The organism is Pseudomonas sp. P1_F1_2 (genome assembly GCF_056405815.1).
Genome location: NZ_JBFUBK010000009.1, coordinates 1 through 91,209 on the forward strand (window position 1 = coordinate 1; position 91,209 = coordinate 91,209).

Genomic DNA, 91,209 nt, shown 5'->3' on the forward strand with positions numbered 1-91,209 from the left:
GCCATCGTCGGAATGCCACCCGGAGCAAGCTGGCTCCGGGTGGCATTCGGACGATGAGGTCCGACCTGCCACTGAAGATTAGGGGACAAGTTTTTATGAATCGTCCTACATGATCTACAGCCCCCATGAACTGTGCCCTGAATAGCCACGATGCTAGTTTGCCTGACGTTCACGGAGGGCAAGCTTTGACGATAAAAATGGCTGTTATGTTCGGTGCTGTTTCACTTGCGCTAACCGGCTGCGGGACCGCTATGACGGTATTCCAGGACGATGAAGACGCGGCTCGCGGTCTCAGAAAACAAAAAACCTACTGTCAGTCCATTCCCCGGGTTTACAGCGGCCTCGCCTACGATTTTTGCGTATTGAATGCTCCGCCTGACCCCACTGGCTTCCTGGTACCGTTCGTGCTCCTGGATTTAACCTTGTCAGGTGTCCTGGACACGGTTTGCTTGCCTTATACGGTATATCGTCAGACGGTCGATGGCAATCTCAGCATTTACTGGCGCGCAGGCCGCGGGTAGTTCTTTTTGTAATCCGGTGTATAGCTTCATGTCGACCCCTGACTTGCCCTCTCAGCAGTTTTTTCTTTTTGAAAGCGAAACTGAAGCCGACGCAAATGTAGAGGCGAAAAAGCGCTTGCCGCCTGTTGGGAAATACAGCGATTTCATAATTTATGTCGATGAGAGCGGCGATCATGGGATGCAGAAGCTAGATGCAAACTATCCAATGTTTGTGCTCGCTTTTTGTGTTTTCCATAAAAGACACTATTGCGAGAAAGTTATACCTGCCCTTCAGAAGTTTAAATTTAATCATATGGGGCACGACCTGATTGGTCTGCATGAGCTGGAAATTAGAAAAGAGAAGGGCGCATTCTCTAGCCTGTTCATGTCCAGGCAACACAAACATGCCTTTCTTGATGAGCTGACGGGCATTATCGAAGCAAGCAATTTCGTTTTGATCAGTTGTGTGATCGACAAGGCCGCTCTTCGCGAAAAGCAGGGGGCTGTGCACAATCCCTATCACGTCGCCCTCGGTTTTTGCCTGGAAACGCTTTATGAGTTTTTACAGGAAAAGAATCATCACAATGCGTTGACTCATGTGATTTTCGAACGAAGAGGGAAAAAGGAGGATAACGAGCTTGAGTTGGAGTTTCGTCGCATGTGTGATCGCGCAAATCGACTGGGAATTCAGCTTCCGTTCGACATCGTCTTTGCAACTAAACAAGTGAATTCCACGGGGCTGCAGCTGGCGGATCTTGTTGCAAGACCCATCGGTATGAGCGTTTTGCGGTCAGGGCAAGAAAATCGTGCCTTTGATGTGCTAAAGCGTAAGTTCTACTGCAGTGGTGGTCGTAATAATGTGGGAGAAGGTTTCGAAAATTGGGGTTTGAAAATTTTTCCGTCATCAGAAAGCGAAAAGCCCCGGTGAAACTCACCGAGGCCGCAACGCCGACCGGGATCCCCCAGTCCATTTGCACAGGAGTCTATGGCGACGACTTTCGGCTGTCAACGCGCGAGCCTGCCGTTTCGCGCTAGAGGTTTGCAGTCGCTTTTAAGCTATAATCCCGCCCTTTAGCTGTCTCTCGCCGCTTGCGAGGGCACATTAATTTTTGAGGCGCTTGTCGCCTGCATGCAGACTAAAGAGGCTAGACCCCTGTGGCATTGACGATTCTTGGCCTGTCCGGCGCCCTTAGCCATGATCCTTCCGCAGCCTTGTACATCGACGGCAAGCTGGTCGCGGCGGCTGAAGAAGAGCGCTTTGTGCGCGATAAACATGCAAAGAACCGCATGCCCTACGAATCGGCAAAGTTCTGCCTGGAGCAGGCGGGCATCAAGCCGTCCGACGTTGACGTGGTTGCGATTCCATTCGCCCCGATCAGCCTGTTCGGCAAGGCTCGCTGGCAGTACGCCAAGCGTTACTGGTACGCCCCGGACCGCGCACTTGACGCGATCCTGATGGGCAACCGCCGCTACAAGCGCTATCGCAACAAGATCGTCTGGTGCCTTGAGCAACTGGGCTTCGATCCGAAGAAAATCAAGATCGAACCCGTCGAACACCACTTGGCTCACGCCTCCAGTGCCTACCACTGCTCCGGTTTCAAAGAGAAAACCGCGATCCTTGGGATCGACGGCAAGGGCGAGTACGCCACGACCTTCTTCGGTTACGGCGAAAACGGCAAGATCCACAAGATCAAGGAATTCTTCGATCCAGACTCCCTCGGCGGCCTGTACGGCGCGATCACCGAGTTCCTTGGTTTCGATATGCTCGATGGCGAGTTCAAAGTCATGGGCATGGCGCCGTACGGCGACGCCAGCAAATATGATTTCTCGCGCCTGGCCTCGTTCGAAAACGGCGAGTTGGTGATCAACACCGACTACGCCAACGTGATCGGCCTGCGTCGTTACAAAGAGAAGGGCAAGGGTTACTACTTCTCGCCGAAGCTGATCGAGTGGCTGGGTCCCAAGCGCGAAGGTGACATCGCCGACGAGCCGTACATTCACTACGCGGCGAGCATTCAAGCGCTGTTCGAAAAAATCTCGCTGCAGATGATCGACTACTACCTGGGCGACGTGCTCAAGGAAACCGGCAAACTGGCCTATGCCGGTGGCTGTGCGTTGAACGTCAAGCTCAACCAGAAAATCATCGCTCGCGATGACGTCAAAGAACTGTTTGTACAGCCTGCATCCGGCGACGCCGGCACGGCAGTCGGCGCGGCGGCGTATGTGTCCCACGCCCGTGGCGTTCCGGTCGAGAAGATGGAACACGTCTACCTCGGTCCGTCGTATACCAACGAAGACGTGCTGGCTGCCTGCGCTCGTCACCCGAGCAAACCGGTCTGGCGCAAGCTGAACAACATGCCGGAAAACATCGCCAAAATCATGGTCGACGGCAACCCGGTGGCCTGGTTCCAGGGGCGCATGGAGTTCGGTCCGCGTGCCTTGGGCGGTCGTTCGATCATCGGTTGCCCGAGCGCCGTCGGCGTGGCAGACCGTATCAACCACCAGATCAAGTTCCGCGAGCGCTGGAGGCCTTTCTGCCCGTCGATGCTCGACACCGTTGCCCCGCAAATGATCAAGATCGATCACCCGGCGCCGTTCATGACCTTCACCTTCGAAGTGGCTGAAGAGTGGAAGACCCGCGTGCCGGAAGTCGTCCACGAAGACGGTACGTCCCGCGCCCAGGTGCTCAAGCGCGAATACAATCCGCGCTACTACGACATGATGAAGGCGCTGGAAGTGCTGACCGGCAACGGCGTGTCGCTGAACACCTCGCTCAACCGTCGTGGCGAACCGATGATCTGTTCGCCGACCGATGCCCTGAACATGTTCTTCGGCTCTGACCTGCAATACCTGATCATGGAAGACATCCTGGTGGTCAAAGAAGGCGCGGACGCTTATGACTCGCTCGGCTGAACGCCATGTGCTGCAGTTCTGTCACGGCTATGACGGCCCGTTTCTGGACTGCGCCCGGCAGTACGCCAGCCTGTTCGCGGGGACTGGTTATCGAGTGACCACGGTCTTTCTGACCGGTGCCGCCGATAGCGAAGTTGCCGCGGGCTGTGCTTCCGATGAAGTGCTGTTCATGGAATACAGCTCCAAGGCCATTCGTGGCCTGAAGCTGGGCGCCATCGGCGATCTGCGCAAGATCGCCGCTTCGCGCAATTTCAGCTTCTGCATTGCCCACCGTTTCAAACCGATCTACATCGCCTTGCTCGGCACTTCGTTGCCGGTCATCGGTGTGCATCACGGGTTTGACGATTACAAACGCGGCTCTCGCAAACTCTTCGCCCATCTCTTCCGCAAGCGCCTCAGCCTGCTCGGTGTTTCCGATGCGGTGCGTGACGACATGCGCCGTTGCCTGCCGAAATGGCCGGCCGGGCGGATTCAAACACTCTATAACCGCATCGATGTGCCGGCCTTGCAGACCAGCCAGGTGTCGGTTCGCGAGGCTCGGGAAACCTTGGGCCTGTCGGCGGATGCCTGGATTGTCGGCAACGTCGGACGGCTTCACCCGGATAAGGACCAGACCACGCTGCTGCACGGGTTTGCCTTGGCATTGCCGCAGTTGCCGGCCAACAGCCAACTGGTGATTCTCGGTAGCGGTCGACTGGAACAGGACCTCAAGGAACTGGCCCGTGAACTGGGCATTGGCGATCGGGTGCTGTTCCTCGGCCAAGTGCCGGATGCCCGTCGCTACTTCCGGGCCTTCGATGTGTTTGCCTTGAGCTCCGATCACGAACCGTTCGGCATGGTGCTGCTCGAGGCCATGGCCGCCGGCGTACCGTTGCTCGCGACCGCTTGCGGTGGCGCGAAGGAAGTCGTTGAAGGTGTCGGGATCCTGTTCCCGTTGGGGGATGCCGAGCGTCTGGCTCAAGGGCTGCAGCATCTGGCCGCGATGGACGATCAGCAACGTCACCAGTGTGCCGAGTTGATGCTTGATCGCTTGCGTGAGCGTTTCTCCGACCGCGCAGTGCGCGATGCTTTCTGGCATTTGCCACACGTCACAGAACTGGCGCCGAGGGGCTGATGCTCAACCGATTTCAAGGCTGGCGCGAACGTGGCTGGACGGTAGTCGACGCCTCGACTTATGCACAGGCCTGGCAGCGATTTGGCGGTAGCGTCGCGACGCACCCCATGGTGGTTGAGCGCCTGGCGCAACTGGCCGACATTCCGGTGCGCTATCTGGCCTGGGAACAGAACGGTGACGTGAAAGCCGCCATTCCGACCTGGGGGCGCGACCTCGCGCTGTCCAAGGACGTACTCAAGCGCCGTGGCAAAAAAGGCTTGTTCGACCTCGGCAATGCCGAGGTGATCCTGCCGGCCGCCGCCGATGCTCAAGCACCGCTGCGCCATCGCGGGCGTTATTTGTCGGCGCTGAGCGAGGGCCGTTTCAGCGCTATCAAGTTGCAAGCCGAACAACTGGCCATGGCGCGCACGCCGGAAGAACTGTCGAAGAAATTCCGCTACAACCAGCGCCGTGAATTGCGCCTGCTGGAAGAAGCCGGTGGCGTTGTGCGACCGGTCGCCGAATTTTCCAGCTCGGAGTTGGCCGCGATTTATTGCGACCTGTTCCAGCGCCGCTGGGGGTTCCCGGCCACGGGTGCCGAGCGTATGGGCGAGGTGATCGAACTGTTGCGGGACTTGCTGATCGGTTCGGTGATTTTCCTCAACGATGCACCGATTGCCATTCAATTGGTGTATCGCGTCGAGTCGCCCGAGTGGATCAGCGTCGAATACATCAACGGTGGCGTCGATCCCGAGACCCGCGAGTTCAGCCCCGGCAGCGTGCTGAGTTTTATCAACACGCAAAGCGCTTGGGAACACGCGCGGGCCCTGGATAAGCCATTGCGGTTTTCCTTCGGCCGCGCTGACCGCGAGTACAAGGACCGCTGGTGCAACCCTGTACCGGTTTTTACCGTGTGAGTGAACCCATGAGCCGCAAACAGCAACTGCTCAAGCGCCATCGGCGCAACAAACGCATTAGCCTGCTGATCGCGCTGATGCTGTTGATAGCCATCGGCGTGCTGGTGGCCTGGTGGTTGCCGCTGGTGCTCGCCGTCCTGGGCTGGATTGCCCACGAAGCATGGTTTGCCGATCACTTGTTTTACTCCCCCAAGGACGATTACCAATACAGCTTCCCGGCGTATACCCCGCAACCCAAGGTTCACTTGGAGGGGGAACGTTTGCGCCTGGATGAAGGCGTCATGCTGGTCGACGATGCCACGCTGGTGTTGGCGCTGCGGATTAAAAGCAGCTGGTTGGGGCGCTTTTTTGACCCGGTGGTGGAACTGTCKGGCGGTGACAACCCGGATCGCCAAACCTTTGAACGCGGCGTAAACGGCCTGCGTTACCTGAACCTCAGCGGTCAGGCGCAAGCGCTGTCGCGCGGTGAATTGCGCCTGCGTGGGCGCCACTGCCGCTTGCTCGGCGAGCCGGTGTTGTGGGCGCTGGAGCAGCCCGACTTCCGCCGTCAACGGGTGATGGTGATTGCGCCTCACGCCGACGACGCCGAACTGGCTGCCTATGGTTTGTACAGTCAAGCCGATGAAGCCTGGATCGTCACCCTGACGGCCGGTGAAATCGAAGCCGGGCACTATCAACAACTGGGCCTGGACAAGGTCGAGGCCGCACGCCTCAAGGGGCGTTTGCGTGCGTGGGACAGTATCGCCGTCCCGCGTTGGGCAGGCGTCCCTGAAGCACATTGCGTGCAGTTGGGTTATTTCTGTCTGCAACTGGCCGCGATGCAGGCTACCCCGGCGCAACCGGTGGCTTCGCGGGAAGCGGATTTGAGCGATACGCGTCTGTTTCGCCAGTTGAACCCGTTTGCCCTGCCGGGCGATGCAGACGGAGCGCCGACCTGGAACAACTTGTTGGCCGATTTACGCGAACTGCTGCTGCGCGCGCGTCCTGAAGTGATTGTGCTGCCGCATCCGACGCTCGATCCGCACCCTGATCATATCTGCGCCCAGCAGGCCGTCCTCGAGGCGTTGCAAGGGCTCGAATGGCAGCCGACGACACTGCTCGGCTACGCTAATCACCTGCACGACAACGACCGTTGGCCAATGGGCGATGCCGGTCAGGGCGTCACGTTGCCGCCAGCCTTCGAACCGGCCACGCCGATGCAGCCTTGCTGCCTGCCGTTGTCGCAGGAACTTCAGCGCGATAAAGCCATGGCATTGGGCATGATGCATGACCTGCAACCGCCAATGCCGGCCAAGCGCCGACTGCGCCGGTTGATCCAGCGGCTGCTGGCCGGGCGCAAGCCACCGGTCTACGGCGAAAACGAATTCTTTCGCAAGGCTGTTCGGCGTCACGAGCTGTTGTGGATACTCAAGCACACACCAATAAACGTTTCGCAGCGGGGAGAGTTATGAGCCAGCGGTCAAAGGTTCTGCAGTTGCAGCCTGACTACAACGTCAAAGCCCATGATTTTGCCGACCTCGCGGAGCAGATCGTCAAGGCGCTGCCCAGTGATCGCTATGAAGTGACGGCGGCGTTCCTGCGGGGCAAGCCCGGGCCGGGCGAGGCCGTCAGCCGAGCCGACCGTTCGGTGTATTTCGAGTTTTCCGACAAGTCGCTCAAAGGCATGCGTTTGCGGGCGATGTGGACGCTGTACAAGTTTTGCCGCGCGGAAAAATTCGACGTGGTGATCTGCAACCGCTTCAAGCCTGTGAACATGATGCTGGCGCTTAACCGCTGGTTGAAAGTGCCGCTGTGCATCGGCATTTCCCATGGCTTTGGCGAGTACGACCGGTTTTACCGACGCCGCCAGACCCAGCGCCTGATCGATCGTCACTGGCGTTTTGTCGGTGTCTCCCCGGCGGTCAAACAGTACCTGCTGGATTGCGATTGCGGTTTCACCGACCAGAACACGTACGCCATCACCAACGCCATCGACATCGAGCAGGCTGAAGGTTTGCAGCACAGTCGTGAGCGTGCCCGCGAGTTGTTGGGCATCGACCCGTCGGTTCGCCTGATTGGCGCGCTGGGGCGCCTGGTGCCGGTCAAGGGCCACATTTATCTGTTGCAGGCGTTTGCCGCGCTTAAGGACAAGTACCCGAACACTCAGTTGGCGATCATTGGTGCCGGCCGCGAAGAGTCTCGCCTGAGTGCCGAAATCGAGCGCCTGGGCCTGAACGGGCGTGCGCACTTGCTGGGCTTCAAGGAGATTGCCTTGCAGTACATTCGCGCATTCGACGTCTGGACCATGYCGTCCCTGGCTGAAGGCCTCGGGCTGGCGCTGCTCGAAGGCATGAGCGGGCATCTTCCGGTGATCGCCTCCAACGTGCCCGCCATGCTGCCGCTGATCGAAGGCGCTGGCGGGTTGGCGATTACCCCCAAGGACGTGCCAAGCCTGGTCGCGGCGCTGGACAATTACCTCGGGCTGGCGGATGACGAGCTCAAGGCCAAGGGCGAGCAGGCCTACCGTTATCTCCAGGAACAACATGACATCGAGGTGTTCCGTCAGGAATACCTGAACCTGATCGAATCCGGCCTGGAACAGGCCCGCAAGGAACAACCATGAGCGCCGCGCAACCTCTCGTCACGGTCATCATCGCGTCGTACAACCACGCTCGCTACATCGAGGAAAGCATTCTCAGCGTCCTCAACCAGACCTATAAGAACATCGAATTGCTGGTGGTCGACGACGGTTCCAAAGACGACAGCGTCGAACGCATCAAGGTGTTGCAGGCGCAATATGGATTCGATTTTCGGGTTCAGGAGAATCAGGGGCTGACCAACACGCTCAACGGCGCCATTGCTCGCTCCGGCGGCAGTCTGATCGTGCCGTTTGGTTCCGACGACATCATGCTGCCGGAACGCATCGCCACCCAGGTCGCGCACATGGAGGGCAAGCCCGAGGTCGGCATCTGCGCCGGCAATATCGAGCTGATCGACGCCGACGGCAATCTGTACCCGGAGAAGCGTCAGCGCCGTGACGTGCCGTTCCGTCGCCTGGACTTCGATGACATGTTTCTGGAGCGCAAACCTTATCCACCTGCCCCGACCCTGATGATCCGCCGGGAAGCGCTGGACAAGGTGGGCGGGTTCGATCCGACCATTCGCCTGGAAGACCTGCTGATCGAACTGAAGGTGACCCACGCCGGTTACTTTATCGATGGTCTGAATGTGCTGATGGCGCGCTATCGCAAGCACGCCACCAATTCCTACAAGAACCATCGCTTCATGATCGACAGCATCTTGCGTACCTACGCGCTGTTCAGCGATCACCCGCTGTATGACGAGGTTCGCTACAGGTTTCTCAGCTCGATGTTCCTCAAGACCGCCAACCGTGATCGCAAACTGGCCCGCGAACTGCTGGCGCAGATCCCGTTAAAGGCCTGGAACAAGAAGACCTGGCGTGGTCTGGGGCGACTGTATTTCTCGCCACTGGAAAAAGACTGATCCAGCGCGCCCTACGTAGCAGCTGGCGATCTTCTCTGTCAGGCTCTTCTTGGCCTCTTTGCCTTGGCGCAGCCACTGCAATACTTTCCTGCCGGCCGTTATGCCCGGTTTCTCGATATACAGGAACGTCAGGCTGCTGATGATGATCAGCAGGCAACTGCACAGGGCCAGCAGTGGGAGAAAGGTCCAGAGGTCGCCGGCGTTTAGCCCAAGCATTGGCGGCAGGCGCTGGATCAACACCCACAGCACATAGCCGTGCAGCAAATAGGTGCTGTAGCTGATTTCGCCGAGCCAGCGGATGCTGCGCGGTTTCAACGCACCGAACAGGGTGTTCCCAGACGCCACAATCACAAAGAACAACGACATGAGCAGCAGTGGCCTCAGGCTGAAAGCACGGTTGAATGCCGTGAAGGCAATCACCAATGCCAGCAGTGCGATAATCCCCGCCATTCGCGATTGAGCCCAAGCCACCAGTTGCGGCCGACGAATCCAGTACGCAGCGCCGATGCCGCCGAGAAAACTCGCCAGAAAGTGTTTTTTCAGCGAGTGCTCCAGGCCGACCACTTCATACAGGGCGTAAATGCCGATCAGGCACAACACCACTTGCAGCCTGCTGCCCCGGTAGATGAACACCATGGCGGCAAGGGGCAGTGCCAGATAGAAAAACACCTCATAGCCCAAGGTCCAGGTGACGTTGGAGATCATCATGCCGGTTTGGTAGTACTGGTTGACGTCCGGCCGGTCGAAGGTCAGCCAGGCCAGGACCTGGCCGGCGAAACGGAGGCCAGAGTCCTTGAGTTCCCAGTTTTGCAGGTAGAACACCGAGACAAACACGATCAGCATCAGCGGCAAGTACAACGGGTAAAGGCGAAACAGCCTCGATACCGCGAAGGCCAGCCAGTCGTGTTGACGCTCCTGGGTGAGCAATCGGTTCCAGAACAGGAAGCCGGTGATCATGAAAAACAGCGCGACACTGCCCTGGCCCAGCTGCGAGTACAAATTGCTCGGCGGAAAATCAATCACGCCCGTGCGCAGGAAGATCAAGGTAATGATCGCGTGGTGCACGAACACGCCGAACGCCAGGTAACCGCGTAACCCATCAATGCTGGCATAGCGGCTTTCACCGGAATGTTCGATGTGCCGGGCGATTTTCGGAACGGCGCGCAACAACAGGGCGGCGGTCACGATGGCCAGCAGATAAGCTGCCAGCGCAATGAGTGGGTTGGTTTCAGTCATCAAAGAGCTCGAGCCGGGGCATTCCCGGCCAGCACTTGCCTGTGCAGGTTATCAACAGCGGACTTCGAGGCCGTCATGGCGTAGCCCTGAAGCAGGGCTTCGAAGTGTTCTTCGAACAGCCAGCGCTTGTCCACCGTGTAGCGCTGCATATGGCGCAGGTTTCGCTGACGCAGGGGAAGGCTCAATGAAGAAGGGTAAATGCGCAGGTCGGCCACATCGATCAAGCCGAACTCGCCATCTTCAAGCACCAGCACATTACCCAGATGCAACGAGCGGAAATAGACGCCTTGCTCGTGCAATTGAGCCATGAACTTGCCAAAACGCTGCACCAGCGCCTGGCGCACCGCCGGAGCGGTTATGCCTTGCAAGACCTGACGCAGTGTATTGCCCGGTAGTGGCGAATAATGCACAGCACTGCTGCCGTCTGGGAGGCGATAAAGGTGAAGAATTGGCGGCGTCGGGATCCCCATGCTGCGCAGTTGCTGGCTGTTGACGGCAAAACGTTCGGAGTAGGGGTTGAAACTGCCGGAGGTGTACCAGCGACGGCCGCGAAACAGCTTGAGGAAGCTGCCATCGAGCAGGCGCAAGACTTTGGGGCCCAGGCCATCTTCTTCGATGACCTGCGCATTGGCGGTCAACTGTTGCCGGGCCGCCGGCGTCAGCGTCTTGATAGGCATCGTCAGCAAGCGTCTGGCGCGTTGATTGACACTCAGCGCGACGATTAGCGCCAGCGGAATCCACAGCAGGAACCAGTGCTCCTTGGGCCGCGAAATAATGCCGCCGCCCTCGGTCAGGCCAGCACCAATACCAAATATCAACCAGGTCGAAGCGATGATAAACAGGGGCTGCAGGCGATTGCGCCAACTGCTTAACAGGCTCCAGGCATGGAAAAACAACCACGGCAGCAGGCCAACAACACCCACGTAATAGAGCACGCCCAGGACAAAGCTGTGGGGTTCCTGAAAGTTGTAGCCGACGCCGGGGTCGATCGACAGTTGGGCGTTATAGCCATGACCGATCCAGGGGTGATCAGCAATTTTCTGTACGGCCAACTGCCAGATTTCGAAGCGGTAAGAGTCGCCCCTTTCGATGATCATTCGCGAAAACAGCACGTAAACCGTGACTCCGCTGGCAGCCAACACCCCCAACAATGCGACCGAGCGGCGGTTCCAGCAAATGAAGCTAAGCCAGAGTGCCGCCATCGTCAGCGCAACCAGAGGCGTCCTGGAGCCGGTGGCAATCACCGCGGCAAACATGATTGCCAGCGCCGGGAGGCTCAGCCAGAGCATTTGGCGACGCTTGCAGAGCATGCTGATGCTGAGCCAGTAGGCGGCGTAAAAGCCATACATGTGAGAGCTGAGCAGCGGGTTATCGAACGCGCCGCCACCGATCAAACGCAGGCCAGGCTGGTATACGCGAGCGAACATGAACAGATCGTGGGCGGTGCCGATCAGTCCGACCAATGCAGCGGCAAACAGCAAGGGTTGAATGATTTCGCTGCGATAGCGCACCAGCAAGTAGCAACCCGTGAACAGCAGCAGGGTATGCAGCGGTGGTTTGAATTGTCCGGCGATGTCTTCCTTATCCGGCCCCCAGCACAAACTCAGCAATGCCCAGGCTGCGAACGTCAGCACGGCGATGAAAATCGGGTCGCGGACCAATTCGTTGAGTTCGCGGGGGCGCAGGCACAGGGCGATCAGCGCTGGAATGCTGAAAAGGCCATAAAAAAGTTTGTGGTGCACACTTCGACCTGGCAGGAAGAAGAGTGCGCACAGCAGCAAGAGATAGCCGAGTGGAAGAATCCAGAGGCAAATGAAATCGAAGACTCGATTTGACACACTATTGAAACCGCTTAGTTGCATGCTGGGAGATTCAATCCTGAAGTTGATCGGCCATTTCGGGGTGATGGCTATTTGATGCTTAATCCGACGCCTAACAATAACAGCCTTTATGCGATTGCCAGAACCCTGAAGAAGCTGTGCTAAAGTCTGCGTCCTTTTTATCGACAAACGCGTGATATGACCGACTCCAGTCTCTCCGCAAGCCCATCGAGCTTGAAAATCTACTTCCGTTTGCTCGGCTATGTCCGGCCGTACATCAGTTTGTTTCTGATCAGCATCGTCGGCTTTTTGATTTTCGCTTCGACCCAGCCAATGCTCGGCTACATCCTCAAGTACTTTGTCGATGGCCTGTCCAATCCCGAGGCGGCGCTGTTTCCAACCGTGCCTTACCTGCGCGACCTGCAATTGTTGCAGGCTGTGCCGCTGCTGATCATTCTGATCGCCGCGTGGCAGGGGTTGGGATCTTATCTGGGCAATTACTTTCTGGCCAAGGTTTCCCTCGGCCTGGTCCATGACTTGCGGGTGCAACTGTTCAACAACCTGCTGGTTTTGCCCAACCGGTACTTCGACAAGCATAACTCGGGGCATCTGATTTCGCGTATCACCTTCAACGTGACGATGGTCACCGGGGCGGCCACAGATGCGATCAAGGTCGTAATCCGTGAAGGCATGACCGTGATCTTCCTGTTTGCCTCGCTGCTGTTCATGAACTGGCGCCTGACGCTGGTGATGATTGCCATCCTGCCGCTGATCGCCATCATGGTGCGTACGGCGAGCAAGAAATTCCGCAAGCAGAGCAAGAAGATTCAGGTGGCCATGGGTGACGTGACCCACGTGGCGTCCGAAACCATCCAGGGTTATCGCGTGGTGCGCAGCTTTGGTGGTGAAGTCTACGAAGAGAAGCGCTTCTTTGCCGCCAGTCAGGGCAACACCGACAAGCAACTGCGCATGACACGTACAGGCGCCATTTACACGCCGTTGCTGCAATTGGTGATTTACAGCGCCATGGCGGTGTTGATGTTCCTGGTGCTGTTCCTGCGCGGCGATGCATCGGCCGGTGACATGGTTGCCTACATCACCCTGGCCGGCCTGTTGCCTAAACCGATCCGCCAGTTGTCCGAAGTCAGCTCGACCATCCAGAAAGGTGTGGCGGGTGCCGAGAGTATTTTCGAACAGCTGGATGTCGAGCCTGAAGTTGATACCGGTACCGTCGAGCGCGACGCCGTCAGCGGTCGTCTGGACGTGCGTAATCTGAGCTTCACCTACCCGGACACCGATCGCCAGGTGCTCGATGACATCAGTTTCTCGGTCGAGCCTGGGCAAATGGTGGCACTGGTCGGGCGCTCGGGCAGCGGCAAATCGACCCTGGCCAACCTGATTCCGCGCTTCTACCACCACGATAAGGGCGAGATCCTGATCGATGGTGTTGAGGTGGAACAGTACAAACTGCTGAACCTGCGCAAACACATCGCCCAGGTGACTCAGCATGTGACGTTGTTCAGTGACACCGTGGCCAACAACATTGCTTACGGCGATCTGGCTGGAGCGCCTCGTGAGGCGATCGAGAAAGCCGCGAGGGATGCGTACGCAATGGACTTCATCGCGCAGTTGCCCCAAGGCCTGGACACTCAGGTTGGTGAGAACGGCGTGCTGCTCTCCGGCGGCCAGCGTCAACGCCTGGCCATTGCACGGGCCCTGCTGAAGAACGCCCCGTTGTTGATTCTCGACGAAGCCACCTCGGCGCTCGACACCGAATCCGAGCGCCATATTCAGGCCGCGCTGGATCAAGTGATGAAGGGCCGGACCACGCTGGTGATTGCTCACCGCCTGTCAACTATCGAAAAGGCCGACCTGATTCTCGTTATGGATCAGGGCCGGATCGTCGAGCGCGGCACCCATACCGAGCTTCTGGCGCACAACGGTTACTACGCCCGCCTGAATGCCATGGGCCTTGACGCCCCGGCTGAAGACATCGCCTGACGTTTGCTCACCGGGCGCGCAACGCGCCCGATGATTTGTATCCAGACTTTTCCCTCTCGATCAATCCCCGGCGAGTGCGCTGCCTTTGTTTGATCCGGGCGTGAAACCCTCCCGTAATTCGCAAGATCGACCGCAGAAACAGAATTTGCGGGCGCCTGCTTGGCAGTTCTTGGTATTTTCTGCTCAATAAATGAACAAATCCTCCCGTCAAATCATCCCGTTGCAGCCGTCGCGCAAGCCAATGCCAACCCTGTGGTAATATCGCGCCCCTGTTCATTTTGTATGTGGGTTGCTCCATGAAGTTGTCCATGCCGCGATTCGATCAAGCCCCTGTCTTGGTGGTCGGCGATGTCATGCTCGACCGTTACTGGCATGGTGGTACCTCACGGATTTCCCCTGAGGCACCCGTACCGGTGGTCAAGGTCGAGCAAATCGAGGACCGCCCGGGCGGTGCCGCCAACGTTGCGTTGAACATTGCCGCGCTCGGTGCTCCGGCCTCGCTGGTCGGCGTGACCGGCGACGACGAAGCGGCCGACAGCCTGGCCAATAGCCTCAAGGGTGCGGGCGTTCGGGCGATGTTCCAGCGTATTGCGCACCAGCCGACCATCGTCAAGCTGCGGGTCATGAGCCGTCACCAGCAACTGCTGCGTATCGACTTTGAAGAACCCTTCGCCACCGACGCGTTGGCACTGGGCGAGCAGGTCGATGATTTGCTCGAAGGCATCAAGGTGCTGGTGCTGTCCGACTATGGCAAAGGCGCGCTGAAAAACCATCAGGTGCTGATCCAGGCTGCCCGTGCCCGTGGCATTCCGGTGCTGGCGGATCCCAAGGGCAAGGATTTCTCGATCTACCGTGGCGCAAGCCTGATCACTCCGAACCTCAGCGAGTTCGAAACCATTGTGGGCGGTTGCGCCGATGAGCACGAACTGGTGAGCAAGGGCGCGCAGCTGATGCACGACCTGGACCTCGGCGCCTTGCTGGTAACCCGTGGCGAACACGGCATGACCTTGCTGCGCCCCGATCATCCGGCGTTGCACTTGCCGGCCCGTGCCCGTGAAGTGTTCGACGTGACCGGTGCCGGCGATACCGTGATTTCTACCCTGGCGGCCGCCATTGCCGCGGGTGAAGAACTGCCTCACGCGGTAGCCCTGGCCAACCTGGCGGCGGGCATCGTGGTCGGCAAGCTCGGTACGGCGGCGATCAGCGCCCCGGAGCTGCGTCGCGCCATCCAGCGTGAAGAAGGTTCGGAGCGCGGTGTACTGGGCCTTGAGCAGCTTTTGCTGGCGGTCGATGATGCGCGTGCGCACAAAGAGAAGATCGTCTTCACCAATGGCTGCTTCGACATTCTGCATGCTGGCCACGTGACCTACCTCGAACAGGCGCGGGCCCAGGGCGATCGCCTGATCGTTGCCGTCAACGACGATGCCTCGGTCAGCCGTCTCAAAGGGCCGGGCCGTCCGATCAACAGCGTCGACCGTCGCATGGCGGTATTGGCCGGTTTGGGCGCGGTGGATTGGGTAATCAGCTTCGCGGAAGGCACCCCGGAAAACCTGCTGCGCGAGGTCAAGCCGGACGTGCTGGTCAAGGGCGGTGATTATGGGATCGACCAGGTGGTCGGCGCGGACATCGTGACCGCTTACGGCGGGACCGTGAAAGTGCTGGGGCTGGTGGAAAACAGCTCGACCACGGCGATTGTCGAGAAGATCCGCAATAACTGACCCGGCTTGATCGTTCCCACGCAGAGCGTGGGAACGATCAAGGGCTGACTTTTTTACGCGGCACGATTTTCCTCAGTAATTGCTTTGCCTTCCCACGCAACCGCGCCAAACCTGAATCTTTCCCCGGCGGGCTCAAGCCCTGTTGCCGCACCCAATCCTTCCAGCGAATTCGCTCATCGCGCACCAGCCAGCCTTCCTGCCGGGCAAAACTCTCTGCCAGGTATAACCCGCGAGTGCTCGCCGGGTACAACTGATCTTTTTTCAAGGTATACAACTCGGCCATCGGCTGACCGTCCTGCAAAGGCATCAGGTACAAGTCGGGGCGCTTGCGATCGAGGCGGGCCACCAGTTGATCGCCTTCCAGCCGCTCATCGACATGAAACAGGCTCAAGGACTTGGCTTCTTTCGGCACGTCCAGGCGCAAGTCATAGATCAATTGCAGCGACGCTGTAGGCAGATGCACGTAAGCCCGCGGCCGTTCAATCAATTGAAGATTGGCGCAGCGCACGGGCCGCGCCGAGCCGGACAACGGCGTCAGGCTGAACGGCAGGGCCTCGCGGTAATGCAGGGCCGTGGCGTAGGGTGCCGGCAGCCAGGTGTTGTTGAAGCGTCCGCCGAGCCAGCCTTCGGGCGTTTCCAGCAGGCACTCTTCGGCAATTTCCTGGATCGCCGTGTGCAGCGGCAAGTTCAGCTCATGGGCCGGAACGTACCCGGAGATCAGCTTGAGCACCACGTCGCCACGGTCTTGCCGACGCTGACGCACCAACACCCAATAATCGCGATTCTGCCAATGCAGGGTCAGGCGCACCGAGACACCGAGATTGGCCAGTTCCAGGGCAAATCGCTCGGTGCTGGCCACCGTCACGGGGCGGCGACGTTGCAGGGTCTGGGAGAAATTGAGCGGCATTCCGACGCTCTGATAGCTCAAGCCTTCGGGAGTCGCTTCGACGTACAACGGCAGGGTCTTGAAGTTGCTCGGGTTCTTTCTTATGAGCGTACGCGGCATGTCGGCTCCTGCTTAAGGCCGCGTGGGGCGGCATCAGTTTCTACGTAGGACCTGGGCAACAGTCGCAACGTTGTGGGCGAGGTGCAGCGGATTGATGGTCCCGACGATAGCACTGGCAACACCCGGATGTTCAAACAACAACTCGAAGCTGGCGCGCACTGGGTCCACACCTGGACTCAGGCACACATGACCGCTGGCGAGGGCTTTTTTGACCAGAATGGCTTTGCCGTGTGCAGCAGCATAGTCAATGACGGGCTTCTCGTACTGGTCGTTCAGATTGTAGGTGACCATGGCGCAATCACCTTGCTCCAGAGCCTTCAAACCACCGGCGACGGTTTTACCGGAAAAACCGAAACCGCGAATTTTACCTTCGGCCTTCAGCACGGCGAGGGTCGCATAAACCTCACTGTCATTGAGGATCGACAGATCGTTACCGTCTGAGTGCACCAGCACCAGGTCGATAAAGTCCGTTTCCAGGCGTTGCAGGCTGCGCTCTACGGACAGCCGAGTGTGGGCAGCGCTGAAATCATGGCTCGACTGGCCATCACAAAACTCTTCGCCGACCTTGCTGACAATCACCCAGTCTTGACGCTGGCCGCGCAACAGCGGGCCAAGGCGTTCTTCGCTGCGGCCATAGGCCGGGGCGGTGTCGATCAGGTTGATGCCCATGTCACGGGCGAGCTTGAGCAGGCTGCGTGCATCGTCATCGTCGGGGATCTGGAAGCCGTTGGGGTACTTCACGCCTTGGTCGCGGCCGAGTTTGACGGTGCCCAGGCCCAGTGGCGAAACCAGCAGGCCGGTGCTGCCCAGTGGGCGATGCAGGTCGTGCAGGGTCGGTTGGCTCATGGCAGCAGTTGCTCCCAGGCCGGCACGCCCATCGGCGGCTTTGGCAGTGGCGGCAGCGGGGCGGTCTGGCTTGGCTGGATGCCGTCACGCGTCAGGCTGGCGATGACCCGGTCGGCGAAGTCTGGCGCCAACGCCAGTTTGGTTGGCCAGCCCACCAGCAGCCGACCTTGTTCGGCGACAAACGCATTGTCGGGACGAATGAGCCCCGATTGCAGCGGCTCGGCGCGGTCCACGCGCAAGGTGGCCCATTGCGCTGTGCTCAGGTCGATCCATGGCAGCAACTGACCGAGCTCATGCTGGGCCGTGGCGATTTGCTCGGCGGGTTCGCGGGCAACGCCTTCGGCTTCGGCGATATCGCCACCCATGTACCAGACCCATTGACCATCGGCCGCCGGGTGAGTGGTCACGGTCAGGCGTGGTTTGGTGCCGCCGCCCAGGCAATGGGCGTACAGCGGTTTGAGACCCGGGCCTTTGGCGATGATCATGTGCAGCGGCCGTCGCTGCATGGCGGGTTGGCTCAGTCCCAGTGCTTCCAGCAACGCCGCGGTGCCGCCACCGGCGCTGAGGACGATGCGTTGTGCACGAATCTCGCGGCCGTCCACCTTCAAGCCGACCAGCACGCCACTTTCAAGCAGCGGTTCGATGGTCTGCCCGGCGAGCAGGCCATCACCGGCCAGATCGGCCAGGCGCTGGATCAGGCTGGGCACATCGACCACCAATTCGGCCAGGCGATAGACCTTGCCCTTGAAGCGTTTGTCTTGCAGGGCCGGTGGCAATTGATCGCCCTTGACCTGATCGACACGCCCGCGCACGGCCTTGCTGGCGAAGAAGCTGGTGAGGTTGCCGGCGAGCGTGCCGGGGGACCAGAGATAGTGAGCTTCGGACAACAGGCGCACGCCGGACAGGTCCAGTTCGCCATCGCCCGCCAGCGCTTCACGCCAGCGACGCGGCATGTCGGCAATCGCCTCCGACGCCCCGGTCAGGGCGCCATGCAACGCGTACTTGGCGCCGCCGTGGATGATGCCCTGGGACTTCACACTCTGCCCGCCGCCGAGGCTGGCGCTTTCCACCAGCACGGTCGAAAAACCCTGGCGGCGCAGGCGCGCATTCAGCCAGAGGCCGGCGACACCAGCGCCGACAATCAGAACGTCGGTGGAAATAACGGATGGCATGCGGCGACCTCAGTGTTCAAGACGAGGTCGCAGTATACAGATTCATGCCAAGCGCTATGTAGCAGCTGCCGAAGTCCTCGCCTTCGATCTGTCTGAATTGTCTATGGTCAGTTTTTACGACTGCTTCGCAGTCGGACGCAGCCTTCGGCAGCTGCTACACAAAGTGGTGTATCAGTGGCCGGCGGTCTTGGAGAAGAGCTGGATCACCACAACGCCCAATACAATCAGCGCCATCCCCAGCATCGCCGGCACATCCAGCTTCTGTCCGTAGATAAACAGTGCCGCGACGCTGACCATCACGATGCCCATGCCGGCCCATACCGCGTAAGCGACGCCCACCGGCACGCTGCGCACCACCAGGGTCAGCATCCAGAAGGCGATGCCGTAGCCGACGATTACCAGTATCAGTGGCAGTGGGGTGCTGAAGCCTTTGACGGCTTTCATCGAAACGGTCGCGATCACTTCGGCGCAGATGGCGATGGCCAGGTAGTAGTAAGCGGTCATGGGTGCATCCTCGTGTGAAGTGTTGCTTTCTATGGTCGGCATTTTAGAGGCTGTTGAGATGCGGTAAAGTCATTACCTATCTGCCACGAAGATGGGTTGGCCTATGCAATGGAATCTTGAGCAACTGCAACTGTTTGTCAGCGTAGCGGAGCAGCGTTCGTTTTCTGCCGTGGCGCGTCTTCAGCGCAGGGCGCAGTCGGCGGTCAGCAGTTCTATTGCGTTGCTGGAAGAAGACCTGGGTGTCAGCCTGTTCGACCGCAGCAGTGGCCGTCAGCCGAAACTCACCGAGGCCGGCAATGCCCTGTTGGAAGAGGCGCGGGAAGTGTTGCGTCAGTGTGAGCGCCTCAATGGCCGTGCGCTGGCCATGATGCGCGGCCAGGAGGCGCGTCTGCGGGTGGCCCAGGATGAGGCCATGCCCTATCAGCCGATCATCGAAAGCTTTGAAGCCCTGGCCGAAAAATTTCCCAGCCTTGAAGTGCAACTGACCAGCGCTGCCCAAGGCGATGTGGCGCGCAAACTGGTGGAGCGTCGGGCCGATCTGGGTTTGCTGTTTTATCACGACCAGATCCCCGAAGCCCTTGAGCGGCGGGTGTTGGGCAGCGTTGAGATGGTCACGGTGTGCGGCGTCGGACACCCACTCGCCAAACAGGCTCAAGCTGATTGCCAGGCGCTGGCGCAGCATCGACAGTTGTTGATGTCCACACAGTCCAGCGTCTATCCCGGCAGTGAACCGGCCAGTCCGCAAGTCTGGCGCGCCGACAGCTTCTACGTGATGGCCGAATGGCTGGTGCGCGGTCTCGGTTGGGCGTGGTTGCCACGGCATGTGGTGCAGTACCCGGCGTATCAGGGCCTGATGGTTGAACTGGTCAGCGAATGGACACCGCCGGCGCTGGTGGTGGAACTGGTTTGGCGTCGCGATGAGCCGCTCGGCCCGGCGGCGCGTTGGCTAGCGGAACGTTTTGCCGTGCACTTGCAGACGATCGGCGAGAAAAGCCGATAAACTCCGCCGCCATGAATAGAACTCTCTACACCGCGCTGTTTTATCTGGGGCTGCCACTGGTAGCAATTCGGCTGTGGCTGCGAGCGCGTAAGGCGCCAGCGTACGCCAAGCGCATTGGCGAGCGCTTTTCCATCGGACTGCCAGCGATGAAGCCGGGTGGTATCTGGGTGCACGCGGTGTCGGTGGGCGAAAGCATCGCCGCGGCGCCGATGATTCGCGCCCTGTTGCAACGTTATCCACAGTTGCCCATTACCGTGACTTGCATGACCCCGACCGGGTCCGAGCGCATCCAGGCGTTGTTCGCCAATGAGCCGCGCATCCAGCACTGCTATTTGCCTTACGATTTGCCCTGTGCGGCGGCGCGTTTTCTTGATCGGGTCCGGCCTACGCTGGCAGTGATCATGGAGACCGAACTCTGGCCCAACCACATTCACCAATGTGCCAAACGTAATATTCCCGTGGCATTGGCCAATGCGCGACTGTCTGAACGCTCAGCCAAGGGCTATGGCCGTTTCAGCAAACTGACCCAACCGATGCTCGCCGAGATGAGCCTGTTCGCGGTACAGACCGAGGCCGAAGCCCAGCGCTTTCGCGAGTTGGGCGCCCGCCCGGACACCGTGGAAGTTACTGGCTCGATCAAGTTCGACCTGACCATCGACCCGCAATTGCTGCAACGTGCCGTCGAGCTACGCACGCAATGGCAGGCCCAGGAACGACCGGTATGGATTGCCGCCAGTACCCATGAAGGCGAAGACGAGGTGGTCCTTGCGGCTCATCGTCAGCTGTTGACCAATCATCCCGATGCCTTGCTGATATTGGTACCGCGCCACCCGGAGCGTTTCAACGCGGTGTTCGACCTGTGTCAGCAACAGGGCTTTACAGCGCTGCGTCGCTCCAGCGGCGAGCCGGTGACCTCGGCGACATCGGTGCTGGTGGGCGACACCATGGGCGAGTTGCTGTTTCTCTACGCCTTGGCCGACAGTGCTTTTGTGGGCGGCAGTCTCGTGCCGAATGGCGGGCATAATCTGCTGGAGCCGGCAGCACTGGCCAAACCTGTCCTGAGTGGCCCGCACCTGTTCAACTTCCTCGAAATCGCCGCGCAATTGCGCAATGCCGGGGCGTTGCAGGAGGTGGAGGATGCTGAAGGTCTGGCGCTGGCGGTGCAGCGGCTGTTCGAGTTGCCGCGCGATGCGCAGCGGATGGCAGAGGCGGGGTTGAAAGTGATGCGCACCAATCAAGGCGCGTTGCAGCGTTTGCTGGATGGGTTGGGGCGTTTGATCGGCCGCTAATGTGTCGCGAGGGGGCATGCCCCCTCGCCGCAAGTATTACTGGGTGGGCGGTCGTGACTTGAGTTGCTCTTCCGCGGCCTTGGCCAGGTCGGGCGGCAAGAAATCCTTGTCGGGGTTGTAGTCAGCCTTGAGGAAGCGTTTCAAGTCTTCCAGATCCCCCGGGTTCAGCGTGCCGGCCTGCTGCTTCAAGCGCAGGTTGTCGAGGATGTAGTCGTAGCGGGTGTTGTTGTAGTCGCGCACCGAGGTGTACAGCGAGCGCTGCGCATCCAGTACGTCGACGATGTTGCGTGTCCCCACCTGATAACCGATCTCGGTCGCTTCCACCGCACTCTGGTTGGAGATGATCGACTGCTTGCGCGCCTGTACCTGCTCAACGTCAGTATTCACCGCGCGATGCAGGTCGCGGGTGCTTTCGACGATTTGCCGACGCAAGGATTCGCGTTGCTGCTCGGTCTGGTCCAGCTGTGAGTACGATTGACGCACTTGCGAGGTGATCAGGCCGCCRCTGTAGATAGGGATGCTCAGTTGCAGTCCCACTGTCGTTTGCTCGACGTCGCCACCGTAGGCCTGGGGAAGGTTGTTCGGGTTGCTGAACCCCAGCGCGTCGTTGTCGCCTTTTTCATATTTCGCCACGGCGTCGAGGGTCGGTAAGTGACCGGACTTGCGCTGCTTGAGGGTTTCTTCGGCGGCACTGACGGCGTAGTTGCTGGCCAGCAAATTCAGGTTCTGCCGAGCCGCCGTTTCGACCCAGGCTTTGGCGTCGTTCGGTACCGGCGGCAGGATCGGCAGTTTATGGCTGATGCCCCAGATCGAGTTGTACTGACGGTTGGTCAGGGTGACCAGCGCTTCAAACGCGTCATCCACCTGACGCTGTGCAACGATTCGGTTGGCGCGTGCAGTGTCGTAGCTGGCTTGTGAGTTCAGCACGTCGGTTTTGTCCGACAGGCCAACGTCAAAACGCTCGTTGGACTGGTCGAGTTGGCGTTTGAACGCCGCTTCTTCTGCCTTGGTCGACGCCAGGTTGTCCTGTGTGCGCAACACATTGAAGTAGTTTTCAGCAGTTTGCAGGATCAGGTTTTGCTCGGTGGCCGAGAGTTGCAGGGCGGCCTGTTCATTGACTTCCTTGGCTGCCTGGAACTGGAACCAGCGATCGGCACGAAACAGCGGCTGTGCCAGGGTAGCCTGATACGAGCGTGCATTGCGGTTGGCCGTCGACGAAGGCTGATCGATTGCCGTGCGCACATTGGCAACGTCGGCGCCGCCCGAGAGGTTGGGCAGCAAGCCGGCACGCGCCTGGGGCACGACTTCTTTCTGGGCGCCGTATTGAGCGATGGCCGCCGCAAGGTCGGCGTTGTTGTTCTTCGCTTCCTGGTAGACGCTGACCAGGTCGTTCCTGGTCGATAAGGGCGCTTCTGCTGCCCAGGCCATTCCATAAGACGCACAAGACACGGCAAGGGCCAGTGAAAGTTTGCGCAGCATAGGCGTTCCCTAGAATTAATATTACATAAGTAATTTGAGCGCCAAGTCTGAGGCGCGGCTCGTACCACGTCAATGCATGGCTCGGCGTAGCGAGTGTAGTTGTGCACGAGGGCGGCAACAATCCTGTATGCGCCATTCATCATGGTGTTTGCAGCGGTGTTGGCGTTCTTTGCCGGTTGTGTCTAGACTGGCCGGGTTCTTGTCGGGGTGCCTTGCTATGAGGCTGAGATCGAATAATTTCGGATCCCGTTGAACCTGATCAGGTTAGCGCCTGCGTAGGGAACAAGATTTCTCGTCACCCGGCGAGTCCTCTTGTGCTTCGTCCGGGATGTTGTTCGACAATCGAACACCCCTCGAGCACTGAGCACAGCACAGCTGGTTTTCCCAGCGCACGTGCGTCCATTCGTTTACAGGTTCGCTCCGACAAAAATCCACTGCCTGGATGTGTTCGGAGAGCCCGTGATGACGATAAAACCAAAAAACATAACGAACCTGAGTGATTCGGCCCAAGTCGATCAACAATCGGTTCAGCCGTTTACCCGCTCGCAAAAAATCTATGTCCAGGGCTCTCGTCCGGACATCCTCGTACCGATGCGCGAAATCAGCCTTGATGTGACCCCGACGGACTTCGGCGGCGAGATCAACGCGCCGGTGGTTGTGTACGACACCTCGGGCCCGTACACCGACCCCAACGTCATCATCGACGTGCGCAAAGGCCTGGCCGATGTGCGCTCGCCATGGATCGAGTCCCGTGGCGACACCGAGCGCCTGGCGGGCCTGAGCTCCAACTTCGGTCAGGAACGCCTCGCCGATGCCGAGCTGACCAAGCTGCGTTTTGCTCACGTCAACAACCCGCGCCGCGCCAAGGCTGGCGCCAACGTCAGCCAGATGCACTACGCCCGCAAAGGCATCATCACCGCCGAGATGGAATACGTCGCCATCCGCGAAAACATGAAGCTGGAAGTGGCTCGCGCTGCCGGCCTGCTGGACCAGCAACACGCCGGCCACAGCTTCGGTGCCAGCGTGCCAAAAATCATCACTCCCGAATTCGTGCGTGACGAAATCGCCCGTGGTCGCGCGATCATTCCGGCCAACATCAACCACACCGAACTGGAACCGATGATCATCGGCCGTAACTTCCTGGTGAAGATCAACGGCAACATCGGCAACAGCGCTTTGGGTTCGTCCATCGAAGAAGAAGTGGCGAAACTGACCTGGGGCATTCGCTGGGGTTCGGACACGGTCATGGACCTGTCCACCGGCAAACACATTCACGAAACCCGCGAGTGGATCATCCGCAACTCGCCGGTGCCGATCGGTACAGTGCCGATTTACCAGGCCCTGGAAAAAGTCGGCGGCGCTGCCGAAGACCTGACCTGGGAGCTGTTCCGCGACACCTTGATCGAACAGGCCGAGCAGGGCGTTGACTACTTCACCATCCACGCCGGCGTCCTGTTGCGTTACGTGCCGCTGACCGCCAAGCGTGTGACCGGCATCGTTTCCCGTGGCGGTTCGATCATGGCCAAGTGGTGCCTGGCGCACCACAAGGAAAACTTCCTCTACACCCATTTCGAAGACATCTGCGAAATCATGAAGGCTTACGACGTCAGCTTCTCGCTGGGTGATGGCCTGCGTCCGGGCTCGATTGCCGACGCCAACGACGCCGCGCAATTCGGAGAGCTGGAAACCCTCGGTGAGCTGACCAAAATCGCCTGGAAGCACGACGTGCAGTGCATGATCGAAGGCCCGGGCCACGTGCCGATGCAGTTGATCAAAGAGAACATGGACAAGCAGCTGGAATGCTGCGACGAGGCGCCGTTCTACACCCTCGGCCCGCTGACCACCGACATTGCACCAGGCTATGACCACATCACTTCGGGTATCGGTGCGGCGATGATCGGCTGGTTCGGTTGCGCGATGCTGTGCTACGTCACGCCGAAGGAACACCTGGGCCTGCCGAACAAGGATGACGTGAAGACCGGGATCATCACCTACAAGATCGCCGCGCATGCCGCCGATCTGGCGAAGGGGCATCCGGGCGCACAGATCCGCGACAATGCCTTGAGCAAGGCGCGTTTCGAATTCCGCTGGGAAGACCAGTTCAACCTGGGCCTTGATCCAGACACTGCCCGTTCGTATCACGATGAAACCCTGCCGAAGGATTCGGCCAAGGTCGCGCACTTCTGCTCCATGTGCGGGCCGAAATTCTGCTCGATGAAGATCACTCAGGAAGTCCGCGAATACGCGGCCAACCAGCGGATCGACACCGTTGATGCCGACGTCGCCCAAGGGTTGGCGGATCAGGCTGAGCGGTTCAAGCAGGAAGGCAGTCAGCTGTACAAGAAGGTTTGATCTGACCGGCAGTGCCGGTCTCTCAAGGCTGGCGCTGTTTTTTTGTAGGAGCAAGGCTTGCCCGCGATGGCGTCCTCGAGATCGCCATCGCGGGCAAGCCTTGCTCCTATAGGTTCGATGATCAACACAACAACAAATGTCCCTCTGAGATAACACCCTTGAGCATTCAACCCAGTACCTATTCTCCCGATATCGCCGTGCCGACCGACAAGCGTGTCTTCGGCGGGCGCGATCTGTTTTCCCTGTGGTTCTCCCTCGGCATTGGCCTGATGGTGCTCCAGACCGGTGCGCTGCTGGCGCCAGGCCTGGGTCTGTCCGGTTCGTTACTGGCCATCTTCCTCGGCACGCTGGTCGGCGTTCTGCTGCTGGCTGCGGTCGGCGTGATCGGCAGCGACACGGGCCTGTCGTCCATGGCCGCGCTCAAGCTCAGCCTCGGCAAGCGTGGCGCGAGCCTGCCGGCCGTGCTGAACCTGCTGCAACTGATCGGTTGGGGCTCGTTCGAAATCATCGTCATGCGCGACGCCGCCAGCCTGTTGGGTGCGCGGGCGTTCAGCGAAGGCAGCCTGCTGTCGAATCCACTGCTCTGGACTTTGTTCTTCGGCGCCTTGGCGACCTTGCTGGCGGTCAGCGGGCCACTCACATTCGTACGGCAAATCCTGCGCAAGTGGGGCATCTGGCTGTTGCTGGCGGCGTGCATCTGGCTGACCTGGAACCTGTTTGCCAAAGCCGATCTGGCCGCTTTGTGGGCGCAGGCCGGCGATGGTTCGATGCCGTTCGCCGTGGGCTTCGACATCGCTATCGCGATGCCGCTGTCGTGGCTACCGCTGATTGCCGACTACTCGCGTTTCGGCAAGCGTGCGAAAAACGTGTTCGGTGGCACGGCCATTGGCTTCTTTATTGGTAATTTCTGGCTGATGAGCCTGGGCGTGGCTTACACCCTGGCGTTCGCGCCGAGTGGTGAAGTGAATGCCTTGCTGTTGGCGTTGGCCGGTGCCGGCCTGGGTATTCCGCTGCTGCTTATCCTGTTGGACGAGTCGGAAAACGCCTTCGCCGATATTCACTCGGCGGCCGTTTCCAGCGGGATTCTGTTGCGCTTGAAAGTCGAGCATCTGGCGCTGGCCATCGGCGTGATCTGCACGCTGATCGCCTGCCTGGCGCCGCTGGCCCAGTACCAGAATTTCCTGCTGTTGATCGGTTCGGTGTTTGCGCCGCTGTTCGGCGTGGTGTTGGTGGATCACTTCATCCTGCGCAAACGCAGTGCCCAAGTCGCGTCAGCCGCATTGCGCTGGCCGGCGTTGCTCGCCTGGCTGGGCGGGGTGAGCACCTATCATTTGCTGGCCAATCTGTATCCGGACATCGGTGCAACCCTGCCGTCATTGATTCTGGCAGGGCTACTGCAACTGGTATTGGGCCGAGCCTTCAGTTACGGCCGGGAAACAGCTCGGGCTTGATGATGCCGTTCAGGCGTGGGTAAGGGATCTTCAGTTCGATATGGCCCAGCGCGTAAGGCGCAATGGTGCTGGTTTCGTACTTGAGGATCACCCCGCCGTAGGTCAGCGCCACGTTCTGGGTTTTCTGGAACGGCCAGCTCTTCACGAACTCCGGTTCCTGATCGAGCTTGGTGCTGATCAACCAGCTGTTATGCGCGACTTGTGCCGCCTTCCAGAACGCCTCTTCCTGACCCGGAACCAGCATGTCCGACAGCGTCAGCACTTTGTGCTGCTGGCGTGAATAGTTGATAAAGCTGCGGCCCGGCGTGCCATGCGCGCCGCCGGTATCCAGGTAGCTGGAAAACTCGACGATCACCAAGCCGTCATGCTGCTCACGTACCTTGGCTTGCAAATAGCTGCTGGTGCGCGGGCTGGCCGTGCGCAAAAACTCATCGCGATAGGCTGCCAGCGTCAGTGCCACCGGGGCGTCCGGTGAGGTGCGCGTCAATAGCAGCAAGCGTTTTTCGACGATGCCGTCCAATTGCGGTTCGGCGGGAAAGTGCACGGTATCGATGTTCACCAGCGGGCAATCGGGGGTGGTGCAACCCGGTTTCAGGGTTTCGGCGGCATCGCGGGTCGTTTCCAGCGGCGCCCGGTAGTTGGGCTGAAACAGACTCTGGCAGGCGCCCAGCGTCAGGGCGATTGCGGCCACGGAGGCGATTTTAAAAAGCGACATGGGCGTCCTTTGTAAAACAGGGGAAGGCAAAAAGTTATCCGCTTCGACTATCAACGAAGCAGTCAGTTCGCCACTAAGCTAATTAGAGTTGGTTTCGCCCTCACCGTCTATCCCGCTGACGGGAAAGGGGCTGCATCAAATGTCGCGGGCGCGTTAGGATGGCGCGAAGTCGAGGTTGCAAGTCACAAAAAGGAACCTCGTAACGGATTTGCAGTAAAGAGGATTGTCATGACTGATTTTGCCAACGCCATTCCGACCGCCGTGGATATCGTGCGGCGCGAAAAATGCTACGAAGGCTTTTATAAGCTCGACCGTGTGCATTTGCGCCACGAACTGTTCGCCGGTGGCATGAGTCGCGAAATCGATCGTGAAGTGTTTGTTCGCCACGATGCGGTATGCGTACTGCCGTACGATCCGCAGCGCGACGAAGTGGTGCTGATCGAGCAGTTTCGCGTCGGCGCCATGGGCAAGACCGACAACCCGTGGCTGATCGAACTGGTCGCTGGTCTGATCGATAAGGAAGAAGTGCCGGAAGAAGTTGCTCACCGTGAGGGGCAGGAGGAAGCTGGGCTTGTGTTCGGGGCGCTCTGGCCGATGCTCAACTATTTCCCGTCGCCGGGCGGCAGTAACGAGTTTGTGCACCTGTTCCTGGGGCGCTGCGAAACCACCGGGGTCGGCGGCCTGCATGGGCTGGAGGAAGAAGCTGAAGATATCCGCGTCACGGTCTGGGCGTTCGAAGATGCCCTGCAAGCCGTGCGTGACGGACGAATTGCCAACGCGGCCAGCATCATTGCCTTGCAATGGTTAGCTTTAAACCGCGCTGAAGTGAGGGGGTTATGGTCGTAAACAAGCTGCGCGATCGTTATCGGGTGGACCTTGCGGGGCTGCAAGCTTCCTGCGAGGCCAACTACGCACGCTTGATGCGACTGTTGCCAGACATGCGCGACGAGCCGGCGGCGCGGCGCATTGCCGTGACTCACGGTGAACAGATGCTCGGCGTGCTGGCGCTGGAAGTGGTGCAGGTCTGTCCGTACACCACGACCCTGCAAGTGCGCCAGGAACACAGCCTGCCCTGGCTGCCGGTACCGCAACTGGAAGTGCAGGTCTATCACGACGCCTGCATGGCCGAAGTGGTCAGCGCCGAACATGCCCGGCGATTTCGTGGTGTCTATCCTTACCCGAACGCCTCGATGCATCAGCCGGACGAAAAAGCCCAGTTGAATATGTTTCTGGGCGAATGGCTGAGCCATTGCCTGGCCTGTGGGCACGAGTACGCTGTTGTGCGGTAGTTGTGAACTGCGTCAGGTTCACAAGTTTCCCCTTTTGAGCGTCCCCCAGCATAATTGCGGCACCTATCCACCCCCGTGATTCAGCCCTGGGAGAACGCCTTGCCGAGCGTATCCACATTGACCACCGCCGATCCGGCGTTGCTGGTGCAACTCTCCGACAGCCATTTGTTCGCCGAAGCGGACGGGACATTGCTGGGCATGAACACCCGGGACAGCCTGCAAAAAGTGATCGAATTGGTGCAGCTTCAGCAGTCGCATATCGACTTGATCATTGCCAGTGGCGATCTCTCCCAGGACGGAACGCTGGAGTCTTATCAGCTATTTCGCGACCTGACACGGCAACTCGACGCCCCGGCGCGCTGGATTCCCGGCAATCACGATGAACCGATGATCATGGCCGAGGCCGCAGTGCAGAGCGCATTGCTGGAGCCGGTGGTGGACGTCGCCAATTGGCGGGTCACGCTGCTGGATTCCGCCGTGCCGGGTTCAGTGCCGGGCTATTTGCAGGATGAGCAGTTGCAGTTGCTGGTTCGATCACTGAGTGAGGCGCCGGATCGGCATCATCTGGTCTGCTTCCACCATCATCCGGTGTCGATCGGATGTGCCTGGATGGAGCCGATCGGGCTGCGCAACCCTGAGGCATTGTTTGCGGTGCTCGATCGTTTTCCGCAGGTGCGGGCGGTTTTGTGGGGGCATGTGCATCAAGAGATCGATCAACTGCGTAACGGTGTTCGGCTGATCGCCTCGCCTTCGACCTGCATTCAGTTCGAGCCGGGGAGCGATGATTTCAAGGTCGGGGAACAGGCGCCGGGGTATCGCTGGTTGCGGCTGTTGCCGGATGGGCGGATCGAAACCGGTGTCGAACGGGTCACCGGGTTTGATTTTCAGGTTGATTACGGTTCCAGCGGCTACTGAGTTTTTGAGGGCATATCCGTTTCTGCGGTAACGGCGGCTGGCGGTTTCGCCCTTACGGCGACTCACTTTTTTTTCAAACGCCAAAAAAAAGTAAGCAAAAAAAGGCTCGCCCCGAGCGTCCGGCCCCTCGCTAGGGCTCGGCGTTCCTTCGCTCCGGTATCCATCCGGGGACACTGCCCTCCGGTCGGCTTCGCTTCGACCTACATGCAGCGTGTTCGACTGCGTCGAACGGCGCTGCGCGCCACTCCCCGGATGAACACCTCCACTCAGCCTCCCGAAGGGGCGGGTGGATCAAGATCAAGAGCTGTAGGCGAGCTAACGCTCGGCCTGATGAGTGGTGAGAAGCGGCCGGTGTACTCATTCCTGTAGGAGCATGGCTTGCCAGCGATGGCGGCTTGACAGCCGACCAGTCATTTGCAGATGTACCCATTCTCTGTAGGAGCCGGGCTTGCCAGCGATGGCGGCCTGACAGCCGACCGATATCTTGCTGATGTACACCAATCCCCTGTGGGAGCTTGGCTTGCCAGCGATGGCGGCCTGACAGCCGACCAATTTCTAGCCGATGTACATCATTCCCTGTAGGAGCGAGCCTGTTCGCGAAGGCGGGCTCACTGGCGGCGCTGTTTAATGGTCAGCAAAAATTTCAGAACCTTCCCACGAAGTTTTCAGGTGCCCGTCGGACGTGGCATCTCTAGCCTTTTGCCTGTCGCTGGCATATTCAGCGATCGGGCTTCGCGGCCCGTTTCTCAGGCATATTCGCCCCCGCCTAACGACAGCGCTTTTGGCTGTCTGTCGTTTCGTGTCATGGCGGCTGTGCGCGGGATACCTTCGGGTATGCCGAGTTGCCAGAGGATCGGTCCGCGAACCTGCGTACAGCTGCCACCCAAATGGCTTCGCGGTAATTTGTAAGTGGCTCCACTCTTCCTCTGGAGTACTGCTATGTTCAAACCAACTCCCAATCCCCCCACCCGCAAACCCAGCACGATGTACATGATCGTCCCCGACATGGACACAGAAAGTCTTTTGGCCCATTCCTGTGAATCACTGGCTTCGGCGAGTGTGATGGCCGGYGATTTTGCGGCGCGTCTGCTTGGGCCTGACCGGCATACGGCGATGGCAATTCAGCAGCTGGTCATGCTGGCCGAACTGGCGGTGAATCGGGCGCTGGATAACGTCGACCCGACGTAACTGTTGGACCGAGTCATCGTTCTTCGCGAGCAGGATCCCGCAGGGGATTTGTCTACGACACCAATCCAATGTGGAAGTGGGCTTGCTCGCGAAGGCGTCAGTACAAACACCTCGAATCCCGAGGATATCCCCGATCCCCCCATCTCCCTGTAAACTGCGCCTCTTTACCCGACGCACAGGGAGCTCAAATGTCCGGTTCGATCCTTTATATCCACGGTTTCAACAGCGCGCCGGCCTCAAAAAAGGCTACGCAGTTGATGCAAGTGATGGACCGGCTGGGCTTGAGCGATCAACTGCGTGTCCCGGCCTTGCACCACCACCCACGCGAAGCCATCGGTCAGCTGGAGCAGGCGATTGAAGAGCTGGGGCGGCCACTGCTGGTCGGCAGCTCACTCGGCGGCTACTATGCCACTCACTTGGCCGAGCGCCATGGCCTCAAGGCTTTGCTGATCAACCCTGCCGTCAGTCCGCACCGGATGTTCGACGGGTTCCTGGGAACGCAGAAAAACCTGTATACCGATGAGACTTGGGAAATGACCCACGACCACGTGACGGCCCTGGCCGAGCTGGAAGTGCCGGCGCCCCAAGACCCGCAGCGGTATCAGGTGTGGTTGCAGACCGGCGACGAAACGCTGGACTATCGCCTGGCCCAGCAGTATTACCGAGCCTGTGCCTTGCGCATTCAGGCCGGCGGCGACCATAGTTTCCAGGGCTTTGCCGCACAACTGCCGGCAATGTTGAGTTTTGCCGGTATCGGCGCAGATTTGTATCAGGCGATCGATTTCACAGCACTGTGAACTGTCGCCTCTATTTCACGAACATTTGACGACGAGACCCCATGGCCACTCCCAGCGCTAGCTCTTATAACGCAGACGCCATCGAAGTCCTCTCGGGCCTCGACCCGGTGCGCAAACGCCCCGGCATGTACACCGACACCAGTCGGCCGAACCACCTCGCCCAGGAAGTCATCGACAACAGCGTCGACGAAGCCTTGGCCGGGCATGCGAGCTCGGTGCAAGTCATCCTGCACGCCGATCATTCCCTGGAAGTCAGTGACGACGGCCGTGGCATGCCGGTGGACATTCACCCTGAAGAGGGTGTTTCCGGGGTCGAGCTGATCCTCACCAAGCTGCACGCGGGCGGCAAGTTTTCCAACAAGAACTACCAGTTCTCCGGCGGTCTGCACGGGGTGGGTATTTCGGTGGTCAACGCCTTGTCGACCGAAGTCCGGGTACGCGTGAAGCGTGACGGCAACGAATACCAGATGACGTTCGCCGATGGTTACAAGAAAACCGAGCTGGAAGTGATCGGCACGGTCGGTAAACGCAACACCGGGACCAGCGTGTTCTTCGCACCGGACCCGAAATACTTCGATTCGCCGAAATTCTCCATCAGCCGCCTCAAGCACGTGCTCAAGGCCAAGGCTGTTCTGTGCCCGGGGTTGCTGGTCAGTTTTGAAGACAAAGCCACCGGTGAAAAAGTCGAATGGCATTACGAAGATGGCCTGCGCTCCTACCTGGTAGACGCCGTCAGCGAATTCGAACGCCTGCCGGACGAACCGTTCTGCGGCAGCCTGGCCGGTAATAAAGAAGCGGTCGACTGGGCGCTGTTGTGGCTGCCGGAAGGTGGCGACGCGGTTCAGGAAAGCTACGTCAACCTGATTCCGACGGCCCAGGGCGGCACCCACGTCAACGGTTTGCGTCAGGGCTTGCTCGATGCGATGCGTGAGTTCTGCGAATTCCGCAGCCTGCTGCCGCGCGGCGTGAAGCTGGCGCCGGAAGACGTGTGGGAGCGCATCGCCTTCGTTCTGTCGATGAAAATGCAGGAACCGCAATTTTCCGGCCAGACCAAAGAACGCCTGTCGTCCCGTGAAGCGGCGGCGTTCGTTTCCGGTGTGGTCAAGGACGCCTTCAGCCTGTGGCTCAACGCCAACCCGGAAACCGGCATGCTGCTGGCCGAACTGGCGATCAACAACGCCGGCCGTCGTCTCAAGGCGAGCAAGAAGGTCGAACGCAAGCGCATCACCGCAGGGCCGGCGCTGCCGGGAAAACTGGCCGATTGCGCTGGGCAGGACCCGATGCGTTCCGAGCTGTTCCTGGTGGAAGGTGACTCCGCCGGCGGTTCCGCCAAGCAAGCACGGGACAAAGAGTTTCAGGCGATCCTGCCGTTGCGCGGCAAGATTCTGAACACCTGGGAAGTCGACGGCAGCGAAGTGCTGGCCAGCCAGGAAGTGCACAACATCGCCGTGGCCATTGGCGTCGATCCGGGCGCCGCAGACATTAGCCAGCTGCGTTACGGCAAAATCTGCATTCTCGCCGACGCCGACTCCGACGGTCTGCACATCGCCACGTTGCTGTGTGCCTTGTTCGTCCAGCATTTCCGCCCGCTGGTCGATGCCGGCCATGTCTACGTCGCGATGCCGCCGCTGTACCGTATCGACTTGGGCAAAGAGATTTACTACGCCCTGGACGAAGCCGAGCGCGATGGCATTCTCGATCGTCTGGTCGCCGAGAAGAAACGCGGCAAGCCGCAGGTCACCCGATTCAAAGGCCTGGGTGAAATGAACCCGCCGCAGTTGCGCGAAACCACCATGGACCCGAACACTCGGCGCCTGGTGCAACTGACGCTGGAAGACTTCGAGGCGACCTCGGAAATGATGGACATGCTGCTGGCGAAGAAACGCGCCGGTGACCGCAAGTCCTGGCTCGAATCCAAGGGCAACCTGGCCGAGGTTCTTGGTTGATGCGGCTTGGCTTTGCCCTGGCGTGTGCGTTACTGCTGACCCCGGTTTTGGCTTCTGCCGAACCGGCACCAGAGTTGCGCGTGGTCGCCGAGCATCCGATTGACGGCATGCCCGGCGGCAACCTGTCGGGGCTGGCTCAGTGCGGCAAAGACCTGTGGACAGTTTCCGATCGCGACGACGATCAAATCTACCGTCTCGATACCCGCGACACGGTCTGGCAGGCTGAAACCGTGCGCATCGGTGTGCCGCCGGTGCCGGACAGCGGTTTGCCCTGGGGCTTGCGTTCGCGGGCCTGGGCGGCGTCTTTCGTACGTGGCGGCGACCTGGATTTCGAAGCCATTACCTGTGACGGCGCCGGCAATCGCTACATTGTCAGCGAAAGCCATGCGGCCGTCCTGCAAGTGCCGCTCACGGGGCCGGCGACCTGGCTGAACATTTCGCCGATGCTGGTTCGCGAAGCGCGGGCCAGTGGCATGCTGTTGCAATTCAATGCACTGTTCGAGGGTTTGGCGATCAATCCGGCGGGTGATCAGATGTGGTTCGCTGCCGAGCGCCAAAGCCGCGGATTGTTGACGATCAAGCGCAAACAAACGGTATGGGACTGCGACGGTGGCTGTGTGCTGCTGAGCGAGGCGGGCATGGAAATGCAGCCGCCGCAATTTCCCAATGCCAAACCGGTATCTCGGGATTTTTCCGATATATCGTTGTTCAACGGCAAACTGTTCACCCTTGAGCGCAACGCGTACCAGATTTGCCGCCGCGATCTGCAAACGGTGAAAGTCGAGCGTTGCTGGTCGTATGCGGCAGAACTGCTGCAGGCCAACCGTCGTTATCCACAGAACTATGGGCTGGAAGAAGCGTTGGTCGTGGACGCTGACGGTGTCTGGATCGGTGTCGACAACAACAACGGTGCTCGCGCCGATGGCGAAAGTCGCCCGGTGGTCTGGCGCTTCGCCGCGCCTGAAGGTGGTTGGAGCGCCAAGCCGTGAGCCAGCAAACACCGGGCAAACGCGCCGGCCGGGTCATGTTGGTGCTGGCCTGGTGTGCCGCGCTGTTTCTGGCGACACGGTTTTTCGGGCAATGGGAGGAGCGCCAGCAAAACCCCAATGTGGTGGTCAGCTCGGAACAGGGTGAAGGTTTTATCGAAGTAAAGCTGGTCAGCAATAGCCAAGGGCATTTTGTGGCCAGCGGCGCAATCAACGGCCACCCGGTGGATTTCATGCTCGATACCGGGGCGACGGATGTGTCGATTCCGGCCAGCGTGGCCGAAGGGCTGAAACTGGAACAAGGCTTCGGGGTGACCCTGAGCACGGCCAATGGTCTGAGCGAGGGCTACCGCACCCGCATCGACCGGCTGCAACTGGGCGATATTGTGCTGCGTGATGTTCGCGCGCTGGTCGCGCCAGGACTGGAAGGCAAACAGGTGCTGCTCGGCATGAGTGCACTGAACAAACTTGAATTTACCCAGCGCGGTGGCACCATGTTGCTGCGCCAGACAACGAACCGATGAGGCCCGCATGAGCGACTCCCTTGATCTCAGCCTGGACGGTGTAGAACGCCGGTCACTGGCTGACTTCACCGAAAATGCCTACCTCAATTATTCCATGTACGTGATCATGGACCGTGCCTTGCCGCATATCGGCGACGGCCTGAAACCGGTACAGCGGCGCATCATCTACGCGATGAGCGAGTTGGGGCTGGACGCCGATTCCAAGCACAAGAAATCGGCGCGTACCGTCGGTGACGTGCTCGGCAAGTTTCACCCGCACGGCGACTCGGCCTGCTACGAAGCCATGGTCCTGATGGCCCAGCCGTTCAGCTACCGCTACACGCTGGTCGACGGTCAGGGTAACTGGGGTGCGCCGGATGATCCCAAGTCGTTCGCGGCCATGCGTTACACCGAGGCGCGCCTGTCCCGTTACTCCGAAGTGCTGCTCAGCGAACTGGGCCAGGGCACTGCGGACTGGGGCCCGAACTTCGACGGCACCCTCGACGAGCCGCTGGTGTTGCCAGCACGTTTGCCGAACATCCTGCTCAATGGCACCACCGGCATCGCCGTGGGCATGGCCACTGACGTGCCGCCGCATAATCTGCGCGAAGTCGCGACAGCCTGCGTGCGTTTGCTCGATGAGCCCAAAGCCACGGTCGAACAGCTCTGTGAACACATCCAGGGCCCGGATTATCCGACCGAAGCGGAAATCATCACCCCGCGCGCCGACCTGCTGAAAATGTACGAAACCGGCAAGGGCTCGGTGCGTATGCGCGCCGTGTACCACATCGAAGATGGCGACATCATCGTGACCGCGCTGCCGCATCAGGTCTCCGGTGCCAAGGTGCTGGAACAGATCGCCGCGATGATGCAGGCCAAGCCGTCCAAGGCGCCGCAGATCGCTGACCTGCGCGACGAATCCGACCACGAAAACCCGTGCCGGATCGTGATCATTCCGGGCGCACGCAAAAACTTTGACCACGACGCACTGATGCAGCACCTGTTCGCCAGCACCGAGCTGGAGTCGAGCTACCGGGTCAACATCAACATCATCGGCCTGGACGGCAAGCCGCAGCTGAAAAACCTGCGCGCGCTGCTGGTCGAGTGGCTGGAGTTCCGGGTTCAGACCGTGCGTCGTCGCCTGCAATTCCGCCTCGACAAGGTCGAACGTCGCCTGCACCTGTTGGACGGTTTGTTGATTGCCTACCTCAACCTGGATGAAGTGATTCACATTATCCGGACCGAGGAGCATCCAAAAGCCGCCCTGATCGCGCGTTTCGCCCTGAGCGAAATCCAGGCCGACTACATCCTCGACACCCGTTTGCGTCAGTTGGCACGACTGGAAGAGATGAAGCTGCGTGACGAGCAGGATGAGTTGCTCAAGGAGCAAGCCAAGCTGCAAGCCCTGCTGGGCAGCGAAACCAAGCTGAAAAAGCTGGTGCGCACCGAGCTGATCAAGGACGCCGAAACCTATGGCGACGACCGTCGTTCACCGATCGTCGAGCGGACCGAGGCCAAGGCCCTGACCGAGCACGATCTGCTGCCGAACGAGAAAGTGACCGTCGTGCTGTCGGAAAAAGGCTGGGTTCGCTCGGCCAAGGGGCACGAAATCGACGCCACGGGGCTTTCCTACAAGGCCGGGGACGGGTTCAAGGCGCTGGCGGCCGGTCGCTCCAACCAGTTTGCGGTGTTTATCGACTCCACCGGGCGCAGTTATTCAGTGGCGGCGCACACCCTGCCGTCGGCTCGCGGCCAGGGCGAACCGCTGACCGGTCGTCTGACGCCACCGCCAGGCGCAAGCTTCGAATGCGTGCTGATGCCGGAAGATGATTCGCTGTACGTGATTGCCTCCGACGCCGGTTATGGCTTCGTGGTCAAAGGTGAAGACTTCCAGGCCAAGAACAAGGCCGGCAAGGCACTCTTGAGCCTGCCGAGCAACTCGAAGGTCATTCTTCCGCGCCCGGTGGCCGATCGCGAGAACAACTGGCTGGCTTCGGTGACGACCGAAGGTCGCCTGCTGATCTTCAAGATCAGCGACCTGCCACAATTAGGGAAGGGCAAAGGCAACAAGATCATCGGGATCACCGGTGAGCGTGTGGCCAATCGCGAAGAATATGTGACGGACATCGCCGTTCTGCCGGAGGGTGCCACTTTGGTGCTGCAGGCTGGAAAACGTACCTTGTCACTGAAAGTGGACGACCTCGAACACTACAAAGGTGAGCGTGGGCGTCGTGGTAACAAGTTGCCACGGGGCTTTCAGAGGGTAGATGCGCTGCTCGTCGAAAACCTCAATTAAGCGTCCTAGAGGCCTCGATCTACGATTTAACGCGTAGATCGACGCTTTGGCGCTGGAGTCGGAACGCATATTCACGGATGATATGGCCTTTCAAGCGCCGGCGTGGTCGAGCGTTCTTCATATTTATTGAGTATTTTCACTGTGGTTAGCCTTGTGGCAATCACCTGGATGGGACGATGACTGCTCTGCGCCTTCCTTTTATTTTGATGCTCGCCGGCGTTCTTGGCCTGGCGGGTTGCAGCGTTCACCAGCCGGTGTCGCTGTATCAACTGGACAGCGGAAGCCCGGTTGCACCTGCGCAAAGCGCGGGTATGGCGGTATTGTTGGGCCCGGTAACGGTCGCCGATTACCTGCAACGTGAAACCTTGTTGCAGCGTCAGCCCGATGGCAGTCTGCAAGCGTCGACGGATGGTCGTTGGGCGGGTAGCTTGTCCTCTGACATTGATCAGCTGTTGCTGCGTCAGGTCGCCGGTCATCTGGACAGTCAGCGTGTTGTGCTGGCGCCCGCCACAACCGGTTTCACGCCAGATGTCCAGGTACTGCTGACGATTACTCGCCTGGATTCGGGCGCGTCGCAACCGGCCATCCTGGATGCGCAATGGCGTTTGATCGACCGTCGTGGTCAGGTTCGCGATAACCGCATCATTCACCTGCAAGAGCAGCACGCGGGTGGTACGGCAGCGCAGGTACAGGCCCAAGGCGTGTTGTTGCAGCGCCTGGCCGAGCAATTGTCGGTGGCGCTCAAACCATTGGCCAATCAGCCGCCAATCGCTGAAGCACCAAAAAAACCGGCTGCCAAGCCTGTGGCTCCAGCGGCCGAGCAAGAGAAACAGCCGAAAATCCCGATGGCATCGCCAATCCGGACCGATATGGAAGTGTTCAGGTTCTAAGCCTGGATTGATCCAAAGCAAAGCCCGCCCTGTGCGGGCTTTGTTGTTTCTGAATGAGCGTGTAGCAGCTGTCGAGCCTGCGAGGCTGCGTTCGAGGACGAAGTCCTCGCAAATCCTGTGAGTACAGTCTGACTGAATAAGCCCATTGCCCTTACGCCTGTTGGGCCCAAGCCCAAGCCCAAGCCCAAGCCCAAGCCCAAGCCCGAGCGCGGGTCGAGGCGAACGCAACCTCGCAGGCTCGGCAGCTGCTACATGGCACCCACAAAAAACCCGCAGATGATCACTCATCTGCGGGCTTCATTGTTACAGGCTAAGGCTTACGCCCGGCGCTCATGCATCCGCGCCAGTTGTCGCTCCAGCATCGATGGATAAGGTTCCATCAGTCGCTCCACGCAGCAAGCACCCTCGGGGCTGGCAATCGGACGAATCCGCGCGCGTTGACGAATCAGCACGTCGTCACTGATCTTGCGCTCCACCAGCAGCAGGTTGCGGCTGTGTTGCGACAGGGCCAGGGCATCCTGGGCGGATTCGGTCAGCAGCAGGTCGATCTGACTCATTCCGAACAATTCCTCGCCCAGCGTCAGCCCGAGCTGCAATTGCAGGGTAATGCCGCTGTCCGCGACCTCGATTTGCAACTGATGGCCCAGCGCCCGCAGCAGCTCGCCGCAGCAGATCGCGTTGGTCAGGTAGTCATCGCCGCTGTCTTYGGTGTGGAACAGCATCAGCGTGCTGCCATCGTTCAGGGTGTGCAGTTCGCTCTGATAGAGCGAAGCGGCCTGGTCGAGACAGTCGCGATAGCGTTTGAGCAGCTCTTCCAGACGAGTGCGTGGCAGGCGACGCAGTTGATCCTGAGCGCCCAGTTGCACGGCCAGGACGGCGCTGTGTTGCGGCACATTGGAAATTACCGGTTTTGCTGCCGGCTTCGGCGCGCTGGCGACCGACTCATCACGCAGGTCTGCGAACGCGTCATCGTCATCGTCATCGTCGTCTTCAACGGTGCTGACAATGTGTCGTGGCGCCGGTTTGAGGCTGGCTACCGGTTTGGTTTCATCGAAACTCGGATCACGCAGGTTGCGTACTTCGAAGGTCGGCTCGTTGTCGTCCGCGTCTTCGTAATCGCTGTCGTCTTCAGGCTCGGGCTGCGGTTCCGGCTCGGCGGGCTCCGGAGCGAAATTGGCGTGCAGCTGACGGGCCAGATCGCCGATCTCATCCTGACGCTCGGTGGCCGGGGTGTATTCGTCGATGTTGCGCAGCCACACGCGCAATTGCAGCAGTGGTGTGGAAATGTGCCGACCCAAACGCAGGCTAAGGGCCAGGGACAATGCCAGCAGGATCGCACTCAAAATGCCCATGCTTTGCAGGCTGATGGTCATCGGCTGCTGGAACTGATCCATGTCCAGGCTGATGCGCAGTTGCCCGGCGGTCACGTCCTGGAAGGTGATCTTGCTCTGGTACATGCCCTCGGCTTCGCCCAGCAGGCTGTGCTTGGGACGCTGACCGGCTTCGGCGAGGATGCGGTTATCCACGCTATAAATGGCCGCGTGGGCCACCAGCTTGTTTTTGGTCAGGTTGTTGAGCAGCACGTTGAGGCTGAGGATGTCGTTGGACACCAACAGCTCCGTGGCGGACGTGGCCGTCTGCGTGGTCAGGCTTTCGCCCAGCGCATCGGCCTGCTCATGCATGGCCTGCTTGAACTGCAAACCCATCACACAGGCGTAGATCACCAGGGCCAAGGCGACCAGGATCACGTTATGGCTGGCGATGCGCAATGCAATCGGTACACGGCGGTGGCGCAGTGCACGGAAGATCAGCAGAAAGAAGTTATCGGTTTTTACTGGCGTGGGCCGGTTCACTTGCGCTCGGCTCTTTTGTCCGTGAAGTTGACGCGCAGTATAGCGACAGGCCCTAGGCCGTCAAAGCGCTCACGGTGCCCGATGGTCACTGAAAGTGGGTAGAATGCGGTTTTTTTCCACTTGCGGGGGTGCGCCTTGCGCGAAATCGTCCTGATAAACATCACGGGAGTCGACCGTCCGGGTCTGACTGCGGCCATTACCGGCGTTCTGGCCCAGGGTGGTGTGAACATTCTCGACATCGGTCAGGCGGTGATCCACGACACTCTGTCGTTCGGCATCCTGGTTGAAATTCCCGGTACCGAGCAAGGCAAGTCGGTGCTCAAGGACATCCTGTTCAAGGGGTACGAGCTCGATCAACAGGTTCGTTTCACGCCGGTGTCCGAAGAGGATTACCAGCAGTGGGTCGGCAATCAGGGCAAGAAACGCCACATCGTGACGCTATTGACCCGCAAAGTGACCGCCGAACAGTTGCAGGCCGTGAGTTCGATCACGGCCAAATATGGCCTGAACATCGATCACATTGATCGCCTGTCCGGGCGCATGCCGCTGGACACTCCGGCCGACAAGGGCAAGGGCTGCATCGAGTTTTCGGTGCGCGGCGAAGCGGCTGATCCACAGGCACTGCGTGCCGAGTTCCTGAGCGTTGCTCAGGAGCTGAACGTCGATATCGCCTTCCAGGAGGATTCGCTGTTCCGGCGCAACCGTCGCTTGGCGGTGTTCGACATGGACTCGACCCTGATCGAAGCCGAAGTGATCGACGAGCTGGCCAAGGCCGCTGGCGTGGGTGAACAGGTTTCAGCCATCACTGAGCGGGCCATGGCCGGCGAACTGGATTTTCGCGCCAGCTTCAAGGAGCGTCTGGCATTGCTGCAAGGCCTGGACGTCAGCGTGCTGGATTCGATCGGCGCCTCGCTGCGTCTGACCGAAGGCGCCGAAACCCTGTTTGCCGAACTCAAGCGCCTGGGCTACAAAACGGCAATCCTGTCGGGCGGCTTCACCTACTTCGCCAAGCAATTGCAGGCCAAGCTGGGGATCGATTACGTGTTTGCCAACGAACTGGAAGTGGTTGACGGCAAGGTCACCGGTGTCGCGGTCGAGCCGATTGTCGATGCACAGCGCAAGGCCGACTTGCTGCGTGAGCTGGCGCACAAGGAAGGTTTGCGTCTGGAGCAGACCATTGCGGTCGGCGATGGCGCCAACGATCTGCCGATGCTGGCGATTGCCGGGTTGGGCGTAGCGTTCCGTGCCAAGCCACTGGTGAAACAGTCGGCGAAGCAGGCGATTTCCACCCTGGGGCTGGATGGCGTGCTGTACCTGTTGGGTTTTCGCGATCGCGACGGTCAGCTCTAGGCAGCGCAAATAAATGTGGGAGCGGCGGTGCGGCGATCCGACTTGCCCGCGAAGAGGCCGGAACATCCAACATCTATGTTGTCTGTGCCGACGCTTTCGCGGGCAAGTCGGATCGCCGCACCGCCGCTCCCACAGGGATGCAGTTTGGCCTTTAGGCCTTTGGCTGGCCCATGCCCTGGCCCATCTGCACCGAGACGCCAGCGGTCATTTCTTCCGACCATTGCACTTGATCCGGCCCGAACAGCACAACAGCGGTCGAACCCAGTTTGAAGCGACCCAGCTCCGCACCTTTTTCCAGGTGGATCGGTGCGCGGGCGGCTTCGTCGTAGCGGAAGGTTTTCAGCTCGCGTTTCGGCGGCGTGACCAATCCTGCCCAGACGGTTTCAATCGACGCGACAATCATCGCGCCCACCAGTACCACGGCCATCGGCCCGCGCTCGGTGTCGAAAATGCACGCGACGCGCTCGTTGCGGGCGAACAGTTCCGGGACGTTTTCAGCAGTGGTCTGATTCACTGAGAACAGGCGGCCCGGGATGTAGACCATCTCGCGCAAGGTGCCGGCCAGCGGCATGTGCACGCGGTGGTAGTCCTTCGGCGACAGGTAAATGGTCGCGAAATCACCGCCCATGAACGGCGCGGCATTCGCCGCATCGCCACCCAGCAGTTCCAGCACGCTGAAGCTGTGACCCTTGGCCTGGAACACGCGGCCGTGTTCGATCGGGCCAAGTTGGCTGACCGCACCGTCGGCCGGGCTGAGGATCGCGCCCGGTGTTTCGTCCAGTGGACGCGCCCCGTCTTTCAAGGCACGGGTGAAGAACGCATTGAAGTGTTCGTAGGCGGTCAGGTCTTCGACCAGCGCCTGGGACATGTCCACCTGGTAACGCTTGGCGAACCAGGCGGTAAAGGCGTTTTTGAACCAGCGCACGCGGCATTCGGCAATGCAGCCGGCCAGTCGCGAGAGCAAGTGATGGGGCAGCAGGTATTGGCTGAGGATAAACAGACGCTTATTCATTAACTGTCCTTAAAACCTTAAATCTCTACGGGGGTGTCGGGATGGTTGCCCCATTCGCCCCAGGAACCGGCGTAGCCTTTGACCCGCGGATAACCGAGGGATTTGGCCACCAGATAGGTGAAGCCAGAACGGTGGTGAGTCTGGCAGTGGGTAATCACTTCTTTGTCTTTGGTGATGCCGAGCTGTTCGAGGATCTGCGGCATGTCCGTGCGAATGCGCAAGTTGCGCGACTTATCCATGCCCGCAGTCCATTCGAAATTGACCGCGCCGGGAATATGCCCGCCCTTGGCCGCCAGCACTTTCTCGCCGGAGTACTCCAGCGGTCCGCGCGCATCCCAGATCGCCAGGTCGGCGGCGCCGAGACGGCTTTGCAGGTATTCGCGGGTGGCCGTAGGTTCGTCGTGCAGGGTCAATGCCACCGGGCCGCCAACCGAAGGCGGGATTTGGATCGACATCGGCAAACCTTCAGCCAGCCAGGCCGGCAGTCCGCCGTCCAGATAGTGGTAGTTGCGGTGGCCAATGACATCCAGCAGCCAGATAAAACGCCCGGCCCAGCCGCCGCCTTCGTCGTCATAAACGACGTAGACCGCATTGGGGTTGTGTCCCAACTCACCAAACAACGCTTCGAGTGCCGCTTGCGCAGGCATCAGCCCCGGCGCAGGCGCCTGGCCGAGTTGCGTGCGCTTGGGGTCGACAAAGCGCGCGCCGGGAAGGTGCCCTTCGCCATAGCGAGCGCTGCTGGTCAGGTCCACCAGAATCAGGTCGCGGGCCTCGAGGCGAGGGAGCAAGTCGCTCGGCTCGATCACCAGCGGCAAGCCAGAGAAGTCAGACATGTGAGGTCTCCAGAGCACAAAAGTGTGGATTGTAGCGCAGCGTCATTGGCCGCGGTGGCTAAAGGTGTTCAAGGCTTTCTCGATGCATTGCGCGGTTTTGCCGAAGGCTTGCACGGTGATTTCCGAGAACGGCCCGCCGCCCTGATCCGCCACCACCACCATGATCACCCGCCCATTGTTGACCAGCGAGCGCAGCAACAGGTGTTCGCCACGGAATTGCGCACGCAGGCTGGCCGGCAACAAGGCCGAAAACTGGGCGTTATTGGCGGGTGTCAGGCGCACCTGAGCCTGTTGCGAGAGCAGCCGTTGCAGCACCGAGCTTTGGCTGACCATCAGGTTCAGGCCGGCCGTTTCTGTTGGCAACCCGGCGATCTGATGCGCCCGCAGATTGGCGTGCGTGCGGTCGGCCATCAAAATCATCACTCGGCGCATCCCGCACGCGACGAGGGCGTCCCGAGCAGAGGTGGTCAAGTGCATGGCGTTGGTGAAGGGGCTGGGTTCTACCAGCAACTCGGCACATTGGCTGCGCCACTTCGCCAGGTCTTCGGTGGTCGGTGCCGCTGCCGGAAGCAACCTGGCGTGGACACGATTCGTGCCTGTTGGCCAGAGCAGCGAGGCGGCGGGGTGCCACAGGTCCGGCATGGCATGCAGTCGGGCGCTGTTGGCGGCTTGTTGGTGCAATTGCTGCTGCACCTCGGCCATCGGCATTTGCAGATAAAGGCTGGTCAGGTACTGCCAGCGCTCGCTGTGAGGGCTGTCCCACGCCTGTTGCGCCGACAGTGCCAGGCCGTTGGCCAGCAGCACGGTATTGGCCGGCTGATTGAGCCAGCGGCGCAGCGTCGGATCGTCATCCAGGCGGTTTTGCTGGCGCAACGGATGATCGCTGTCGCGGGCAATGCGCAAGACCTGGACCAGTTCGCGCTGCTCGGTCAGCAGCAGGCGATAACCTTGTTCCACCCAGATCGGCAGGCGCCAGATGCTCACCAGTGCCTGGCAAATCTCCAGCAAACGCACGCCGAACAACTGCTTCTCGACTTTTCGCGCCGATTCACCTTGATGGATGACCCGCAGTTCCCACTCTTCAAGCAACTGCGGATGGGTCAGTGCCATCGGCCACAGCGGCGAGAGAAACAGCAGACTGCCCCAGTGAATGTCCTGCCACAGCCGCGCCAGTCGACCGGCAAAAAAACCATTGGCCTGCTGCGTCGCGTGCTGGCTGATCAATTGCAGTTGGCGCAAGGCAACCGGAATCTGCGATTGCGGCTCCGCGGGCAGGCGGGCGAGCAGTTCTTCGGTGCGTTTCAAGCCGAGGCGATTGATCGCCACTTCAAGGTTTTCCGCAGGCTCGGTCATGCTGCCGTGGGTGTGCCGATTGGCTTCACGAATGATGCTCAAGGCCAGGGCCGGGCTGTCTTGCATCAATTCCGCAATGTCGCGAAGCGAGCTGCGGCTGTCAGTTATGGCCCTGCACACACGGTCGTGACTGTCCTGCGGAACCGGCAGTCGCACGCCATCGAGCAGCTTGACCCAGCCTTCAAGCGTGGTCGGTTTTTGCGTTGGAATGTTCGTTTGGTTAGCCATGGTTGGACGCAATCTTCGTCTGCATTACCTATGCCCGGAGTAGGCTAAATTAGCTTTTCGCTTGAACGGGCTATAGTCTGGCGCAGTTTTGCCGATAAGGAGAAGAAGAGATTTTTCGACCTCCGAATATGACCTTGAACCCGACTCAGTAAGTGCTCTCCTACCTATGGCTAAAATTCTCGGCATCATTGTCGTATTCGCGAGCGTGCTCGGCGGATACGTGCTCTCCCACGGCAAGATTGCCGCCCTTATTCAGCCTTTCGAGGTAATGATTATCGGTGGTGCGGCACTTGGCGCATTCCTGCAGGCCAACCCGGGCCATATGGTCAAGCACGTCCTCAAGAAAGCTTTCGGGATGTTCAGCTCGCGTTTCAACCACACCTTCTACCTTGAAGTGCTGGGGCTGATTTACGAGATCCTCAACAAAAGCCGCCGCGAAGGCATGATGGCCATCGAAGGCGACATCGAAGATGCCGCGGCGAGCCCGATCTTYGCCAAGTACCCGGCGGTGCTCAAAGATGACCGCATGACGGCGTACATCTGCGACTACCTGCGCATCATGTCGTCCGGCAACATGGCGCCCCATGAGCTGGAAGGCCTGTTCGACATGGAACTGACCAGCCTCAAGGAAGACCTGGATCACCCTTCCCACGCGGTAAACGGCATTGCCGACGCCATGCCGGGTTTCGGTATCGTGGCGGCGGTACTGGGTATCGTGGTGACAATGGCCTCCCTGGGCGAAAGCGATCAGAAAATGATCGGTGTGCACGTCGGTGCGGCACTCGTCGGTACCTTCTTCGGTATTCTCGCCGCGTACGGTTTCTTTGGCCCGTTGGCCCACGCCCTGGCCCACGATGCCAAGGAAGAGCTGAACGTCTACGAGGCCATCAAGGCGTCGCTGGTGGCTTCGGCATCCGGCATGCCGCCATCGCTGGCCGTGGAATTCGGTCGCAAGGTTCTGTATCCGGCGCACCGTCCTAGCTTCGCTGAGCTGGAACAAGCGGTTCGCGGTCGCTAAGTCATGGAAAATAACCAGCCGATCATCATCAAGCGCGTCAAGAAATACGCGAGCGGGCATCACGGGGGCTCCTGGAAAATCGCTTTCGCGGACTTCGCGACGGCGATGATGGCGTTCTTCCTGGTGCTGTGGCTGCTCTCCACCGCAACACCAGAACAGAAGATTGCCATCGCCGGTTACTTCAAGGACCCGGTCGGCTTCACCGAAAGTGGCACCCCGTTCATCATTGATCTGGGTGGTTCGCCCACCCTGGCGCCGGAGAAGACCCTCAACCCTGAGGTGAAGTCCCAGCCTCAGCCAGACAGAGTCACCGTCGACACCGAGCAGATCGAAGGGATGGCCGAGCTGGTTGAAAAGGAGCGCCTGGAACTGTTGCTGCAAGAATTGCAGAACAAGGTCGATGAAAATCCGCAGCTGCAGAAATTCAAGGACCAGATCCTGTTCGAGATCACACCGGACGGTTTGCGCATCCAGATCATGGACGCCGAAAACCGGCCGATGTTTGATTCCGGCAGTGCGCGCCTGAAGCCGTATTTCGAAGACATCCTGCTGGCCATGGCCGACACCATCAAAGCGGTGCCGAACAAGATCAGCATCAGCGGCCACACCGATGCCAAACCGTACTCGGGCACCGGTGATTTCGGTAACTGGGAACTCTCGGCCAACCGTGCCAACGCCGCTCGCCGTGCGCTGGTGGCCGGCAGCTATCCCGATCAGCAAGTGGCGCGGGTAGTCGGTTATGCCTCGTCGGCGCTGTTCGATCGCGAAAACCCGTTCAATCCGGTCAACCGCCGGATCGACATCGTGGTGCTGACCAAGAAAGCCCAAAAGGCCATTGAAGGTTCGCAAGGTGTAGAACCTGCGCCAGAGCAGGCGCCAGCCCAAGGGCAGGGCGGCCCGGGCGAAGTGCCGGCCAAACCGGTCGATCCAATCGCATTGCCGGCGGATAAAGAACCGCTGCCGGCCCATGAGCTTCGCGAACGTTTGAATCTCTTCGAAAACCCGCCACCGAAACCGGCGGAACCGCCGAAGCAGTGACCCACAAAAAAGCCGACAGCGATGTCGGCTTTTTTGTGCCAGTCAGAAACCCCGTCGAATGCGGTTCTTGAGCTGGTCATGGAACAGTTCGGCATCACGCCGGTGAGTGCCGCGAACGGATTCGCTGAACGACTCCAGCCCCATCGAGCGCTTGGAGAGCAACTCCTCGCGATAGGCATCGATAAAGAAGTTGATGTCGTTCTCGCCGCTCAATTTCGGCCATTTATCGAGGTACTGCGGCAGTGCGCTGGGGCCGATCTTGTACGAGCAGATTCTTCGATTGCTGATGGTGGCCTCGCCGATTTCGAACGGCACCCACCACGACTGTGCAGTCTGCTCCGAGACCACGGCCATCAGGTGCGTACATTCGGTGATATTGCGTGTGATCACAGTGGTGATGTCTTCAGTGGTCTGCGACTCCGGGTCCAGCACGTCGAGGTAGGTCTTGATGTTCGCTTGCGTCAGGCGCGTGTTAATGGCCATCGCATAGGCGCGGTCGGTGTGGCGGTAGCTGATAAACACGGGCATCAGAAATGTCCTTTGAGCGCGAGTTCGCGGTAATAGGCACCGAGCGCGGTGAGGCGGCATCCGGTGGCGTTGATGGCCGCGTAGTACATGTGTTCGGCATCCACCGGTTCGATCAGGCTATGGCGATTGCACTTTTGCAGCTGCTTGAAGATGTGACCGTGGTCCGGGTCATACGTGGCTTCGGTGGGCTCGTAGCTGGGGTCGAGGGCGTACACAGACTGGGCCTCGGGAAACCATTCGGGTAACTGGCTCAGTATTTCTTCCAGGATCAGCGGCGGGACGTCGCGCAGGGCGATGAATTGCGACACGTTGGTTTTAAACACCGGACGTTGATCCCAGGCGCCCAGCGCGTTGTCTACGAACGAATACAGGCTGCCGGGCGTAATCTGGCCCAATACGTTGGCGGCACCGCCGTGAAGCGCTTGCAGCAGCAGCCCGGTGAACACGCCGTGGCCGGATTCTTCCAGGGCTGATTGGGCTTTCTTGCAGGCGGTCAATATCGTCATGCCTTCGCCGATCATGCTGGCGCCCCCGCGCAGACTGCGCATTTCGCCCGCGGCACCCGCTTCACAGCAATCGAGAATGATGACTTTGTTTTTGATCTTGTCGGCGGCGTTCGCCCACTGAAGGATGTCGCTGATGCGAATCCCATCGTTGCTGCAGCGATAATCCTGGGGAATCAGCATGCCTTCATCGATACCGCTTTCGAAGTGGCCATGTCCGGCGAAGTACAGCAGTGCCACATTGCAGTCGCCGGAAAACAATTGCTTGATGTTCTCTTCCAGCATCTGGCGACTCAGGTACTCCTCGGCAGATGTCAGCACCAGGTTTTTGAAGTTGGGTTTGCCCGTCGCATGCCGCTCCAATATCGAGGCCATGGCGATGGCGTCATTGTTACAGCCGGTGAGCGGCGCGACATGCGTGTAATGATTGATGCCGATAAACAGTCCCTTGCGCATGATCACCCCGCCGTATGCAGGCGAATCGCACTGACGATGCTGTTGGTGTTCCACGCACATTCGGCATGTGCCGCGTCCCGCACCACCGTGGAGATCCGCTCGGCGCCAAATGGTTTGATCGCGATAATCACCTTGCCCATGCGCTTGGCGATCTCGATTTCCTTGTTGATCCACTTGCTATAGGTGGAGTACATGCCGGCCATGATCAGCACCGCCGAGCAGGGGCGGATCTTGTTCTCGATGGCTTCTTCAAGTTGTTTGTCGGTTTGTGCGCCGACAATCGGGTTGTGCGGAGGAACTGAGAAATTTTTGAATTGGAACGATGGTTGCGCAGTGAGCAGTCGCACCAGATTGTCGTGCGCGTCAGAGTAGTTCCACGAATGGCTGATGAACAAATGGTAGGTTTGCATGGTTGTCCCTCGGTATCGCGACAGTGCGAAGAGGAACCGAATTTAGGCGTCTGAATTGCCCCCGCAAGACCTGCGCGGATAAAGAGAAACATCCTGCAAGCAGGTAGGCGCCAGGCTGACCGAAAGGTCTGACGTTTAAAACGCGGGGAGTTTTGCAGGGCGGGGATTTGTAATCGGCAGCCTCTCAGGCGTGAGGCTGCCGATACGTCTGTTTAGTAACTGGTTTCAGGCAAACTGGCGATGATCGAGCGGTAGCTGTTCATCCGTTGCTGCTGCACGCGGCCTTCTTCGAGGGCCTTGAGCAGCGCGCAACCCGGTTCGCGGTCGTGCTTGCAGTCGCGGAAGCGGCAGGTGCCGATCAGGTCGTTGAACTCGATGAAACCGGCTTCGACATCGGCACGGCTGACGTGGCCCAGGCCGAATTCACGAATACCCGGGGAGTCGATCAACTCACCGCCACCGGGGAAGTGGAACAACCGCGCGGTGGTCGTGGTGTGGGTGCCTTGGCCGGACAACTCGGACAGCGGGCCGACACGGGCTTCGACTTCCGGCAGCAGGCTGTTGACCAGCGACGACTTGCCGACACCGGACTGGCCGACGAACACGCTGATGCGTCCGTCCAGTTGTTCCTGCAGTTGCTCCATGCCATTGCCGTGGTGCGCCGATACTTCCAGCACCGGGTAACCGAGCGTGCGGTAGACCGCCAGCAAGGCATTCAGCGCCGGGGCGTTCTGCTCGTCGATCAGGTCGAATTTGTTCAGCAGCAGCAACGGCCGGATACCGGCGTGCTCGGCGGCGACCAGGTACCGGTCGATCAGGTTGGCGTGAGGCTCGGGCAGCGGGGCGAAGACGATGACGATCATGTCGACGTTGGCGGCCACAGGCTTGAGCTGACCACGGCTGTCCGGGCGGCAGAGTTCGGTTTTACGCGGCAGTTGCGCCACGATCACGCCGATCCCTTGGTTGCCGGCGCGCCAGACCACTTGATCGCCGGTTACCAGTGCCGGGAGGTTGGCACGCAAGTGACAGCGGAACACCTGGCCAGCCAGTTCGCCATCCAGCGCCTCGACTTCGACCTGCACACCGAAGTGCGCGATCACAAGGCCGGTCTGTTCCGGACCCAGGTCGCCACCCTCAAGTGCCTCGACAGCCGAGGACTCGCGTTTGGCGGCGCGGGCAGCGCGTTCGCCCTGAATCTTTTCGATGCGCCAGTTTTGACGACGATTGAGTTGGCGTTTGGCCATGGGTGTTCCGTATCAAAGAATGCAGCGATTAGGTAAAACGGCCGCGAGTTTAGCACGCCCCGCCGGTTGCCTAGGCTAAACTGCGCAGCATTGCCTAGGAGCCGACACATGCAAAACTCGCAAAATCTGATCTGGATCGACCTGGAAATGACCGGTCTGAACCCTGATACCGACGTCATCATCGAAATGGCCACCATCGTCACCGACAGTGACCTGAACACCTTGGCCGAAGGTCCGGTGATCGCCATTCACCACAGCGACGAAATCCTCGCCGGCATGGACGAGTGGAACACCCGCCAACACGGCGGCTCGGGCTTGACCCAGCGCGTTCGTGACAGCCGGATCAGCATGGCTGAAGCCGAAGCCCAGACCATCGCCTTCCTGGAACAGTGGGTGCCGAAAGGCAAGTCGCCGATTTGCGGCAACAGCATCTGCCAGGACCGCCGCTTCCTTTATACGCACATGAAATCCCTGGAAAGCTACTTCCACTACCGCAACCTCGACGTATCGACCCTCAAAGAGCTGGCCGCACGCTGGGCGCCGGACGTGCGCGACAGCTTCAAAAAAGGTAGCACTCATTTGGCGCTGGACGACATCCGCGAATCGATTGCCGAGTTGCAGCACTACCGCAAGAACTTCATCAAGTTCTGATTGAGTCTCGGGTGACGCCATCGCGGGCAAGCCTTGCTCCTACAAGTGCGTTGTCCGCGCTGATTTTGTAGGAGCAAGGCTTGCCCGCGATGCAGGCGACGCGGTCCTGCGCGATGATCGCCCTCTTTTGGTGCCTCGGTGAAGTGAGTAGACTGCGCGCCTTTCTGCAAGGACCGCCGCCATGTTGCTGATGCTTTACCTGATCGCCATCACCGCCGAAGCCATGACGGGCGCGCTGTCTGCCGGCCGTCGCGGTATGGACTGGTTTGGTGTGGTGTTGATCGCTTGCATCACGGCGCTGGGCGGTGGTTCGGTGCGTGACGTATTGCTCGGGCACTACCCGCTGACTTGGGTCAAGCACCCGGAATACTTGGTGCTGACCTCGGTCGCGGCCATGGTCACGGTGTTCACCGCGCGCTGGATGCGCCACCTGCGTTCCCTGTTCCTGGTGCTCGACGCCGTGGGCCTGGTGGCGTTCACCCTGATCGGCTGCATGACCGCGCTGGAAATGGGCCACGGCATGCTGGTGGCTTCGGTCAGCGGCGTGATTACCGGGGTGTTCGGCGGCATCCTGCGCGACATCTTCTGCAACGACATCCCGCTGATCTTTCGCCGCGAGCTCTACGCCAGCGTCTCGTTCGCGGCAGCGTGGTGCTACATGCTCTGCATCTACCTGCAATTACCCGGTGAGCAGGCGATTTTGATCACGCTGTTTGGTGGCTTCCTGCTGCGATTGCTGGCGATTCGTTTTCATTGGGAAATGCCGAAGTTCGTCTACAACGACGAGGCTTAAGGCCTACACGGTCCCTGTAGCCGCTGCCGAAGGCTGCGTCCGAGGCCGCAGGACTCGCTTTCCGGGAAGGCGACTGCTACGCAGCCGGACGCAGCCTTCGGCAGCTGCTACAGGAGTCCGTGTTGCTTGAGCGCCCACTCGACATGTTCGCGCACTAACTCCGATGGGTAATCCCTGCGCGCCTTCAGTGCCTCCAGCACCGGAATGCTCGACGGCGCATTGCCCAACCCCACCGCCAGGTTACGCAGCCAGCGCTCGTAACCGGCCCGGCGTAAAGGCGAGCCTTCGGTGCTGCTGAGGAATTTGTCTTCGTCCCACATGAACAGTTCGGCCAGTTCGGCGTTGTCCAGGTTGTGCCGTGGCTTGAAGTCGCTTTCGCCGGAGGGGCGGGCGAAGCGGTTCCACGGGCAGACGATCTGGCAGTCATCGCAACCGAACACGCGGTTGCCGATCAAGGGGCGTAAATCTTCCGGGATCGCGCTTTTCAGTTCGATGGTCAGGTAGGAAATGCAGCGCCGGGCGTCCAGCACGTAGGGGCCGACGAACGCATTGGTCGGACAGATGTCGAGACACGCAGTGCAGCGGCCGCAATGTTCGGTGGCATGGGGCGGATCGACCGGCAGTGGCAGATCGACAAAGAGTTCGCTGAGGAAGAAGTAACTGCCGGCCTTTCGATTCAAGACCAGGGTGTTTTTGCCGATCCAGCCAAGACCGGCCTGTTCGGCGATGGCTTTTTCCAGCACCGGGGCGCTGTCGACGAAGGCGCGGAAACCAAACGGGCCGATCTGGGCCTGAATTTTATCGGCCAGTTGTTGCACGCGTTTACGGATCAACTTGTGGTAATCGCGGCCCAAGGCATAACGCGACACATAGGCTTTTTCCGGTTTTCCCAGCAATTGCGCCATCTGGGTGTCACCCGGCAGGTAGTCCATGCGCAGGGAAACCACGCGCAAGGTGCCAGGGACGAGCTCTTCCGGGTGCGAGCGTTTGCTGCCATGGGCGCCCATGTAGTCCATTTCGCCGTGGTAGCCGGCGGCGAGCCAGCGCTCCAGGTGCTGCTCATGCTCGGCCAGGTCGAGGCCGCTGATGCCGACTTGCTGGAAGCCCAGCTCGCGGCCCCAGTCCTTGATGGATTGGGCGAGGGCGGGCAGGTCTGTAGTAATTGCGGGCATGAGGCGAGAGAAACCGGAGCTGAGGTGCGTATAATTCTGCCAGACATCGGAGCCTGAAGACGCATGCCGCACACTAAAGATGATTTACCCGACGCGCTGTACAGCGCCGCGCAGGTCCGAGGGCTCGATGCGAGCCTGATCGCGGCCGGCACACCGGGCTTCGAATTGATGCAGCGCGCCGCACGGGCGACCTGGCGTGCGCTGGTCCGTCAATGGCCGTCGGCCAATGAACTCACTGTGCTGGCCGGTCACGGCAATAACGCTGGCGATGGTTATCTGGTTGCGGTGCTGGCCAAGCGTGCGGGTTGGTTGGTTCGCATCCTGGCGGTGGGTGATCCCCAGCGATTGCAGGGTGATGCGGCGTTGGCGCATGCCGAGGCAGTGTCCGAGAGCGTCTCTATCGACGCCTGGAAAGCACAAGCCCAACTAAGCGGTATCGTGCTGGACGCATTGCTGGGCACAGGTCTGACGGGTGAGGTGCGAGCGCCTTACGCCGACGCCATCGCGGCGATCAATGMCTGTGGGTTGCCGGTGGCAGCGGTGGATATCCCTTCCGGTCTGTGCGCCGATACCGGTCGCGTCCTCGGTATTGCAGTACAAGCCGAGCTCACCGTCACCTTCATTGGATTAAAGCTGGGGCTGTTCACCGGCGATGCCGCGGATGTGGTCGGCGACCTGGTTTTCAATGATTTGCACGCCGATCCACAGCTCATTGAAGTTGCGGCGATCAGCGCTCGTCGTCTGACGGCCGGTAACCTGCCGCGTCCTGCGCCCCGATCCCCGACTTCTCATAAAGGTAAATTCGGCCATGTGTTGCTGATCGGTGGTGATCGCGGTTTGGGTGGCGCGATCCTGCTGAGCGCGCAGTCCGCGCTGCGCAGCGGTGCCGGCATGGTCTCGGTGGCAACCCGCAGTGAACATGTGCCAGCCGCGCTGGCGAGAATTCCGGAAGCCATGGTGTTGGGCACTTCGTCGGCCAATCAGTTGATGGAACTGCTGCAAAAAGTGTCCGTGCTGGTGGTCGGTCCGGGCTTGGGGCAGGTTGCCTGGGGGCGCAGTTTGCTGTCGGCGGCCGCCAATGCGCCGTTGCCGCAAGTCTGGGACGCCGATGCGTTGAACCTTCTGGCCGAAGAGCACGTGAGACTGCCCAAGGATTGCGTGATCACCCCGCATCCGGGCGAAGCGGCGCGATTGCTGGGGATCAGCACCGCCCAGGTGCAGGCTGATCGCCCGGCGGCGGCGCATGCGTTGAGCAAAAAATATACAGCTGCCGTGGTGCTCAAGGGCGCCGGCAGTCTGATCGCCAGCCCCGATGGGCGTTTGGCGTTGTGTCATCAGGGGCATCCGGCGATGGCCGCCGCCGGGTTGGGCGATGTGCTGGCCGGTCTGGTGGGCGCGTTGCTGGCCCAAGGCATGCAGGCGTTCGACGCCGCCTGTCTGGCGGTTTGGTTGCATGCCAATGCGGGTGAGCAACAAGGTAAATTCGGCCGTGGGCTGGCGGCCAGTGATCTGATCCCGGCCATTCGTCAGTTGTTGGAGGAGCAAGCACCGTGTCTGAAGTAACCCTGTACCTGGCTGATGAAGAGGCGATGACTGCATTTGGCGCACGTATCGCAAAAACCACCGAAGGGCACGGTCTGATTTTTCTGGAAGGGGACCTGGGGGCGGGGAAAACCACGCTGTCACGGGGCATCATTCGCGGTTTGGGGCATGAAGGCGCCGTGAAAAGTCCGACCTTTACCCTGGTTGAACCCTATGAGATCGGCGACATTCGTGCCTTCCATTTCGACTTGTACCGTTTGGTCGATCCGGAAGAGCTGGAGTACCTCGGTATTCGCGACTATTTCGACGACGACGCCCTGTGCCTGATCGAATGGCCCGATAAAGGTGCAGGCTTTTTGCCAAAGCCCGACCTGACCATTACCATTAGCCCGCAAGACAGCGGGCGTTCGCTGAAAATTTTATCCCAAGGCTCGCGTGGCGAGATTTGGTGTGCCGCTTTGGCATTGGAATCCAATTAAATGATGGGGTCAGGTATGCGCTTTCGCGCGATGGTAGCTGCCGTAGGATTGTTGTTTTTGGCGGTGACCGTCGACGCTTTGGCCGATGCGAAGGTCAACAGTGTTCGCCTGTGGCGGGCGCCAGACAACACACGGCTGGTGTTCGACCTGACAGGGCCCGTGCAACACAGCGTGTTCACGCTGACTGCCCCGGATCGACTGGTAATCGACATCAATGGTGCGACACTCGGCGCGCCGCTGAACGTCAACACCTCCAATACTCCGATCACTGCCATGCGCTCGGCTCAACGCACGCCGACCGACTTGCGGGTGGTCATCGACCTGAAAAAGGCCGTGACCCCGAAAAGCTTCTCCCTGGCACCGAACGCTCAGTACGGCAACCGACTGGTGGTGGATCTGTTTGATAGCGCCGGCGATGCCGCGCCGTCTCCCACGCCGACACCGACTCCAACCCCTTCGGTCGCCACGATGCCGGCAGTGCCAGTCACGCCGGTTGAGCCTGCGATCAAGCTTCCACCGGCACCGGCTGGCAAGCGCGACATCCTTGTGGTGATTGACGCCGGCCACGGTGGTGAAGACCCGGGCGCTTCAGGCTCTCGCGGCCAGAAGGAAAAAGACGTGGTATTGGCCATCGCCCGTGAATTGCAGCGTCAGGTCAATGGCATGAAAGGCTTCCGTGCCGAACTGACCCGTACCGGCGACTACTTCATCCCGTTGCGCGGACGTACTGAAATTGCCCGCAAGAAAGGCGCCGACCTGTTCGTTTCGATCCACGCCGACGCCGCGCCGTCGGCCGCCGCCTTCGGTGCGTCGGTGTTTGCCCTGTCTGATCGTGGCGCTACTTCGGAAACGGCCCGCTGGCTGGCGGACAGTGAAAACCGCTCCGACTTGATCGGCGGTGCCGGCAACGTCAGCCTCGATGACAAGGACCGCATGCTCGCAGGCGTTCTGCTTGACCTGTCGATGACCGCGTCCCTGACGTCCAGCCTGAACGTCGGCCAGAAAGTCCTGAGCAACATCGGGCGGGTCACGCCACTGCACAAGCAGCGTGTGGAACAAGCCGGGTTTATGGTGCTGAAGTCGCCAGACATCCCGTCGATCCTGGTGGAAACCGGGTTCATCTCCAACTCCAACGAAGCTTCCAAACTGGCCTCCTCGAATCATCAGCAGGCGCTGGCGCGTTCGATCAGCAGCGGCGTGCGCCAGTTCTTCCAGCAGAATCCGCCACCGGGCACCTACATTGCCTGGCTGCGTGACTCCGGCAAAATCGCCCAGGGCCCCCGTGATCACCGGGTGAGTCCGGGTGAGACCCTGGCGATGATCGCCGTACGCTATCAGGTCTCGCCGGCCACGCTGCGCAGCGCCAACAACCTGTCCAGTGATGAGCTCAAGATCGGTCAGCACCTGACCATTCCTGGCACTGAGTTGGCGGCCAAAGAATGAATCAGGTCGTGATCAACAGCGCTCGCATCGAACTGCTCAGCCCGCGACTGGCGAACCAGATTGCCGCCGGTGAAGTGGTTGAGCGCCCGGCTTCGGTGATCAAGGAATTGCTGGAAAACAGCCTCGACTCCGGCGCCAAGCGCATCGATGTCGATGTCGAGCAGGGCGGCGTCAAGCTGCTGCGGGTGCGCGATGACGGTAGCGGCATTTCTGCCGATGACCTGCCGCTGGCACTGGCCCGACACGCCACCAGCAAGATCCGTAACCTGGAAGACCTTGAACAGGTCATGAGCCTGGGCTTTCGCGGTGAAGCACTGGCCTCGATCAGCTCCGTGGCGCGCCTGACACTGACGTCCCGCACCCGCGACGCCGATCAGGCCTGGCAGGTCGAAACCGAAGGCCGGGACATGGCGCCTCGCGTGCAGCCGGCAGCCCATCCGGTGGGCACGTCCGTGGAAGTGCGCGATCTGTTCTTCAACACCCCGGCGCGGCGCAAATTCCTCAAGACCGAAAAAACCGAATTCGATCATCTGCAAGAAGTGATCAAGCGTCTGGCGTTGGCGCGTTTCGATGTTGCCTTTCATCTGCGCCATAACGGCAAGACCATTCTCAGTCTGCACGAAGCCCACGACGATGCGGCCCGTGCCCGGCGTGTGGCAGCCATTTGTGGCTCGGGTTTCCTGGAGCAGGCATTACCGATCGAAATCGAGCGCAACGGCCTGCATTTGTGGGGCTGGGTCGGTCTGCCGACGTTCAACCGCAGCCAGGCCGACTTGCAGTACTTCTTTGTGAATGGCCGCGCAGTGCGCGATAAACTGGTGGCTCACGCAGTGCGCCAGGCCTATCGCGACGTGCTGTTCAATGGCCGGCATCCGACATTTGTGCTGTTTTTTGAAGTGGATCCGGCGGGCGTCGACGTCAACGTGCACCCGACCAAACACGAAGTTCGCTTTCGTGACGGGCGCATGGTTCACGACTTCCTCTATGGCACTTTGCACCGCGCCTTGGGCGATGTGCGGCCGGAAGACCATCTGGCCGCACCGGTTGAAACGGCCATCGTTCGACCTACCGGCCTCGACGCCGGCGAGTTCGGCCCGCAGGGTGAAATGCGTCTGGCCGCCAATGCGCTGCTGGAGCAGCCGCAGGCGCAGCCATCGTTCAATCCCCCAGCGGGCTCGGGCGCCGGCGCCGGTTATCAGTACCAATACACGCCACGGCCTCAGTCCGGCGTGCCGGTCGCGGAAGCCCAGGCTGCCTATCGTGAATTTTTCGCGCCATTGCCCGAGGCCAATGCGGTCGCCCTGCCGGCCGGGCAAGACGATATTCCGCCGCTGGGTTATGCACTGGCGCAGCTCAAAGGGATCTACATTCTTTCGGAAAACGCTCAAGGGCTGGTGCTGGTGGACATGCACGCGGCCCATGAGCGGATCATGTACGAGCGCTTGAAAATAGCCATGGCCAGCGAAGGCCTGAGCGGCCAGCCGCTGCTGGTGCCGGAATCGCTGGCCGTCAGCCAGCGTGAGGCCGATTGTGCCGAAGAGCACATCGCGTGGTTCCAGCGCCTTGGCTTCGAATTGCAGCGTCTGGGGCCGGAATCCCTGGCCATCCGGCAGATTCCTGCTTTGCTCAAGCAAGCGCAAGCCAATCGCTTGGTCAGTGATGTCTTGGCTGATCTGATGGAATACGGCACCAGCGACCGGATTCAGGCGCATCTGAACGAGCTGCTCGGGACGATGGCCTGTCACGGCGCGGTTCGGGCGAATCGACGCCTGGCGATCCCGGAAATGAACGGCCTGCTGCGCGACATGGAAAACACCGAGCGCAGCGGTCAATGCAACCATGGCCGACCGACCTGGACCCAATTGGGCCTGGACGATCTGGACAAACTGTTCTTGCGCGGTCGTTGATGAGCCAGCTCCCTCCTGCGATTTTCCTGATGGGCCCGACCGCAGCGGGCAAGACCGACCTGGCCATCGAACTGACCAAAGTCCTGCCTTGCGAGTTGATCAGTGTCGATTCGGCGCTGGTTTACCGTGGCATGGACATTGGCACGGCTAAACCGTCGAAAGAAATCCTGAGCGAATTCCCACACCGCCTGATCGACATTCTCGACCCGGCTGAGAGCTATTCGGCGGCTGATTTCCGCCGGGATGCCCTGCAAGCCATGGCCGAGATCACCGCGCGCGGAAAAATTCCGCTGCTGGTGGGCGGCACCATGCTCTATTACAAGGCGTTGGTGGAAGGTCTTGCGGACATGCCCGCTGCCGATCCGGACGTCCGTGCGCAAATCGAAGAAGAGGCTGCACGCCTTGGCTGGCAAGCGCTGCATGAGCAATTGGCAGTCATCGACCCCGAGTCCGCTGCGCGTATTCATCCAAACGATCCGCAGCGACTCAGTCGCGCACTGGAAGTTTATCGCGTCAGTGGTCAGAGCATGACTGAGCTCAGGTTGCGACAATCTGTGCAAAGTACTGAAGCAGCCGCCTCGGGACTGCAACAATTGCCCTATACTGTCGCGAACTTGGCCATTGCACCGGCAAATCGTCAGGTATTGCACGAGCGAATTAAACAAAGATTCACTTTAATGTTGGAACAGGGATTCATTGACGAGGTCGTAGCCCTGCGTAAGAGAAGTGACCTGCATTCAGGGTTGCCGTCTATACGTGCGGTAGGCTACCGACAAGTCTGGGATTACCTGGATGGCAAGCTGACACAAGCCGAGATGCAGGAGCGTGGAATCATTGCCACGCGCCAATTGGCAAAGCGTCAGTTCACCTGGCTGCGCAGTTGGGCTGATTTACACTGGTTGGACAGCCTCGATTGCGACAATCTGCCGCGCGCCTTGAAATACTTGGGGACCATCTCCATATTGAGCTGAGTCCTTGCAATTGCCGTCTATCCTTGGGGGTGTGACGGCTAAAGCCATCTGTTTACCTATTTTTTATATTGAATCCTTAAAGGAGTGCGGCACATGTCAAAAGGGCATTCGCTACAAGACCCTTACTTGAATACTTTACGTAAAGAGAAAGTTGGGGTGTCCATCTACCTGGTCAACGGGATCAAACTGCAAGGCACGATCGAGTCTTTCGACCAGTTCGTTATCCTGCTGAAAAACACCGTTAGCCAAATGGTTTACAAACACGCTATCTCGACAGTGGTACCGGTTCGTCCAATTCGTCTGCCAAGCGCAACCGAATCCGAAGCGGGTGACGCTGAGCCAGGTAACGCCTGATAGGAGTCTCCTTTGTTCTTTGAGCGCCACGGTGGTGGTGAGCGAGTAATCCTCGTTCACTTGGATGGACAGGACCCTGAGGCGCGCGAAGATCCGCAGGAGTTTCAGGAATTGGCTAATTCGGCGGGCGCCGAGACCGTTGCGTTTTTTAACGTGCCGCGTCATCGGCCAACCGCCAAATTCCTGATTGGCAGCGGCAAGGTCGAGGAGCTACGCGACCTGGTCAAGGCCGAAGAGGCCGATCTGGTGATTTTCAATCACGTCCTCACGCCCAGTCAGGAACGTAACCTCGAACGTGTTTTCGAGTGTCGCGTGATCGACCGTACCGGTCTGATTCTCGATATTTTCGCCCAACGCGCCCGTACCCATGAAGGCAAGCTCCAGGTAGAACTGGCCCAGCTTGACCACATGAGTACCCGGCTGGTTCGTGGCTGGACCCACCTTGAACGCCAAGGTGGCGGTATCGGCATGCGTGGCCCGGGTGAAACGCAACTGGAAACCGACCGCCGTTTGCTGCGGGTTCGCCTGCGACAGATCAAGGGCCGGCTGGAGAAAGTGCGCAGCCAGCGTGAACAGTCTCGACGTGGCCGCATGCGTGCGGATATCCCTACCGTGTCACTGGTGGGGTATACCAACGCCGGTAAATCCACGCTCTTCAATAACGTGACGAAATCCGACGTCTACGCGGCTGACCAATTGTTTGCCACGCTGGACCCGACCCTGCGCCGTCTGGATTTAGACGATCTGGGGCCGATTGTCCTGGCGGACACTGTAGGTTTCATTCGCCACTTGCCCCACAAGCTGGTCGAGGCATTTCGGTCTACCCTCGAAGAGTCGAGCAACTCCGACCTGTTGTTGCACGTGATCGATGCGGCCGAACCAGATCGCATGTTGCAGATCGAGCAGGTGATGGTGGTGCTGGGTGAGATTGGTGCCCAGGACTTGCCGATACTCGAGGTCTATAACAAACTCGATTTGCTTGAAGGCGTTGAGCCACAAATCCAGCGCGACGAAAACGGCAAACCCCAGCGGGTCTGGCTGTCGGCGCGTGATGGCACTGGTCTGGAATTGCTTGAACAAGCCATTGCCGAGTTACTCGGCAGTGAATTGTTTATCGGTACCTTGCGCTTGCCGAGCCGCTTTGCTCGACTGCGGGCACAGTTTTTCGAACTCGGTGCGGTACAGAAAGAAGAACACGATGACGAAGGCATCAGTTTGCTGGCCGTTCGTTTGCCACGAGCCGAGTTGAATCGACTGGTGAGCCGCGAAGGTTTGCAGCCCAATGACTTCATCGAGCAACACACTTTGCAATAAAAGCCTGAGAAAGCGGTTGTGTCGTGGTGACAGGCATTCTGTAGCATTGGTCGGCGCGCCGTGGGTGCGTCTTTGCTTTATCAGATGGAGAGCGCTATGGCTTGGAATGAGCCGGGTGGCAACTCGAATAATCAGGATCCTTGGGGTGGCAAGCGTCGTAATAACGGCGACCGCAAGGGACCACCGGATCTCGACGAGGCCTTCCGAAAGCTGCAGGAAAGCCTGAACGGGTTGTTCGGTGGTGGTAAAAAACGTGGTGATGGCGGCGGTGGTCCGGGCAAGAGTGGCGGCTTTGGCGGCCTGCTCGGCATCGGCCTTGTCGTGCTGGCGGCCGTGTGGCTGTACAGCGCTGTTTACGTCGTCGACGAGCAGGAGCAAGCCGTGGTGCTGCGCTTCGGCAAGTACTACGAAACCGTCGGCCCGGGCCTGAATATCTATTTCCCGCCGATCGACAAGAAGTACCTGGAAAACGTTACGCGAGAGCGTTCGTACACCAAGCAGGGGCAGATGCTGACCGAAGACGAGAACATCGTCGAAGTGCCGCTGACCGTGCAATACAAGATCAGCAACCTGCAGGATTTCGTGCTGGATGTGGATCAACCGGAAGTCAGCCTGCAGCAAGCGACAGATAGTGCCTTGCGCCACGTGGTGGGTTCTACCGCCATGGACCAGGTACTGACTGAAGGTCGTGAGTTGATGGCCAGCGAGATCAAGGAGCGTCTGCAACGCTTCATGGATACCTATCGCACCGGTATCACCGTAACGCAGGTCAACGTTCAGAACGCAGCGGCACCGCGTGAAGTCCAGGAAGCCTTCGATGACGTGATCCGTGCCCGTGAAGACGAGCAGCGTTCGCGTAACCAGGCTGAAACCTATGCCAACGGCGTCGTGCCGGAAGCCCGTGGCCAGGCCCAGCGTATCCTCGAGGATGCCAATGGTTACCGTGACGAAACCGTCTCGCGTGCCAAGGGTGAGGCTGATCGCTTTACCAAACTGGTTGCCGAGTATCGCAAGGCCCCTGAAGTCACCCGCGAGCGTCTGTACCTGGACACCATGCAGGAAGTCTTCAGCAACACCAGCAAGGTTCTCGTGACCGGCAACAAGAATGGCCAAAGCAATCTGCTGTACTTGCCGCTGGACAAGATGATTCAAAACAGTTCGGGCGGTAATGCGCCGGTAACCGGTTCGGCCGCAGCCTCCAGCAACACGGATGTCACGCCGCATGTCACTGACCTGCCGCAAACGCGCACAAGGGAGACCCGCTGATGAGCAATAAATCGCTGATCGCCCTTATTGTTGGCGTCGTCGTGGCAATCGCTGCCTGGAACTGCTTCTACATCGTGGCTCAGACCGAGCGTGCGGTGTTGCTGCAGTTCGGTCGCGTGGTCCAGGCTGATGTTCAGCCGGGCCTGCATGTGAAAGTGCCTTACGTTAACCAGGTGCGCAAATTCGACGCACGCCTGATGACGCTGGATGCACCGACGCAACGCTTCCTGACGCTGGAAAAGAAAGCCGTCATGGTGGATGCCTTCGCCAAGTGGCGCGTGAAAGATGCCGAGCGCTTCTACACTGCAACATCCGGCCTCAAGCAGATCGCCGACGAGCGTCTGTCCCGTCGTCTGGAATCGGGCCTGCGTGACCAGTTCGGTAAGCGCACGCTGCATGAAGTGGTTTCTGGTGAGCGTGACGCGCTGATGGCTGACATCACTGCTTCGCTGAACAAGATGGCGGAAAAAGAACTGGGTATCGAAGTCGTCGATGTTCGGGTCAAGGCCATCGATCTGCCGAAAGAAGTGAACCGCAGCGTGTTCGAGCGTATGAGCACCGAGCGTGAGCGTGAAGCTCGCGAGCATCGCGCCAAGGGTAACGAGCTGGCAGAAGGCATTCGTGCCGACGCCGATCGTCAGCGCCGCGTGCTGCTGGCTGAAGCCTATCGTGAATCTGAAGAGGTTCGCGGTGACGGTGATGCCCAGGCCGCTGCGATCTACTCCAAGGCCTACGGCCAGGATCAGGAGTTCTACGGTTTCTATCGTAGCCTGCGTGCCTACCGTGAAAGTTTCGCGAACAAATCCGACGTCATGGTCCTGGACCCAAGCAGCGACTTCTTCCGTTACCTGGAAAAAGCCAAGCCTTGATACCGCGTTGACCTGAATCGTCCCCCGCCTGGCGGCTAAAGCCTCTGGCGGGGTGATCCTTTGGGAAAACGTGTGTATGATGCGGCAGCCGGGAAATTCCCGGCTTTTTTGCGTCTGCACGTTTGATTGCTGTTTTTAGGCAGGCGCCGAGTCGAATGGCTCGACAGTTTTTCGAGGAAAGTGGTTAGCGAAGCCGGTAAAAGGCTTTTCGCTTCGTTGTTCATGCGCGTGGTTTGTGCAACGAGCCAATCATTTTCTGCTTCACTCAAGGCTCGGCCGAGGGCTGGCCGCCCGGATCATAGGGGAATGGCGTAATGGCGACGGTAGACCGCTGGCTGCTGCCAGATGGCATCGAAGAAGTACTGCCACCAGAAGCGGCGCGCATTGAAGTAGCGCGTCGTCAGGTGTTGGATCTGTTCCAGAGCTGGGGTTACGAGTTTGTCGTGACTCCCCATATCGAGTACCTGGAATCCCTGCTGACCGGCGCGGGCTCGGACCTCGATCTGCGTACCTTCAAGGTCATCGACCCGCAATCGGGCCGGCAGATGGGTTTCCGTGCCGACATCACGCCGCAAGTGGCACGCATTGATGCGCATACCTTGCGTCGTGAAGGCCCGAGCCGTCTGTGCTACGCCGGTAGCGTGCTGCATGCTCAGCCTCGCGCCTTGTCGTCCTCTCGCAGCCCGATTCAGTTGGGTGCCGAGTTGTATGGTGATGGCAGCCCGAGCAGCGATGTGGAAGTCATCAGTCTGATGCTGGCTATGCTGCAACTGGCCGACGTGCCGGATGTGCACATGGACCTCGGTCATGTCGGTATCTACCGTGGCCTGGCCCGCGCCGCCGGTTTGTCCGGTGAAGTCGAGCAGCAGTTGTTCGATGCGTTGCAACGCAAGGCCATCGATGAGGTCATTACCTTGACCGAAGGCCTGCCTGCCGATTTGTCGGGCATGCTGCGTGCACTGGTTGATTTGTGTGGCGGCCGTGAAGTGTTGAGCGCTGCCCGCGAGCGTCTGGGGCATGCGCCGGCTCCAGTTCTGGCTGCTCTGGACGACCTGCTGGCGATTGCCGAGCGTCTGTCCGTGCGTTTCCCGGAACTGCCGCTGTACTTCGACCTGGGCGAGTTGCGCGGTTACCACTACCACACCGGTGTGGTGTTCGCGGTATTTGTACCGGGTGTTGGCCAGTCCATTGCCCAGGGCGGTCGTTACGACGACATCGGCGCCGACTTCGGTCGCGCTCGTCCGGCAACTGGCTTCTCTACTGATTTGAAAACCCTGGTGACCCTGGGGCGTGCTGAAATCGAGCTACCGTCTGGCGGTATCTGGATGCCTGACAGTACGGATACGGCACTCTGGCAGCAGGTTTGTCAGTTGCGCAGTGAGGGTCAGCGTGTCGTTCAGGCATTGCCTGGACAACCTTTGGCCGCCGCCCGTGAAGCGGACTGCGACCGGCAATTGATTCTGCAGAACGGGCTTTGGCAAGTATCGCCACTGGCCTCTTGAGTTTTCCCGCCGGCGCTGCCGGCACCAAGTTTGCGCGAATGAGGACAAGTGTTATGGGTAAGAATGTCGTAGTCCTGGGCACCCAATGGGGTGATGAGGGCAAAGGCAAGATCGTTGATCTGCTGACCGAACATGCTGCCGCCGTAGTGCGCTACCAAGGTGGCCACAACGCTGGTCACACCTTGGTGATCGACGGCGAGAAAACCGTCTTGCACCTGATCCCCTCGGGCGTGCTGCGCGAAGGCGTGCAGTGCCTGATCGGTAACGGCGTGGTGGTTGCACCCGACGCTCTGCTGCGGGAAATCATCAAGCTGGAAGAGAAAGGCGTGCCGGTGCGTGAGCGCCTGCGTATCAGCCCTTCCTGCCCGCTGATCCTGTCCTACCACGTAGCGCTGGACCAGGCCCGTGAAAAGGCCCGTGGCGAGCTGAAGATCGGCACCACCGGTCGCGGCATCGGCCCGGCATACGAAGACAAGGTGGCACGTCGCGGTCTGCGCATCGGTGACTTGTTCCACCGTGAGCGTTTCGCCGCCAAGCTGGGCGAGTTGCTGGATTACCACAACTTCGTACTGGTCAATTACTACAAAGAGCCGGCCATCGACTTCCAGAAGACGCTGGACGAGTGCATGGAATACGCCGAGCTGCTCAAGCCGATGATGCTCGACGTCACCGCTGAGCTGCACGAACTGCGTCGTGCTGGCAAAGACATCATGTTCGAAGGCGCCCAAGGCTCCCTGCTGGACATCGACCACGGTACCTACCCGTACGTCACCAGCTCCAACACCACCGCAGGTGGCATCGCCACCGGTTCGGGTTTTGGTCCGATGTACCTGGATTACATCCTGGGCATCACCAAGGCCTACACCACTCGCGTGGGTTCGGGTCCGTTCCCGACTGAGCTGTTCGACGACGTGGGTGCTTTCCTGGCCAAGCGTGGTCACGAGTTCGGCGCGACTACCGGCCGTGCCCGTCGTTGCGGCTGGTTCGACGCCGTCATCCTGCGTCGCGCTATCGACGTCAACAGCATCTCGGGCCTGTGCCTGACCAAGCTGGACGTGCTGGACGGTCTGGAAACCATCAACATCTGCGTTGGCTACAAGAACCAGGATGGTGCAGTGATCGACGCACCGACTGACGCCGACAGCTACATCGGCCTGGAGCCGGTGTACGAAGAGATGCCGGGCTGGACCGAATCCACCGTCGGTGCCAAGACGCTGGAAGAGCTGCCGCAAGCCGCTCGTAACTACATCAAGCGCGTTGAAGAGTTGGTCGGTGCGCCGATTGACATTATTTCGACGGGCCCGGACCGCAACGAAACCATCGTTCTGCGTCATCCGTTTGCTTGATAAGTCATTGAAGTGAAACACAAAGGGTCCTTAATAGGACCCTTTGTCGTTTCTGCCTGTGGGACGGCATGACCTTTGCTGTGATGTTGATTAAAAGCATCGCTTCCAGCGCGCCATCAATTTAATGGCGCCAAAGCAGAGGGATTATAAGTGTCAGCCGTTCTCTCACTGTTACAAAGCCGTTTGTTGCGGCCCGTGTTCGTTACCCYTGGTATCGCCCTTTTGGTGCAGGTGCTGGTGGCTGTTGCCCTGACCCGGAGCACAGTGACCGCGCTGGAAGCCGATTTGGGTGTGCGTCTGGGGGCCGACAGTCAAAAACTTTCTGGCGAGCTCGAGCAGGCGGGGCGTGAAGTCACGTCGAGCCTCGACAGCCTCTCGACCAGCACACGTCAGCGTCTCACGGCCGGTTTGTCCTCGCGTTTGGAGGAGGAGCAGGCGCAGTTGCGCGCGACGCTGGAAAAGGATCTGAAGGACTCCGCCAATGACATGGCGCAGCTTCTGGCCTCGGTCGCTCCCCGCGCAATGTGGGACAGCGACGTTCCAACCCTGTCTGAATTCGCCCGCCGGGCCCAGCGTAATCCCAATGTGTTGTTCGTGGTTTATGACGATGCAACGGGGCAGCACCTGACGCGCTACCTCAACCGTGAAAACCCGATCAACAAGGCCTTGCTGGAAAAGGGGCAGGGCGAGCGGGCGCTGGACAAGGTGCTGGATGCGGCGAAGAACGATCCTTCGGTTTACTACCTCGAAGCCTCGATCAATCCCAACGGCGTGGAAATCGGCAAGGTTGTGATGGGGGTTTCGACTGCCTCGGTGGAAACCGACCTGGCAGCCCTGGACAAGCGCTTCTCGGCGTTGATTGCCAGCAGTGATCAACTGGTCGGCGACAGCCTCAAGGGCGCGGCCGCAGACAGTGCGGCGGCCATGCGTGCGCGATTGCAGTCGGCTCAGTCCACCGCCTCCGAAATGAAAGCCAATACCACCAATACGGTGCAGGAAGCGGCAGCGACCTTGCGCTGGCGCATCGGCATGTTCCTGGCGCTGGTCGGTTGCGGTGTGCTGCTGTTACTGGCCGTGGTGCTCGGGCGTCGGGTGGTCAACCGCTTGAAGATGCTGATCAGTGCCATGGATGACCTGGCGGCGGGCGAGGRTGACCTGACCAAGCGTGTGCAGATCAACAGCAAAGATGAAATCGGTGACATGGCTTCGGCGGTCAATCGCTTTGTGGATAAGTTGCAGCCGATTGTGCGCGAGGCGGGTGATGTCGCTCAGCGTACCGGTGTGGAAATCGGCGCCATGACCCTGCGTAACGCCGGGGCGGACAAGGCCGCAGGCATGCAGCGCGATGAAGTGGCCGAGAGCCTGCGGGCGCTGTCGCAAATGGCCGATGAAGCCCAGTCTGAAAGTCACGCCATGCAGGCCGCTTTGCAGCAGGTGGTGGACATCCGTTCGGCCACTGATGAAAACACCCGGACCTCGGCGAAAGTCGGCAGTCTGATCGAGGCGCTGGCCGGGCAGGTCGACACCGGTGCGAAAGTCATCGAGCGGCTGGCGCAGCAGAGTGAGCAGATTGAAGTGGTGTTGACGGTAATCCACGGGATCGCCGAGCAAACCAATTTGCTGGCACTGAACGCCGCCATCGAAGCGGCGCGTGCGGGCGAGACCGGTCGCGGGTTTGCTGTGGTGGCAGACGAAGTACGGGCGCTGGCAAGCAAAACGCAGAGCTCGACTGGCGACATTCAGGCGCACATCGTTGCCTTGCAGCAGGGGGCGCGTGAGGCGGTGGCTGCGATTGGCCAGGCGGGGCGTCAGGCCAGCGAAGGGTTGCTGGTGTTGCGCGACAGTGCGCGGTTGCAGCAGTCGGTGCAGGCGTCAGTCGAACAGGTGCATGCCGCGATTGGCCTGGCCACTCAGGCCGCGGCCCATCAAGCGCAAGGGGCGCAGGCCGTGCGTGGTCGAGTTGAAACCATCCATGCGCAGGCTGAGAAAGCGGCTCAAGCGGTGGTTGAAACCACGGCCAGTGGCAAAGTGCTGGATGGGCTGGCGGCACAGTTGAAGGCGAGCCTGGGGCAGTTCAGGGCGTGATGGGTTGTCTGGGCTGACCCCGTCGCGGGCAAGCCCGCTCCCGCGGTGTCATCTGTTGTGCACAACATGTGTGTTCTCAGAAGTACCTGTGGGAGTGGGCTTGCCCGCGATAACGATTTCAGCGGCTCAGATACATCCGGGTTGTTAATAGATAAACCGGCAATCCCGACACAACAATCAACAGCACCGCATAAGGCGCCGCTGCCGCAAACTCCACGTTCGCGGTATGCGCCCAAACCTCTGTCGCCAGCGTATTAAGCCCGGTCGGGCTGAGCAGCAGCGTCGCCGTCAGTTCCTTCATGGCGTCCAGAAACACCAGCGCAAATGCCGCGCCCAGCGCCGGGAAGATAATCGGCAAGGTCACCCGACAAAACGCACTGAAGGACGACGCCCCCAAGGTGCGTGCCGCTTCTTCCAGTTGTGGTGCGGCCTTGTTTAGTGCCGTGCGGATCGGCGCTTGAGCCAGTGGTAGAAACAGCAGCGCATAAGCGATCAGCAACAATGCCGATGTCTGGTACAGCGCCGGCACATAGTGCAGGGCGAAATACACCAGCGTCAGCGCAATCACCAGCCCTGGCAGCGCATGCAGCAAGTACGGCAAGCGCTCGGCCCAGATTGCCAATTGCCCTTTATGGCGCACCACCAGCAGTCCGACCGGTACTGCCAGCATCAGGCACAGTGCGGCGCCACCGAGAGAGAGTGCCAGGGATGAGAGCAGGGCTTCGCCGATCGCCGCCACCGGGAATGCGGCCGATGAGCCGACCGCCAGCCAATACGCAAGCATTCCCAGCGGAATGCCACTGCCGATGATCGCCAGCGTCAAGCAATAAAGCTGTCCAGCACCTGCCCAGCGCCCCAGTCGGACCTGTTCCGCATGCCGCGCCGCGCCTTGACCGGTGCGCACGTGACGACCTTTGCCGCGCACTCGCAGTTCGAGCCACAGCAAGACCAGGCACAGCGCCAGCAATACGGCGGAGAGCATGGCGGCATTGGCATTGCTGAACTCCAGCTCGAATTGCTGATAAATCGCCGTGGTAAAGGTTTGCAGGCCAATGATTGAAAGGGCGCCGAACTCCACCAGCATGTGCAGCGCAATCAACAAGGCCCCCGCCAGTAGCGAGGGCCAGAGCAGTGGCAGGGTGATTCTGAAAAACACCCCCCAGCGATTCTGTCCCAGGGTTCGTGCGGACTCCTCCAGAGCGGGGTCGAGATTGCGCAAGGTTGCCGCCACCGGCAAAAATACCAGTGGATACTTGGACAGGGTCATCACCAGGATTGCCCCGCCCAGCCCTTCGAAGTGAGCGCTCAGCGAGACCCAGGTAAAGCTGCTGACAAACGCCGGCACGGCGAACGGCAAGCAGAGAATCACGCCCCACACTCGCCGCCCGCGCAGATTGCTGCGTTCCAGCAACCAGGCCAGTGACAAACCGATCACGCCACATGACAGCGTCACGCCAGCCATCAGTGCCAGCGTATTGCGTAACAGTCCGAACACATAGGGCCGCCACAGCAAATGTAACGCCTCGGCCCAACCGGCTTGCCAGGCCTTGAGTCCCACGTACATCAGCGGCAGCAGGCTCAGCGCTACCAGCAGCAGAACCGGTAGCAGCAGCCAGATTGAYGGCCGTTTGCGTCGTGGCACGTAGCCCTCGGAGTTGGGGCTGGATAACGATGCGCTCATCAGTTCAGGCCGACATCGCGTTCCAGGTCCAGCGCCTGTTCGGCGTTGCCGAGATCGGCTGGCGTGACGTCGGGCGCTTGCAGTTCGCTGAAGGGCTTGAGGCCGCGATCCGATTCCATGCCTTTGTGCAGCGGGTATTCGGCGGTGGTCTGGGTGATCACGCGCTGACCTTCTTCGCTGGCCATATAAGCAAGGAGTTGCTGGGCTTCTTTGGGGTGTTTACTGGATTTCAATACGGCAGCGCTGGAAACAGTGATCAGCCCGCCGACGTCGCCGCCGGTGAAGTAATACAGTTTCGAATCGAGCTGACCCTTCTCGCGTTGCAGCGCGAACCAGTAATAGTTATTCACTAGTACGGTGGCGACTTCGCCATTCTCCACGGCCTTCAGGGCGACCATGTTGTTGCTGTAGGTCTTGCCAAATGCGCGCAGGCCGGTCAGCCATTCTTCGGCTGCATCCATGCCGTGCACTTTGATGATCGCGACGGCCTGTTCCTGAAAGGCGCCGCTGGTAGGCACGAAGCCGACTTTGCCTTGCCATTTCGGGTTGGAGAATTCCATTACCGACTTTGGCAGGTCCTTCTCTTCAATCAGCTTGGGGTTGTAGGCAACGACCCGGACTCTGGCCGTAATGCCAATCCAGGTGCCATTGCCGGCGACGTAGTCTTTGGGTAAAACCGCCAGCGTGGCGTCGTCGGCCTTGGCGAGCACGCCTTGTTCGCCCAGTTTGTTCAGCGGCGGCGATTCTTCGGTATAGATCACATCGGCGGGGGAGCGATCGCCTTCTTCCATGATCTGGCTGGCGAGCTGGTTGCTGCTGCCTTTGCGCACATTGACGTGGATGCCGGTCTTGGCTTCGAACGCTTTGGCTATGGCGTCACCGACTTCCTTGTGTTGGCCGTTATAGAGTGTCAGGGAAACCGGGTCGGCAGCCTGGGTGAGAGGAGAGGCGAGTACCAGGCCGAGGAGCGTGAAGGTCAGGCCGCGGCGCAGGGTATTTTGAAACATCATTCGCAGGGTTCCTCACTGTCGCATTGCAAAATCTTGCAACAATGATAAACGATATTGTTTCTCAAGTGCGCCTTGCGGTGCTGGGAAGTGGCTGCTAGAGCGGCTGTCTCAGCACTTGTAGCAGCTGGCGAAGCCTGCGTTCGGCTGCGAAGCAGTCGTGAGATCAGGCGATGCGGTGTGCCAGGAAGTCCGCGCGTTCAGGATTTACGCCTGCTTCGCAGCCGAACGCAGGCTTCGCCAGCTGCTACAGGTCGTGTATTTCTTGAGGGGGGGGGAGGTTTTCGGATGCCAGAAACGCAAAAACCCGCTTTCGCGGGTTTTTGTGAAATCCAAGGTCGTAACCTTGAATTTGAATTGGTGCCCAGAAGAAGACTCGAACTTCCACGACCTTGCGGTCACCAGCACCTGAAGCTGGCGTGTCTACCAATTTCACCATCTGGGCATTTATCGCAAGCGTTGCCGCTGTTGATGTGGCGCACTATACGGAGAGCGTTTTGATCTGTAAACCCCTGATTTAGATTTAATAAATCAAACGCTTAGAATGCAAAAACCCGCTTTCGCGGGTTTTTGTGTGAGCCTTGAAATTGAACTAATCTCAAGCTCGAAATTGGTGCCCAGAAGAAGACTCGAACTTCCACGACCTTGCGGTCACCAGCACCTGAAGCTGGCGTGTCTACCAATTTCACCATCTGGGCAGTATCGGCAGCGCGTCTGCGTCGTCGATGGCGCGCACTATACGGAGCGTCTTTTTAACTGTAAACCCCCGGAATCAAAAAAACCTGGAAAATTTCGCCAGTGGTCTTCAAATCAGCTTTGCAGTGTCGATAAAGGGCTTTAGATGGGCTGTCATAGCCTGAAATTTCCCGTTTCATTACGCCTATGCCAAACTAACCCGCATATAGACAAGGTGAAAACTCTCTAATGGCCGATTGGCAGTCCCTCGATCCCGAGGCCGCTCGTGAAGCGGAAAAATATGAAAACCCTATTCCTAGCCGTGAACTGATCCTTCAGCACCTCGCTGATCGAGGTTCGCCTGCTAACCGCGAGCAACTGGTCGAAGAGTTTGGTCTGACCACGGAAGACCAGATCGAAGCCCTGCGCCGCCGCCTGCGCGCCATGGAGCGCGACGCACAACTCATCTATACCCGTCGTGGCACGTATGCGCCGGTGGACAAGCTCGACCTGATCCTGGGCCGCATCAGCGGTCACCGTGACGGCTTCGGCTTCCTGGTCCCGGACGACGGCAGTGACGACCTGTTCATGAGCCCGGCGCAAATGCGCCTGGTGTTCGATGGTGACCGTGCCCTGGCCCGTGTTTCCGGCCTCGACCGTCGCGGTCGCCGTGAAGGCATGATCGTCGAAGTGGTCTCCCGTGCTCACGAGAGCATCGTGGGTCGCTACTTCGAAGAAGGCGGTATCGGCTTCGTGGTTGCGGATAACCCGAAGATCCAGCAGGAAGTGCTGGTCACGCCGGGCCGCAATGCCAACGCCCAGATTGGTCAGTTCGTTGAAGTGAAGATCACTCACTGGCCGACCCCACGCTTCCAGCCGCAAGGCGACGTGGTCGAAGTCGTGGGCAATTACATGGCGCCGGGCATGGAGATCGATGTTGCCTTGCGCACCTACGATATTCCTCACGTCTGGCCCGAAGCGGTCTTGAAAGAAGCGGCCAAGCTCAAGCCGGAAGTCGAAGAAAAAGACAAAGAGAAGCGCATCGATCTGCGCCATCTGCCGTTTGTGACCATCGACGGTGAAGATGCGCGCGACTTCGATGACGCGGTTTACTGCGAATCCAAGCCGGGCAAGCTGCGCCTGTTCTCCGGCGGTTGGAAGTTGTACGTGGCGATTGCCGACGTTTCCAGCTATGTGAAACTCGGTTCGGCACTGGATGCAGAGGCTCAGGTTCGCGGTAACTCGGTGTATTTCCCCGAGCGCGTGATCCCGATGCTGCCAGAGCAACTGTCCAACGGCCTGTGCTCGCTGAACCCTCAAGTCGATCGTTTGGCCATGGTTTGCGAGATGACCATCTCCAAGTCCGGCGAAATGACCGACTACTGCTTCTACGAAGCGGTTATTCACTCCCATGCCCGTCTGACCTACAACAAGGTCAGCGCCATGCTCGAAACGCCGAAAGCCACCGAGGGGCGCAAGCTGCGCGGTGAGTACACCGACGTTGTGCCGCACCTCAAGCAGCTGTACTCGCTGTACAAGGTGTTGTTGGCGGCCCGTCATGTGCGTGGCGCGATCGATTTCGAAACGCAGGAAACCCGGATCATCTTCGGGACCGAGCGCAAGATTGCCGAAATCCGTCCAACCGTTCGCAACGATGCACACAAGCTGATTGAGGAATGCATGCTGGCGGCCAACGTGGCCACCGCCGAATTCCTGAAAAAGCACGAAATCCCGGCGCTGTACCGCGTCCACGATGGTCCGCCGCCGGAGCGTCTGGAAAAACTGCGGGCCTTCCTTGGCGAACTCGGCCTGTCCCTGCACAAAGGCAAGGACGGCCCGTCGCCTAAGGATTACCAGGCATTGCTGGCAGGTATCAAGGATCGTCCGGATTTCCACCTGATCCAGACCGTCATGCTGCGTTCGTTGAGTCAGGCAGTGTATAGCGCGGATAACCAGGGCCACTTCGGCCTGAATTACGAAGCCTATACCCACTTCACCTCGCCGATCCGCCGCTACCCGGACTTGCTCACGCACCGGGCGATTCGCAGCGTTATCCATTCCAAGCAGGATACCCCGCACGTTCGCCGTGCTGGTGCGATGAGCATTCCGAAGGCGCGTATCTATCCGTACGACGAGGCGGCCCTCGAGCAACTCGGCGAGCAGTGCTCGATGAGCGAGCGCCGTGCGGACGAAGCCACTCGCGACGTGGTGAACTGGCTCAAGTGCGAGTTCATGAAGGACCGCGTTGGCGAGTCGTTCCCGGGTGTGATTACCGCCGTGACCGGTTTTGGCTTGTTCGTCGAGCTGACAGACATTTATGTCGAAGGCCTGGTGCACGTCACCGCGCTGCCGGGCGATTACTACCACTTCGATCCTGTGCATCACCGCCTGGCCGGTGAGCGTACCGGCCGCAGCTTCCGCCTCGGCGATACCGTTGAAGTGCGCGTGATGCGCGTTGACCTCGACGAGCGCAAGATCGACTTTGAGATGGCTGAAAAAACCATCAGCGCGCCGATTGGCCGCAAGAAGCGCGGTACTGAAGCTACAGCGCCAGCCGCCTCTGCAAAATCAGCGGCAGAGCCGGCCCCGGCGAAAACCGGTCGTCGTCCTGCCAAGGAAAAGGCTCCAGAAGCCTATCGCCCAAGCGATGCGGCGGCGAAAAACGCCGAGCTGCGCAAAAGTCGTGAAATGAAACAGGCGTTGCTGTCTGAAGCGAAAAGCGGCGGTAAAGCGGCGTCTGGGGGAAAGACCGGACGGTCGGCGCCTGACAAGGCCCCCGGCGGCAAGCCAGCAAAACCAAGCAAACACCGTAAAGGCCCGCCAAAAGCGGGTTCGGCCCCGGCTGCCAAAAGTGGCGGGGCGCGTAAACCGAAGGCGAAGTCATGAGTCAGTTGGAAAAGATCTACGGCGTGCATGCGGTAGAAGCGTTGCTGCGTCACCACCCGAAACGCGTCAAGCAAATCTGGCTGGCTGAAGGTCGCAGTGATCCGCGTGTGCAAACGCTGATCGCGCTCGCTGCCGAAAACCGCGTGGCCGTCGGCAATGCCGAGCGCCGTGAGCTGGATGCCTGGGTTGAAGGCGTGCACCAAGGCGTGGTGGCGGACGTGAGTCCGAGCCAGGTCTGGGGTGAGGCGATGCTCGACGAGCTGCTGGATCGCACCGACGGAGCACCGCTGTTGCTGGTGCTCGATGGTGTGACCGACCCGCACAACCTGGGTGCTTGCCTGCGGTCGGCCGATGCGGCCGGTGCGCTGGCGGTGATCGTGCCGAAGGACAAATCAGCGACGCTGACGCCGACGGTGCGAAAAGTGGCGTGTGGCGCGGCGGAAGTGATTCCGTTGGTCGCCGTGACCAACCTGGCGCGCACCCTGGAAAAACTCAAGCAGCGTGGCTTGTGGGTCGTCGGTACGGCGGGTGAAGCCGAGCAGAGTCTGTATCAGCAAGACATGACCGGCCCGACCATCCTGATCATGGGGGCTGAGGGCAGCGGCATGCGTCGCCTGACTCGCGATCTTTGCGATTATCTGGTGCACCTGCCGATGGCCGGCAGCGTCAGCAGCCTCAACGTTTCCGTGGCGACTGGCGTGTGTCTGTTCGAGGCTCAGCGTCAGCGTAGCGTCAAAGCTGCCGGGGCTTCCAAGAAGTCCTGATCCTGTTGTAGTCCCTGTGGGAGCGAACCTGCTCGCGAAAGCGGCGTAACATTCAGCATCAATGTTGAAAGTTATGCCCCCTTCGCGAGCAGTCTCGCTCCCACAGTGTTTTGTGTCTGGGCAAAGATCGATGGTTGTTCAAATAATCACCAATTGCCTTGCGCCTCTTCTGTCCCTTCTCTACAATTGCGCCCCTTGCTGTGACGGCAGGCACGCATGTGTCTATCGCAGGCAAGTCCATAAGTGTCATTCACTCCTTGTCTGACCGCTTTTGAGCGGCAGGCTACAACCCGTAAGGAGCATTCATGCGTCATTACGAAATCATCTTTTTGGTCCACCCGGATCAAAGCGAGCAAGTCGGCGGCATGGTTGAGCGTTACACCAAGCTGATCGAAGAAGACGGCGGCAAAATCCACCGTCTGGAAGATTGGGGCCGTCGTCAACTGGCCTACGCAATCAACAATGTTCACAAGGCTCACTACGTGATGCTGAACGTTGAGTGCACTGGCAAGGCCCTGGCCGAGCTGGAAGACAACTTCCGCTACAACGATGCAGTGATCCGTAACCTGGTCATCCGTCGCGAAGAAGCCGTTACCGGCCAATCCGAGATGCTCAAGGCTGAAGAAAACCGCAGTGAGCGCCGTGAGCGTCGCGACCGTCCTGAGCACTCCGACGCCGAAGGCGTTGATGGTGATGACAGCGACAACAGCGATAACGCTGACGAGTAATCCACGGACCTTTTAAGGAGCCTATCAAATGGCACGTTTCTTCCGTCGTCGTAAATTCTGCCGCTTCACCGCTGAAGACGTGAAAGAGATCGATTACAAAGATCTCAACACTCTGAAAGCTTATGTATCCGAGACCGGCAAAATCGTTCCAAGCCGCATCACCGGTACCAAAGCACGTTATCAGCGTCAGCTGGCCACCGCTATCAAGCGCGCCCGCTTCCTGGCCCTGCTGGCCTACACCGACAGCCACGGCCGCTGAGACCGGGCAGTCGACTCGTAGCAAAGGATTGAATGCATGCGCGCCATAGCTGAGTTCATCATGCGCGGCCGCATGCAGGCMACTCTCGTAGTGGCTGGATGCGTAACATTGCCGTTGTTGTATTGGTTGGGTGCTGCCGCAGGATGCCTTGTGCTTCTGCGGCGCGGATTGAAGGACGCCGTTGGCGTCCTTGCCCTGGGAATGCTGCCGGCGTTGATCTGGTGGCTTTACTCGGATGACCCTCGGGCACTTCTGGTGCTGTTGGGTTCTTCGAGCCTTGCGTTGGTTTTGCGCGCAAGCGAATCCTGGGACCGCGTGCTGCTGGTCAGCATAGCGATGGGAGTGGTGTTTTCGGTGGTGCTGGGGGCGACTTTTGGTCCCCAAATCGAGATGCTGGCGCAGGCGTTGATAAAAGTCATGCCGTCGCTACTCGGTGATGTCTACGAGAAGTTATCGGTAGACGAGCAAGCGCATTTTGCGTCCCTGATTGCACCGGTCCTGACCGGCCTGATTGCGGCATTGTTGCAAATCGTCAGTGTGCTGAGCCTGATTGTCGGGCGCTACTGGCAGGCGTTGTTGTACAACCCGGGTGGTTTTGGTCGCGAGTTTCGCGCCATCCGTTTCCCGTTTTTGCCGGCGATGTTGCTGCTGGCGTGCATGCTTCTGGGGCCGAACATCGGTCCACAGATGGCCATGTTAACGCCGTTGTGCAGCGTACCGCTGGTGTTCGCCGGGCTGGCCCTGATTCACGGGCTGGTGGCGCAAAAGCGACTGGCCAGGTTCTGGCTGGTGGGGTTGTACGTCACGCTGTTGCTGTTCATGCAGCTGATCTATCCGTTGCTGGTGGTCTTGGCCATCGTCGACAGCCTGATTGATTTTCGCGGTCGTTCGGCACCGAAAGATGCCGATAACGCGAACGGTGAAGGTTAAAAGTTAAGAGGATTTTCACATGCAACTGATCCTTCTGGAAAAAGTCACCAACCTGGGCAACCTGGGTGACAAAGTGAACGTTAAGGCTGGTTACGGTCGTAACTACCTGCTGCCTTACGGCAAAGCTACCGCTGCGACCCCAGCCAACCTGGCTGCGTTCGAAGAGCGTCGCGCTGAGCTGGAAAAAGCCGCAGCAGACCGTAAGACTTCGGCTGAAAACCGCGCCGCCCAACTGGCTGAGCTGGAAGTGACTATCACTGCCACCGCTGGTGACGAAGGCAAGCTGTTCGGTTCGATCGGCACCCACGACATCGCTGATGCACTGACCGCCTCTGGCGTTGAAGTTGCAAAAAGCGAAGTTCGTCTGCCGAACGGCACCATCCGCAACGTAGGCGAATTCGACGTAGCCGTGCACCTGCACGCCGAAGTTGAAGCCACCGTACGCGTTGTCGTGGTAGCAGCTTAAGCAACACCAGATCGGCTGGCGGCTTGCCCGTCAGACGGTTAACATCGGGCACGATCCTGTTTACAGGTCGTGCCCTTTGTCTTTCTGAAACCTCCAATTTCAAGTGGCCATGAACGATATCTCCGCTCCCGAGCAATATGATCTGCAAACCGCTTCCCTGAAGGTGCCTCCGCACTCCATCGAGGCCGAACAGGCTGTGCTCGGTGGCTTGATGCTGGACAACAACGCCTGGGAACGCGTGCTCGATCAAGTGTCGGACGGCGATTTCTATCGACATGACCACCGCCTGATCTTCCGCGCGATTGCCAAGCTGGCAGACCAGAACTCGCCGATCGACGTCGTGACCCTTGCCGAGCAATTGGACAAGGAAGGTCAGACATCGCAAGTCGGTGGCCTCGGCTACCTGGGTGAGCTGGCAAAAAACACGCCGTCCGTCGCCAACATCAAGGCTTACGCACAGATCGTTCGCGCTCGGGCAACCTTGCGCCAGCTAATCGGTATCGCTACCGAAATTGCCGACAGCGCGTTCAACCCGGAAGGCCGTACGGCTGAAGAGATTCTCGACGAAGCCGAACGGCAGATCTTCCAGATCGCCGAGGCCCGGCCAAAAACCGGCGGCCCGGTGAGCGTGAATGACCTGCTGACCAAGGCCATCGACCGCATCGATACGCTGTTCAACACCGACAACGCCATCACCGGCCTATCCACTGGCTACACCGACCTCGACGAGAAAACCAGCGGCCTGCAGCCGTCCGACCTGATCATCGTCGCCGGCCGTCCGTCCATGGGTAAAACCACCTTTGCGATGAACCTGGTGGAAAACGCCGTGTTGCGCAGCGACAAGTGCGTACTGGTTTACTCGCTGGAAATGCCAGGTGAATCGCTGATCATGCGTATGTTGTCGTCCCTGGGTCGTATCGACCAGACCAAGGTCCGCGCCGGTCGCCTGGATGACGACGATTGGCCGCGCCTGACCTCGGCGGTCAACCTGCTCAACGATCGCAAGCTGTTCATCGACGATACGGCCGGTATCAGCCCATCGGAGATGCGTGCGCGGACTCGCCGATTGGTGCGAGAGCACGGCGACGTCGCCCTGATCATGATCGACTACCTGCAATTGATGCAGATCCCAGGTTCCGGCGGTGACAACCGGACCAACGAGATTTCCGAGATCTCCCGTTCCTTGAAAGCCCTGGCCAAGGAATTCAACTGCCCGGTAGTGGCGCTGTCGCAGCTCAACCGTTCCCTGGAACAACGACCGAACAAACGCCCGATCAACTCCGACCTCCGGGAATCCGGAGCGATCGAGCAGGATGCTGACGTGATCATGTTCGTGTACCGGGATGAGGTGTATCACCCGGAAACCGAGCACAAAGGCATCGCCGAGATCATCATCGGCAAGCAGCGGAACGGTCCGATCGGCACGTCACGCCTGGCGTTCATCGGCAAATACACCCGCTTCGAAAACCTGGCGCCGGGTAGCTACAACTTCGACGACGAGTAAGTTACTCCGCGTCTGATGTGGCCTCATCGCGAGCAAGCTTTGCTCCTACAGGTGTTCGCAAACCGCCTGTAGGAGCAAAGCTTGCTCGCGATGAACGATAACGCAGTCCTCGTTCATGCGCCGCGTTTGAGCCAACACCAATTTCCGACCATAGCCGTCGGAATTGGTTATTTTTTGTGCTATATTCCGCGCCCGCGATTTTTCATCTCAACACCGGTCATCGTCATGCAAACAGCCAAGCCGTTATTTGACTATCCCAAGTACTGGGCCGAATGCTTCGGTCCAGCGCCATTCCTGCCGATGAGCAGGGAGGAGATGGATCAGCTTGGCTGGGATTCCTGCGACATCATCATCGTCACCGGTGATGCGTACGTTGACCATCCGTCGTTCGGCATGGCGATTATCGGCCGGCTGCTGGAGTCGCAAGGCTTCCGCGTCGGGATCATTGCCCAGCCGGACTGGCAGTCCAAAGACGACTTCATGAAACTCGGCGAGCCGAACCTGTTCTTCGGTGTCGCGGCCGGCAACATGGACTCGATGATCAACCGCTACACCGCCGACAAGAAAATCCGTTCCGATGACGCCTACACCCCTGGCGGCATGGCGGGCAAACGTCCGGACCGCGCCAGCCTGGTTTACAGCCAGCGCTGCAAGGAAGCCTACAAAAACGTGCCGATCGTGCTCGGTGGCATCGAAGCTTCCCTGCGCCGCATCGCCCACTACGATTACTGGCAGGACCGGGTTCGCAACTCGATCCTGATCGACGCCTGCGCCGATATCCTGCTTTACGGTAACGCCGAACGTGCCATCGTCGAAGTCGCCCAGCGTCTGTCCTACGGTCACAAAATCGAAGACATCACCGATGTGCGCGGTACCGCGTTCATCCGTCGCGATACGCCGAAAGACTGGTACGAAGTCGACTCCACGCGTATCGACCGTCCGGGCAAGATCGACAAGATCATCAACCCGTACGTGAACACCCAGGACACCCAGGCCTGCGCCATCGAGCAGGAAAAAGGTCCGGTTGAAGATCCGACTGAAGCCAAGGTCGTGCAGATCCTGGCCAGCCCGAAAATGACCCGCGACAAGACTGTGATTCGTCTGCCGTCGGTTGAGAAAGTCCGTGGCGACGCGGTTCTTTATGCTCACGCCAACCGTGTGCTTCACCTGGAAACCAACCCGGGCAACGCCCGTGCGCTGGTGCAGAAGCACGGCGAAGTCGATGTCTGGTTCAATCCGCCGCCGATTCCGATGACCACCGAAGAAATGGACTACGTGTTCGGCATGCCTTATGCGCGCATACCGCACCCGGCGTACGGCAAGGAAAAGATCCCGGCCTACGACATGATCCGTTTCTCGGTGAATATCATGCGTGGCTGCTTCGGCGGCTGCACCTTCTGTTCGATCACCGAGCACGAAGGCCGGATCATCCAGAACCGCTCCGAAGAGTCGATCATTCGCGAAATCGAAGAGATCCGCGACAAGGTGCCGGGTTTCACCGGCGTCATTTCCGACCTCGGCGGCCCGACCGCGAACATGTACCGCATCGCCTGCAAGAGCCCGGAAATCGAATCCGCGTGCCGCAAGCCATCGTGCGTGTTCCCTGGCATCTGCCCGAACCTGAACACCGACCACTCGTCGCTGATTCAGCTGTATCGCAGCGCCCGTGCCTTGCCGGGTGTGAAGAAGATTTTGATCGCTTCCGGCCTGCGTTACGACCTCGCGGTCGAGTCGCCGGAATATGTCAAAGAGCTGGTGACCCACCACGTCGGTGGTTACTTGAAGATCGCCCCGGAACACACCGAGGAAGGTCCGCTCAACCAGATGATGAAACCGGGCATCGGCAGCTATGACAAGTTCAAGCGCATGTTCGAGAAGTACTCCAAGGAAGCCGGGAAAGAGCAGTACCTGATTCCGTACTTCATCGCCGCCCACCCGGGCACCACCGATGAAGACATGATGAACCTGGCGCTGTGGCTCAAGGGCAACGGCTTCCGTGCCGACCAGGTGCAGGCGTTCTACCCGTCGCCGATGGCTACTGCCACCGCGATGTACCACTCGGGCAAGAACCCGCTGCGCAAGGTCACCTACAAGTCTGACGCGGTTACCATCGTCAAGAGCGAAGAGCAGCGTCGTCTGCACAAGGCGTTCTTGCGTTATCACGACCCGAAAGGCTGGCCGATGCTGCGTGAAGCGCTGACCCGTATGGGCCGCGCCGATCTGATTGGACCGGGCAAGAACCAGTTGATCCCGCTGCACCAGCCGTCGACCGACAGCTACCAGAGCGCCCGTCGCAAAAACTCGACACCGGCCGGTAGCCACAAGGTTGCAGGTGAAAAGACCACCAAGATCCTCACCCAGCACACCGGTCTGCCACCACGTGCCAGCGATGGTGCTAACCCGTGGGACAAGCGTGAACAGGCCAAGGCTGCGGCGTTCGCCCGCAACCAGCAGGCGGCCAAGGAGCGCAAGGACGCAGCCAAAGGCAAAGGTCCTAAACCCGCCCGCAAGCCAGTCGTACCGCGCTAAGTCGCGCTTGAACTGAACAGAACGCCAACCTGATCGTTCCCATGCTCCGCGTGGGAATGCCTCTAGGGACGCTCCGCGTCCAGTGACGCGGAGCGCCACGGGCTACATTCCCACGCGGGAGCGTGGGAACGATCACGCCCACCCCCCTTCCTCGCAACATTTGCGTGCAACTGCGCCCAACCTATTTCCCGCATCGCCCGATTTTGGTGCTGTACTGCCTCAAGCAAATGGAGAAAGCGCCAGCGTTGCCGCGATGGCATAAGTCTTGCGCGCTTTCAAATACGCTTAGGGCTCGCAGGAGGCACGCCGTGTCGATTCATGYCGCATTGCACCACGTCACTCATTACCGCTATGACCGCGCTGTCGAGTTGGGGCCGCAGATCGTTCGCCTGCGCCCGGCCGCCCACAGTCGCACGCGGATACTGTCCTACGCGCTGAAAGTCTCGCCCGAGCAGCACTTCATCAACTGGCAACAAGACCCCCAGGGTAATTACCTGGCGCGGTTGGTGTTCCCGGAGAAAACCGATGAACTGCGGATCGAAGTCGATCTGCTCGCGGAAATGGCGGTCTTCAATCCGTTCGACTTCTTCCTTGAGCCCTACGCGGAGAAAATCCCTTTCGCCTACGCCGCCGACGAGCGCAAAGAACTGGCGCCGTACCTGGAAACCTTGCCCCTGACGCCGACGTTCAAAACCTACCTGGACGGCATTGACCGCACGCCGCTGCCCAGCGTGGATTTTCTGGTTGCGCTGAACCAGCGCCTGAGCGAAGACATTGGCTATCTGATTCGCATGGAGCCGGGCGTACAAACGCCCGAGCACACCCTCGAGCAGGCCTCCGGCTCCTGCCGCGACTCGGCATGGCTGCTGGTGCAACTGCTGCGTAACCTCGGCCTGGCGGCGCGTTTCGTCTCGGGCTATCTGATTCAACTCACCGCCGACGTCAAAAGCCTCGACGGTCCGTCAGGCACTGAAGTGGACTTCACCGACCTGCACGCGTGGTGTGAGGTGTACTTGCCCGGTGCCGGCTGGATCGGCCTGGATGCGACGTCAGGGCTGTTTGCCGGTGAAGGGCACATTCCGTTGGCGTGCAGTCCTGATCCTGGCTCTGCAGCGCCGATCAGTGGCTTGGTCGAACCGTGCGAATGCGAGTTCACCCACGAAATGTCCGTTGAACGGATCTGGGAAGCGCCACGGGTCACAAAACCCTACACCGACGATCAATGGCAGGCGATCCAGGCATTGGGTCGGCAAATCGATGCCGACTTGTTGGAGGGTGACGTGCGCCTGACCATGGGCGGCGAGCCGACGTTTGTGTCCATCGATGACCCGGACGGCGCCGAATGGAACACCGCTGCGCTGGGGCCGGACAAGCGTCGCCTGTCCGCCGAGCTGTTCCAGCGCATGCGCAAACATTACGCCCCCAAAGGCCTGGTGCATTTCGGTCAGGGTAAGTGGTACCCCGGCGAGCAACTGCCGCGCTGGTCACTGAACTGCTATTGGCGCCGTGATGGCGTGCCGATCTGGCACAACGGTGCGTTGATTGCCGATGAGCAGGAAGACTACGGCGCCGATGGCGCACTGGCCGGACGGTTTCTGGCGAGTGTGGCCGAGCGCTTGAAGATTCCCACACGCTATGTATTCGCGGCCTACGAAGACAATTTCTATTACCTCTGGCGTGAGGGCACATTGCCGCAAAACGTCAGCGCCGAAGACTCACGACTGGAAGAACCGTTGGAGCGTGCGCGACTGCGCAAGGTCTTCAGCCAAGGCCTGGATAAAGTCATCGGCCATGTGCTGCCATTGGCGCGCACTGCCAAGGGCGATCAATGGCAAAGCGGCCGCTGGTATTTGCGTGAGGAACATTGCCGATTGGTGCCAGGGGATTCGCCGCTGGGCTACCGCTTGCCACTCGGCTCGCAACCCTGGGTCAAAGCGGCGGAGTACCCGTTCATTCATCCCGCGGATCCGAATCAGGATTTCCCGGCGCTGCCCGACACCGCACAACTGCAAAGCCAGGGCACTGGCGCGGTCACCGAAGAGCGAGAGCCAAAGATTGACGAGTCCGCCGACTGGCTGACCCGCACGGCCTTCTGCGCTGAGGCCCGGGAAGGGCGGTTGTACTTGTTCATGCCACCGCTGGAACGGGTCGAGGATTACCTGGAGCTGGTCAGCGCCATCGAAGCTACCGCTGAAGAATTACATTGCCCGGTGTTGCTGGAAGGCTATGAGCCGCCGAGCGATCCGCGCCTGAGCAATTTCCGGATCACCCCGGATCCCGGCGTGATCGAGGTCAACGTGCAACCGTCCGCGAACTGGGATGAATTGGTCGAGCGCACCGAATTTTTGTACGAAGAAGCGCGCCAGACCCGATTGACCACCGAAAAATTCATGATCGATGGCCGGCACACGGGAACCGGTGGCGGTAACCATTTCGTGTTGGGCGGCGCGACCCCGGCGGACTCACCGTTCCTGCGTCGCCCCGATCTGCTGCGTAGCCTGATCAGCTACTGGCATAACCATCCGTCCCTGTCCTACCTGTTTTCCGGGTTGTTCATCGGCCCGACGTCTCAGGCGCCGCGCGTCGATGAGGCGCGCAACGATGCCTTGTATGAGCTGGAAATCGCATTCGCCCAGATGCCCGACCCCGGCGAGGAGTGCGCGCCGTGGTTGGTGGATCGGCTGCTGCGTAACCTGCTGATCGACGTGACCGGCAACACTCACCGGGCCGAATTCTGCATCGACAAACTCTATTCGCCGGACGGTGCTACCGGACGCCTCGGATTGCTGGAGTTGCGTGCCTTTGAAATGCCGCCGCATGCACGCATGAGCCTGGCGCAGCAGTTGTTATTGCGGGCACTGGTGGCGCGGTTCTGGCGCGAGCCCTATGCGCCGCCGAAACTGGCGCGTTGGGGCACGGAGTTGCACGACCGTTTCCTGTTGCCGCACTTCATCGAACAGGATTTCGCCGATGTGATCGTTGATCTCAATGCGGCCGGTTACCCGGTGCGGGCCGAGTGGTTCGCCGCGCATCTGGAGTTCCGTTTTCCCAAGGTCGGCGATTACGCGGTCAGTGGCATTGAGCTGCAATTGCGTCAGGCGCTGGAGCCCTGGCATGTGCTGGGCGAGGAGGGGGCGGTCGGCGGCACGGTGCGCTATGTGGATTCGTCGCTGGAGCGCTTGCAAGTCAAGCTCACAGGGCTGGCGCCGCAACGTTATCTGCTGACCTGCAACGGCGTTGCGGTGCCGTTGCAACCCACGGGGCGGGTCGGCGAGTTTGTCGCCGGCGTGCGTTTTCGCGCCTGGCAACCGGCCAACTGCCTGCACCCGACCATCCCGGTCCATGCGCCGTTGGTGTTCGACCTGCTCGACACCTGGATGCAACGTTCACTGGGCGGCTGCCAGTACCACGTGGCCCATCCGGGTGGGCGCAACTACGACAGCCTGCCGGTGAACGCCAACGAGGCCGAGAGCCGGCGAATGGCGCGGTTTTTCCGCATCGGACACACGCCAGGGAAACTTCCTGTACCGAATGTGGAGATGAGCGACGAGCTGCCGATGACACTCGATTTGCGACGTTTCTAAACCGTACACGACGCTCGGACTTTTCGTATATCCGGGCGTCATGTGCCTGCGCTAGTCTGACCGTTCCTTGCTGTCTGCCGAGCTTTCCATGCCTGACCTGCTTGATCGCTACCCGCTGACAACGGGCACTTACCACGAACTGCTCGACGACAGCGGCGCCGTGCGCCCGCACTGGCGTCGGCTGCTCGACCAATTGCAACGCAGCACGCCTTCGCAATTGGTGCAGCGTCAGGCCTTGTTGACCCGCCAGATCCAGGAAAACGGCGTGACCTACAACGTCTACGCCGACCCCAAAGGCGCAGACCGGCCGTGGGAACTGGATCTGCTGCCACATGTGATCGCAGCGGATGAGTGGCGGCAGTTATCGGCGGGTATCGCCCAGCGGGCGCGTTTGCTCAATGCGGTGCTGGCGGACCTCTATGGCCCGCAGCGATTGATTGCCGAAGGACTGCTGCCAGCGGAACTGGTGTTCGGACATAACAATTTCCTCTGGCCCTGTCAGGGCATTACGCCCCCGGATGGGGCGTTTTTGCATCTTTACGCAGTGGATCTGGCGCGCACACCCGATGGTCGCTGGTGGGTCACGGCGGACCGCACTCAAGCCCCGTCCGGCGCCGGTTATGCCCTGGAAAACCGCACCATCGTGTCCCGGGCCTTTCCCGAGTTGTACCGCGATTTGAAAGTGCAGCATCTGGCCGGGTTCTTCCGCACGCTTCAGGAAACGCTCGCCAGGCAGGCACCGAGTGATGACGACGCGCCGCTGATCGTGTTGCTCACACCGGGGCGGTTCAACGAAAGCTATTTCGAACACCTTTATCTGGCGCGTCAGCTCGGTTATCCGTTGGTGGAGGGCGGCGACCTGACGGTGCGTGATGCCACGGTTTATCTGAAAACCCTGAGCGGCTTGCGCCGGGTTCACGCGATCATGCGCCGGCTTGACGATGACTTCTGCGACCCGCTGGAATTGCGCACTGATTCCGCACTGGGTGTACCGGGATTGCTCGAAGCCGTGCGGCAGGGACGGGTTTTGGTGGCCAACGCACTCGGCAGCGGTGTGCTGGAGTCGCCGGGACTGTTGGGCTTTCTACCGAAGATCAATCAATTCCTGTTCGGCGAAGAACTGATCCTGCCGTCCATCGCCACCTGGTGGTGCGGCGAGGCGCCGGTACTGGCCCAGGCGCTGGAAAAACTGTCGGAGTTGATGATCAAACCGGCCTTCCCGTCGCAAAGCTTCGCACCTGTATTTGGCGGCGATTTGAGTGAAAAACAGCGCGAAGCCCTGGCCGAACGCATGCAGGCACGTCCTTATGCCTATGTCGCGCAAGAAATGGCGCAGTTGTCCCAGGCGCCTGTCTGGCAAGCGGAGGACGGTCAATTGCAACCGCGAGCCATCGGCATGCGTGTTTACGCAGTGGCCAGCCGTGACGGCTACCGGGTTTTACCCGGCGGTCTGACCCGGGTTGCTGCCGAAGCGGATGCTGAAGTGGTGTCAATGCAGCGCGGTGGTGCGAGCAAGGACACGTGGGTATTGGGTGATCGTCCTCCCAGCGGCGAGCAATGGAAAACCCAACGCACCATTGGCGTCCATGATCTGGTGCGGCGAGACCCGTATCTGCCGTCGCGCGTGGTGGAAAACCTGTTCTGGTTTGGCCGCTATTGCGAACGTTGCGATGACAGTGCGCGACTGCTGCGGATCATGCTCGCACGCTACGTGGACGGCGATGATCCGCAAGCCTTGCAGGCGGCCGTTGACCTCGGTGAGCGGCTGAACCTGTTGCCCGATGAGGGCGAACTGCCGGAACGCCTGTTGGCGGCGTTGCTCGGTGAAGACTGGCCCTTCAGCCTGCGCTCCAATCTGCAACGCTTGCAGTGGGCCGCCTCGCAAGTGCGCGGCAAACTCTCGCGGGAAAACTGGCAGGCGCTGGTGGAGTTGCAGCGTGAGGCCATGGAGCTGGAAACCCGTGAGCCCGATTTCGGTGAGCTGCTGGATTTCCTCAATCGCCTGGTGATGTCGCTGGCAGCGCTTTCAGGTTTCGCGCTGGACGACATGACCCGGGACGAAGGCTGGCGTTTCCTGATGATCGGTCGGCGGATCGAGCGGTTGCAGTTTCTCAGTGGCAGCCTGGCGGCGTTTCTGCGCGGTGCCGGGGCTTTCGATCAGGCGGGCCTGGAATGGTTGTTGGAGTTGGGCAACAGCAGCATCACCTACCGTTCGCGGTACCTGGCGGTGGCGCAACTGCTGCCGGTGCTCGATCTGTTGCTGCTCGATGAGCAAAACCCTCACGCCGTGCTGTTCCAGTTGAAGCTGGTGACTCGAACCTTGAAACGTTTGAATGACGACTTTGGTGCCCCTCGTGAAGAAGGGTTGCCGCTGTTGGTGGAGCGACTGGCGCGGTTTGATCTGGGGTGTCTGGAGAATTCGTTGTTTGGCGAAACCAGTGTTCGTGCCGCGCTCGATGGTCTGGCCGATTTGCTGCAAGAAATCGCCGATGCCAGTGGGCAAGTGTCGGATCGCCTGGCGTTGCGCCATTTCGCCCATGTAGATGATGTCAGCCAGCGCACGGTGTCCGTCTGATGAGTGCCCATTACCAGATTTTCCACGACACCCATTATCACTACGACAGCCCGGTGTCGCTGGCCCAGCAGCTCGCGCATCTATGGCCGAGACCCTGTGCCTGGCAGCGCTGCACCGCCCAACAATTGCAGATCAGTCCTGACCCGACCGCGCGCCGGGATGAGCTGGATGTGTTTGGCAATCCGCTGACCCGGTTGGCGTTTGAGCGCCCGCATGATGAGTTGCTGGTCAATGCCAGTCTCACGGTCGAAGTCCTGGCCCGGCCAACGCTGGATTTCACTCAGTCACCCGCCTGGGAAGTTACCCGCGACGCGCTGACTTACAGCAGTCAGCCAATGTCGTCTGACCTGCTTGAAGCGTGCCGTTATCGATTCGAATCACCCTACGTGCATTTGAAGCGCAATTTCGTCGAGTTTTCCGAGAGCTGCTTTCCGGTTGGCCGACCACTGTTGCTGGGTGTACAGGCGCTGATGGAGAAAATATTCAGCGAATTCACTTTCGACGCCGAAGCGACCCAAGTGGCGACGCCGTTGGTGGAAGTGCTGGAGCGCCGGCGTGGCGTCTGTCAGGATTTCGCCCACCTGATGCTGGCGTGCGTGCGCTCCCGTGGGTTGGCCGCTCGCTACATCAGCGGTTATCTGCTGACACAACCGCCACCGGGCCAGCCTCGGCTGATCGGCGCCGATGCGTCGCATGCCTGGATCTCGGTGTTTTGCCCGGTACTGGGTTGGGTCGATTTTGACCCGACCAACAACATACAACCGGCGCTCGAACACATCACCTTGGCATGGGGCCGGGATTTCTCTGATGTTTCGCCGTTGCGTGGGGTGATTCTGGGCGGCGGCAATCATGACCCGGAAGTCCGCGTCACCGTGATGCCATTGGAGTAACAAAGATCCATAGATGTAGGAGCGGGCTTGCTCGCGAAGACGGAGTGTCAGTCGTTACTTATGTAGCTGATACACCGCCTTCGCGAGCAAGTCGGATCGCCGCATCGCCGCTCCCACAGGGAATATGCAGTGTTTTTTGGAGGGCATTTCAGAGGGGGACTGTGAGGGTCAGCAAAGTAACTGCTGACCCTGGACACAGATCCGGTGGGCCCGATCAGATCATCCGGCCCTGAGGGTCTCAGGCGTCGGGCGCCTGATCTTTCGGTGCTTCAGTTTCGTCTGTAGCCACGTCGCCTTCGGCATCGGGGTTCAGTGCTGCGGCGTCTTCTTCAGCTGTAGCTTTCTTGCGCTGAAGCTTTTCCTCTTTCTTCTGCTCCTTGGCCAAGTCTCTCTGACGTTTGGCGAAGGAATAATTAGGTTTAGCCATGGGCGATCCTCTGGGGTCGAAGGTGAGGTTGAGCGGCGCATATTCTGCCCTGTATCGGTGCCAAGCCGTTAGCTGGGTTTTTGATCGGTCCATTTTGGCGGGACCGACGGTTGCCAGGCGTCCAGTGCGTCGAGCAGGGTTTGCGGCGATTCGCTCGTTTGCAGCATGTCACGGTGTGGTGCGCGAACGAAGCCTTCGCCGACGATATGATCAAGAAAACCGGTCAATTTGCTGTAGAAACCGTTCACTTCGAGCAACCCCAACGGCTTGCCGTGGTAGCCGAGCTGGCCCCAGGTCCAGACTTCGAACAGTTCCTCCAGCGTGCCGAGACCGCCGGGCAGGGCGATAAACGCGTCGCTGAGTTCGGCCATCCGCGCCTTTCGCGCGTGCATGCCGTCGACCACTTCCAGGCGCGTCAGGCCGCTGTGGCCGATTTCCTTGTCCTTGAGGCTTTGCGGGATGATCCCGATCACTTCGCCGCCGGCCGCCAATGCCGCATCGGCGACAATCCCCATCAAGCCGACGGCACCGCCGCCATACACCAGGGTCAGCTTGCGCTCAGCCAATGCTCGCCCCAGGGCGGCAGCCGCTTCACGATAAGCCGGGTTGGTGCCGGTGCTGGCGCCGCAAAATACACAAACAGACTTCAAAGACATGTTTTTCTCCATGGTCAGGATGGCCACAGAGTAAAGGCAGGCACGCAGCGTTCCAAGGTCTAAACTTCGCGTTTGGGAGTTTCGTAGGTACCGCTGGCGCCACAGGCATATGCGGCGAGCAAACTGCACAACAGGCTATTGAAGGACATGACCGGCGCTCCAGATGAGTGATGACGGCCTGATGATAGGGCCGTACCAGACACTTGGCTGGTAGATTGTGTCGATAGGTGTCATAGCCTGAAAGTTGTATACAATTTATGATTCAGGTCATAGGAACTTGCGAAGATTTCAGGCAGTCTTCTGTCCATTCGCACTTTTGTTAACCCTGCCTTGGAGATTCACCATGTTTGCCAAACTTGTTGCGGTATCCCTGCTGACACTGGCCAGTAGTCAATTGATGGCTGCAGAATGCAAAGTCACCGTTGACTCCACTGATCAGATGTCCTTCGACAAGAAGGCCATTGAGATCGACAAGAGCTGCAAAACGTTCACTGTCGAACTGACTCACTCCGGCAGCCTGCCGAAGAACGTCATGGGCCATAACTGGGTGCTGAGCAAAGAAGCAGATATGCAGACGATTGCCAGCGCTGGCCTGGCCGCTGGTATCGACAAGAACTATCTGCCGGAAGGTGATGCACGCATCATCGCCCACACCAAAATCATCGGTGCCGGCGAAACGGACTCGGTGACCTTCGACGTGTCGAAGCTGGCCGCTGGCGAAGCCTATGGCTTCTTCTGCTCGTTCCCGGGCCATATCGCGATGATGAAAGGCACTGTGACGCTGAAGTAATCCGGCGCTCTGGAACCTTGGATTTTAAAACTAAGGTTCCAGAGATCTGAACGTACCGAGGTCGAGTTCGAATCCGATCGAAGRTATGCGGGCTCTTTCCTCGTTCCTGTCTAAAAAATGTTTTTGATTCGCATGCTCGAGTGGATGGCCGACAGCATTTTCTCCGGGTGGCAGGCAATCGCTCATCTGGCTGGCTTCCGGGGTCGGCATCGTTTGCCATGAGCAACGTATCGTCTCGCTCCTCAACGAAAAGAAATCGGGAAGTAGAGTATTGCCTGAGGCTGGCGTCTGCGTCTGCGCGAGGGTTGCTACAGGGCAGCAAGCGAGGGTCAGCGCGGCAGCAATGTGTCGGATGACGTTCGGTAGGAGGGCCATTCTGGAGTCCGGAGAGTAGGCGGAAATGGACTCTGTGCTGGTGCCTTCTTTTGATCAATGGGCATCCATTGATTTGGGAAAAGCCCTACGTCGTTTTAAGGTCTTTCGTTCTATTCGTCTTGTTACTTTGAAAAACGTTGAGATCATTCAGCGCAGAGAGCGAGCGATCCAAAGAAAAGCGTCCACTTGGGACGCTTTTTTTGTGTCCTGCATTTGGCCGTGTCATCGGCCATCGCGGGCAAACCCGCGATGGCGTCTCCTGCCCCCCAAATATCAAGGTGCAAACGGCATCACGCGCTTGTGGTGAGTCTTTTTGTACGTGTCGCAGATGATCTTGAACGCTTCCTCACGCACCGGCTCGCCGTGCAGGAATGCGTCGATTTCGGCGTAGGTCACGCCGTGCGACGCTTCGTCCGGTTTGCCCGGCGAGAGGTCTTCCAGATCGGCTGTCGGGATTTTTTCCACCAGCGATTCCGGTGCGCCGAAACTGCGGGCGATATTGCGGACCTGATTTTTAACCAGGCCGCTGAGTGGCGCCAGGTCGCAGGCGCCATCGCCGAACTTGGTGAAAAAACCCATCACGGCTTCTGCTGCGTGGTCGGTGCCGATCACCAGGCCGTGGGCTGCGCCCGCGATGGTGTACTGAGCGACCATGCGC

The 91,209-nt window shown here is 59.7% G+C and carries 74 protein-coding genes, 2 tRNA genes, 1 pseudogene and 1 riboswitch; of the genes and pseudogenes, 53 read left to right on the forward strand and 24 right to left on the reverse strand.

Annotated elements, in window-relative coordinates:
• Nucleotides 1-185: 185 nt before the first annotated feature.
• The 8 genes from AC1D2P_RS04335 (at nucleotide 186) to AC1D2P_RS04370 (ending at nucleotide 8,906) form a co-directional block, all read left to right on the forward strand.
• Complete coding sequence (locus tag AC1D2P_RS04335; RefSeq protein ID WP_177412224.1) at nucleotides 186-521, forward strand: YceK/YidQ family lipoprotein; 336 nt, start codon at nucleotides 186-188, stop codon at nucleotides 519-521.
• A 28-nt stretch (nucleotides 522-549) separates the two neighbouring features.
• Complete coding sequence (locus tag AC1D2P_RS04340; protein WP_109785415.1) at nucleotides 550-1,428, forward strand: DUF3800 domain-containing protein; 879 nt, start codon at nucleotides 550-552, stop codon at nucleotides 1,426-1,428.
• A 227-nt stretch (nucleotides 1,429-1,655) separates the two neighbouring features.
• Entirely contained in the window at nucleotides 1,656-3,413 is a 1,758-nt protein-coding gene (locus tag AC1D2P_RS04345) for a carbamoyltransferase family protein (protein ID WP_046028335.1), read from the forward strand.
• Nucleotides 3,397-4,527, forward strand: a complete 1,131-nt coding sequence (locus AC1D2P_RS04350; RefSeq protein WP_223525423.1) for a glycosyltransferase — start codon at nucleotides 3,397-3,399, stop codon at nucleotides 4,525-4,527. Before AC1D2P_RS04345 ends, AC1D2P_RS04350 begins: the two co-directional genes overlap by 17 nt.
• Entirely contained in the window at nucleotides 4,527-5,423 is an 897-nt protein-coding gene (locus tag AC1D2P_RS04355; RefSeq protein WP_046028338.1) for an antimicrobial resistance protein Mig-14, read from the forward strand. Before AC1D2P_RS04350 ends, AC1D2P_RS04355 begins: the two co-directional genes overlap by 1 nt.
• Before the next feature lie 8 nt (nucleotides 5,424-5,431).
• Nucleotides 5,432-6,874, forward strand: coding sequence for a PIG-L deacetylase family protein (locus AC1D2P_RS04360; RefSeq protein WP_477758524.1), 1,443 nt, complete (start codon nucleotides 5,432-5,434; stop codon nucleotides 6,872-6,874).
• The gene (locus AC1D2P_RS04365; protein ID WP_477811318.1) at nucleotides 6,871-8,025 is read left to right on the forward strand and encodes a glycosyltransferase family 4 protein; all 1,155 of its coding nucleotides are present in this window, start codon (nucleotides 6,871-6,873) and stop codon (nucleotides 8,023-8,025) included. Before AC1D2P_RS04360 ends, AC1D2P_RS04365 begins: the two co-directional genes overlap by 4 nt.
• A complete protein-coding gene (locus tag AC1D2P_RS04370) occupies nucleotides 8,022-8,906 on the forward strand; it encodes a glycosyltransferase (protein ID WP_109785419.1) in 885 nt (294 codons plus the stop codon). Before AC1D2P_RS04365 ends, AC1D2P_RS04370 begins: the two co-directional genes overlap by 4 nt.
• Here the strand turns inward: AC1D2P_RS04370 and AC1D2P_RS04375 are convergent.
• Entirely contained in the window at nucleotides 8,835-10,142 is a 1,308-nt protein-coding gene (locus AC1D2P_RS04375; RefSeq protein ID WP_477811319.1) for an acyltransferase family protein, read from the reverse strand. The genes AC1D2P_RS04370 and AC1D2P_RS04375 overlap by 72 nt on opposite strands.
• Nucleotides 10,142-12,004, reverse strand: coding sequence for a bifunctional O-antigen ligase/aminoglycoside phosphotransferase family protein (locus AC1D2P_RS04380; RefSeq protein ID WP_109785421.1), 1,863 nt, complete (start codon nucleotides 12,002-12,004; stop codon nucleotides 10,142-10,144). The genes AC1D2P_RS04375 and AC1D2P_RS04380 overlap by 1 nt, the downstream gene beginning before the upstream one ends.
• Before the next feature lie 156 nt (nucleotides 12,005-12,160).
• Here AC1D2P_RS04380 and msbA point away from each other — a divergent pair, with 156 nt between their 5' ends.
• Both msbA and hldE read left to right on the forward strand, forming a co-directional pair.
• The gene (msbA, locus tag AC1D2P_RS04385) at nucleotides 12,161-13,963 is read left to right on the forward strand and encodes a lipid A export permease/ATP-binding protein MsbA (RefSeq protein WP_109785422.1); all 1,803 of its coding nucleotides are present in this window, start codon (nucleotides 12,161-12,163) and stop codon (nucleotides 13,961-13,963) included.
• Nucleotides 13,964-14,259: 296 nt separating this feature from the next.
• Nucleotides 14,260-15,681 (forward strand): bifunctional D-glycero-beta-D-manno-heptose-7-phosphate kinase/D-glycero-beta-D-manno-heptose 1-phosphate adenylyltransferase HldE, encoded by a 1,422-nt coding sequence (gene hldE, locus AC1D2P_RS04390; RefSeq protein ID WP_046028345.1) that lies wholly within the window; start codon nucleotides 14,260-14,262, stop codon nucleotides 15,679-15,681.
• Between the two features lie 37 nt (nucleotides 15,682-15,718).
• Here the strand turns inward: hldE and AC1D2P_RS04395 are convergent, their stop codons facing one another.
• The 4 genes from AC1D2P_RS04395 to AC1D2P_RS04410 form a co-directional block, all read right to left on the reverse strand.
• Complete coding sequence (locus AC1D2P_RS04395) at nucleotides 15,719-16,687, reverse strand: metal ABC transporter ATPase (protein ID WP_077432358.1); 969 nt, start codon at nucleotides 16,685-16,687, stop codon at nucleotides 15,719-15,721.
• Between the two features lie 33 nt (nucleotides 16,688-16,720).
• The gene (locus AC1D2P_RS04400) at nucleotides 16,721-17,533 is read right to left on the reverse strand and encodes an aldo/keto reductase (RefSeq protein WP_109785423.1); all 813 of its coding nucleotides are present in this window, start codon (nucleotides 17,531-17,533) and stop codon (nucleotides 16,721-16,723) included.
• On the reverse strand, nucleotides 17,530-18,705 hold the full coding sequence (locus AC1D2P_RS04405) for an NAD(P)/FAD-dependent oxidoreductase (protein ID WP_477758525.1): 1,176 nt from the start codon (nucleotides 18,703-18,705) through the stop codon (nucleotides 17,530-17,532). The genes AC1D2P_RS04400 and AC1D2P_RS04405 overlap by 4 nt, the downstream gene beginning before the upstream one ends.
• Nucleotides 18,706-18,876: 171 nt before the next feature.
• Nucleotides 18,877-19,209: a DMT family transporter gene (locus AC1D2P_RS04410; RefSeq protein WP_008027887.1), complete on the reverse strand. Its 333-nt coding sequence runs from the start codon at nucleotides 19,207-19,209 to the stop codon at nucleotides 18,877-18,879.
• 103 nt (nucleotides 19,210-19,312) lie between these two features.
• Between AC1D2P_RS04410 and AC1D2P_RS04415 the strand changes: the two genes are divergently transcribed.
• Both AC1D2P_RS04415 and waaA read left to right on the forward strand, forming a co-directional pair.
• Nucleotides 19,313-20,209 (forward strand): LysR family transcriptional regulator, encoded by an 897-nt coding sequence (locus AC1D2P_RS04415; RefSeq protein ID WP_046028353.1) that lies wholly within the window; start codon nucleotides 19,313-19,315, stop codon nucleotides 20,207-20,209.
• A gap of 11 nt (nucleotides 20,210-20,220) precedes the next feature.
• Nucleotides 20,221-21,498 (forward strand): lipid IV(A) 3-deoxy-D-manno-octulosonic acid transferase, encoded by a 1,278-nt coding sequence (gene waaA / locus AC1D2P_RS04420; RefSeq protein WP_109785425.1) that lies wholly within the window; start codon nucleotides 20,221-20,223, stop codon nucleotides 21,496-21,498.
• A 36-nt stretch (nucleotides 21,499-21,534) separates the two neighbouring features.
• Here the strand turns inward: waaA and AC1D2P_RS04425 are convergent, their stop codons facing one another.
• Nucleotides 21,535-22,977 carry a TolC family outer membrane protein gene (locus AC1D2P_RS04425; protein ID WP_046028358.1) on the reverse strand — a complete coding sequence of 481 codons (1,443 nt, stop codon included), beginning with the start codon at nucleotides 22,975-22,977 and terminating at the stop codon, nucleotides 21,535-21,537.
• Between the two features lie 193 nt (nucleotides 22,978-23,170).
• A riboswitch (TPP riboswitch) is annotated at nucleotides 23,171-23,276 on the forward strand.
• A 163-nt stretch (nucleotides 23,277-23,439) separates the two neighbouring features.
• On the opposite strand from AC1D2P_RS04425, the gene thiC reads away from it, so the two are divergent.
• Nucleotides 23,440-25,329, forward strand: a complete 1,890-nt coding sequence (gene thiC, locus AC1D2P_RS04430; RefSeq protein ID WP_046028360.1) for a phosphomethylpyrimidine synthase ThiC — start codon at nucleotides 23,440-23,442, stop codon at nucleotides 25,327-25,329.
• 158 nt (nucleotides 25,330-25,487) lie between these two features.
• Entirely contained in the window at nucleotides 25,488-26,780 is a 1,293-nt protein-coding gene (gene cytX, locus AC1D2P_RS04435) for a putative hydroxymethylpyrimidine transporter CytX (protein WP_046028362.1), read from the forward strand.
• On the opposite strand, the gene AC1D2P_RS04440 is transcribed toward cytX, so the two are convergent.
• A complete protein-coding gene (locus tag AC1D2P_RS04440; protein ID WP_109785426.1) occupies nucleotides 26,749-27,495 on the reverse strand; it encodes an RsiV family protein in 747 nt (248 codons plus the stop codon). The two genes, cytX and AC1D2P_RS04440, sit on opposite strands and share 32 nt — an antisense overlap.
• A gap of 228 nt (nucleotides 27,496-27,723) precedes the next feature.
• Between AC1D2P_RS04440 and AC1D2P_RS04445 the strand changes: the two genes are divergently transcribed.
• The 10 genes and pseudogenes from AC1D2P_RS04445 to AC1D2P_RS04490 all read left to right on the forward strand — a co-directional run bounded on the left by AC1D2P_RS04445 (nucleotide 27,724) and on the right by AC1D2P_RS04490 (nucleotide 38,305).
• Entirely contained in the window at nucleotides 27,724-28,341 is a 618-nt protein-coding gene (locus AC1D2P_RS04445) for an NUDIX domain-containing protein (protein ID WP_109785427.1), read from the forward strand.
• Nucleotides 28,332-28,784, forward strand: a complete 453-nt coding sequence (locus AC1D2P_RS04450) for a DUF1249 domain-containing protein (protein WP_046028368.1) — start codon at nucleotides 28,332-28,334, stop codon at nucleotides 28,782-28,784. Before AC1D2P_RS04445 ends, AC1D2P_RS04450 begins: the two co-directional genes overlap by 10 nt.
• 99 nt (nucleotides 28,785-28,883) lie before the next feature.
• The gene (gene cpdA / locus AC1D2P_RS04455) at nucleotides 28,884-29,699 is read left to right on the forward strand and encodes a 3',5'-cyclic-AMP phosphodiesterase (RefSeq protein ID WP_109785428.1); all 816 of its coding nucleotides are present in this window, start codon (nucleotides 28,884-28,886) and stop codon (nucleotides 29,697-29,699) included.
• 969 nt (nucleotides 29,700-30,668) lie between these two features.
• Nucleotides 30,669-30,887, forward strand: a pseudogene (locus tag AC1D2P_RS04460) (DUF6124 family protein); the annotation flags it as partial.
• 188 nt (nucleotides 30,888-31,075) lie between these two features.
• Entirely contained in the window at nucleotides 31,076-31,684 is a 609-nt protein-coding gene (locus AC1D2P_RS04465) for a YqiA/YcfP family alpha/beta fold hydrolase (RefSeq protein WP_046028375.1), read from the forward strand.
• A gap of 41 nt (nucleotides 31,685-31,725) precedes the next feature.
• Entirely contained in the window at nucleotides 31,726-33,630 is a 1,905-nt protein-coding gene (gene parE, locus AC1D2P_RS04470) for a DNA topoisomerase IV subunit B (RefSeq protein WP_109785429.1), read from the forward strand.
• On the forward strand, nucleotides 33,630-34,619 hold the full coding sequence (locus tag AC1D2P_RS04475; RefSeq protein ID WP_109785430.1) for an esterase-like activity of phytase family protein: 990 nt from the start codon (nucleotides 33,630-33,632) through the stop codon (nucleotides 34,617-34,619). The genes parE and AC1D2P_RS04475 overlap by 1 nt, the downstream gene beginning before the upstream one ends.
• Nucleotides 34,616-35,140 (forward strand): retropepsin-like aspartic protease family protein, encoded by a 525-nt coding sequence (locus tag AC1D2P_RS04480; protein ID WP_046028379.1) that lies wholly within the window; start codon nucleotides 34,616-34,618, stop codon nucleotides 35,138-35,140. The genes AC1D2P_RS04475 and AC1D2P_RS04480 overlap by 4 nt, the downstream gene beginning before the upstream one ends.
• A 7-nt stretch (nucleotides 35,141-35,147) precedes the next feature.
• Nucleotides 35,148-37,415 (forward strand): DNA topoisomerase IV subunit A, encoded by a 2,268-nt coding sequence (gene parC / locus AC1D2P_RS04485; RefSeq protein WP_109785431.1) that lies wholly within the window; start codon nucleotides 35,148-35,150, stop codon nucleotides 37,413-37,415.
• A 176-nt stretch (nucleotides 37,416-37,591) separates the two neighbouring features.
• A complete protein-coding gene (locus tag AC1D2P_RS04490) occupies nucleotides 37,592-38,305 on the forward strand; it encodes a PqiC family protein (protein ID WP_046028381.1) in 714 nt (237 codons plus the stop codon).
• Nucleotides 38,306-38,622: 317 nt separating this feature from the next.
• Here AC1D2P_RS04490 and AC1D2P_RS04495 read toward each other — a convergent pair whose 3' ends face one another.
• On the reverse strand, nucleotides 38,623-40,158 hold the full coding sequence (locus AC1D2P_RS04495) for an AhpA/YtjB family protein (RefSeq protein WP_477811320.1): 1,536 nt from the start codon (nucleotides 40,156-40,158) through the stop codon (nucleotides 38,623-38,625).
• A 135-nt stretch (nucleotides 40,159-40,293) separates the two neighbouring features.
• Between AC1D2P_RS04495 and serB the strand changes: the two genes are divergently transcribed.
• The gene (serB, locus tag AC1D2P_RS04500; RefSeq protein WP_046028383.1) at nucleotides 40,294-41,508 is read left to right on the forward strand and encodes a phosphoserine phosphatase SerB; all 1,215 of its coding nucleotides are present in this window, start codon (nucleotides 40,294-40,296) and stop codon (nucleotides 41,506-41,508) included.
• Nucleotides 41,509-41,659: 151 nt separating this feature from the next.
• On the opposite strand, the gene asd is transcribed toward serB, so the two are convergent.
• The 3 genes from asd to AC1D2P_RS04515 are packed head-to-tail and all read right to left on the reverse strand — an operon-like array spanning nucleotide 41,660 to nucleotide 44,934.
• The gene (asd, locus tag AC1D2P_RS04505; protein ID WP_046028385.1) at nucleotides 41,660-42,520 is read right to left on the reverse strand and encodes an archaetidylserine decarboxylase; all 861 of its coding nucleotides are present in this window, start codon (nucleotides 42,518-42,520) and stop codon (nucleotides 41,660-41,662) included.
• 17 nt (nucleotides 42,521-42,537) lie between these two features.
• A complete protein-coding gene (locus AC1D2P_RS04510; RefSeq protein WP_046028386.1) occupies nucleotides 42,538-43,353 on the reverse strand; it encodes a rhodanese-like domain-containing protein in 816 nt (271 codons plus the stop codon).
• 42 nt (nucleotides 43,354-43,395) lie between these two features.
• Complete coding sequence (locus tag AC1D2P_RS04515) at nucleotides 43,396-44,934, reverse strand: HDOD domain-containing protein (protein ID WP_046028388.1); 1,539 nt, start codon at nucleotides 44,932-44,934, stop codon at nucleotides 43,396-43,398.
• A gap of 166 nt (nucleotides 44,935-45,100) precedes the next feature.
• Here AC1D2P_RS04515 and motA point away from each other — a divergent pair, with 166 nt between their 5' ends.
• Nucleotides 45,101-45,952: a flagellar motor stator protein MotA gene (gene motA / locus AC1D2P_RS04520; RefSeq protein WP_046028389.1), complete on the forward strand. Its 852-nt coding sequence runs from the start codon at nucleotides 45,101-45,103 to the stop codon at nucleotides 45,950-45,952.
• Between the two features lie 3 nt (nucleotides 45,953-45,955).
• Nucleotides 45,956-46,990, forward strand: coding sequence for a flagellar motor protein MotB (gene motB / locus AC1D2P_RS04525; RefSeq protein WP_109785433.1), 1,035 nt, complete (start codon nucleotides 45,956-45,958; stop codon nucleotides 46,988-46,990).
• A gap of 42 nt (nucleotides 46,991-47,032) precedes the next feature.
• Here the strand turns inward: motB and AC1D2P_RS04530 are convergent, their stop codons facing one another.
• From AC1D2P_RS04530 to rsgA, 4 genes are all read right to left on the reverse strand, one after another.
• Nucleotides 47,033-47,518 (reverse strand): toll/interleukin-1 receptor domain-containing protein, encoded by a 486-nt coding sequence (locus AC1D2P_RS04530; RefSeq protein WP_109785434.1) that lies wholly within the window; start codon nucleotides 47,516-47,518, stop codon nucleotides 47,033-47,035.
• Nucleotides 47,518-48,477, reverse strand: a complete 960-nt coding sequence (locus AC1D2P_RS04535; RefSeq protein WP_046028392.1) for a caspase family protein — start codon at nucleotides 48,475-48,477, stop codon at nucleotides 47,518-47,520. The genes AC1D2P_RS04530 and AC1D2P_RS04535 overlap by 1 nt, the downstream gene beginning before the upstream one ends.
• A 2-nt stretch (nucleotides 48,478-48,479) precedes the next feature.
• Nucleotides 48,480-48,887 carry a TIR domain-containing protein gene (locus tag AC1D2P_RS04540; RefSeq protein WP_046028393.1) on the reverse strand — a complete coding sequence of 136 codons (408 nt, stop codon included), beginning with the start codon at nucleotides 48,885-48,887 and terminating at the stop codon, nucleotides 48,480-48,482.
• Nucleotides 48,888-49,099: 212 nt separating this feature from the next.
• Nucleotides 49,100-50,131, reverse strand: coding sequence for a small ribosomal subunit biogenesis GTPase RsgA (gene rsgA, locus AC1D2P_RS04545; protein ID WP_046028394.1), 1,032 nt, complete (start codon nucleotides 50,129-50,131; stop codon nucleotides 49,100-49,102).
• A gap of 108 nt (nucleotides 50,132-50,239) precedes the next feature.
• Here rsgA and orn point away from each other — a divergent pair, with 108 nt between their 5' ends.
• Together orn and AC1D2P_RS04555 are read left to right on the forward strand one after the other, a co-directional pair.
• Nucleotides 50,240-50,782: an oligoribonuclease gene (gene orn, locus AC1D2P_RS04550; protein WP_046028395.1), complete on the forward strand. Its 543-nt coding sequence runs from the start codon at nucleotides 50,240-50,242 to the stop codon at nucleotides 50,780-50,782.
• 181 nt (nucleotides 50,783-50,963) lie between these two features.
• Nucleotides 50,964-51,575, forward strand: coding sequence for a trimeric intracellular cation channel family protein (locus tag AC1D2P_RS04555; protein WP_027921991.1), 612 nt, complete (start codon nucleotides 50,964-50,966; stop codon nucleotides 51,573-51,575).
• A gap of 107 nt (nucleotides 51,576-51,682) precedes the next feature.
• Here AC1D2P_RS04555 and queG read toward each other — a convergent pair whose 3' ends face one another.
• On the reverse strand, nucleotides 51,683-52,747 hold the full coding sequence (gene queG, locus AC1D2P_RS04560; protein WP_046028396.1) for a tRNA epoxyqueuosine(34) reductase QueG: 1,065 nt from the start codon (nucleotides 52,745-52,747) through the stop codon (nucleotides 51,683-51,685).
• Between the two features lie 63 nt (nucleotides 52,748-52,810).
• Here queG and AC1D2P_RS04565 point away from each other — a divergent pair, with 63 nt between their 5' ends.
• The 12 genes from AC1D2P_RS04565 (at nucleotide 52,811) to AC1D2P_RS04620 (ending at nucleotide 67,825) form a co-directional block, all read left to right on the forward strand.
• Nucleotides 52,811-54,310, forward strand: coding sequence for an NAD(P)H-hydrate dehydratase (locus tag AC1D2P_RS04565; RefSeq protein WP_477811321.1), 1,500 nt, complete (start codon nucleotides 52,811-52,813; stop codon nucleotides 54,308-54,310).
• A complete protein-coding gene (gene tsaE / locus AC1D2P_RS04570) occupies nucleotides 54,298-54,768 on the forward strand; it encodes a tRNA (adenosine(37)-N6)-threonylcarbamoyltransferase complex ATPase subunit type 1 TsaE (protein WP_109785436.1) in 471 nt (156 codons plus the stop codon). Before AC1D2P_RS04565 ends, tsaE begins: the two co-directional genes overlap by 13 nt.
• Nucleotides 54,769-56,211, forward strand: coding sequence for an N-acetylmuramoyl-L-alanine amidase (locus AC1D2P_RS04575; RefSeq protein WP_109785437.1), 1,443 nt, complete (start codon nucleotides 54,769-54,771; stop codon nucleotides 56,209-56,211).
• Nucleotides 56,208-58,118, forward strand: coding sequence for a DNA mismatch repair endonuclease MutL (gene mutL, locus AC1D2P_RS04580; protein ID WP_460163266.1), 1,911 nt, complete (start codon nucleotides 56,208-56,210; stop codon nucleotides 58,116-58,118). The genes AC1D2P_RS04575 and mutL overlap by 4 nt, the downstream gene beginning before the upstream one ends.
• Nucleotides 58,118-59,089, forward strand: coding sequence for a tRNA (adenosine(37)-N6)-dimethylallyltransferase MiaA (gene miaA, locus AC1D2P_RS04585; protein WP_109785439.1), 972 nt, complete (start codon nucleotides 58,118-58,120; stop codon nucleotides 59,087-59,089). The genes mutL and miaA overlap by 1 nt, the downstream gene beginning before the upstream one ends.
• A gap of 93 nt (nucleotides 59,090-59,182) precedes the next feature.
• Nucleotides 59,183-59,443, forward strand: a complete 261-nt coding sequence (gene hfq, locus AC1D2P_RS04590) for an RNA chaperone Hfq (protein ID WP_007902656.1) — start codon at nucleotides 59,183-59,185, stop codon at nucleotides 59,441-59,443.
• Nucleotides 59,444-59,455: 12 nt separating this feature from the next.
• Nucleotides 59,456-60,757: a ribosome rescue GTPase HflX gene (hflX, locus tag AC1D2P_RS04595; RefSeq protein WP_077432371.1), complete on the forward strand. Its 1,302-nt coding sequence runs from the start codon at nucleotides 59,456-59,458 to the stop codon at nucleotides 60,755-60,757.
• A 96-nt stretch (nucleotides 60,758-60,853) separates the two neighbouring features.
• The gene (gene hflK / locus AC1D2P_RS04600) at nucleotides 60,854-62,023 is read left to right on the forward strand and encodes an FtsH protease activity modulator HflK (RefSeq protein ID WP_109785440.1); all 1,170 of its coding nucleotides are present in this window, start codon (nucleotides 60,854-60,856) and stop codon (nucleotides 62,021-62,023) included.
• On the forward strand, nucleotides 62,023-62,892 hold the full coding sequence (gene hflC, locus AC1D2P_RS04605; RefSeq protein ID WP_046028408.1) for a protease modulator HflC: 870 nt from the start codon (nucleotides 62,023-62,025) through the stop codon (nucleotides 62,890-62,892). Before hflK ends, hflC begins: the two co-directional genes overlap by 1 nt.
• Nucleotides 62,893-63,206: 314 nt before the next feature.
• The gene (locus AC1D2P_RS04610; protein ID WP_477758038.1) at nucleotides 63,207-64,394 is read left to right on the forward strand and encodes an ATP phosphoribosyltransferase regulatory subunit; all 1,188 of its coding nucleotides are present in this window, start codon (nucleotides 63,207-63,209) and stop codon (nucleotides 64,392-64,394) included.
• 53 nt (nucleotides 64,395-64,447) lie between these two features.
• On the forward strand, nucleotides 64,448-65,740 hold the full coding sequence (locus tag AC1D2P_RS04615) for an adenylosuccinate synthase (protein ID WP_010464193.1): 1,293 nt from the start codon (nucleotides 64,448-64,450) through the stop codon (nucleotides 65,738-65,740).
• 150 nt (nucleotides 65,741-65,890) lie between these two features.
• Entirely contained in the window at nucleotides 65,891-67,825 is a 1,935-nt protein-coding gene (locus AC1D2P_RS04620) for a methyl-accepting chemotaxis protein (protein ID WP_477811322.1), read from the forward strand.
• Nucleotides 67,826-67,943: 118 nt separating this feature from the next.
• Here AC1D2P_RS04620 and AC1D2P_RS04625 read toward each other — a convergent pair whose 3' ends face one another.
• The 4 genes from AC1D2P_RS04625 to AC1D2P_RS04640 all read right to left on the reverse strand — a co-directional run bounded on the left by AC1D2P_RS04625 (nucleotide 67,944) and on the right by AC1D2P_RS04640 (nucleotide 71,211).
• Nucleotides 67,944-69,506, reverse strand: a complete 1,563-nt coding sequence (locus AC1D2P_RS04625; RefSeq protein WP_109785442.1) for an ABC transporter permease — start codon at nucleotides 69,504-69,506, stop codon at nucleotides 67,944-67,946.
• Entirely contained in the window at nucleotides 69,506-70,516 is a 1,011-nt protein-coding gene (locus tag AC1D2P_RS04630; RefSeq protein WP_109785443.1) for an extracellular solute-binding protein, read from the reverse strand. The genes AC1D2P_RS04625 and AC1D2P_RS04630 overlap by 1 nt, the downstream gene beginning before the upstream one ends.
• Before the next feature lie 355 nt (nucleotides 70,517-70,871).
• Nucleotides 70,872-70,958: transfer RNA gene (locus AC1D2P_RS04635), tRNA-Leu, on the reverse strand.
• 166 nt (nucleotides 70,959-71,124) lie between these two features.
• Nucleotides 71,125-71,211 (reverse strand) — tRNA-Leu (locus AC1D2P_RS04640).
• Between the two features lie 226 nt (nucleotides 71,212-71,437).
• Between AC1D2P_RS04640 and rnr the strand changes: the two genes are divergently transcribed.
• The 11 genes from rnr to AC1D2P_RS04695 all read left to right on the forward strand — a co-directional run bounded on the left by rnr (nucleotide 71,438) and on the right by AC1D2P_RS04695 (nucleotide 88,303).
• Nucleotides 71,438-74,074 carry a ribonuclease R gene (rnr, locus tag AC1D2P_RS04645; protein WP_109785444.1) on the forward strand — a complete coding sequence of 879 codons (2,637 nt, stop codon included), beginning with the start codon at nucleotides 71,438-71,440 and terminating at the stop codon, nucleotides 74,072-74,074.
• On the forward strand, nucleotides 74,071-74,838 hold the full coding sequence (gene rlmB / locus AC1D2P_RS04650) for a 23S rRNA (guanosine(2251)-2'-O)-methyltransferase RlmB (protein WP_109785445.1): 768 nt from the start codon (nucleotides 74,071-74,073) through the stop codon (nucleotides 74,836-74,838). The genes rnr and rlmB overlap by 4 nt, the downstream gene beginning before the upstream one ends.
• A 305-nt stretch (nucleotides 74,839-75,143) precedes the next feature.
• A complete protein-coding gene (gene rpsF, locus AC1D2P_RS04655; RefSeq protein WP_008035342.1) occupies nucleotides 75,144-75,566 on the forward strand; it encodes a 30S ribosomal protein S6 in 423 nt (140 codons plus the stop codon).
• Between the two features lie 28 nt (nucleotides 75,567-75,594).
• Entirely contained in the window at nucleotides 75,595-75,825 is a 231-nt protein-coding gene (gene rpsR / locus AC1D2P_RS04660; RefSeq protein ID WP_002551829.1) for a 30S ribosomal protein S18, read from the forward strand.
• A gap of 36 nt (nucleotides 75,826-75,861) precedes the next feature.
• The gene (locus AC1D2P_RS04665; protein ID WP_109785446.1) at nucleotides 75,862-76,755 is read left to right on the forward strand and encodes a YybS family protein; all 894 of its coding nucleotides are present in this window, start codon (nucleotides 75,862-75,864) and stop codon (nucleotides 76,753-76,755) included.
• A gap of 19 nt (nucleotides 76,756-76,774) precedes the next feature.
• Nucleotides 76,775-77,221, forward strand: coding sequence for a 50S ribosomal protein L9 (gene rplI, locus AC1D2P_RS04670; protein WP_046028423.1), 447 nt, complete (start codon nucleotides 76,775-76,777; stop codon nucleotides 77,219-77,221).
• 109 nt (nucleotides 77,222-77,330) lie between these two features.
• A complete protein-coding gene (gene dnaB / locus AC1D2P_RS04675) occupies nucleotides 77,331-78,725 on the forward strand; it encodes a replicative DNA helicase (protein ID WP_007947521.1) in 1,395 nt (464 codons plus the stop codon).
• A gap of 225 nt (nucleotides 78,726-78,950) precedes the next feature.
• Entirely contained in the window at nucleotides 78,951-81,254 is a 2,304-nt protein-coding gene (locus AC1D2P_RS04680) for a YgiQ family radical SAM protein (protein WP_109785532.1), read from the forward strand.
• A gap of 308 nt (nucleotides 81,255-81,562) precedes the next feature.
• Entirely contained in the window at nucleotides 81,563-84,838 is a 3,276-nt protein-coding gene (locus AC1D2P_RS04685; protein WP_477811323.1) for a transglutaminase family protein, read from the forward strand.
• An 88-nt stretch (nucleotides 84,839-84,926) separates the two neighbouring features.
• The gene (locus tag AC1D2P_RS04690) at nucleotides 84,927-87,413 is read left to right on the forward strand and encodes a circularly permuted type 2 ATP-grasp protein (protein WP_046028426.1); all 2,487 of its coding nucleotides are present in this window, start codon (nucleotides 84,927-84,929) and stop codon (nucleotides 87,411-87,413) included.
• Nucleotides 87,413-88,303, forward strand: a complete 891-nt coding sequence (locus AC1D2P_RS04695) for a transglutaminase family protein (RefSeq protein WP_046028428.1) — start codon at nucleotides 87,413-87,415, stop codon at nucleotides 88,301-88,303. The genes AC1D2P_RS04690 and AC1D2P_RS04695 overlap by 1 nt, the downstream gene beginning before the upstream one ends.
• 238 nt (nucleotides 88,304-88,541) lie before the next feature.
• Here AC1D2P_RS04695 and AC1D2P_RS04700 read toward each other — a convergent pair whose 3' ends face one another.
• Nucleotides 88,542-88,730 (reverse strand): hypothetical protein, encoded by a 189-nt coding sequence (locus tag AC1D2P_RS04700; protein WP_046028429.1) that lies wholly within the window; start codon nucleotides 88,728-88,730, stop codon nucleotides 88,542-88,544.
• Nucleotides 88,731-88,798: 68 nt separating this feature from the next.
• Nucleotides 88,799-89,386, reverse strand: coding sequence for an LOG family protein (locus tag AC1D2P_RS04705; RefSeq protein ID WP_109785448.1), 588 nt, complete (start codon nucleotides 89,384-89,386; stop codon nucleotides 88,799-88,801).
• Nucleotides 89,387-89,729: 343 nt separating this feature from the next.
• Here AC1D2P_RS04705 and azu point away from each other — a divergent pair, with 343 nt between their 5' ends.
• Nucleotides 89,730-90,176, forward strand: a complete 447-nt coding sequence (gene azu, locus AC1D2P_RS04710; protein WP_109785449.1) for an azurin — start codon at nucleotides 89,730-89,732, stop codon at nucleotides 90,174-90,176.
• A 648-nt stretch (nucleotides 90,177-90,824) separates the two neighbouring features.
• Here azu and nadE read toward each other — a convergent pair.
• Nucleotides 90,825-91,209: NAD(+) synthase (gene nadE, locus AC1D2P_RS04715; RefSeq protein ID WP_477811324.1), on the reverse strand; the 385-nt coding region annotated here is incomplete at its 5' end.

Coding starts and splice junctions, on each gene's coding strand:
- AC1D2P_RS04340 (WP_109785415.1), top strand. CDS start 550: ATGTCGACCCCTGACTTGCCCTCTCAGCAGTTTTTTCTTTTTGAAAGC.
- AC1D2P_RS04350 (WP_223525423.1), top strand. CDS start 3,397: ATGACTCGCTCGGCTGAACGCCATGTGCTGCAGTTCTGTCACGGCTAT.
- AC1D2P_RS04355 (WP_046028338.1), top strand. CDS start 4,527: ATGCTCAACCGATTTCAAGGCTGGCGCGAACGTGGCTGGACGGTAGTC.
- AC1D2P_RS04370 (WP_109785419.1), top strand. CDS start 8,022: ATGAGCGCCGCGCAACCTCTCGTCACGGTCATCATCGCGTCGTACAAC.
- AC1D2P_RS04375 (WP_477811319.1), bottom strand. CDS start 10,142: ATGACTGAAACCAACCCACTCATTGCGCTGGCAGCTTATCTGCTGGCC.
- AC1D2P_RS04380 (WP_109785421.1), bottom strand. CDS start 12,004: ATGCAACTAAGCGGTTTCAATAGTGTGTCAAATCGAGTCTTCGATTTC.
- msbA (WP_109785422.1), top strand. CDS start 12,161: ATGACCGACTCCAGTCTCTCCGCAAGCCCATCGAGCTTGAAAATCTAC.
- hldE (WP_046028345.1), top strand. CDS start 14,260: ATGAAGTTGTCCATGCCGCGATTCGATCAAGCCCCTGTCTTGGTGGTC.
- AC1D2P_RS04395 (WP_077432358.1), bottom strand. CDS start 16,687: ATGCCGCGTACGCTCATAAGAAAGAACCCGAGCAACTTCAAGACCCTG.
- AC1D2P_RS04400 (WP_109785423.1), bottom strand. CDS start 17,533: ATGAGCCAACCGACCCTGCACGACCTGCATCGCCCACTGGGCAGCACC.
- AC1D2P_RS04405 (WP_477758525.1), bottom strand. CDS start 18,705: ATGCCATCCGTTATTTCCACCGACGTTCTGATTGTCGGCGCTGGTGTC.
- AC1D2P_RS04410 (WP_008027887.1), bottom strand. CDS start 19,209: ATGACCGCTTACTACTACCTGGCCATCGCCATCTGCGCCGAAGTGATC.
- AC1D2P_RS04415 (WP_046028353.1), top strand. CDS start 19,313: ATGCAATGGAATCTTGAGCAACTGCAACTGTTTGTCAGCGTAGCGGAG.
- waaA (WP_109785425.1), top strand. CDS start 20,221: ATGAATAGAACTCTCTACACCGCGCTGTTTTATCTGGGGCTGCCACTG.
- thiC (WP_046028360.1), top strand. CDS start 23,440: ATGACGATAAAACCAAAAAACATAACGAACCTGAGTGATTCGGCCCAA.
- AC1D2P_RS04440 (WP_109785426.1), bottom strand. CDS start 27,495: ATGTCGCTTTTTAAAATCGCCTCCGTGGCCGCAATCGCCCTGACGCTG.
- AC1D2P_RS04445 (WP_109785427.1), top strand. CDS start 27,724: ATGACTGATTTTGCCAACGCCATTCCGACCGCCGTGGATATCGTGCGG.
- AC1D2P_RS04450 (WP_046028368.1), top strand. CDS start 28,332: ATGGTCGTAAACAAGCTGCGCGATCGTTATCGGGTGGACCTTGCGGGG.
- AC1D2P_RS04465 (WP_046028375.1), top strand. CDS start 31,076: ATGTCCGGTTCGATCCTTTATATCCACGGTTTCAACAGCGCGCCGGCC.
- parE (WP_109785429.1), top strand. CDS start 31,726: ATGGCCACTCCCAGCGCTAGCTCTTATAACGCAGACGCCATCGAAGTC.
- AC1D2P_RS04475 (WP_109785430.1), top strand. CDS start 33,630: ATGCGGCTTGGCTTTGCCCTGGCGTGTGCGTTACTGCTGACCCCGGTT.
- parC (WP_109785431.1), top strand. CDS start 35,148: ATGAGCGACTCCCTTGATCTCAGCCTGGACGGTGTAGAACGCCGGTCA.
- AC1D2P_RS04490 (WP_046028381.1), top strand. CDS start 37,592: ATGACTGCTCTGCGCCTTCCTTTTATTTTGATGCTCGCCGGCGTTCTT.
- asd (WP_046028385.1), bottom strand. CDS start 42,520: ATGAATAAGCGTCTGTTTATCCTCAGCCAATACCTGCTGCCCCATCAC.
- AC1D2P_RS04510 (WP_046028386.1), bottom strand. CDS start 43,353: ATGTCTGACTTCTCTGGCTTGCCGCTGGTGATCGAGCCGAGCGACTTG.
- AC1D2P_RS04515 (WP_046028388.1), bottom strand. CDS start 44,934: ATGGCTAACCAAACGAACATTCCAACGCAAAAACCGACCACGCTTGAA.
- motB (WP_109785433.1), top strand. CDS start 45,956: ATGGAAAATAACCAGCCGATCATCATCAAGCGCGTCAAGAAATACGCG.
- AC1D2P_RS04530 (WP_109785434.1), bottom strand. CDS start 47,518: ATGCCCGTGTTTATCAGCTACCGCCACACCGACCGCGCCTATGCGATG.
- AC1D2P_RS04535 (WP_046028392.1), bottom strand. CDS start 48,477: ATGCGCAAGGGACTGTTTATCGGCATCAATCATTACACGCATGTCGCG.
- AC1D2P_RS04540 (WP_046028393.1), bottom strand. CDS start 48,887: ATGCAAACCTACCATTTGTTCATCAGCCATTCGTGGAACTACTCTGAC.
- rsgA (WP_046028394.1), bottom strand. CDS start 50,131: ATGGCCAAACGCCAACTCAATCGTCGTCAAAACTGGCGCATCGAAAAG.
- orn (WP_046028395.1), top strand. CDS start 50,240: ATGCAAAACTCGCAAAATCTGATCTGGATCGACCTGGAAATGACCGGT.
- AC1D2P_RS04555 (WP_027921991.1), top strand. CDS start 50,964: ATGTTGCTGATGCTTTACCTGATCGCCATCACCGCCGAAGCCATGACG.
- queG (WP_046028396.1), bottom strand. CDS start 52,747: ATGCCCGCAATTACTACAGACCTGCCCGCCCTCGCCCAATCCATCAAG.
- AC1D2P_RS04575 (WP_109785437.1), top strand. CDS start 54,769: ATGATGGGGTCAGGTATGCGCTTTCGCGCGATGGTAGCTGCCGTAGGA.
- mutL (WP_460163266.1), top strand. CDS start 56,208: ATGAATCAGGTCGTGATCAACAGCGCTCGCATCGAACTGCTCAGCCCG.
- miaA (WP_109785439.1), top strand. CDS start 58,118: ATGAGCCAGCTCCCTCCTGCGATTTTCCTGATGGGCCCGACCGCAGCG.
- hfq (WP_007902656.1), top strand. CDS start 59,183: ATGTCAAAAGGGCATTCGCTACAAGACCCTTACTTGAATACTTTACGT.
- hflK (WP_109785440.1), top strand. CDS start 60,854: ATGGCTTGGAATGAGCCGGGTGGCAACTCGAATAATCAGGATCCTTGG.
- hflC (WP_046028408.1), top strand. CDS start 62,023: ATGAGCAATAAATCGCTGATCGCCCTTATTGTTGGCGTCGTCGTGGCA.
- AC1D2P_RS04610 (WP_477758038.1), top strand. CDS start 63,207: ATGGCGACGGTAGACCGCTGGCTGCTGCCAGATGGCATCGAAGAAGTA.
- AC1D2P_RS04615 (WP_010464193.1), top strand. CDS start 64,448: ATGGGTAAGAATGTCGTAGTCCTGGGCACCCAATGGGGTGATGAGGGC.
- AC1D2P_RS04630 (WP_109785443.1), bottom strand. CDS start 70,516: ATGATGTTTCAAAATACCCTGCGCCGCGGCCTGACCTTCACGCTCCTC.
- rnr (WP_109785444.1), top strand. CDS start 71,438: ATGGCCGATTGGCAGTCCCTCGATCCCGAGGCCGCTCGTGAAGCGGAA.
- rlmB (WP_109785445.1), top strand. CDS start 74,071: ATGAGTCAGTTGGAAAAGATCTACGGCGTGCATGCGGTAGAAGCGTTG.
- rpsF (WP_008035342.1), top strand. CDS start 75,144: ATGCGTCATTACGAAATCATCTTTTTGGTCCACCCGGATCAAAGCGAG.
- rpsR (WP_002551829.1), top strand. CDS start 75,595: ATGGCACGTTTCTTCCGTCGTCGTAAATTCTGCCGCTTCACCGCTGAA.
- rplI (WP_046028423.1), top strand. CDS start 76,775: ATGCAACTGATCCTTCTGGAAAAAGTCACCAACCTGGGCAACCTGGGT.
- dnaB (WP_007947521.1), top strand. CDS start 77,331: ATGAACGATATCTCCGCTCCCGAGCAATATGATCTGCAAACCGCTTCC.
- AC1D2P_RS04680 (WP_109785532.1), top strand. CDS start 78,951: ATGCAAACAGCCAAGCCGTTATTTGACTATCCCAAGTACTGGGCCGAA.
- AC1D2P_RS04690 (WP_046028426.1), top strand. CDS start 84,927: ATGCCTGACCTGCTTGATCGCTACCCGCTGACAACGGGCACTTACCAC.
- AC1D2P_RS04695 (WP_046028428.1), top strand. CDS start 87,413: ATGAGTGCCCATTACCAGATTTTCCACGACACCCATTATCACTACGAC.
- AC1D2P_RS04700 (WP_046028429.1), bottom strand. CDS start 88,730: ATGGCTAAACCTAATTATTCCTTCGCCAAACGTCAGAGAGACTTGGCC.
- AC1D2P_RS04705 (WP_109785448.1), bottom strand. CDS start 89,386: ATGTCTTTGAAGTCTGTTTGTGTATTTTGCGGCGCCAGCACCGGCACC.
- azu (WP_109785449.1), top strand. CDS start 89,730: ATGTTTGCCAAACTTGTTGCGGTATCCCTGCTGACACTGGCCAGTAGT.